This is a genomic window from Kluyvera intermedia, assembly GCF_034424175.1.
GTDB lineage: Bacteria > Pseudomonadota > Gammaproteobacteria > Enterobacterales > Enterobacteriaceae > Kluyvera > Kluyvera intermedia.
In genome coordinates, this window is record NZ_CP139986.1 from 692060 (window position 1) to 807402 (window position 115343).

103 protein-coding genes, 1 tRNA gene, 1 pseudogene and 1 riboswitch (2 of these 106 running past the window's edge) are annotated in these 115343 nt (G+C 52.9%); of the genes and pseudogenes, 55 read left to right on the forward strand and 50 right to left on the reverse strand.

The genetic code is table 11. From position 1 onward, the window contains the following. On the forward strand, positions 1-900 hold the 3' portion of the coding sequence (locus U0026_RS03315) for a UxaA family hydrolase (protein WP_062774326.1). The gene continues 588 nt to the left of window position 1, outside the view; 900 of the gene's 1488 nt are visible here — the last part of the coding sequence; the start codon falls outside the window, past its left edge; its stop codon occupies positions 898-900. 84 nt (positions 901-984) lie between these two features. Beyond that, positions 985-1527: a YgjV family protein gene (locus U0026_RS03320; RefSeq protein WP_062774328.1), complete on the forward strand. Its 543-nt coding sequence runs from the start codon at positions 985-987 to the stop codon at positions 1525-1527. Between the two features lie 129 nt (positions 1528-1656). On the opposite strand, the gene sstT is transcribed toward U0026_RS03320, so the two are convergent. The 4 genes from sstT to U0026_RS03340 form a co-directional block, all read right to left on the reverse strand. After that, positions 1657-2907: a serine/threonine transporter SstT gene (sstT, locus tag U0026_RS03325; protein WP_062774330.1), complete on the reverse strand. Its 1251-nt coding sequence runs from the start codon at positions 2905-2907 to the stop codon at positions 1657-1659. A gap of 383 nt (positions 2908-3290) precedes the next feature. Continuing rightward, entirely contained in the window at positions 3291-4259 is a 969-nt protein-coding gene (locus U0026_RS03330; RefSeq protein WP_062774332.1) for a TerC family protein, read from the reverse strand. Between the two features lie 273 nt (positions 4260-4532). Further along, on the reverse strand, positions 4533-5519 hold the full coding sequence (locus U0026_RS03335; protein WP_062774334.1) for a Gfo/Idh/MocA family protein: 987 nt from the start codon (positions 5517-5519) through the stop codon (positions 4533-4535). A 72-nt stretch (positions 5520-5591) separates the two neighbouring features. Beyond that, positions 5592-6092: a YgjP-like metallopeptidase domain-containing protein gene (locus U0026_RS03340; protein WP_062774335.1), complete on the reverse strand. Its 501-nt coding sequence runs from the start codon at positions 6090-6092 to the stop codon at positions 5592-5594. Positions 6093-6175: 83 nt separating this feature from the next. Here U0026_RS03340 and rlmG point away from each other — a divergent pair, with 83 nt between their 5' ends. Beyond that, a complete protein-coding gene (gene rlmG, locus U0026_RS03345) occupies positions 6176-7312 on the forward strand; it encodes a 23S rRNA (guanine(1835)-N(2))-methyltransferase RlmG (RefSeq protein WP_062774337.1) in 1137 nt (378 codons plus the stop codon). A gap of 117 nt (positions 7313-7429) precedes the next feature. Here the strand turns inward: rlmG and U0026_RS03350 are convergent, their stop codons facing one another. Together U0026_RS03350 and ygjG are read right to left on the reverse strand one after the other, a co-directional pair. Beyond that, positions 7430-9448, reverse strand: a complete 2019-nt coding sequence (locus U0026_RS03350) for an NADPH-dependent 2,4-dienoyl-CoA reductase (RefSeq protein WP_062774339.1) — start codon at positions 9446-9448, stop codon at positions 7430-7432. Positions 9449-9651: 203 nt separating this feature from the next. Next, the gene (ygjG, locus tag U0026_RS03355) at positions 9652-11043 is read right to left on the reverse strand and encodes a putrescine aminotransferase (RefSeq protein WP_062774341.1); all 1392 of its coding nucleotides are present in this window, start codon (positions 11041-11043) and stop codon (positions 9652-9654) included. Positions 11044-11398: 355 nt separating this feature from the next. Here ygjG and U0026_RS03360 point away from each other — a divergent pair, with 355 nt between their 5' ends. Continuing rightward, a complete protein-coding gene (locus U0026_RS03360) occupies positions 11399-12919 on the forward strand; it encodes a methyl-accepting chemotaxis protein (protein ID WP_062774343.1) in 1521 nt (506 codons plus the stop codon). Here the strand turns inward: U0026_RS03360 and U0026_RS03365 are convergent. Next, positions 12916-13485, reverse strand: coding sequence for a PadR family transcriptional regulator (locus U0026_RS03365; RefSeq protein WP_062774345.1), 570 nt, complete (start codon positions 13483-13485; stop codon positions 12916-12918). The genes U0026_RS03360 and U0026_RS03365 overlap by 4 nt on opposite strands. 237 nt (positions 13486-13722) lie before the next feature. Between U0026_RS03365 and U0026_RS03370 the strand changes: the two genes are divergently transcribed. The 3 genes from U0026_RS03370 to U0026_RS03380 all read left to right on the forward strand — a co-directional run bounded on the left by U0026_RS03370 (position 13723) and on the right by U0026_RS03380 (position 16973). After that, the gene (locus U0026_RS03370; RefSeq protein ID WP_062774347.1) at positions 13723-14487 is read left to right on the forward strand and encodes a siderophore-interacting protein; all 765 of its coding nucleotides are present in this window, start codon (positions 13723-13725) and stop codon (positions 14485-14487) included. A 429-nt stretch (positions 14488-14916) separates the two neighbouring features. After that, positions 14917-16470 (forward strand): peptide MFS transporter, encoded by a 1554-nt coding sequence (locus U0026_RS03375; RefSeq protein WP_062774349.1) that lies wholly within the window; start codon positions 14917-14919, stop codon positions 16468-16470. A 203-nt stretch (positions 16471-16673) separates the two neighbouring features. Continuing rightward, positions 16674-16973 carry a DUF1889 family protein gene (locus U0026_RS03380; RefSeq protein ID WP_062774351.1) on the forward strand — a complete coding sequence of 100 codons (300 nt, stop codon included), beginning with the start codon at positions 16674-16676 and terminating at the stop codon, positions 16971-16973. 91 nt (positions 16974-17064) lie between these two features. Here U0026_RS03380 and U0026_RS03385 read toward each other — a convergent pair. Continuing rightward, positions 17065-17140 (reverse strand) — tRNA-Ile (locus tag U0026_RS03385). Between the two features lie 127 nt (positions 17141-17267). Between U0026_RS03385 and mug the strand changes: the two genes are divergently transcribed. Beyond that, positions 17268-17774: a G/U mismatch-specific DNA glycosylase gene (mug, locus tag U0026_RS03390; protein ID WP_062774353.1), complete on the forward strand. Its 507-nt coding sequence runs from the start codon at positions 17268-17270 to the stop codon at positions 17772-17774. 149 nt (positions 17775-17923) lie between these two features. On the opposite strand, the gene rpoD is transcribed toward mug, so the two are convergent. From rpoD to rpsU, 3 genes are all read right to left on the reverse strand, one after another. Then, complete coding sequence (gene rpoD / locus U0026_RS03395) at positions 17924-19765, reverse strand: RNA polymerase sigma factor RpoD (protein WP_062776309.1); 1842 nt, start codon at positions 19763-19765, stop codon at positions 17924-17926. A 154-nt stretch (positions 19766-19919) separates the two neighbouring features. Then, positions 19920-21665, reverse strand: a complete 1746-nt coding sequence (dnaG, locus tag U0026_RS03400) for a DNA primase (protein WP_062776311.1) — start codon at positions 21663-21665, stop codon at positions 19920-19922. Positions 21666-21903: 238 nt separating this feature from the next. Further along, the gene (gene rpsU / locus U0026_RS03405; RefSeq protein WP_001144069.1) at positions 21904-22119 is read right to left on the reverse strand and encodes a 30S ribosomal protein S21; all 216 of its coding nucleotides are present in this window, start codon (positions 22117-22119) and stop codon (positions 21904-21906) included. A 235-nt stretch (positions 22120-22354) separates the two neighbouring features. Here rpsU and tsaD point away from each other — a divergent pair, with 235 nt between their 5' ends. Next, positions 22355-23368: a tRNA (adenosine(37)-N6)-threonylcarbamoyltransferase complex transferase subunit TsaD gene (tsaD, locus tag U0026_RS03410; RefSeq protein ID WP_062776312.1), complete on the forward strand. Its 1014-nt coding sequence runs from the start codon at positions 22355-22357 to the stop codon at positions 23366-23368. Between the two features lie 97 nt (positions 23369-23465). Here tsaD and plsY read toward each other — a convergent pair whose 3' ends face one another. Beyond that, positions 23466-24083 carry a glycerol-3-phosphate 1-O-acyltransferase PlsY gene (gene plsY, locus U0026_RS03415; RefSeq protein WP_062776314.1) on the reverse strand — a complete coding sequence of 206 codons (618 nt, stop codon included), beginning with the start codon at positions 24081-24083 and terminating at the stop codon, positions 23466-23468. Between the two features lie 107 nt (positions 24084-24190). On the opposite strand from plsY, the gene folB reads away from it, so the two are divergent. Then, a complete protein-coding gene (folB, locus tag U0026_RS03420) occupies positions 24191-24550 on the forward strand; it encodes a bifunctional dihydroneopterin aldolase/7,8-dihydroneopterin epimerase (RefSeq protein ID WP_062776316.1) in 360 nt (119 codons plus the stop codon). A gap of 91 nt (positions 24551-24641) precedes the next feature. Continuing rightward, positions 24642-25463 (forward strand): undecaprenyl-diphosphate phosphatase, encoded by an 822-nt coding sequence (bacA, locus tag U0026_RS03425; protein WP_062776318.1) that lies wholly within the window; start codon positions 24642-24644, stop codon positions 25461-25463. A gap of 10 nt (positions 25464-25473) precedes the next feature. Here the strand turns inward: bacA and U0026_RS03430 are convergent, their stop codons facing one another. Both U0026_RS03430 and U0026_RS03435 read right to left on the reverse strand, forming a co-directional pair. After that, positions 25474-26715 (reverse strand): multifunctional CCA addition/repair protein, encoded by a 1242-nt coding sequence (locus U0026_RS03430; protein WP_062776320.1) that lies wholly within the window; start codon positions 26713-26715, stop codon positions 25474-25476. A 65-nt stretch (positions 26716-26780) separates the two neighbouring features. Further along, the gene (locus tag U0026_RS03435) at positions 26781-27401 is read right to left on the reverse strand and encodes a TIGR04211 family SH3 domain-containing protein (RefSeq protein WP_062776458.1); all 621 of its coding nucleotides are present in this window, start codon (positions 27399-27401) and stop codon (positions 26781-26783) included. Between the two features lie 235 nt (positions 27402-27636). Between U0026_RS03435 and U0026_RS03440 the strand changes: the two genes are divergently transcribed. Genes U0026_RS03440 through hldE form a run of 3 tightly spaced genes read left to right on the forward strand, consistent with a single transcriptional unit; the run spans position 27637 to position 33280 of the window. Further along, positions 27637-28938, forward strand: coding sequence for a CYTH domain-containing protein (locus tag U0026_RS03440; RefSeq protein ID WP_062776322.1), 1302 nt, complete (start codon positions 27637-27639; stop codon positions 28936-28938). Between the two features lie 21 nt (positions 28939-28959). Then, entirely contained in the window at positions 28960-31800 is a 2841-nt protein-coding gene (gene glnE / locus U0026_RS03445; protein WP_062776325.1) for a bifunctional [glutamate--ammonia ligase]-adenylyl-L-tyrosine phosphorylase/[glutamate--ammonia-ligase] adenylyltransferase, read from the forward strand. Between the two features lie 46 nt (positions 31801-31846). After that, positions 31847-33280: a bifunctional D-glycero-beta-D-manno-heptose-7-phosphate kinase/D-glycero-beta-D-manno-heptose 1-phosphate adenylyltransferase HldE gene (hldE, locus tag U0026_RS03450; RefSeq protein ID WP_062776327.1), complete on the forward strand. Its 1434-nt coding sequence runs from the start codon at positions 31847-31849 to the stop codon at positions 33278-33280. Positions 33281-33387: 107 nt separating this feature from the next. On the opposite strand, the gene ubiK is transcribed toward hldE, so the two are convergent. Then, positions 33388-33657 carry a ubiquinone biosynthesis accessory factor UbiK gene (gene ubiK / locus U0026_RS03455; RefSeq protein ID WP_062776328.1) on the reverse strand — a complete coding sequence of 90 codons (270 nt, stop codon included), beginning with the start codon at positions 33655-33657 and terminating at the stop codon, positions 33388-33390. 121 nt (positions 33658-33778) lie between these two features. After that, positions 33779-33928, forward strand: a riboswitch (FMN riboswitch). Positions 33929-34033: 105 nt separating this feature from the next. Between ubiK and ribB the strand changes: the two genes are divergently transcribed. Beyond that, positions 34034-34687: a 3,4-dihydroxy-2-butanone-4-phosphate synthase gene (gene ribB, locus U0026_RS03460; RefSeq protein ID WP_062776330.1), complete on the forward strand. Its 654-nt coding sequence runs from the start codon at positions 34034-34036 to the stop codon at positions 34685-34687. Between the two features lie 57 nt (positions 34688-34744). Here ribB and zupT read toward each other — a convergent pair whose 3' ends face one another. Then, on the reverse strand, positions 34745-35518 hold the full coding sequence (zupT, locus tag U0026_RS03465; RefSeq protein ID WP_062776332.1) for a zinc transporter ZupT: 774 nt from the start codon (positions 35516-35518) through the stop codon (positions 34745-34747). A 194-nt stretch (positions 35519-35712) separates the two neighbouring features. On the opposite strand from zupT, the gene ygiD reads away from it, so the two are divergent. Continuing rightward, on the forward strand, positions 35713-36501 hold the full coding sequence (gene ygiD / locus U0026_RS03470; RefSeq protein WP_062776333.1) for a 4,5-DOPA-extradiol-dioxygenase: 789 nt from the start codon (positions 35713-35715) through the stop codon (positions 36499-36501). 3 nt (positions 36502-36504) lie between these two features. Here the strand turns inward: ygiD and U0026_RS03475 are convergent, their stop codons facing one another. The 3 genes from U0026_RS03475 to tolC all read right to left on the reverse strand — a co-directional run bounded on the left by U0026_RS03475 (position 36505) and on the right by tolC (position 39957). Next, entirely contained in the window at positions 36505-37665 is a 1161-nt protein-coding gene (locus U0026_RS03475) for a glutathionylspermidine synthase family protein (RefSeq protein ID WP_062776335.1), read from the reverse strand. Positions 37666-37669: 4 nt separating this feature from the next. Continuing rightward, a complete protein-coding gene (locus U0026_RS03480; protein WP_062776336.1) occupies positions 37670-38353 on the reverse strand; it encodes a DUF1190 family protein in 684 nt (227 codons plus the stop codon). A gap of 179 nt (positions 38354-38532) precedes the next feature. Continuing rightward, positions 38533-39957 (reverse strand): outer membrane channel protein TolC, encoded by a 1425-nt coding sequence (gene tolC, locus U0026_RS03485; protein WP_062776460.1) that lies wholly within the window; start codon positions 39955-39957, stop codon positions 38533-38535. Positions 39958-40167: 210 nt separating this feature from the next. Here tolC and nudF point away from each other — a divergent pair, with 210 nt between their 5' ends. The 8 genes from nudF to U0026_RS03525 all read left to right on the forward strand — a co-directional run bounded on the left by nudF (position 40168) and on the right by U0026_RS03525 (position 48066). Beyond that, complete coding sequence (gene nudF / locus U0026_RS03490; protein WP_062776337.1) at positions 40168-40800, forward strand: ADP-ribose diphosphatase; 633 nt, start codon at positions 40168-40170, stop codon at positions 40798-40800. Continuing rightward, positions 40797-41222: a DUF1249 family protein gene (locus U0026_RS03495; RefSeq protein ID WP_062776339.1), complete on the forward strand. Its 426-nt coding sequence runs from the start codon at positions 40797-40799 to the stop codon at positions 41220-41222. Before nudF ends, U0026_RS03495 begins: the two co-directional genes overlap by 4 nt. Positions 41223-41313: 91 nt before the next feature. After that, positions 41314-42141, forward strand: coding sequence for a 3',5'-cyclic-AMP phosphodiesterase (gene cpdA, locus U0026_RS03500; protein WP_062776341.1), 828 nt, complete (start codon positions 41314-41316; stop codon positions 42139-42141). Continuing rightward, positions 42141-42716 (forward strand): esterase YqiA, encoded by a 576-nt coding sequence (yqiA, locus tag U0026_RS03505; RefSeq protein ID WP_062776343.1) that lies wholly within the window; start codon positions 42141-42143, stop codon positions 42714-42716. Before cpdA ends, yqiA begins: the two co-directional genes overlap by 1 nt. A gap of 27 nt (positions 42717-42743) precedes the next feature. Next, the gene (parE, locus tag U0026_RS03510; protein ID WP_062776344.1) at positions 42744-44639 is read left to right on the forward strand and encodes a DNA topoisomerase IV subunit B; all 1896 of its coding nucleotides are present in this window, start codon (positions 42744-42746) and stop codon (positions 44637-44639) included. Positions 44640-45181: 542 nt separating this feature from the next. After that, positions 45182-46159, forward strand: a complete 978-nt coding sequence (locus U0026_RS03515; RefSeq protein WP_062776346.1) for a TRAP transporter substrate-binding protein — start codon at positions 45182-45184, stop codon at positions 46157-46159. Positions 46160-46216: 57 nt separating this feature from the next. After that, on the forward strand, positions 46217-46765 hold the full coding sequence (locus U0026_RS03520; protein WP_062776348.1) for a TRAP transporter small permease: 549 nt from the start codon (positions 46217-46219) through the stop codon (positions 46763-46765). Between the two features lie 11 nt (positions 46766-46776). Then, entirely contained in the window at positions 46777-48066 is a 1290-nt protein-coding gene (locus U0026_RS03525) for a TRAP transporter large permease (protein WP_062776350.1), read from the forward strand. Between the two features lies 1 nt (position 48067). Here U0026_RS03525 and U0026_RS03530 read toward each other — a convergent pair whose 3' ends face one another. Next, positions 48068-48925, reverse strand: coding sequence for an AraC family transcriptional regulator (locus tag U0026_RS03530; protein WP_062776352.1), 858 nt, complete (start codon positions 48923-48925; stop codon positions 48068-48070). A gap of 230 nt (positions 48926-49155) precedes the next feature. On the opposite strand from U0026_RS03530, the gene U0026_RS03535 reads away from it, so the two are divergent. From U0026_RS03535 to U0026_RS03545, 3 genes are all read left to right on the forward strand, one after another. Next, the gene (locus U0026_RS03535; protein ID WP_241974046.1) at positions 49156-50916 is read left to right on the forward strand and encodes a DUF2264 domain-containing protein; all 1761 of its coding nucleotides are present in this window, start codon (positions 49156-49158) and stop codon (positions 50914-50916) included. Positions 50917-51011: 95 nt separating this feature from the next. Beyond that, positions 51012-52280, forward strand: a complete 1269-nt coding sequence (locus U0026_RS03540; RefSeq protein ID WP_062776356.1) for an oligosaccharide MFS transporter — start codon at positions 51012-51014, stop codon at positions 52278-52280. Between the two features lie 25 nt (positions 52281-52305). Next, positions 52306-53496, forward strand: coding sequence for a glycoside hydrolase family 88 protein (locus U0026_RS03545; RefSeq protein ID WP_062776358.1), 1191 nt, complete (start codon positions 52306-52308; stop codon positions 53494-53496). Between the two features lie 44 nt (positions 53497-53540). On the opposite strand, the gene lysM is transcribed toward U0026_RS03545, so the two are convergent. The 5 genes from lysM to qseB all read right to left on the reverse strand — a co-directional run bounded on the left by lysM (position 53541) and on the right by qseB (position 57197). After that, positions 53541-53981 (reverse strand): peptidoglycan-binding protein LysM, encoded by a 441-nt coding sequence (gene lysM / locus U0026_RS03550; protein ID WP_062776360.1) that lies wholly within the window; start codon positions 53979-53981, stop codon positions 53541-53543. A 139-nt stretch (positions 53982-54120) separates the two neighbouring features. Further along, a complete protein-coding gene (locus tag U0026_RS03555; protein WP_062776362.1) occupies positions 54121-54435 on the reverse strand; it encodes a putative quinol monooxygenase in 315 nt (104 codons plus the stop codon). A gap of 30 nt (positions 54436-54465) precedes the next feature. After that, the gene (locus U0026_RS03560; protein WP_062776363.1) at positions 54466-55047 is read right to left on the reverse strand and encodes an NAD(P)H-dependent oxidoreductase; all 582 of its coding nucleotides are present in this window, start codon (positions 55045-55047) and stop codon (positions 54466-54468) included. Positions 55048-55191: 144 nt separating this feature from the next. Beyond that, entirely contained in the window at positions 55192-56541 is a 1350-nt protein-coding gene (gene qseC, locus U0026_RS03565) for a quorum sensing histidine kinase QseC (protein ID WP_062776365.1), read from the reverse strand. Next, positions 56538-57197, reverse strand: coding sequence for a quorum sensing response regulator transcription factor QseB (gene qseB / locus U0026_RS03570; RefSeq protein ID WP_062776367.1), 660 nt, complete (start codon positions 57195-57197; stop codon positions 56538-56540). Before qseB ends, qseC begins: the two co-directional genes overlap by 4 nt. A 149-nt stretch (positions 57198-57346) precedes the next feature. Between qseB and U0026_RS03575 the strand changes: the two genes are divergently transcribed. From U0026_RS03575 to U0026_RS03595, 5 genes and pseudogenes are all read left to right on the forward strand, one after another. Then, positions 57347-57745 (forward strand): YgiW/YdeI family stress tolerance OB fold protein, encoded by a 399-nt coding sequence (locus U0026_RS03575; protein ID WP_062776368.1) that lies wholly within the window; start codon positions 57347-57349, stop codon positions 57743-57745. Positions 57746-57976: 231 nt separating this feature from the next. Further along, entirely contained in the window at positions 57977-60235 is a 2259-nt protein-coding gene (gene parC, locus U0026_RS03580; protein ID WP_062776370.1) for a DNA topoisomerase IV subunit A, read from the forward strand. Between the two features lie 224 nt (positions 60236-60459). Further along, positions 60460-61197 carry a 1-acylglycerol-3-phosphate O-acyltransferase gene (locus tag U0026_RS03585; protein ID WP_062776372.1) on the forward strand — a complete coding sequence of 246 codons (738 nt, stop codon included), beginning with the start codon at positions 60460-60462 and terminating at the stop codon, positions 61195-61197. 98 nt (positions 61198-61295) lie between these two features. Beyond that, entirely contained in the window at positions 61296-62708 is a 1413-nt protein-coding gene (gene ftsP, locus U0026_RS03590; protein WP_062776374.1) for a cell division protein FtsP, read from the forward strand. Positions 62709-62809: 101 nt separating this feature from the next. Then, positions 62810-65006: pseudogene (locus tag U0026_RS03595) on the forward strand (YgiQ family radical SAM protein); the annotation flags it as partial. A gap of 103 nt (positions 65007-65109) precedes the next feature. Here the strand turns inward: U0026_RS03595 and U0026_RS03600 are convergent. From U0026_RS03600 to yqhD, 3 genes are all read right to left on the reverse strand, one after another. Further along, a complete protein-coding gene (locus tag U0026_RS03600; protein WP_062776378.1) occupies positions 65110-66042 on the reverse strand; it encodes a DUF3828 domain-containing protein in 933 nt (310 codons plus the stop codon). A 107-nt stretch (positions 66043-66149) separates the two neighbouring features. Continuing rightward, the gene (gene dkgA / locus U0026_RS03605; protein ID WP_062776379.1) at positions 66150-66977 is read right to left on the reverse strand and encodes a 2,5-didehydrogluconate reductase DkgA; all 828 of its coding nucleotides are present in this window, start codon (positions 66975-66977) and stop codon (positions 66150-66152) included. Between the two features lie 225 nt (positions 66978-67202). Next, positions 67203-68366: an alcohol dehydrogenase gene (gene yqhD, locus U0026_RS03610; RefSeq protein WP_062776381.1), complete on the reverse strand. Its 1164-nt coding sequence runs from the start codon at positions 68364-68366 to the stop codon at positions 67203-67205. A 196-nt stretch (positions 68367-68562) separates the two neighbouring features. On the opposite strand from yqhD, the gene U0026_RS03615 reads away from it, so the two are divergent. Next, the gene (locus U0026_RS03615; RefSeq protein WP_062776382.1) at positions 68563-69453 is read left to right on the forward strand and encodes an AraC family transcriptional regulator; all 891 of its coding nucleotides are present in this window, start codon (positions 68563-68565) and stop codon (positions 69451-69453) included. Positions 69454-69610: 157 nt separating this feature from the next. Here U0026_RS03615 and U0026_RS03620 read toward each other — a convergent pair whose 3' ends face one another. Further along, on the reverse strand, positions 69611-70270 hold the full coding sequence (locus tag U0026_RS03620) for a DedA family protein (RefSeq protein ID WP_062776384.1): 660 nt from the start codon (positions 70268-70270) through the stop codon (positions 69611-69613). Positions 70271-70432: 162 nt separating this feature from the next. Then, positions 70433-71620, reverse strand: coding sequence for a cystathionine beta-lyase (metC, locus tag U0026_RS03625; RefSeq protein WP_062776386.1), 1188 nt, complete (start codon positions 71618-71620; stop codon positions 70433-70435). A gap of 251 nt (positions 71621-71871) precedes the next feature. Here metC and exbB point away from each other — a divergent pair, with 251 nt between their 5' ends. From exbB to U0026_RS03650, 5 genes are all read left to right on the forward strand, one after another. After that, complete coding sequence (exbB, locus tag U0026_RS03630; protein ID WP_062776388.1) at positions 71872-72603, forward strand: tol-pal system-associated acyl-CoA thioesterase; 732 nt, start codon at positions 71872-71874, stop codon at positions 72601-72603. A 6-nt stretch (positions 72604-72609) separates the two neighbouring features. Next, positions 72610-73035, forward strand: a complete 426-nt coding sequence (gene exbD, locus U0026_RS03635; protein WP_062776389.1) for a TonB system transport protein ExbD — start codon at positions 72610-72612, stop codon at positions 73033-73035. Positions 73036-73271: 236 nt separating this feature from the next. Continuing rightward, positions 73272-74723: a methyl-accepting chemotaxis protein gene (locus tag U0026_RS03640; RefSeq protein ID WP_062776391.1), complete on the forward strand. Its 1452-nt coding sequence runs from the start codon at positions 73272-73274 to the stop codon at positions 74721-74723. Positions 74724-74876: 153 nt separating this feature from the next. Then, entirely contained in the window at positions 74877-76304 is a 1428-nt protein-coding gene (locus U0026_RS03645) for a glycoside-pentoside-hexuronide (GPH):cation symporter (RefSeq protein ID WP_062776392.1), read from the forward strand. 10 nt (positions 76305-76314) lie between these two features. Then, on the forward strand, positions 76315-77847 hold the full coding sequence (locus U0026_RS03650; protein ID WP_062776394.1) for a glycoside hydrolase family 43 protein: 1533 nt from the start codon (positions 76315-76317) through the stop codon (positions 77845-77847). On the opposite strand, the gene U0026_RS03655 is transcribed toward U0026_RS03650, so the two are convergent. Then, complete coding sequence (locus U0026_RS03655) at positions 77820-78263, reverse strand: hypothetical protein (protein ID WP_062776395.1); 444 nt, start codon at positions 78261-78263, stop codon at positions 77820-77822. The genes U0026_RS03650 and U0026_RS03655 overlap by 28 nt on opposite strands. 1 nt (position 78264) lies before the next feature. Next, positions 78265-78720, reverse strand: a complete 456-nt coding sequence (locus U0026_RS03660; protein WP_307154553.1) for a hypothetical protein — start codon at positions 78718-78720, stop codon at positions 78265-78267. Between the two features lie 42 nt (positions 78721-78762). Between U0026_RS03660 and U0026_RS03665 the strand changes: the two genes are divergently transcribed. Further along, the gene (locus tag U0026_RS03665) at positions 78763-79272 is read left to right on the forward strand and encodes an ESA_00282 family adhesion-associated protein (RefSeq protein WP_062776397.1); all 510 of its coding nucleotides are present in this window, start codon (positions 78763-78765) and stop codon (positions 79270-79272) included. Between the two features lie 70 nt (positions 79273-79342). Beyond that, positions 79343-79840, forward strand: coding sequence for a TIGR00645 family protein (locus U0026_RS03670; protein WP_062776398.1), 498 nt, complete (start codon positions 79343-79345; stop codon positions 79838-79840). 153 nt (positions 79841-79993) lie between these two features. Here the strand turns inward: U0026_RS03670 and U0026_RS03675 are convergent, their stop codons facing one another. Continuing rightward, positions 79994-81034, reverse strand: a complete 1041-nt coding sequence (locus U0026_RS03675) for an aldo/keto reductase (protein WP_062776400.1) — start codon at positions 81032-81034, stop codon at positions 79994-79996. A gap of 179 nt (positions 81035-81213) precedes the next feature. Here U0026_RS03675 and U0026_RS03680 point away from each other — a divergent pair, with 179 nt between their 5' ends. After that, positions 81214-81504: a DUF2623 family protein gene (locus U0026_RS03680; protein ID WP_062776401.1), complete on the forward strand. Its 291-nt coding sequence runs from the start codon at positions 81214-81216 to the stop codon at positions 81502-81504. A gap of 33 nt (positions 81505-81537) precedes the next feature. Here U0026_RS03680 and yghU read toward each other — a convergent pair whose 3' ends face one another. Beyond that, on the reverse strand, positions 81538-82401 hold the full coding sequence (gene yghU, locus U0026_RS03685; RefSeq protein WP_062776403.1) for a glutathione-dependent disulfide-bond oxidoreductase: 864 nt from the start codon (positions 82399-82401) through the stop codon (positions 81538-81540). A 53-nt stretch (positions 82402-82454) separates the two neighbouring features. After that, the gene (locus U0026_RS03690) at positions 82455-83003 is read right to left on the reverse strand and encodes a DsbA family protein (RefSeq protein WP_373859558.1); all 549 of its coding nucleotides are present in this window, start codon (positions 83001-83003) and stop codon (positions 82455-82457) included. A 156-nt stretch (positions 83004-83159) separates the two neighbouring features. Between U0026_RS03690 and gss the strand changes: the two genes are divergently transcribed. From gss to U0026_RS03760, 14 genes are all read left to right on the forward strand, one after another. Further along, a complete protein-coding gene (gene gss, locus U0026_RS03695; RefSeq protein WP_062776406.1) occupies positions 83160-85025 on the forward strand; it encodes a bifunctional glutathionylspermidine amidase/synthase in 1866 nt (621 codons plus the stop codon). 96 nt (positions 85026-85121) lie between these two features. Next, positions 85122-86303: an aminotransferase-like domain-containing protein gene (locus U0026_RS03700; protein WP_062776407.1), complete on the forward strand. Its 1182-nt coding sequence runs from the start codon at positions 85122-85124 to the stop codon at positions 86301-86303. A 429-nt stretch (positions 86304-86732) separates the two neighbouring features. Further along, positions 86733-89021, forward strand: a complete 2289-nt coding sequence (locus tag U0026_RS03705) for an FdhF/YdeP family oxidoreductase (RefSeq protein ID WP_062776408.1) — start codon at positions 86733-86735, stop codon at positions 89019-89021. 190 nt (positions 89022-89211) lie between these two features. Beyond that, positions 89212-89553 (forward strand): DUF1971 domain-containing protein, encoded by a 342-nt coding sequence (locus U0026_RS03710; RefSeq protein WP_062776410.1) that lies wholly within the window; start codon positions 89212-89214, stop codon positions 89551-89553. 57 nt (positions 89554-89610) lie between these two features. Continuing rightward, the gene (locus U0026_RS03715; RefSeq protein WP_153742153.1) at positions 89611-89784 is read left to right on the forward strand and encodes a hypothetical protein; all 174 of its coding nucleotides are present in this window, start codon (positions 89611-89613) and stop codon (positions 89782-89784) included. 21 nt (positions 89785-89805) lie between these two features. Further along, positions 89806-90435, forward strand: a complete 630-nt coding sequence (locus U0026_RS03720; RefSeq protein ID WP_062776411.1) for a deoxynucleoside kinase — start codon at positions 89806-89808, stop codon at positions 90433-90435. Positions 90436-91084: 649 nt separating this feature from the next. Then, the gene (locus U0026_RS03725) at positions 91085-91636 is read left to right on the forward strand and encodes a helix-turn-helix domain-containing protein (RefSeq protein WP_062776413.1); all 552 of its coding nucleotides are present in this window, start codon (positions 91085-91087) and stop codon (positions 91634-91636) included. Positions 91637-91805: 169 nt separating this feature from the next. Beyond that, positions 91806-92357 carry a type 1 fimbrial major subunit FimA gene (gene fimA / locus U0026_RS03730; RefSeq protein WP_062776415.1) on the forward strand — a complete coding sequence of 184 codons (552 nt, stop codon included), beginning with the start codon at positions 91806-91808 and terminating at the stop codon, positions 92355-92357. 68 nt (positions 92358-92425) lie between these two features. Further along, entirely contained in the window at positions 92426-92962 is a 537-nt protein-coding gene (gene fimI, locus U0026_RS03735; RefSeq protein ID WP_062776417.1) for a type 1 fimbrial minor subunit FimI, read from the forward strand. 60 nt (positions 92963-93022) lie between these two features. Further along, the gene (locus tag U0026_RS03740; protein WP_062776419.1) at positions 93023-93727 is read left to right on the forward strand and encodes a fimbria/pilus periplasmic chaperone; all 705 of its coding nucleotides are present in this window, start codon (positions 93023-93025) and stop codon (positions 93725-93727) included. Between the two features lie 72 nt (positions 93728-93799). Next, positions 93800-96436 carry a fimbrial biogenesis usher protein gene (locus U0026_RS03745; protein ID WP_062776421.1) on the forward strand — a complete coding sequence of 879 codons (2637 nt, stop codon included), beginning with the start codon at positions 93800-93802 and terminating at the stop codon, positions 96434-96436. A 9-nt stretch (positions 96437-96445) separates the two neighbouring features. Further along, a complete protein-coding gene (fimF, locus tag U0026_RS03750; RefSeq protein ID WP_062776423.1) occupies positions 96446-96973 on the forward strand; it encodes a type 1 fimbrial adaptor subunit FimF in 528 nt (175 codons plus the stop codon). Positions 96974-96985: 12 nt separating this feature from the next. After that, complete coding sequence (gene fimG / locus U0026_RS03755; protein WP_062776425.1) at positions 96986-97489, forward strand: type 1 fimbrial minor subunit FimG; 504 nt, start codon at positions 96986-96988, stop codon at positions 97487-97489. 16 nt (positions 97490-97505) lie between these two features. After that, on the forward strand, positions 97506-98411 hold the full coding sequence (locus U0026_RS03760; protein ID WP_062776464.1) for a fimbrial protein: 906 nt from the start codon (positions 97506-97508) through the stop codon (positions 98409-98411). A 234-nt stretch (positions 98412-98645) separates the two neighbouring features. Here the strand turns inward: U0026_RS03760 and U0026_RS03765 are convergent, their stop codons facing one another. From U0026_RS03765 to tagH, 15 genes are all read right to left on the reverse strand, one after another. Beyond that, complete coding sequence (locus U0026_RS03765; RefSeq protein ID WP_062776427.1) at positions 98646-99020, reverse strand: hypothetical protein; 375 nt, start codon at positions 99018-99020, stop codon at positions 98646-98648. 9 nt (positions 99021-99029) lie between these two features. After that, the gene (locus U0026_RS03770) at positions 99030-99347 is read right to left on the reverse strand and encodes a hypothetical protein (RefSeq protein ID WP_255265577.1); all 318 of its coding nucleotides are present in this window, start codon (positions 99345-99347) and stop codon (positions 99030-99032) included. 261 nt (positions 99348-99608) lie between these two features. Then, positions 99609-99977 carry a hypothetical protein gene (locus U0026_RS03775; protein WP_126440970.1) on the reverse strand — a complete coding sequence of 123 codons (369 nt, stop codon included), beginning with the start codon at positions 99975-99977 and terminating at the stop codon, positions 99609-99611. A 2-nt stretch (positions 99978-99979) separates the two neighbouring features. Beyond that, the gene (locus tag U0026_RS03780; RefSeq protein WP_062776431.1) at positions 99980-100438 is read right to left on the reverse strand and encodes a lysozyme inhibitor LprI family protein; all 459 of its coding nucleotides are present in this window, start codon (positions 100436-100438) and stop codon (positions 99980-99982) included. Then, a complete protein-coding gene (locus tag U0026_RS03785) occupies positions 100431-101315 on the reverse strand; it encodes a hypothetical protein (protein ID WP_082806318.1) in 885 nt (294 codons plus the stop codon). Before U0026_RS03785 ends, U0026_RS03780 begins: the two co-directional genes overlap by 8 nt. A gap of 25 nt (positions 101316-101340) precedes the next feature. Beyond that, entirely contained in the window at positions 101341-101820 is a 480-nt protein-coding gene (locus U0026_RS03790; protein WP_062776433.1) for an Hcp family type VI secretion system effector, read from the reverse strand. Beyond that, a complete protein-coding gene (locus tag U0026_RS03795) occupies positions 101813-103201 on the reverse strand; it encodes a VasL domain-containing protein (RefSeq protein WP_062776435.1) in 1389 nt (462 codons plus the stop codon). Before U0026_RS03795 ends, U0026_RS03790 begins: the two co-directional genes overlap by 8 nt. Before the next feature lie 10 nt (positions 103202-103211). Further along, positions 103212-106673 (reverse strand): type VI secretion system membrane subunit TssM, encoded by a 3462-nt coding sequence (tssM, locus tag U0026_RS03800; RefSeq protein WP_174525770.1) that lies wholly within the window; start codon positions 106671-106673, stop codon positions 103212-103214. Positions 106674-106750: 77 nt separating this feature from the next. Beyond that, entirely contained in the window at positions 106751-108151 is a 1401-nt protein-coding gene (gene tssA / locus U0026_RS03805) for a type VI secretion system protein TssA (protein ID WP_062776438.1), read from the reverse strand. 4 nt (positions 108152-108155) lie between these two features. After that, positions 108156-108884, reverse strand: a complete 729-nt coding sequence (vasI, locus tag U0026_RS03810; protein ID WP_062776440.1) for a type VI secretion system-associated protein VasI — start codon at positions 108882-108884, stop codon at positions 108156-108158. After that, positions 108881-111667: a type VI secretion system ATPase TssH gene (tssH, locus tag U0026_RS03815; RefSeq protein ID WP_062776441.1), complete on the reverse strand. Its 2787-nt coding sequence runs from the start codon at positions 111665-111667 to the stop codon at positions 108881-108883. The genes vasI and tssH overlap by 4 nt, the downstream gene beginning before the upstream one ends. An 8-nt stretch (positions 111668-111675) precedes the next feature. Further along, a complete protein-coding gene (gene icmH / locus U0026_RS03820; RefSeq protein WP_062776443.1) occupies positions 111676-112440 on the reverse strand; it encodes a type IVB secretion system protein IcmH/DotU in 765 nt (254 codons plus the stop codon). A 4-nt stretch (positions 112441-112444) separates the two neighbouring features. Then, positions 112445-113776, reverse strand: coding sequence for a type VI secretion system baseplate subunit TssK (tssK, locus tag U0026_RS03825; RefSeq protein WP_062776445.1), 1332 nt, complete (start codon positions 113774-113776; stop codon positions 112445-112447). 2 nt (positions 113777-113778) lie between these two features. Beyond that, a complete protein-coding gene (gene tssJ / locus U0026_RS03830) occupies positions 113779-114312 on the reverse strand; it encodes a type VI secretion system lipoprotein TssJ (protein ID WP_062776446.1) in 534 nt (177 codons plus the stop codon). Then, positions 114309-115343: the 3' portion of a type VI secretion system-associated FHA domain protein TagH gene (gene tagH, locus U0026_RS03835; RefSeq protein ID WP_062776448.1), read on the reverse strand. It continues 255 nt past the right edge of the window; 1035 of the gene's 1290 nt are visible here — the last part of the coding sequence; its start codon lies off the right edge, out of view; it ends in the stop codon at positions 114309-114311. Before tagH ends, tssJ begins: the two co-directional genes overlap by 4 nt.

Here is a 115343-nt window from a genome sequence, read left to right on the forward strand (position 1 = left end):
CTGGGCTGTGAAAACAACCAAATTGATGCTTTCCGCGAGACGTTAGGGGCGTTCGATCCTGACCGCGTTCACTTCATGGTCTGCCAACACCAGGAAGACGAAGTGGAAGCGGGGATCGAACATCTCCGTCAGCTTTATAGCGTGATGCGTAACGACAAGCGCGAGCCGGGTAAACTGAGCGAGCTGAAGTTTGGCCTGGAATGCGGCGGCTCTGACGGCCTGTCCGGCATTACCGCCAACCCAATGCTGGGGCGTTTCTCTGACTACGTGATTGCCAACGGCGGAACGACCGTGCTGACTGAAGTACCGGAAATGTTCGGTGCCGAACAGTTACTGATGGATCACTGTCGCGACGAAGAAACCTTCGGCAAGCTGGTGACCATGGTTAATGACTTTAAGCAGTACTTCATTGCCCACAACCAGCCGATTTACGAGAATCCATCGCCGGGTAACAAAGCTGGCGGCATCACGACGCTGGAAGATAAATCCCTCGGTTGTACGCAAAAAGCGGGCTCCAGCCAGGTGGTTGATGTCTTGCGCTACGGTGAACGCCTGAAAACGCACGGTCTCAACCTGCTTAGCGCACCGGGGAACGATGCGATTGCGACCAGCGCACTGGCCGGTGCGGGCTGCCATATGGTGCTGTTCAGTACCGGTCGCGGTACCCCTTACGGTGGATTTGTGCCAACGGTGAAAATCGCCACCAACAGCGAGCTGGCAGCGAAGAAAAAGCACTGGATCGACTTCGACGCGGGTCAATTGATTCATGGGAAAGCGATGCCGCAGTTACTCAACGAATTTGTCGACACGATTGTTGATTTCGCCAACGGCAAGCAGACCTGCAATGAGCGTAACGATTTCCGCGAACTGGCACTCTTTAAGAGCGGCGTCACGTTGTAATAAAAAGATTGTCTGATACGATAAAACGGCGTTTCAAATACTGAAGCGCCGTTTTTTTATGGCTTCGTTTTCCAGGGATTCTTCATGACTGCGTATTGGCTTGCCCAGGGCGTAGGTATCATTGCTTTTGTGATTGGTATCACTACCTTTATTAACCGCGATGAACGCCGCTTTAAGTTTCAGTTGGCGATTTACAGCGGTGTCATTGGCCTACATTTTTTCCTGATGGGGGCGATCCCCGCAGGCGCCAGCGCCGAGCTTAACGTTATTCGAACGATTATCTCGGTTTACACCCGCCGCCTGTGGGTGATGTTCTTATTCATCGCGCTGACGTTGATTATCGGTATCGGAAAACTCCAGCACGCTATGGAGATCCTGCCGGTGATTGGCACGGTGGCCAGCACCTGGGCGCTGTTTCGCTGTAAAGGACTCTCGGTACGCTGCGTGATGTGGTGTTCCACCGCCTGCTGGGTGATTCATAACTTCTGGCTGGGTTCGATTGGCGGCACGCTGATTGAAGGCAGCTTCCTCGTCATGAACGGCCTGAACATCATTCGTTTCTGGCGCATGCAGCGTAAAGGTATTGACCCGTTTAAGGTTGAGAAGAAAGTACAGAGTGAAGGCTGACGGTAGCCCGGCTTCGGAGTAAATGCCTCGTCCGGGCTACCAGTAGGTGTAGGCCGGATAAGGCGAAGCCGCCATCCGGCAATGTGCGCGCTAATGCCTGATGGCGCGAAGCTTATCAGGCCTACTCGATTAACTGCGCAGCGCGCTTTTGGCCAAGCGTGCATCCTCTGCCTGACAAACGGCAGCGGTAAACATCACGTCGGTTGATGAGTTAATGGCGGTTTCACAGGAGTCCTGCAACACGCCAATAATAAAGCCGACGGCAACGACCTGCATGGCAATCTCATTGGGAATACCAAACATATTGCACGCCAATGGAATCAGCAGTAATGAGCCTCCCGCCACCCCTGAGGCACCGCAGGCACAAAGCGAGGCCACGACGCTTAACAGCAATGCGGTTGGCAGATCGATAGCAATACCCAGCGTATGAACCGCCGCTAAGGTGAGAACCGTGATGGTAATCGCTGCGCCCGCCATATTGACCGTTGCCCCCAGCGGAATGGACACCGAATAGGTATCGCGATCCAGATTCAGCTTCTCGCAAAGCGACATGTTGACCGGAATATTGGCCGCTGAACTGCGGGTAAAGAAGGCGGTGACGCCGCTTTCGCGCAGACACATCAGCACCAGCGGATACGGATTGCGGCGAATCTGCAAATACACCAGCAGTGGGTTAATCACCAGCGCTACAACGGCCATGCAGCCAATCAACACCAGCAGAATTTGCGCATAGCCCCACAGCGCCGAGAAACCGGTAGTGGCAAGCGTAGAAGAGACCAGGCCGAAAATACCGACCGGGGCAAAGCGAATCACCACTTTCACAATAAAGGTGACGGCGTTGGACAGATCGTTGACCAGATTTTTAGTGGTCTCGTTGCTGTGACGCAATGCAAAGCCCAAACCTACCGCCCACACCAGGATCCCAATGTAATTGGCGTTGATCAAGGCGTGGATCGGGTTAGCAACAATACTCATTAATAACCCGTGCATCACCTCCACTATACCGGTAGGTGGCGTGATATCAGTGGCACCGGTGGTGAGTTGCAGCGTGGAAGGGAAGATAAAGCTCACCACAACGGCGGTCAGCGCGGCGGCAAAAGTACCGAAAAGATAGAGCCACAGAATGGGGCGAATATTGGTTTTCTGGCCCTGCTGATGGTTGGCAATCGAGGCCATCACCAGCGTCAATACCAGTACTGGAGCAACGGCTTTCAGCGCGCCAACAAATAGCGTTCCGAGCAGGCCGGTGGCGATAGCGGCAGGTTTAGAAACCAGCGCCAGCAAAATACCGAGAACTAATCCAACCAGGATCTGTTTGACCAGACTGCCCTTAGTTAGCATGCGCATAAAGCCAGATGATGCGGGTTGTTGTGTCATCATTGCATTCCTTAAGATGATGAGTTGTGTCTTTCCAGCGACGTATTATTTGTTACGTTTATGTCTGGATGTAAAAAAATGTTTGCTCGATCGAGTATAAGGAAAGTCTTCGGTTGGGGAAGTACAAAATGCTGGAATTTACGCCATGCGTCATATTTTTTAACTAAATATTTACATCTGGTGGCGTGAAGTGAAAAGAAAACGTAGCCCGGGCGAGGCGTTCACGCCGACCCCGAGAAGGCTGGTGGTGACTCCTGGCGAGCCAGGCTACGTTGTAGGCGTAGGCCGGATAAGGCAAAGCCGCCATCCGGCAATGTGCGCGGCGATGCCTGATGGCGCGCAGCCTATCAGGCATACATATTGCAGATGATTACAGTATCTACGAGTTACATATTCTGCTTTTTCATGTCGTTACGATGGTTTACCCAGGCATTGAGAATCAGCGTAAATGCCAGGATGCCGCCGACCACACCCAGCGAAACTGAGATAGGGATATGGTAGAACTCGACGATCAGCATCTTGATACCGATAAACACCAGGATCACCGACAGACCGTACTTCAGCATTGAGAAGCGCTCTGCCACGCCTGCCAGCAGGAAGTACATCGCACGCAGACCCAGGATGGCAAACAGGTTAGATGTCAGTACGATAAACGGATCGGTGGTCACAGCGAAAATCGCTGGGATACTGTCGACGGCAAAAATTACGTCACTCAACTCAACCAGAATCAGCACCAGCAGCAGCGGTGTCGCAAACAGCACGCCGTTTTGACGGGTAAAGAAGTGCTCATTCTCGATTTTGTCGGTCATCCGTAAATGGCTGCGTAACCAGCGTACCAGCGGTTTGTCGCCAATACCGCCTTCATCCTCTTTCGCCAGCGCCATTTTGATACCGGTAAACAGCAGGAATGCACCGAAGATGTACAGCAGCCATTCGAACTGCGAGATAAGCCAGCTACCGGCGAAAATCATGATGGTACGCAGCACAATCGCACCCAACACGCCATAGACCAGCACGCGACGCTGCAATGCCGGTGGAATAGAGAAGTAGCTAAACAGCATCAGCCAGACGAAGACGTTATCAACCGCCAGTGATTTTTCAATCAAGTAACCGGTAAGGAACGCCAGAGCCTGCGGGTCGGCCACCGCACGTCCCTGGGTCTGCGCCAGATACCACCAGAAAGCAGCGTTAAACAATAAAGAGAGGGTGACCCACACCAGTGACCAGGTCGCCGCCTGCTTCATGGTCATGGTATGGGCGCCGTGACGCCCCTGCAAAAGCAGGTCGATAGCGAGCATAATCACCACGATGACTGCGAATCCGCCCCACAGCAACGGAGTGCCGACTGTATTCATAACTTATTTCCTTACGCATAAAAAAAACGGCTAACGTCAGAAGACGATAGCCGTTGCTTTTTATGCATAGACCTCGCCTTCCGGCAAGGTCTCACTTACAACAAGAAAGGAATACGCGTTCGTATTCCTTTTTCGTTGCCCGGCGACCGGATACGGTTTTTCACGTATCGTATTGACGATCCACCGACAAGGAAGTTACTCCCCTTTGCACGTAACAAAATATGACAGGCCATTGATTTCGTCAATGACCTGCAACATCTCTTTTACGTTGTTTTACGCAGCAGGCGTATCCGCCGGGAAAACGACGCCGGTCTGGCGACGAATTTCGGTCTGAACTTTGGCGGTAATACGACTGACCTCTAAACCAGGGTGATCGACTTCGTTGTTTTCGACCAAGCTTGCAAACTCCAGGGCTTCATACAGCATAGTATTAATATGCTGTGGCTGGCTGAGATCCTGTGCTTTGCTACCACGCGGTATAAAACAGAGTTTTTGGCACTCGGAAATTTTTTCAATCACCAGCGCACCCGCCTCGCCCTGAATTTCGCTTGGTAGGTTGGAATCGCTGACCTTGGAATGTTGCAACGTGACGCTGAAATCACCGTAGTCCATCACCACCACGCCGTGCGCATCAACGCCGCTATCTAGCAGGCTGGCAGAAGCCTGAATCTGTTTTGGCTCACCCCACAGCGCGACCGCTGAAGCCAGGCAGTAAAAACCGATATCCATAATCGAGCCATTGGAGAAGGCCGGGTTGAAGGTATTTGGATTCTCGCCGTCAAGATAGCGCTGGTAGCGTGAGGAATACTGGCAGTAGTTGATAAACGCTTTACGGATCTGACCGAGCTTTGGCAGTGATTGTTGTAGCAACTGGAAATTAGGCAGGCTGGCGGTTTTAAACGCTTCAAATAACACGACCTGGTTCTCACGTGCAGTAGCAATCGCCTGTTCCACTTCACGCAGATTAGACGCCAGAGGCTTTTCACAAATCACGTGTTTTTTATGGCGTAAGAACAGTTCGGTTTGCACAAAGTGTAGTGAGTTTGGGCTGGCGATATAGACCGCATCCACATCATCGCTCTGCGCCATCGCTTCAAGCGAGGTGAACAGATGTTCGACGGGATAATCGTTGGCGAAGCTCTGCGCCTGCTCGAGACTGCGGGAATAGACGGCGGTTAATTTGTACTTGCCGGTCTCATGAGCGGCGTCGACAAACTGGCGGGTGATCCAGTTTGTGCCGATAACAGCGAAACGTATCATAAGTGCCTTCAGGCTCCATAAAGGGATTCTTTCGTCAATGTATCACGCCTTTATGACAATGCCAGTGCCCGACTACGCAGTTTCCTTTAGCGAAAGATGCGTCAACCATAAACGGGTATCAAACTCCAGTTGGTGGTACTGCGGCTCCATATAACAGCACAGCTGATAGAACGCCTTGTCGTGCTCTTTTTCTTTCAGATGCGCCAGCTCGTGTACCACAATCATCTTCAGAAATGCTTCAGGCGCGTTGCGAAACACGGTGGCGACGCGGATCTCTGCTTTGGCTTTCAGCTTGCCGCCCTGCACACGCGACACCGCGGTATGCAGCCCTAACGCATTTTTCAGTACGTGGATTTTGTTGTCGTACATGACTTTGTTGATGGGCGGCGCGTTGCGCAGGAACTGGCTTTTCAGATCCTGGGTGTATTGATACAGCGCTTTATCGGTGGCGAAATCGTGCGTGCCCGGATACCGTTTTTCCAGCACGGTGCCCAGCTTTTGTTCCGCAATCAGCGTACGAACCTGAGAAAGTAAATTTTCCGGGTAGCCCTGGAGGTAAGTTAGTTGGTTCATCTTTGCCCACACAAATCATAAAAAGTGTATACTCACGCACCCTTTTCAGGGATACGCCGAAATTTTACCATTCAGGAGGGCCGATGAGCCACATAGACAACGGTTTCCGTTCGCTGACACTAAAACGTTTCCCGGAGACGGATGACGTTAACCCGCTGCTGGCGTGGGAAGCGGCGGATGAATATCTGCTGCAACAGTTGGATGATACCGAAATTAGCGGCCCGGTGCTGCTCCTGAATGATACCTTCGGTGCGTTGGGTTGTGCGCTGGCTGAACATACGCCGTACAGCATCGGTGATTCATATTTAAGCGAGCTGGCGACGCGTGAAAACCTGCGCCACAACGATATCGCTGAGTCTAGCGTCAAGTTTCTCGACAGCACCGCCGAATACCCGCAGGCACCGGGCGTGGTGCTGATTAAGCTGCCAAAAACCATGGCCCTGCTGGAACAGCAGCTGCGCGCCCTGCGTGAAGTGGTTACCCCGCAAACGCGTATTATCGCGGGTGCGAAAGCGCGAGATATCCACACCTCGACTCTTGAACTGTTTGAGAAAGTGCTCGGTCCAACGACCACCACGCTAGCGTGGAAAAAAGCGCGCCTGATTAACTGTACTTTCAGCAATCCAGCACTGGCTGATGCGTCGCTGACGCTGAGCTGGAAACTGGAAGGCACCGACTGGACTATCCACAACCACGCCAACGTCTTCTCCCGTACCGGGCTGGATATTGGTGCGCGCTTCTTTATGGAAAACCTGCCGGATAATCTGGAAGGTGAGATTGTTGATCTCGGCTGTGGCAACGGCGTTATCGGCATGACCTTGCTTGAGAAGAACCCGGAAGCCAGCGTTGTATTTGTTGATGAATCGCCAATGGCCGTCGCGTCCAGCCGTTTGAACGTGGAAAGCAATATGCCTGAAGCGCTGGATCGCTGTGAGTTTATGATCAACAACGCACTCTCTGGCGTGGAGCCGTTCCGTTTTAACGCGGTGCTGTGTAACCCGCCGTTCCACCAGAAACATGCGCTGACCGATAACATCGCTTGGGAGATGTTCCACCACGCCCGTCGTTGCCTGAAAATCAACGGTGAGCTGTATATCGTGGCCAACCGTCACCTGGACTACTTCCACAAGCTGAAGAAGATTTTCGGTAACTGTGAAACCATCGCCACCAATAACAAATTTGTGGTGTTGAAAGCGGTGAAATTGGGCCGCCGTCGCTAGTTTAGCGTCGCAAAGTCGTCCCGCCGGATGGCGGCTTCGCCTTATCCAGCCTACATCAACCTGTAGGCCCGATAAGCGCAGCGCCATCGGGCACACCCGGCTCACAAAATGGCCTCGTTAAATAGTCAGCGCAAGCGTTGTCCCCTGCGCAATCGCCCTACGCGCATCCAGCTCACCCGCCACATCACTGCCACCAATCAGATGCACCGTTTTCCCTGCCGCCTGTAATGGCTCGGCCAGTACGCGGTTAGGCTCCTGACCGGCGCAGATAATCACGTTATCCACCGCCAGCAGTTGCGGCTCGCCGCCAATCTCCACGTGCAACCCAGCCTCGTCGATTTTCTGATAGCTGACTCCCGCGATCATCTTCACGCCGCGTGATAGCAAAGTAGTGCGGTGGATCCAGCCGGTGGTCTTACCCAGCCCTTCACCCGGTTTGCTGTTTTTACGTTGCAGCATCACAATTTGCCGTGGGCTACGCGCCAGATGCGGCCCCTCAGGTCTTAGGCCGCCTGCCAGTTGCAGACTGGTGTCGATACCCCATTCAACGCAGAACTCAGCAATATTCTGGCTGGTCGGGTTGCCGGGCTGGCTGAGATACATCGCCGTATCAAAGCCGATGCCGCCGCAACCGATAATCGCCACACGCTCACCGACCGGCGCTTTATCGCGCAACACGTCCAGGTAGGTCAGTACTTTCGGATGATCAATGCCGTCGATCGGCGGTGTGCGGGGAGTGATCCCGGTGGCGAGGATCGTCTCATCAAAGCTCAGAAGATCGTCGGCAGTGACGCGATGATTTAGCTTCAACGCCACGCCAGTCACCTCGATCATCCGGCGGTAGTAGCGCAGCGTTTCATAAAACTCTTCTTTACCGGGGATCTGTTTGGCGATATTGAACTGCCCGCCGATCTCGGCGCTTGCGTCGAATAGCGTAACGTGATGCCCGCGTGAAGCGGCATTGACGGCAAAGGCGAGCCCCGCAGGGCCTGCACCAACGACCGCCAGATTTTTGCTCTGAGGGGTTGGTCGGACAGGCATTTTAGTTTCGTGGCAGGCACGTGGATTCACCAGACAAGAGGTGACTTTGCCGACGAAGATCTGATCCAGACAGGCCTGGTTGCAGCCGATGCAGGTGTTGATCTCATCAGCCCGGCCGGACTGTGCTTTCGATAGCAGTTCAGCATCAGCAAGGAATGGACGCGCCATCGACACCATATCGGCATCGCCGCGCGCCAGAATATCATCGGCGACCTGTGGATCGTTAATCCGGTTGGTGGTCACCAGTGGGATCGTCACGTGGCCTTTGAGTTTACGGGTCACCCAGCTAAACGCCCCGCGCGGTACCGGCGTGGCGATGGTGGGGATCCGCGCTTCGTGCCAGCCGATCCCGGTGTTGATGATCGTCGCCCCTGCCGCTTCGATGGCTTTTGCCAGCAGGACGGTCTCGTCAAAAGTACCGCCGTTATCCACCAGATCGAGCATCGACAATCGGTAGACGATAATAAAATCTTTCCCCACCCGCTGACGCACCGTGCGCACCACTTCAACGGCAAAGCGCATCCGGTTTGCGTAGTCGCCACCCCACTGGTCATCGCGCTGGTTGGTACGCGCTGCGAGAAATTCGTTAATCAGATACCCTTCTGAGCCCATGATTTCTACGCCATCGTAGCCAGCTTCACGTGCCAGCTGGGCGCAGCGAGCGAAATCATCGATGAGTGTCAGGATTTCTTCGTGCGTCAACGCATGCGGTATAAAGCGGTTGATGGGGGCCTGAAGCGCAGAAGGGGCAACCAGATTTGGCTGGTAGCTGTAGCGACCGGTATGCAGGATTTGCAGGGCGATTTTGCCGCCTTCCTGATGCACCGCATCGGTAATGGTGCGGTGATGCGGCAGCTGGCTGGCATCGTTAAGCATCGCACCACCCGCCATACCAACGCCGGTGGCATCAGGCGCAATCCCTCCGCTGACAATCAGCGCCACGCCATGACGTGCGCGCTCGGCGTAGAACGCCGCCAGACGCTCCGCGCCGTCGGGATACTCCTCCAGACCCGTATGCATGGACCCCATCAGCACACGGTTTTTCAGCTGGGTAAAACCCAGATCCAGCGGGGCGAACAGCGACGGATAGCTCATAAGAATGTCCAGTATGTGAAATTATTGTTATGTGGTCGGATGAGTTACTAATTTAGCCGTCGGCGAAGAAAAGGGAAAAGGCGAATGTGATGATTGTGATGGGATTCAAAAAACGCTCATTTACTTGTGTAGCCCGGCTAAGCGCAGCGCCGCCGGGAACGCCCGGAGTCGGCGCTATCGCACCTCGTCCGGGCTGAGCCAGTTTACTGCTCGGTGGCGACCTGCTGTTGGCGGATGCGCAGCGCTGCTAGCGCATTACGTGCCGCTTTCAGCACCTGGTCGCACTGTTCCATCGTCAGGGTTAACGGCGGTTCAATACGAATCGTCTTGGCGTTGTTGAGCGTGCCTGCGACCAGCACGTGCTGGCGGAACATTTCGCTGGCAAAATGGTAGCCGATTTCATTGTCGACAAACTCAATGGCCATCAGCATCCCTTTTCCGCGAGCTTCCCGCACCAGGTCTGGGTATTCGCGAACCATGCTGCGGAACCCGTCCAGCAAAATGTCACCTTTCTGCTCCGCCTGCGCGGGTAGGTTTTCGGTCAGCAGAACGTTGATGGTCGCCAGCGCAGCAGCGCAAGCCAGCGGATTGCCGCCGAAGGTGGTGGTGTGCAGGAACGGGTTGTCGAACAGCACTGAGAACACCTCTTCGGTGGCGATGGTCGCGCCGATAGGCATTACCCCGCCGCCGAGCGCTTTCGCCAGGCACAAAATATCTGGCTGCACGTTTTCATGCTCGCAGGCGAACATCTTGCCGGTACGGCCCATCCCGGTTTGCACTTCATCGAAGATCAGCAGCGCGCCGAACTCATCGCACAGCTTGCGCACGGCGGGCAGGTAGCCCAGTGGCGGCAGAATCACCCCGCCTTCGCCCTGAATCGGTTCGAGGATCACCGCAGCCACATCATCACCGGTTTTCTGGCATTCGCTTAGCATCGTACGCAGGGCGTCGATATTGCCAAACGGGACGTGACGGAAGCCCGGCAGCAGCGGCATAAAGGGTTTGCGGAAGGTGGATTTCGCGGTGGCGGATAAAGCCCCAAGCGATTTCCCATGGAACGCGCCGCTGGTGGCAATAAAGGTAAACTTACCGCGCGGTGATTGGTACGCTTTTGCCAGCTTCAGCGCTGCTTCTACCGACTCCGTGCCGCTGTTGCTAAAGAAGCTGTACTTCAGCTTGCCCGGCGCAAGTGCGGCCAGCGTTTTGGCGAGCATCGCGCGTAATGGGTCGAGGAGTTCCTGACTGTGAAGCGGTTGTTTTGCGAGCTGATTCTGTACGGCGGAAACCACCACTGGATTACGGTGCCCCACGTTGAAAATTCCAAAACCGCCCAGACAATCCAGAAACTCCTGGCCCTGGGTGTCGACAAGCGTATTTAACCCTCCCGCTTGCCACTCTACGGCCCCGTAATCCCCGCCGGCTGTGACAGATTTTCGATACTCCAAAAAACCCGGATTCACATGCTCTTTAAAGTATTCCCTGACCTCCTGGTTGAGTGCTTTCATCTCCTCATGATCGAGCGTTCGCTTTTCAATGAGATTCAGTGCGTGTGCGCTGCAGGCCAGAGCCGATGCGCTAGAAGGTAACCTGTTCAAAATGAGCTCCTGGACGGGGCGTATCACATGATACTGATTTAAGTATTGCAGGGATTACGCCACTTCAGCGGTTGCGGCGAAAATCGGGATAAATGCCAGGGAAAACCGCATCTGTACAATATTTAATCGTCCAGCGTAGCGGGGGAGTCTGAAAAGGCGTGCAGGGTGATGCCGCCTTTTTGGGCGGTTGCTCCAGGGCGGTGCGCGTTATGTACCAGAGTGGCGCGCCGTGCAAAAAGTAGGGTTTTTGTCGATTTTGCGATCTAACGCAAAATTAACAATTAAGGTTAATTAGATAACCTCCGATATAACAATTGTAATACATTTTCTCTCCGCACCTGAAAAGGATGTCTGTATGTCTACCCTGTCCGACCTAAACCAGCATGAGACTGTGCTGGATGATCACATCACCCTCATGTCGACCACCGACCTCAATAGCTATATCACCCACGTTAATGATGCTTTTGTGCAGGTAAGCGGCTACAGCCGTAAGGAGATGCTGGGCCAGCCGCATAACCTGGTACGTCATCCTGATATGCCTAAAGCTGCTTTTGCCGATATGTGGCGCACGTTAAAGCAAGGCGAGCCCTGGACGGGCATTGTGAAAAATTGCCCGAAAAATGGCGGCCATTATTGGGTGCGTGCTAACGCTATCCCTCAGGTGCGCAAGGGTAAAACAATTGGCTATATGTCTATCCGTACCAAGGCCAGCCCGCAGGAAATAGCGGCTGTAGAGCCGCTGTATCAGGCCTTGCGGGAAGAGCGTAGCAACAAACGGTTGTATAAAGGCCGGGTTATCAGCACGCGCTGGTGGGGCAAACTCTCGGTGATGCCGCTACGCTGGCGAGTCAGAAGTGTGATGCTGGGGTTGTATCTCCTGCTGGCGGGATCGTTACTCGCGCTGAATGCGCCAATAGCCTCGATACTGGCATCGGCGATTTTGCTATTGCTGACAACGTGGGTATTTGAAAGGCAGATTGTTCGGCCAATCGAAAACTTGGCGAAACAGGCACTGAGCGTGGCAACCGGCGAGCGTAACAGTGTCGAGCATCTGAATCGCAGTGATGAGGTGGGGCTGATATTACGTTCGGTGGGTCAGCTTGGGCTGATGTGTCGCTGGTTGATTAACGATGTCTCCAGTCAGGTCAACAGTGTGAGCGATGGTAGCGATGTGTTGGCGCGTGGCAATAATGACCTCAACCAGCGTACGCAGGAAACGGTCGAAAATGTGCAGCAAACGGTCACCACCATGAACCAGATGGCGGCATCAGTGCAGAACAATTCGCACACGGCGGCGCAGGCCGATAAGCTTTCGCTTGCCGCCAGCGGTGCGGCGACGCAGGGCGGGCAGGCGATGCATCGGGTGGTCAAAACCATGGAAGATATTGCCGACAGCACCCAGCGTATCGGATCGATTACCACGCTAATCAACGATATCGCGTTCCAGACCAATATTCTGGCGCTGAACGCCGCGGTTGAGGCTGCGCGAGCGGGTGAGCAGGGGAGAGGATTCGCGGTGGTGGCAGGCGAGGTGCGTCATCTGGCAAGTCGAAGCGCAACGGCGGCTAACGAGATTCGTCAGTTGATTGAAGCCAGCGCCAGCAAAGTGGAGTCAGGCTCTGAGCAGGTTCACGCCGCAGGACGCACGATGGATGACATTGTCTCGCAGGTGCAAAACGTCACCAAATTGATCGCGCAGATAAGCCAGTCGACGTCGGAACAGGCGACGGGCTTATCTGATTTGACGCGAGCGGTGGCAAAACTCAACGAAATCACGCAGCAAAATGCCGGGCTGGTGGCGGAGAGCGCCGATGTATCGGCGATGGTAAAACGCCGCGCCAGCCTGCTTCAGGATGCGGTTACCGTACTGCATTAATCCAGTTGTGAGATATCCAGCGCCGCGCGGTCGATAACGCCGATAATCTGTTTGAGCTGCGCGTCGCTGATATCACCCTGATTCACTTTGAGGTCCAGTACGGCCTTGAAGTTATCTAGCGCTCGCTTCATCTGCGGATTTCTGCGCAGCTCATGCCCAACCATTTTGGCTTTCAGCCGAGCATGGATATGATCCAGCGGCTCCTGATTCTCGTCCAGCAACTGCCGACCGTCAGCGGTAATTTCGATTTTCTTGCGCCCGCCATCTTCTTCCTGAACGGTAATCAGCCCCTGATCCTGTAGTAAATCCAGCGTTGGGTAGATAACGCCCGGGCTCGGGCTGTAGTGGCCTTGAGTGAGGGATTCAATCGCTTTAATCAGCTCGTAACCGTGGCTGGCGCTCTCTTTCAGAATGCTGAGGATCACCAGGCGTAGTTCACCGTGGCCGAAGAAGCGCTGCCGACGTCCGCTGCCGTGGCCTTCGCCGCGCCCGCCGCGATGTTCGCACTCGCCGTGTTCGCTACGATGACCGTGGCCGCGATGTTCACTACCAGAGAAAGGTCTCATTGTTTTATCCTGACTGTAATTTAGATATATCTAATTTATATCTAATTTTATCGAATTAGCAATACCAAAAAAGATTATTTAATTAACTAATTGATATATTTGTATATATTTGTTGTCTTCAAAAATAATCAAGCTAATGGCACTTATATCATAAAAAATTCTTGCTTTCTTACTTGTTGGCAATCATTATCATTTGCAAATTAGTTTAGATATATCTATTTTTGAGAGAGACGCCAGATGAAAGAGACAAAGTACCCACAGCGTGTGCGCAATGAACTCCGTTTTCGTGAACTGACCGTCACGCGCGTTGAGCGCATCGGCGAGGCTTTCCAGCGTATTGTGCTGGGTGGTGAGACGCTGGAGGGCTTTAGCTCTCGCGGCTTTGACGACCATACCAAACTGTTTTTCCCACAGGCCGGGACGACGCTCACGCCACCCACTGTGAGTGACGACGGTATCGTTTGGGCTGAGGGTATTCGCCCACAAGCGCGTGATTATACCCCGCTGTATAACGCAGAGCGCCACGAGCTGACCTACGATTTCTTTATCCATGATGGTGGTGTCGCAAGCCTTTGGGCGATGGAGGCCAAAGTTGGTGATACTCTGCTTATCGGTGGCCCTCGCGGTTCGCTGGTGGTGCCGGAAGATTACGCCTGGCAGCTTTATGTCTGTGATGAAACCGGTATGCCCGCACTACGTCGCCGCTTGGAAGCGCTGAGTCTGCTGCCACAATTCCCGCAGGTAACTGCGCTGGTGATGGTGCGTGACGTAGCGGATAAAGCCTATCTGGCCGGTTTTGAGGGCTGCAACATTGAGTGGTTTAGCCATGACGGACATGACGCCGTTGCCGCGCGTCTGGCGCAGTTTACGGTGCCAGAGTCCGATTACTTTATCTGGCTAACCGGTGAGGGGAAGGTGGTAAAAAATCTGACCGATGGTTTTGTGACCGACGCTATCGATCCGCAATTAGTCCGCTCTAGCGCATACTGGCACGCCAAGTAAACGGATGGCAGGTATCCACCAGGATATCTGCCATCACCTTTGGGTGTCGTTTATCGTGATTTGCCCCTTTTCATCATGCGAGAGCCACATTTCCACACTTTTTATATCCCTATCTTACCGCCGATTTTTGCCCGTTTTTTTCGATAATTTATTTATTAATATGTTGTTTTAAATGAATAATTATCCACTTCTGCTGCTGTGATGCGATGTCAATCATATTTCCCTCCTCACCAATACAAAATCTGTAAAACTAGATGTTTATCGAATTTTCGTCTAAAAAGGTGGGGGCAAGGACTAGACACGACCATAAGATGGTTATCAAATGGTTAAAAAATACCGTGTCAGATGTGAATCATCGACAAAATTAAAAAATGGTTAGTCCGCTTACACAACTTACACGCGTTGCGGCGCACCTCTTCGGGAGAAACTATGCATTCCTCTGTTAATAAAAACGAAAGCCGAACCTTTTTCGGTCACCCTTATCCGCTGGGGTCACTGTTCTTTACCGAAATGTGGGAGCGATTCTCGTTTTACGGTATTCGCCCGTTACTGATCCTGTTTATGGCGGCGACCGTTTATGATGGCGGTATGGGACTGGCGCGTGAAAATGCCTCGGCGATTGTCGGTATCTTCGCCGGGACGATGTACCTGGCGGCGTTGCCAGGCGGCTGGCTGGCAGATAACTGGTTGGGTCAACAAAAGGCTGTGTGGTACGGCTCTATCCTGATTGCACTGGGCCACCTGGCCATCGCGCTGTCTGCCTTTATGGGCAACAATCTGTTCTTTATCGGCCTGATGTTTATCGTCCTGGGTTCTGGTTTGTTCAAAACCTGTATCTCGGTAATGGTCGGTACGCTGTATAAAAAAGGGGATGCTCGTCGTGACGGTGGCTTCTCCCTGTTTTATATGGGCATCAATATGGGGTCGTTTATCGCGCCGCTGATTTCCGGTTGGCTGATTAAATCTCATGGCTGGCACTGGGGTTTTGGTATTGGTGGTATCGGGATGCTGGTGGCGCTGGTCATCTTCCGCATCTTTGCCGTACCGGCGATGAAACGCTATGACAGCGAAGTTGGGCTGGATTCTACCTGGAACAACCCGGTAGCGAAGAAGAACGGTGTTGGCGCGTGGTTGGTCGCACTGGCGGTCGGTGCGGCAGTGGTTATTACCCTGATTGCACAGGGCATCATCGTGATTAATCCGGTGGCCGTGGCGAGCGTGCTGGTGTACGTCATCGCAGCCTCTGTTGCGCTGTACTTCATCTACTTGTTCGCTTTTGCCGGTATGAGCCGCAAAGAACGCGCGCGCCTGCTGGTGTGTTTCATCCTGCTGGTTTCCGCCGCATTCTTCTGGTCGGCCTTTGAACAGAAACCGACCTCCTTCAACCTGTTTGCTAACGACTATACCAACCGTATGATCGGTGATTTTGAGATCCCTGCGGTTTGGTTCCAGTCGATTAACGCCCTGTTTATCATCCTGTTGGCTCCGGTGTTCAGCTGGGCATGGCCAGCGCTTGCGCGTAAAAACTTCCGCCCGGGCAGCATCACCAAGTTTGTTATCGGTATTCTGTGTGCCGCAGCAGGCTTTGGTCTGATGATGCTGGCCGCGCAGAACGTGCTGAGCAACGATGGGGCAGGTGTCTCTCCAATGTGGCTGGTGGGCAGTATTCTGATGCTGACGCTGGGTGAGCTGTGTCTGAGCCCGATTGGTCTGGCGACCATGACGCTGCTGGCACCAGAAAGAATGCGCGGTCAGATGATGGGTCTGTGGTTCTGCGCTAGCGCACTGGGTAACCTGGCGGCAGGCCTGATTGGTGGTCATGTGAAAGCCGATCAGCTCGACATGTTGCCTGACTTGTTTGCGCGTTGCTCCGTGGCATTGCTCATTTGTGCCGCCGTACTGTGCGTATTAATTGTGCCGGTACGTCGTATGCTGGAGAACAGCAAGTCCAGCACAGAACAAAAGTCAGTCACTAACGCCTGATGTAAAATGTTTTAACCAAGCCAGCGTCTGATGCGCTGGCTTTTTTTTGTGCAATAAAGCGCAATCCCGATGTAAAGGGGCGTAAAAAACACGTTTTTGCTCACGGAAAATTGCAATAACGTGAGCGGTTTCTTTGAAATCAGATCCAATTTCAGTCCATAGTATAAACTTGTTTACTACGTGGTTAATTTAAGGACAAGCATATGCCAGCAGTCATTGATAAAGCATTGGATTTCATTGGTGGTATGAACACGTCTGAGCCGGTACCACAGTCTATGGATGAAAGTACAGCGAAGGGAATTCTGAATTATTTACACGAATTGGGCATGCCGCTGAGTCCTTCCGATGTGACCGAACGCGGGCATCAGGATGGCTGGAATGCTGGATTCACCGATAAAGTCGCCGGATGGGCCGATAGGATTGAGTCCGGGGAACGTATTGTGATTAAGAACCCTGAGTTCTTTTCTTCTTACATGCGTGAGGAACTGAACGCGCTGGTGTGATGCCTGTTCGCTCTCACCGTTGCGTGGGGGCGCTTATTCTCATCCTTTAAAGCAAAAGGGCTGACGAGAAATCGTCAGCCCTTGCTGTATCTGGTGGCCCCTGCTGGGTTTGAACCAGCGACCAAGCGATTATGAGTCGCCTGCTCTAACCACTGAGCTAAGGGGCCGTGGTAGTCGAGGATTATAAAGTAACAGCGCACACCAATCCAGCACTAAGCGCGCGTCCGCTGTTTTTATAAACAATGCATTTTCAATTCGTTATACTCAACTCACGATGTATCGGTTGAGGATATTATGGTTAAGGACATTATTGGTTCAGAGCTTAGGGTGCTCTTTTGCGGCATTAACCCCGGGCTATCGTCTTCCTCTTTGGGCTATCCCTTCGCCCATCCCGCGAACCGTTTCTGGAAAGTGCTGCATCTGGCTGGGTTTACCGAACGTCAGCTGAAGCCGGAAGAGGCGGAACAGATGCTCAATTTTCGCTGTGGTGTCACAAAGCTTGTCGAGCGGCCAACGGTACAGGCAAGTGAGGTGAGCGTGCAGGAGCTGCGTAGCGGCGGTCAGGAGCTCGTCGAGAAGGTTGAACGCTATAAACCTGCGGTACTGGCGGTATTAGGTAAGCAGGCCTATGAGCGCGGACTGGGGCAGCGTAAAGCGACCTGGGGTAGGCAGACGTTGATGATTGGCGATACCGAGGTGTGGGTTCTGCCAAACCCAAGTGGGTTGAGCCGGATTACGCTGGATAAGCTGGTTGAGGCGTATCAAGAATTGGACGTGGCGTTAAAGGCGCGCGGTTTGTAGGTATCGGGATGTTCCCGGCGGCGCTGCGCTTGGCCGGGCTACAGGCTGGAGTAGCCCGGCCAAGCGCAGCGCCGCCGGGGAATGCTCCGTGATTTACAAGCAAAAAAAAAGCTCCCATCAGGGAGCTTTTTCACGTTTTACCGGAGCGATTAATCGTCCAGGAAGCTACGCAGTACTTCAGAGCGGCTTGGGTGACGCAGTTTACGCAGCGCCTTCGCTTCGATCTGACGGATACGTTCGCGGGTAACGTCGAACTGTTTACCCACTTCTTCCAGCGTGTGGTCGGTGTTCATATCGATACCGAAACGCATACGCAGAACTTTCGCTTCACGCGCGGTGAGGCCAGCCAGAACGTCGTGCGTGGCGGCACGCAGGCTCTCGGTGGTCGCAGAGTCCAGCGGCAGCTCGAGGGTGGTATCCTCGATGAAATCACCCAGATGCGAATCTTCATCGTCGCCGATTGGCGTTTCCATGGAGATAGGCTCTTTGGCGATCTTCAGCACTTTACGGATCTTATCTTCCGGCATCAGCATACGTTCAGCCAGTTCTTCCGGCGTTGGCTCACGACCCATTTCTTGCAGCATCTGGCGGGAGATACGGTTGAGCTTGTTGATGGTCTCAATCATATGCACCGGAATACGGATGGTGCGCGCCTGGTCTGCGATAGAACGGGTAATCGCCTGACGGATCCACCAGGTTGCATAGGTGGAGAACTTATAACCACGACGGTATTCAAACTTATCAACCGCTTTCATCAGGCCGATGTTACCTTCCTGAATCAGGTCAAGGAACTGCAGACCGCGGTTGGTGTATTTCTTAGCGATAGAAATAACCAGACGTAAGTTCGCTTCAACCATCTCTTTTTTCGCACGGCGGGCTTTAGCTTCACCGATAGACATACGACGGTTGATGTCTTTTACCTGCTCAATGGTCAAGCCGGTTTCTTCTTCAATCTGACGCAGCTTCTGCAGACCACGCTGAACATCATCAGCCACATCGTGCAGTTTTTCAGACCACGGTTTGTTCATCGCGATAGCCGCGTTGAACCAGGTGTCGCTGGTTTCGTTGCCAGTGAACAACGTGATGAAGTTTTTCTTCGGCATTTTGCACTGTTCAACACACATCTTCATGATGATACGTTCCTGGGTACGCACGCGATCCATCATGACGCGCATGCTGTTAACCAGGTAGTCGAACTGTTTAGGCACCAGACGGAACTGCTTGAAGACTTCAGACAGCTTCTGAATCTCTTCCTGGGCAGCGGCGTGGCTACGGCCCTTGGCTTTGATCGTATCGCGTGCTAATTCGTACTGAGTACGCAGCTCGGCGAATTTTTCACGTGCCAGCTCAGGGTCGATGCTGTTGTCATCATCGCTATCGTCGTCTTCTTCTTCGTCTTCTTCTTCGTCGTCATCCATCTCTTCCTGAGACAGTTCAGAACCGACGTGCGTGGCGGTCGGTGCCATGTCTTCTTCGGCGTTTGGATCAACGAAGCCGGTGATAAGGTCAGAAAGACGAGCTTCTTCTGCTTCAACGCGATCGTACTGTTCCAGCAGATAAGTAATGGCTTCAGGGTATTCGGCAACTGAGCACTGAACCTGGTTTATCCCATCTTCAATACGCTTGGCGATGTCGATTTCGCCTTCACGGGTCAACAGTTCAACGGTACCCATTTCACGCATGTACATGCGCACTGGGTCAGTGGTACGGCCGATTTCAGATTCCACGCTCGACAGAACCTGTGCAGCCGCTTCTTCTGCGTCTTCATCAGTGTTGTTGGAGTTTTCAGCCAGCAACAGATCATCGGCATCCGGTGCTTCTTCCATCACCTGAATGCCCATGTCGTTGATCATTTGGATGATATCTTCGATCTGATCTGAGTCGACGATATCTTCCGGCAGATGGTCATTGACCTCGGCATAGGTCAGATAGCCTTGCTCCTTACCACGTTGGACAAGAAGCTTGAGCTGTGACTGCGGGTTTTGCTCCATAAGACGGTATCCACACTTAATTCATTTGATTGGTGTCGGCCGGCGAACGAACCGCCGACATTTAGTGCGAGGGCTTACTTATATTAATGCCGCTGCGCCTCGGTGCGGCTGTCGGGGGCTACCCGATAGGTATTCGGCAGTTAAGCCGTTAAATTCATTTTTTGGCCAGTTCCTGGTTTAGCGTCCAGAGTTCCCGGCGTTCTTCGCTGCTTAAACCGTGTGTGCGATCGCGAGCTATCAACTCTTCTTGTCGCAGTACAAGCAACGAATCAAACATATGGTTGAGCGAGTCGGTGAAGGTTTTTTCAGCGATATCCTTATCTGCTATATCGTCCCACATCGACAGTTTTTCAAGGGTTGCGGCTTCATTTGTTCCGCGATATTGCTCCAGCAGCTGTCCGGTCGTCAGACCCGGCTGGGATAAACAGGTATTCACCAGTTCGGTAAACAAGCCCAAACCCGGCATCTTTTTCGGATCCAGCCCGACCAACGGTGGAACGCGCGGTGCGAGATCGGGGTTTTGTACCAGTAACCCTATCAGTATACGCATGGTCGTACGTTTTAGCTGTTGAGCCGGGCGCACGACGCCACTTTCTGCCTGTTTTGGCATTAAACGATCAAGTGCCGCATCATCAAAAATACCCAGCTTCAGACCCAAAGTCTGACGCAGCTGAATTCGGTGCGCATCGCCCGGTACCTGACTAATGAGCGGTAACGCCAGCGCGGCAAGTTGGGTGCTGCCGTCCGGCGAGCTCAGGTCAACTTGCGGTATCAGGCTATTAAATAAGAATACAGAGAGCGGTTGTGCATGCTCCATCCGTGCTTCAAAAGCCTCTTTACCTTCTTTACGTACCAGCGTATCCGGGTCTTCACCGTCGGGCAGGAACATAAAGCGTAGCTGACGACCGTCAGTCATGTACGGCATTGCCGTTTCTAATGCGCGCCATGCGGCATCGCGTCCAGCGCGATCGCCGTCGTAACAGCAAATGACGTTGTTTGTCGCACGGAATAACATATGCATATGGTCAGCCGTGGTCGAAGTCCCCAGCGAGGCAACGGCATAATTGATACCGTATTGCGCCAGGGCGACAACATCCATATACCCTTCGACAACCAGCAGGCGCGGTGGTTCAGCGTTGTGCTGCTGGGCTTCATAAAGGCCATATAGCTGACGGCCTTTATGGAAAATATCGGTTTCCGGGGAGTTCAGGTATTTCGGCGTATCGTTACCGAGTACGCGACCACCAAAACCAATTACCCGGCCTCGTTTGTCGCGAATCGGGAACATCACGCGATTGCGAAAACGGTCGTAGGTTCTTCCCTGGTCGTTGGTGACCAGCATTCCAGCATCGAGCAGCAGCTTTCTGTTGTCGACATTACCGCCGAAACGTTTTAATGCGTTATCCCAGCCTGGTGGTGCAAAACCAATAGCAAAACTCTGGACAATTTCGGCGCTCAGGCCGCGTTGCTCCAGGTACTGGCGTGCAGGCTCGGCGATGGGTTGGGCGAAAGATTGCTGATAAAACGCATTCAATCCGTCCATCAGCTGATAGAGATTTTGCCGCTGATGGCGCTCTATCTGGCTCAGACCCGTTCCGGCTTCATACGGCACATCAAGATTGTGCATGGCTGCCAGTTCTTCAACGGTTTCAACGAACTCGAGCTTGTCGTAGTTCATTAAAAAGTCGATGGCATTGCCGTGCGCGCCGCAGCCGAAGCAGTGATAAAACTGCTTATCACCATTTACGGTGAAAGAGGGACTTTTCTCGTTATGGAAGGGACAGCACGCATGATAATTTTTGCCCTGCTTTTTGAGCTTCACCCGTGCATCGATCAGATCGATGATGTCAGTGCGAGCCAGCAGGTCACTAATAAATACGCGTGGGATTCGTCCAGCCATAGGCCCCGTTTATTTTCACTTCATCCTTCAAACTGTCTCTGCGTTGGCCGCGTTCGTTCACCCCTGTCACTTACTTATGTAAGCTCCGGGGATTCACTCACTTGCCGCCTTGATACAGTATGAATGACTTTGTGTAAATACTGATTTATAAACGAAAACAAGCCGCGCATTCCTTTCGGAAGCACGGCCTTGCAACTACAACTCAGTCTGACAATTGAGAGCGTGTGCTCTCAAGAGATTAGTACAGACGAGTACGGCGTGCGTTTTCGCGAGCCAGTTTCTTCGCGTGACGTTTCACAGCAGAAGCTTTAGCGCGCTTACGTTCGGTAGTCGGTTTTTCATAGAACTCACGACGACGAACTTCCGCCAGAACACCTGCTTTCTCGCATGAACGTTTGAAGCGACGCAGTGCTACGTCGAACGGCTCGTTTTCACGTACTTTAATTACCGGCATGTAACTCTCACCTTTAATAAATTCGGTTTGCCGCTGGCATCAACGCCAGCTTATTTCAAAATGGTGCGGAATTTTACTACAACCGTTGCTGCTTTGTAAAGCACCGACGCTCTTTTGAAAGGGACTTTTTAAGGTTGAGAAGTATACACGAACTCGACGCCTGAAGTGAGCAAAGTTTTACATCTAAGGTCAGAGATCCTACACTGCGCGGTACTGAAACGAGGTAAATGTAGCCATGCGTGTACTGGGAATTGAAACATCCTGCGATGAAACCGGCATCGCAATTTATGACGACGAAAAAGGGCTGTTAGCCAACCAACTGTATAGTCAGGTGAAATTACACGCTGACTACGGTGGCGTGGTGCCTGAGTTAGCCTCGCGCGATCATGTGCGCAAAACGGTTCCGCTGATTCAGGCTGCGTTAAAAGAAGCCAGCCTGACGGCAAAAGATATCGATGCGGTGGCGTATACCGCAGGCCCGGGTCTGGTCGGTGCATTGTTAGTTGGCGCAACGGTCGGTCGCTCTTTGGCGTTCGCGTGGAACGTACCGGCGATACCTGTGCATCATATGGAAGGGCATCTGCTGGCGCCCATGCTGGAAGATAATCCGCCAGAATACCCGTTTGTAGCGCTGCTGGTCTCCGGCGGTCACACACAGTTGATTAGCGTGACGGGCATTGGCCAATACACGCTGCTGGGTGAATCTATTGATGATGCAGCTGGTGAAGCTTTTGATAAAACGGCGAAACTGCTGGGTCTGGATTATCCGGGCGGGCCGCTGCTGTCGAAAATGGCCTCTCAGGGTACGGAAGGCCGCTTTGTCTTCCCACGCCCAATGACCGATCGTCCGGGGCTGGATTTCAGTTTCTCTGGCCTGAAAACGTTCGCTGCTAATACTATTCGCAACAACGATAACGACGCTCAAACTCGCGCCGATATTGCTCGTGCGTTTGAAGATGCGGTGGTGGATACACTGATGATCAAGTGCAAGCGCGCGCTGGATCAAACCGGATTTAAACGCCTGGTGATGGCGGGGGGCGTGAGTGCCAACCGTACGCTGCGCGCTAAACTCGCGGATATGATGCAAAAGCGTCGTGGCGAAGTGTTTTATGCGCGCCCGGAATTCTGTACCGATAATGGTGCGATGATTGCTTATGCGGGCATGGTGCGCTTGAAAACGGGTGCTAGCGACTCACTGGGCGTGACCGTTCGTCCGCGCTGGCCGCTGGCAGAATTGCCGGCTGCCTGATTGTTTTCACTTTCCCGGGGGCGGCGTAAACGCCTTGCCCGGGCTACAAACCCCGGCAGAGCGCAGCGACGCCGGGGGCAATACTCTAACCCTTCAGCTACTCTTCGTCTTTGCGCTTACGCTTCTTAAACCGCACCCAGATTTTAGTCTCCTGACGTCGCCACAGACGTTGAATATTGTCATGATGGCGCAGCAAAATCAGGCATGAGAGCATGGAAACCGGGAAGGTATATTGGGGTTTGAACCACCAGACGTAAAACGGCGCAACTAGCGCGCTGACGATAGCTCCCAGTGAGGAATAGCCGCTGAGTAAGATCGTGAGCACCCAGGTGCCGGCCATCACGCCGGTCAAATCGAGGCCAATAGGCGCAATCGCACCAAAGGCAGTGGCCACACCTTTCCCGCCATGGAAACGGAAAAATACCGGCCAGATATGGCCCAGACAGGCTGCAATCGCCACAAGGCCCAGCCAGAATGGTGACAAACCAAGGGCGTAAGCTCCCCAGACGGGCAGCATCCCTTTCAGGACGTCGAAAATCAGTACGGTCAGGGCAGCGCCTTTACCGCCAATACGTAATACGTTAGTGGCCCCGGGATTACCGGAACCACAATTGCGAGGGTCGGGTAACCCTGCGATGCGGCAGACCAGAATGGCGCTGGAAATCGAGCCGCAAAGGTAGGCAAGGAGAATCATTCCAGGCTCGATTGCACTCATAACGCTGTTCCATTTTGAAAATGTCGAAGTATTCTCTGCATCTGTGGATAATACGCATAATTCGCCGGAAGTGGTATCCGGTTTAGCCTAAAACCAAGCAGGTCGTGATGGATATTGTATTTATAGAGCAACTTTCGGTAATCACCACTATCGGTGTTTATGACTGGGAACAAACTATTGAGCAGAAGCTGGTGTTCGATATCGAATTAGGCTGGGATAACCGCAAAGCCGCTGCCAGCGATAATGTGGAAGACTGCCTAAGCTATGCCGATATCAGTGAAGCCGTGGTTAAGCATGTGGAAGGCAGCCGTTTTGCGCTGGTTGAACGCGTAGCGGAAGAGCTGGCTGAGCTGTTAATGTCGCGCTTTAATTCACCGTGGGTACGCATCAAGGTCAGTAAACCCGGTGCGGTTGCGCGGGCGACAAACGTCGGTGTCATCATCGAGCGTGGCCATAATCCGAAATAAAATATTTAGTGGTCATATAAGTTAAACCAAAGTGATTTATACCGGTCATAGTGCCGGGTTTATTTTATTGTTTACTTTTAAGGGTTTATTAATGAGCGATATACACTCGCTGCTGGTCGCAGCCATTCTGGGTGTGGTCGAGGGATTGACGGAGTTTCTGCCTGTCTCCAGCACCGGTCATATGATTATTGTCGGCCATTTGCTGGGATTTGAAGGAGAAACGGCGAAAACTTTTGAGGTGGTAATCCAGTTGGGTTCAATCCTGGCGGTTGTGGTGATGTTCTGGCGTCGTCTGTTTAGCCTGATAGGTATTCACTTTGGTCGCCCGCCGATCCATGAAGGTGAAGGTTCTGGTCGATTGTCGCTTATCCATATTCTATTGGGGATGATCCCGGCGGTGGTGCTGGGTCTGGTGTTCCACGATACGATTAAATCGCTCTTTAACCCGATAAACGTGATGTATGCCCTGGTGGTCGGCGGCCTGTTGCTGATTGCCGCAGAATGCCTGAAACCCAAAATACCGCGCGCGGTCGGGGTTGACGATATGACCTATCGTCAGGCGTTTATGATTGGTTGTTTCCAGTGTCTGGCACTGTGGCCGGGCTTCTCTCGTTCAGGGGCTACCATCTCAGGCGGCATGCTGATGGGCGTGAGTCGTTATGCGGCCTCTGAGTTTTCTTTCCTGCTGGCAGTGCCGATGATGATGGGCGCCACGGCTCTTGATCTCTATAAGAGCTGGCACTTCCTGACCGTTGGCGATATTCCAATGTTTGCCGTAGGCTTTGTGATGGCCTTCCTTGTCGCGCTGGTGGCCATCAAAACCTTCCTGAAGCTGATTAAACGTATCTCGTTTATTCCGTTCGCTATCTATCGCTTTATCGTGGCGGCAGCGGTTTACGTGGTCTTCTTCTGATGATTTGCCCTCAGTCTTTCGGCTGGGGGCAACGTTTTTCCTTCCAGTCAGCGACTGCTTTAATTCGACGTCGCGTCAACTCTTCGCGGATCTCCGGGCCTTTAAATCCGGCTTCGATAACCTCTTTATTGCCCACTCCCCGCGCAACTTCCCATGCCTCGCGCAGCAATCGACCTTGCGGGTAGTCGCTGGCTTCAAAATGAGTCCGCCCGCGCACATCCGCTTCACTGGTTAGCGCAATTTGCTCTACCCGCTGTGGCTTGCGCCAGGCGTCAATAGAGTCAAATAGCTTGATCAGGGTTTTCGGTTGCAGGATGGGCAACGTGTGGATGAGATCGTGGAATTCGGCAACCAGTTTCGCAAGATCACGCATTTCATTGGGGACCTTCAGGCGTTGGCTCAATCGCTCGACCAGCTTCACGCCAGCCGGGCCGTGGCCGTGGTGGCGAGGCCAGAATTCTTTAGGCGTGAGTCCTTTACCTAAATCATGACACAACGTTGCAAAGCGTACGTCGAGTTCGGGGCTGAGCATGGCCGCCATGGTAAGCGTCATCAGCGTATGGACGCCGGTATCAATTTCCGGGTGCCATTTTGCCGGTGCGGGAACCCCAAACAGTACATCGATTTCCGGGAACAGAACTTTTAGTGCACCGCAGTCGCGCAGCGTCTGGAAAAACACCTGTGGGTTGCGGGTGCCAAGGGCACTTTCCGTCTCTTTCCATACGCGTTCTGGGGTCAGATGCGCCAGTTCGCCAGCGTCCGTCATCTCACGCATTAACGCCAGGGTTTCATCGGCAATGCGAAAGCTTAAATGCGCGTAGCGGGCGGCAAAACGCGCCACGCGCAGCACGCGCAGAGGGTCTTCGCCAAAGGCTGGGGAAACATGGCGCAGAATGCGCTGCTGGAGGTCGTGGCGCCCACCGTATGGATCGATAAGAGAACCGTCGGCATCTTGCGCCATCGCGTTGACGGTTAAGTCCCGCCGCAGCAGATCTTGCTCGAGCGTCACGTCAGGAGCCGCATAGCAGGTAAAACCGGTATACCCGGAACCTGACTTACGTTCGGTGCGGGCAAGGGCGTACTCTTCGTGGCTATCGGGATGCAGGAAGACTGGGAAATCGCGGCCTACCTGCTGGTAACCCGCGTCAAGCATTTGCTGGGGCGTCGCGCCGACCACCACCCAATCTCTGTCTTTAATCGGGAGACCTAATAAAGCATCCCGAACTGCACCGCCGACCAGATAACTCTTCACGCCACGCCTCTCCTCATCATTTTCTTTGAGATAATACGAAAGAAGTCGATTGAAGGCGAGTTAGCTTAGTTCATCCAGCGATCTTTACGCTTACGGCTTGGAATGATGTGCGGTAAGACCAGGCCGAGAAGCAGACCCATTCCCAGCACGCCGCCGCCATACATGAACCACTGCATAATGATGGTGCGCTGTTTGTCATCCAGTTGTAGGTTAGCAGCACTCACTTTTTTCTGCGCGACGATAAGCTCATTCTTCAGCTTCTGGTTTTCGTTTTTCAAACCATTAATCACGCTATCGCTCTGAGCGACCTTTTTCTGCATTTCTGCAGTGCGCTGGTTCCAGGTTCCGTCGATGTTATTGAGCTTGTCGGTCAGGGTTTTGACCTGATTTTCCAGATCGGGCACACGAGTACGCAGGCTCGGCGTGGCGGTCAGCTCTTTAAGCGGGATCCACGCGGTACGACCATTGCTGTCGCGCACCTGGCCGTATTGTGTACTGTCGTTGCTCTGCAGCAGGGTCACTTCTTCACCGGCGTTCAGTGAACCTGCCAGACGGTAGTTATCGCCCGGGCCGCTACGTACCCAGGTGTTCAATTCGTCGGAAACGTAACGCTTTTCATCAGCATGAGCCAGAGTGGAAGCGGTAAGTGTCAGTAAAGTAATGGCAATTAAGCGTAATTTTGGCATCAGATCATCGTTTTTGTCATAAAAGTGGAACGATAGTAGTGGCAACAGTCTGACGACGCAAAGCATTCTGCGGCAATCGGAATCCTCCAGGAGGAAAAAAACGGCGTCAGCGTGTTGCCTGACAAATTGCGCATTGCATGGCAATTTGTCGCAAAATACTATCTACTGACAAAAAGAATACCTATAAGTTCGCCAGATGGGTATTTCCAGGTAACGAAACCACAAGAATTCAATCATGGCTCAAGAAATCGAATTAAAATTTATTATCGACGACGCAGGCGTTGAAGCGCTGCGTGACCACCTACATTCGCTGAACGCGGAACATACGCCGCCAGCTAAATTGCTGAATATTTATTACGAAACGGCTGATAACTGGCTGCGCCGCCATGATATGGGGCTGCGTATTCGTGGTGATAACGGTCGTTATGAAATGACCCTGAAAACGGCCGGTCGCACCGTGGGTGGACTGCATCAGCGCCCGGAATACAACATTGACATCAGTACCCCTGAACTGGCGCTTGACCAGCTTCCGCTAGAAGTCTGGCCAGATGGCGTAATGCCAGAAGGTTTAGCCGAGCAGGTTCACCCTCTGTTTAGTACCGACTTTAATCGCGAGAAATGGGTCGTCAATCATGGCAAAAGCCAGATTGAAATCGCGCTCGATCAGGGCGAGGTTAAAGCGGGCGAGCACCAGGAAGCCATTTGTGAACTGGAGCTGGAACTATTGAGTGGCGAAACCGCTGACGTGTTGGCTCTGGCTCAACAGCTGGCGCAAACCGGCCTGCTGCGTCAAGGCAGTCTGAGCAAAGCGGCGCGTGGCTACCATCTGGCGCAGGGTAATCTGGAACGCGAAATCAAACCGTTGACCATTTTAACGCTGCCACCAAAAGCCACGGTGGGTCAGGCGTTTGAAGCTGCGCTGGAAAGTGCCCTGGCCCATTGGCAGTACCATGAGGAATTGTGGCTGCGTGGGAAAAAGAAAGCCAAAACTGAGGTGGTCAATGCGTTGGGGCTGGTTCGTCACATCCTGACGTTGTTCGGCGGTATTGTTCCGCGTAAAGCCAGCGCTCAGTTGCGCGATGGTTTGACCCAGGTGGATGCGCTGATGGCCTCCGGAAACTCCGCCCACGATGCCGTTTTCTGCCGTGAGACGGCGCTAACCAAGCTGGCCTTTACCGAATGGCTGGTGACGCGTGGCTGGCAGCCGTTCCTCGACGCCAAAGCCGAAGCCAAAATGGCGGACTCATTCAAACGCTTTGCCGACACTCATCTTTCTCGTCAGGCCGCCGAACTGCGGACGACATTTGCCTACCCGCTGGGCGATAGCTATGCCGATCAGCTACCGCGCCTGACGCGTGACATCAATACGGTGCAGGTGTTAGCAGGCTACTACGACGCCGAAAAAGCCGAGCGCTGGCTGGCGAACTGGCAGGGCTTACGTCACGCCATCGAAACGCGTCAGCACATTGAAATTGAGCATTACCGCAATGAAGCGCTGGCGGTTGAACCATTCTGGTTACACAGCGGAAAACGATAATTAACTTCAGGGAACCCGCGTATGACGCCGCTTTCTTCGCAGTTACAACAGCACTGGCAGACGCTTCGTGAGCGCGCGCCAGAAGCGTTTGCAATGGACTCGCTCAGCGCCGAAGCGCAGGCTGTTTTCACCTTCAGTGATTTTGTTTCGCAAAGTTTGATGGCGTATCCCGAGTGGCTGACGTCGCTGGAAAGCGACCCTCCACAGGCGGATGAGTGGCAGCAGTACGCGGGTTGGCTTAAAGCCGAACTGTCTGAGGTTCATGATGAAGCGGCGCTAATGCGAGCGCTGCGGGTATTTCGTCGTCGAGTGATGGTGCGTATTGCCTGGGCGCAGGCGCTGTCACAAGTTAGCGAAGAAAATACCCTTCAGCAATTGAGTCATCTGGCGGAGACCTTGATCGTCCAGGCGCGTAACTGGCTGTACGACGCCTGCTGTCGGGAATGGGGTACGCCATGCAGCGCCGATGGCGTACCACAACCCTTGCTCATCCTCGGGATGGGTAAGCTGGGCGGCGGCGAACTCAACTTTTCCTCTGATATCGATCTGATTTTTGCCTGGCCCGAACATGGCACGACCCAGGGCGGACGCCGCGAACTGGATAATGCTCAGTTCTTTACCCGTCTGGGGCAGCGGCTGATTAAGGCGCTAGACCAACCGACGCAGGATGGTTTTGTCTACCGCGTCGATATGCGTCTGCGCCCGTTTGGCGACAGCGGCCCGCTGGTGTTGAGTTTTGCCGCGCTGGAAGATTATTACCAGGAGCAAGGGCGCGACTGGGAACGTTATGCGATGGTCAAAGCGCGGATTATGGGCGATGACGATGGCGTTTACACCAGCGAACTGCGCGCCATGCTGCGACCGTTTGTTTTCCGTCGTTACATCGACTTCAGCGTGATCCAGTCTCTGCGTAATATGAAAGGGATGATCACCCGTGAAGTTCGTCGCCGGGGCTTGAAAGACAACATCAAGCTAGGTGCGGGCGGGATCCGCGAAATTGAATTTATTGTGCAGGTGTTCCAGTTGATTCGGGGAGGCCGCGAACCGTCACTGCAAAGCCGCGCGCTGTTACCCACGCTGTCGGCGATTGAAGCGTTGAATTTGTTGTCCGAAACGGATGCGCAGGCGCTGCGAGATGCCTATTTGTTTCTGCGTCGTCTGGAAAATCTGCTGCAAAGCATTAACGATGAGCAAACCCAAACCTTGCCGAGCGATGAGCTGAACCGCGCACGTCTGGCGTGGGGCATGCATCTCACCGATTGGGAATCACTGACTACGCGCCTTGACGCGCTGATGGCGGGTGTACGCCAGGTCTTCAACGATCTTATCGGCGATGATGAAGAGTCATCACAAGAAGAGCAGTTGTCGGAAGACTGGCGCGAACTGTGGCAGGACACCCTGCAAGAGGATGATACCCCGGCGGTGTTGGCTCATTTGCGCGATGAGGATCGCCACCATGTCTTGTCGCAGGTCGCTGATTTTCGTAAAGAGCTGGATAAGCGCACCATCGGCCCGCGTGGGCGTCAGGTGCTGGATTCCCTGATGCCGCACCTGCTCAGCGAAGTGTGCTCGCGTGAAGACGCGCGGGTGCTGTTGACGCGTATTACGCCACTCCTGAGCGGTATCGTTACACGTACCACCTACCTGGAACTGCTCAGCGAATACCCCGGTGCGTTAAAGCATCTTATTCGGCTGTGTGCTGCCTCGCCGATGGTGGCGAACCAGCTGGCGCGCTATCCGCTGCTGCTGGATGAGTTGCTTGACCCGAGTACTCTGTATCAACCGACGGCAACCGACGCCTACCGCGACGAGCTGCGGCAATATTTGCTGCGCGTGCCGGAAGAAGATGAAGAACAACAGCTGGAAGCGCTGCGCCAGTTTAAGCAAGCGCAGCTGCTGCACATTGCGGCGGCGGATATCGCCGGTACGCTGCCGGTGATGAAGGTCAGTGACCATCTGACCTGGCTTGCGGAAGCGATGATTGATGCGGTGGTTCAGCAGGCGTGGGTGCAAATGGTCGCGCGTTACGGTCAACCCACGCATCTGCGCGAGCGCAATGGCCGCGGATTTGCGGTGGTGGGCTACGGCAAGCTGGGCGGTTGGGAGTTGGGCTACAGTTCAGACCTGGATCTGGTTTTCCTCCATGATTGCCCGATGGACGCGATGACCGACGGTGAACGTGAAATCGACGGTCGTCAGTTCTACCTTCGTCTGGCGCAGCGCATTATGCACCTGTTCAGTACCCGTACATCGTCCGGCATTCTGTATGAAGTGGATGCCCGCCTGCGTCCATCCGGCGCGGCAGGTATGCTGGTGACCACCGCCGAAGCGTTTGCCGATTATCAGCAAAATGAAGCGTGGACGTGGGAGCATCAGGCGCTGGTTCGTGCGCGAGTCGTGTACGGTGACCCGCAGCTTCAGCAGCAGTTTGATGCGATTCGTCGGCAAATCCTGACCACCGCGCGTGACGGTGAAGTATTGCAAAAAGAAGTCCGTGAGATGCGCGAAAAAATGCGCGCCCATCTTAGCGGCAAGCAGCGCGATCGCTTTGATATTAAAGTCGATGCGGGCGGCATTACCGACATTGAATTTATTACCCAGTACCTGGTGCTGCGTTATGCGCATGATAAACCTAAGCTGACCCGCTGGTCGGATAACGTGCGTATTCTCGAACTGCTGGCGCAAAACGACATTATGGATGAGGACGAAGCGCGGGCGTTGACCCATGCTTACACCACATTGCGTGACGCTCTGCATCACCTGGCATTGCAAGAATTACCGGGCAATGTAGGGCAGGAGAGCTTCACTCAGGAACGCGACCAGGTGAGCGCCAGCTGGCAGAAGTGGCTGGTTCAACCGTGAAATGTGCTATTATCGCGCGAAATTTTGATTCTCTTTGGAGACAAGAATGAAAGTAACGCTGCCGGAATTTGAACGCGCAGGAGTGATGGTGGTTGGCGATGTGATGCTGGATCGCTACTGGTATGGCCCAACCAGCCGTATTTCCCCGGAAGCCCCGGTACCCGTGGTGAAAGTGGAAACTATCGAAGAACGTCCTGGCGGCGCGGCAAACGTGGCGATGAACATTGCCTCTTTGGGCGCAGGTTCTCGCCTTGTAGGCCTGACCGGTATTGACGATGCGGCACGTGCGTTAAATAAAGCGCTGGCCGACGTTAACGTCAAATGCGATTTCGTTTCCGTGCCGACGCATCCAACGATCACCAAGCTGCGCGTGCTGTCACGTAACCAGCAGCTGATTCGTCTGGATTTTGAAGAAGGCTTTGCTGGCGTTGATCCCCAGCCGCTACACGATCGTATTCAAAGCGGCCTGCCGAACGTTGGTGCGCTGGTGCTTTCCGACTATGCCAAAGGCGCGCTGGAAAGTGTGCAGCAGATGATTCAACTGGCGCGTCAAGCGAAGGTTCCGGTACTGATCGACCCGAAAGGAACGGAATTTGAACGCTATCGCGGTGCCACGCTGCTTACGCCAAACCTTTCCGAATTCGAAGCGGTAGTGGGTAAGTGTAAAACCGAAGAAGAATTGGTTGAGCGCGGCATGCAGTTGATTGCTGATTTCGACCTGTCTGCACTGTTGGTGACCCGCTCCGAGCAGGGCATGACGCTGCTGCAACCGGGCAAAGCACCTCTGCATCAACCGACTCAGGCGCAGGAAGTGTATGACGTGACCGGTGCTGGTGATACGGTTATTGGTGTACTGGCGGCGACGCTGGCGTCAGGGAAAAGTCTGGAAGAAGCCTGCTTCTTCGCCAATGCGGCGGCAGGTGTGGTGGTCGGCAAGCTGGGGACCTCTACCGTTTCGCCAATCGAGCTGGAAAACGCCGTGCGCGGTCGTGCTGACACCGGCTTTGGTGTCATGAGCGAAGAAGAACTCAAACATGCTGTCGCTGCTGCACGTCGTCGCGGTGAGAAAGTGGTGATGACCAATGGTGTGTTCGACATTCTGCACGCGGGCCACGTCTCTTATCTGGCGAATGCGCGCAAGCTGGGCGATCGTCTAATCGTAGCGGTGAACAGTGATGCGTCGACTAAGCGCTTGAAAGGTGAATCCCGTCCGGTAAACCCGCTGGATCAGCGAATGATCGTGCTGGGTGCGCTGGAATCCGTCGACTGGGTCGTGTCATTTGAAGAAGATACGCCGCAGCGTCTGATTGCGGGGATCCTGCCGGATCGTCTGGTGAAAGGCGGCGACTATAAGCCAGAGCAAATTGCCGGTAGTGAAGAAGTGTGGGCGAACGGCGGTGAAGTGTTGGTGCTGAACTTTGAAGATGGTTGTTCAACTACCAATATTATTAAGAAAATTCAGAAGGATAGCGGGAAGTAACGCTTCGCGTTTTTCCCTCACCCTAACCCTCTCCCTAAGGGAGAGGGGACCGTTCGGTTTTCTCCCTCGCCCCTATGGGGAGAGGGCCGGGGTGAGGGGGAAGTACTTTACTCTTTACCGTCTACAACCGGGGTAGCCGCACGGCTCTCCAGCTCGCTAATTCGCTGCTCCAGCAACGCCAGCTTCTCACGAGTCCGCAGCAGAACCTGCGTTTGCACGTCAAATTCCTCGCGGCTCACCACGTCAAGACGCGTCAGCTGTGACTGAATCACCTGGCGGACTTTCTTTTCAACATCATCACCAAATTCACGCAGGCCTTTTGGCATGGATTCGTGTACCTGGCGAGCGATCTGTTCAATTTTCTTCGGGTCGATCATCTGTGTTTCCCTGATTCTGTCGGCGTTACCGCTATTGTAGTGTCTTCTCCGGGTACGATAAACCAGAATTGTGCGAAGCTTATGCATTGCCGAAGATAATCAATAGCGTTATAGTAAGTACGCTTATTCTCAGGGCGGGGCGAAATTCCCCACCGGCGGTAAATCAGCTACGGCTGAAAGCCCGCGAGCGCTTCTTGTGAAAATGAGAAGGTCAGCAGATCCGGTGTAATTCCGGGGCCGACGGTTAGAGTCCGGATGGGAGAGAGTAACGATCCAGTCGGGTTTGCGCCCGCTCGCGTTATCTATTAGCCGTTTATCGGCACTCCTAAGACTGCCCTGATTCTGGTAACCATAATATTAATGAGGTTTTTTTACCATGAATCAGACGCTACTTTCCTCTTTTGGTACTTCTTTCGAACGCGTTGAAAACGCATTGATTGCTCTGCGTGAAGGTCGCGGTGCGATGGTGCTGGACGACGAAGATCGCGAGAACGAAGGCGACATGATCTTTGCCGCCGAAAACATGACCGTTGAACAAATGGCGCTGACTATCCGTCACGGAAGCGGCATCGTTTGTCTGTGCCTGACCGATGAACATCGTAAACAGCTGGATCTGCCGATGATGGTGGAAAACAACACCAGCGCTTACGGTACCGGTTTTACGGTCACCATCGAAGCCGCACATGGCGTGACGACCGGCGTTTCCGCCGCTGACCGCCTGACCACCGTTCGTGCGGCGATTGCCGATAACGCAAAACCGTCAGACCTCAACCGCCCGGGCCACGTTTTCCCGCTGCGCGCGCAACCGGGCGGCGTACTGACCCGTGGTGGTCACACTGAAGCGACTATCGATCTGGTGAGCCTTGCAGGCTTTAAACCGGCTGGCGTATTGTGTGAACTGACCAATGACGATGGCACCATGGCGCGTGCGCCAGAGTGCATCAAGTTTGCGAAGGAACATAATATGGCGCTGGTGACCATCGAAGATCTGGTGGCTTACCGTCGTGAACACGAGCGCAAAGCAAGCTAATTACGCTCTGTTACGAAGAAGCCCGGCTGCATCTGCGCCGGGCTTTTTTTATCGCTGTTAGCCAATCCCCATCGATTGCAATGCCACCAGACTCATCCCCATCACCGACATTCCGCACAGCACGCCGTAGCTTGGGTTGTTGTTGGGATCGATCTCTTTCGCCAGCGGCATGAGTTCATCAACGGAAAGCGCGACCATAATCCCGGCAACGGCGGCCATAATCGAGGCCATCAGTACTGGCGACATCATGCTGCCAAGGATTGCCCAGGCCAATACGCCGCCGAGGATTTCGGCCATCCCGGAGATCCCTGCCCAGAATACTGCTTTACGTTTTGAACCCGTTGCAGCATAAACGGGCCCAGCAACCGCCAGCCCTTCAGGAATATTGTGCAACGCGACGGCGAGCGCAATACCGAAGCCCAGCTCCAGGTTATTGCTCGCAGTAACGTAGGTGGCGATACCTTCCGGGAAGTTATGCAGGCTGATACCGAGCGTCAACAAAACCGCCGTGCGGCGAATATTTCGCGGCAACGGTGGATTGGTTTTCTGCATGAGATCTTGCGGATGCGCATGCGGCAGCACGCGATCCAGCGCGAAGTAGCCGATAAGCCCGATGACAAACATGCTGTAACCCAGCACCGGCGACATGCCTTCAGTGCCTAGCGCGGCGGGAAGCATCTCCATCAATGAGATCAGCAGCATGATCCCAGCGGCAAAACCGAGTGAAAAAGCCAGCACCCGGTTTGAGGGTTTTTGTCCAATTACGCCGAGGATGGCGCCAATAAACGTGGCGGCTCCTGCCAGTAATGTCAGAATTAGCGGTACCGACATCGCTTACTCCTTATGATAATGATTATCATTCATAATATTTAAATTTGTGATTTATGGCGAGAGGCGCAGGCATTCTTTACCTCATCCTTACATTCAAATTTTCTGAAGATCATCATCACGCTTATCTGAGTTTATCCTCACGGAAAACAGGTTAATGTGGTGTTATTCAATTATGCCTCTGGAAGGATAACATCATGTCTCGTAGCCGAATGCCAGCACTGTTTTTAGGTCATGGTAGCCCGATGAATGTACTGGAAGATAACCTCTACACCCGTACCTGGCAGCACCTCGGCGAGACCCTGCCGCGTCCGAAAGCGATTGTTGTCGTTTCCGCGCACTGGTTCACCCGGGGAACCGGGGTAACGGCGATGGAAACACCGAAAACAATCCACGATTTCGGCGGTTTCCCTCAGGCGCTGTATGACACCCATTACCCGGCGCCGGGTTCCCCAGAGCTTGCACAGAAACTGGTAGAACTGCTGTCGCCGGTTCCTGTCGCGTTGGATACCGAAGCCTGGGGCTTTGACCATGGTTCGTGGGGCGTGCTGATAAAGATGTACCCCAACGCGGATATCCCGATGGTGCAACTGAGCGTTGACAGCACCAAACCGGCGGCCTGGCATCTGGAGATGGGGCGTAAGCTCGCCAGTTTGCGCGATGAAGGGATTATGCTGGTGGCAAGCGGTAACGTGGTGCATAACCTGCGTACTGCAAAATGGCACGGTGATTCTGAACCCTATCCGTGGGCCACGTCGTTTAACGATTATGTGAAAGCGAATCTGCAGTGGAAAGGGCCGGTTGAGCAACATCCGTTGGCTCGCTATCTGGAGTATGAAGGTGGTGCGTTATCTAACCCAACGGCGGATCACTTCCTGCCGCTGCTCTACGTCTTAGGCGCGTGGGATGGCGAAGAACCCATCACGATCCCGGTAGACGGTATCGAAATGGGTTCCTTAAGCATGCTGTCAGTGCTGGTAGGTTAACGGCTACTCGACGAAAATGTGCGGATAGAAGCGCGACAGATCCTGCGTGATCAGCGCTCTGTCCTCACGGATCCCAATGCCAGCTGGCTGGTCATTGATAAGCCAGCTGCCAATCAACATGTAGCTATCGCCAAACTTTGGCAACTGATAGAACTGCTGGACGATCATCCCTTCTTCGCCATACGGGCCTTCCACCTGTTCGATGGTTTTGCCGTTTTCGACGATCGAGATATTGGCACCTTCGCGGGAGAATATTGGCTTCACCACAAATTTGTCCATCGGTGGATGATTGTCTTCCGCGAAGTAGGCTGGCAACAGGTTCGGGTGATCCGGGAACATTTCCCACAGCATTGGCAACAGTGCTTTGTTTGAGATGATGCTCTTCCACGCCGGTTCCAGCCAGCGTACGCCCGCATCCTCCAGCTTGGTGGAGAACATCTCGCGCAGCATGTATTCCCAAGGGTAGAGCTTGAACAGATTACCAATCACCTGATCCTGAAGATCGGTAAACTGGCCTTTCTCGCCCAGGCCAAGTTCGTCAATATAAAGGAACTCTGTTGCCACTTCCGCTTCTGCCGCACAATCCTGCAGATATTGCACCGTACCACGATCTTCAACGGTGTCCTGGCAGCAGGTCAGATGCAGCAACTGGAAGCCGTGCTGCTCACGCAGTTCGGTAAAGCGCTCGATTAACTTTTCCTGCAGGCTGTTGAACTGGTCGCTGCCTTCCGGCAGGTTTCCTGCGTTCAGCTGATCTTCCAGCCAGATCCATTGGAAAAATGCCGCTTCATACAGTGAGGTTGGCGTATCGGCGTTATTCTCTAAAAGCTTCGGCTCGCCGGTGCCATCCCACGCCAGGTCAAGGCGCGAGTAGAGCGATGGCTGTTGCGTTTGCCATGACTGACGCACAAAGCCCCAGGTGTGTTTTGGAATGCGGAATTTTGCCATCAGTTCATCGCTGGCAATAACCTTGTCGACCACTTTCAGGCACAGCTGGTGCAGTTCGGCGGTGACATCTTCCAGTTTTTCTACCTGGGCAAGCGTCAGCTTGTAATAGGCTTCTTCACTCCAGTACGGTTCACCGTACATGGTGTGGAAGTTAAAGCCGTATTCAGTCGCTTTTTCACGCCAATCCGGGCGCTCAACAATACTGACTCTTTCCATGATATTAGCCGCCCATTGAACGGGAAGTGCTGCCCGTCGCGCTACGCTGCATAGTGGACTGTTTCGCTACAGACTCGCCAAAGCCGCCGCGAGTGACCGTATTGGTGGTGGCAGGTTTTGGTGCCATCGCCGTTTTCGGTACGTTCACTGAACGGCCCGGTTGTGCGGCACCGTAGTTTTTGCCGCCCGCATCGGTATATTTACCGTAAGCCGGGCTGGATGGATTCTTCGAGGTGAATACCGGCTGCTGCTGGTAACCACCCATGCCGCCACTCATCATGCGGCCCATCATGTAGCCTGCCATCAGTGGCATCCAGAAGCTACCGCTGCTCTGATTCTGCGCCTGGGCCTGGCCTTCGCCGGTAGGCGCCATGCCTGCCTGCGCTGGAGCCTGCTGGCACTGACCTTCGCCGAACTCAGCCACGCAGTCTTCACGGCTGGCGTATTTCGGAGCGGTACGCTCGGCTTCTTTCAGGGCGTTGTTGTAGGTGGTGGTACATTCTGCGCTCTTGCTCGGGTTAGCGGCGGAGCAGTCGTCCGCGTTCTGATACAGCGTGACGGTTTCATCAGATTTCTCACAGCCCGCCAGCATAAAGACTGCGGTAACGGCGAGGGCAACTGGCGTTAAGTGGCGCGCGCCCCAGCTTTTACGAAATGCGGCGTGCTGAATATTATTTGTCCGTTTCATTTTAATCTTCCTGGACCCAGTAGAGTGGTATTGCAATAACGCTCAGGATAGAGGATGAGTGGTTGAAAATGAAGCGAAGAAGGGACTAAAGCAGGCGATCTTTACGTTGCCTTACGTTGAGAGGGGATAAATAAAAAAGGGTCCGTAAAAACGGACCCTTTTTAAGGCAAATACAGACCTTAGCGCAGGCGTGCTTTGCTGGTGGCCGGTGAGGTGTAACCATCAGCGGCAGCATCCTGCTGTGCATTTTCCGGCGCGACGCTGGCGTTAGCGGTAGAAACCGGCTTGCCGAGCGTATTGTTCAGTGCCAGTAGATCCTGCTCGTTGAGCGTACCCAATGCATTTTTGATATTCAGCTGATTTATCAGGTAGTTATAACGCGCGCTAGAAAGCTGTTGTTTGGCGTTATACAGCGTGGTGGTCGCATCCAACACGTCAACAATAGTACGCGTACCCACGGAGTAGCCCGCTTCCATCGCGTCTAAAGAACTCTGCGCAGAAATAACGGCCTGTTTGTAGGCGTTGATGCTGCTGATAGAGGCGTTAACGTTATTGAAGGAAGAACGTACGGTCTGCACAACGGAACGGTGCGCGCTTTCCAGCTGCTCGCTGGCGCCCACGAAGTTGTACTGCGCTTGTTTAACCTGAGAGTTAACCATCCCGCCTTGATACAGTGGCAAGGAGAAGCTCAGACCCACTTTGTTCTGACCGGCATCTGTGTCGTTAAAGTTGCCACTGTTGGTTTTAGAGCCACTATAAGAAGTGTTAGATACCCCGGTAGAAGCGGTTAAATCCAGCGTTGGCAGATGGCCATCCTGCGCCAGACGAATTTGCTCACGCGCCAGATCCTGGCTCAGACGAGCCTGCAACAGCGACAGGTTACGGTTTTCCGCTTCTTTCAGCAGCGAGCTCACGCCCTGCGGCTTGTCGGTTTTGAAGCTATCCACGTTCAGTGAGGACAGTTCAGGGTAGTAGTTACCGGTGACCTGACGCAGCGCTTCAACGGCGTTGTCGAGGTTGTTACGTGCGGTGACTTCGTTCGCCAGTACGGTGTCGTATTGTGAACGGGCGTTCTGCACGTCGGTAATGGCAACGAGGCCCACGTTAAAGCGCTGAGTGGTTTGATCTAACTGGCGGTAAATGGCCTGTTTCTGCGCTTCAGTAAAGGACAGCGAGTCAATGGCGCTCAGGACGTTAAAGTACGCCGTCGCGGTATTGAGGATCAGCGTCTGCTGATCGGTCTGATAGGTCACATCCTGGATGCCTGCTGATTTTTCTTGCAGGGAAAGGTTACGCCATTTGGACATATCAAACAGGCTTTGCGTCAACTGCAAAGAGCCGCTGGTGACGTTAGAGTCCACGCCGTTGCTGTCGCGGAAGCCGTTGGTATAGGTATAATCGGCACCCAAGCCTAACTGCGGCAACAGTGGGCTGCGCGCTTCGTTGATCTTCTCGAACGCAGCATCACGATCTGCGGCAGATTTACGGAGCTCCGGATTGCTGGTACGTGCCTGCTGATACACCTGTAACAGGTTCTCTGCCTGGCTCATTGCACTGAAACCCGTAAGGCTCAGACCAATAAGGATGGGGAGCAATTTCTTCATTTGCATTTGCATTCCTTGTTGTGAAGCTTAGCGCTGATCTAATTCACAGAAAAAATATTCGCCGATTGTACCAGAGTCTGCCACGTTAAAAAGTTGTCGTAATGTGCCATCTGGCGTTAATTTGCACCAATCTACCATAGAGTGAGTGAATCCTAAGAGCCACTGACTTTAAATCCACAATTTCAACACAATTACTGCATAGGCCAGTCCATGACAAAAACAGTTAACCCTGTGGCAACGCTCTCGAAAAATGATGTAGAAATTATTGCACGAGAAACGGTATATCGCGGCTTTTTTTCGCTTGATTTGTATCGCTTTCGTCACCGGTTGTTTAACGGTGAGATGAGCGGCGAGGTTAAGCGTGAAATTTTTGAGCGCGGTCACGCTGCAGTCTTGCTACCCTTTGACCCAGTGCGTGATGAAGTGGTGTTGGTTGAGCAGGTGCGAATTGCCGCCTACGACACCAGTGAAACCCCGTATCTGCTGGAAATGGTGGCCGGCATGATCGAAGAAGGGGAAACCGTCGAGGATGTTGCTCGTCGCGAGGCGCAAGAAGAGGCCGGGCTTGAAGTCGGGCGGGTGAAAAAGTGCCTGAGCTATCTTGCAAGCCCGGGCGGTACCAGCGAGCGCCTGACTATTATGGTGGGCGAAGTGGATGCGACAACGGCCGAAGGTATTCATGGCCTGGCGGAAGAACACGAAGATATTCGCGTTCATGTGGTAAGCCGGGAGTTCGCTTATCAATGTGTAGAGGATGGAAAAATTGACAACGCAGCGTCTGTCATCGCTTTGCAATGGCTGCAGCTGCATTATCAGGACTTACGAAAAGAGTGGATCAAATGAAGCGATATACACCTGACTTCCCAGAAATGATGCGCCTATGCGAAACCAACTTCGCGCAATTGCGTCGCTTACTGCCGCGTACTGATGAAGTCGGTGAAACGGTGAACTATCAGGTGGCTAATGCGCAATATCGCTTAACGATAGTTGAATCAACACGTTACACTACGCTTGTGACGATTGAACAAACGTTGCCTGCGATAAGCTACTGGAGCCTGCCGACGATGACGGTACGGCTTTATCATGATGCGATGGTAGCTGAAGTGTGTTCAACTCAGCAGATCTTTCGCTTCAAAGCGCGGTATGATTATCCAAATAAAAAGTTGCATCAACGCGACGAAAAGCATCAAATTAATCAGTTTTTGGCCGATTGGCTGAGATTCTGTTTAGCACATGGAGCGATGGCGATTCCGGTTTGTACATAACAGCTTTCAGGCGTCATCACAGACGCTGCCAGCGAGAAGTCGCCTGAGAGGATGATGTGTATATTTGCATCGTGAAACCTAAGGACACCATTTGGAAAGCCTTTTAAACCTTCCTCTGGCTGGTGGGGCCAGTGTTAGGGTACTGCAAATTACTGATACTCACCTGTTTGCCCAGCAAGATGAAACGCTGTTAGGGGTGAACACCTGGGAAAGCTATCACGCGGTCCTGGAGGCGATTCATGCCTCGGCTCGTGACGTTGACCTGGTGGTTGCCACCGGCGATTTAGCGCAGGATCACTCCTCCGCGGCCTATCAGCATTTTGCTGACGGCATCGCGAGTTTTTCTGTGCCTTGCGTTTGGTTGCCGGGGAATCATGATTTCCAGCCCTCAATGTACAGCACCTTGCAAGAGGCAGGAATTTCCCCTGCAAAACGCGTACTGGTGGGTGAGAACTGGCAGATATTATTGTTGGACAGTCAGGTGTTTGGTGTTCCGCATGGCGAACTGAGCGACTTTCAGCTGGAATGGCTCGAAAAACGTCTGACGCAAGAACCTGAGCGCCATACCTTGCTGCTTCTGCATCATCACCCACTGCCGTCAGGCTGTAGCTGGCTCGACCAACACAGCCTGCGCAACGCAGGAGCGCTGGATGGCGTGCTGGCGCGTTATCCGCGCGTAAAACATCTGCTCTGCGGCCATATTCATCAGGAGCTGGACGTTAGCTGGAACGGCCGACGTATTATGGCAACGCCGTCAACCTGCGTGCAGTTTAAGCCGCACTGTTCTAATTTCACCCTCGATACCGTTTCTCCCGGTTGGCGCTGGCTGGAGCTGCATGCCGATGGTTCATTGACCACCGAAGTCTGCCGCCTTGCCGGGGTGAAGTTCCATCCTGATACCGCATCTGAAGGCTATTGATGTCGACGCTTCTTTATTTGCATGGGTTCAACAGTTCTCCATGGTCAGCCAAAGCCACGGCGCTTAAGCAATGGCTGGCGGAACACGCCCCGAATGTGAACATGCTTATTCCCCAACTGCCTGCATATCCGGCGCAAGCTGCTGAAATGCTAGAAGCGCTGGTGCTTAAGCACGGCGGTGAGCCGTTGGGTATCGTAGGGTCGTCGCTGGGGGGATATTATGCGACCTGGCTGTCGCAGTGTTTCATGCTGCCAGCCGTGGTGGTCAACCCGGCGATGAGGCCGTTTGAACTGCTGACGAATTTCCTCGGCCCGAACGAGAATCCCTACACCGGGCAACAATATGTGCTAGAGTCTCGCCATATTTACGATCTCAAAGTGATGCAAATTGACCCACTTGAGGCCCCGGATCTTATCTGGTTGCTTCAGCAAACCGGCGATGAAGTACTTGATTATCGCCAGGCCGTGGACTATTTCTCCGCCTGCCGACAAACGGTAGAAGAGGGCGGTAATCATGCATTTACCGGCTTTGAAGATCACTTCACCCAGATTATCGATTTCCTGGGGTTGCATTAAGCAACGCCAACTACCTACGAATAGATCATGACGCAATCTTCTTATAACGCTGATTCCATTGAGGTTCTCACTGGGCTTGAGCCGGTTCGCCGCCGCCCGGGGATGTATACAGATACCACACGCCCTAACCATATGGGTCAGGAAGTTATTGATAACAGTGTGGACGAAGCGCTGGCTGGGCACGCGAAACGTGTCGAGGTCATTTTGCATGCCGATCAGTCACTGGAAGTTATTGATGACGGACGTGGTATGCCTGTTGATATTCACCCGGAAGAGGGTGTACCGGCGATTGAACTGATCCTGTGTCGTTTGCACGCAGGCGGTAAGTTTTCTAATAAAAACTACCAGTTTTCCGGCGGCCTCCATGGTGTTGGGATCTCGGTGGTCAACGCCCTGTCAAAGCGCGTGGAAGTAAACGTTCGTCGCGACGGCCAAATCTACAGCATTGCTTTTGAAAACGGTGACAAGGTTGAAGACCTGCACGTTTCCGGTACCTGCGGAAAACGTAACACCGGTACCAGCGTACACTTCTGGCCGGACGAAAGCTTCTTTGATAGCCCACGCTTCTCCGCTTCGCGTTTAAGCCATTTGCTGAAAGCCAAAGCGGTGCTGTGCCCGGGTGTTGAAATCGTCTTTAAAGACAAGGTCAATGATACCGAACAGATCTGGTGCTATGCCGACGGCCTGACGGATTACCTGAGCGAAGCGGTAAACGGTCTGCCGTTACTGCCGGAAAAACCGTTTGTCGGCACGTTCTCCGGTGATACGGAAGCGGTCGATTGGGCGCTGCTGTGGCTGCCTGAAGGCGGCGAACTGCTGACTGAAAGCTACGTCAACCTGATCCCGACGATGCAGGGCGGTACGCACGTCAACGGCCTGCGGCAGGGTCTGCTGGACGCAATGCGTGAGTTCTGCGAATACCGCAATATTCTGCCGCGCGGCGTGAAGCTGTCGGCGGAAGATATCTGGGATCGCTGCGCTTACGTGCTGTCGGTGAAAATGCAGGATCCGCAGTTTGCCGGACAAACTAAAGAGCGTTTGTCTTCACGCCAGTGCGCCGCATTTGTCTCCGGTATCGTTAAAGATGCCTTTAGCCTGTGGCTAAACCAGAACGTTCAGTCGGCAGAACTGCTGGCAGAAATGGCAATTTCTAGCGCCCAGCGTCGTCTGCGCGCGGCGAAGAAAGTGGTGCGCAAAAAGCTCACCAGCGGCCCGGCGCTGCCGGGTAAACTGGCGGACTGTACCGCACAGGATCTCGCCCGCACCGAGCTGTTCCTTGTGGAAGGTGACTCGGCAGGTGGTTCTGCCAAACAGGCGCGCGATCGTGAATTTCAGGCGATCATGCCGCTTAAAGGTAAGATCCTCAACACCTGGGAAGTCTCTTCTGATGAAGTGCTGGCGTCGCAGGAAGTGCATGATATTTCTGTCGCGATCGGCATCGATCCAGACAGCTCGGATCTCAGCCAGCTGCGTTACGGTAAGATCTGTATCCTCGCGGATGCTGACTCCGATGGCTTACACATCGCCACCCTGCTGTGCGCGCTGTTTGTGAAACATTTCCGGGCGCTGGTGAAAGAAGGCCACGTCTACGTAGCGCTGCCGCCGTTGTACCGTATCGATCTGGGCAAAGAGGTTTTCTACGCGCTGACCGAAGAAGAAAAAGCCGGCGTGCTGGAACAGCTTAAACGTAAGAAGGGCAAGCCAAACGTACAGCGCTTTAAAGGGTTGGGTGAAATGAACCCCTTACAGCTGCGTGAAACGACGCTTGATCCGAATACTCGCCGCCTGGTACAGCTGTTCATTACCGATGAAGATGAACAACAAACCAATGCCATGATGGATATGCTGTTAGCCAAGAAGCGTTCGGAAGATCGCCGTAATTGGCTACAAGAAAAAGGTGATATGGCGGATATCGAAGCCTAATCTCATCAACCCCGTAGGCCTGATAAGCGTAGCGCCATCAGGCAGTGCGGTGCAGTTTGCCGGATGGCTGCGTAAAAGCCTTATCCGGCCTACTCTTTCGAAAAGGAGACGCTTGCGTCTCCTTTTTTATTGCCGCAAACGCCTCTTAGTTAATCGATTCAATTCTAATTTCTTCACTTTATGAAATGCCATTTTGAAATTTGGTATGACAGGTCACACTTTAGTTGTATGACTTCTACCATATTCTTCCGCTGGATATACCCGTCATACTTCAAGTTGCTGATGCGTTGGCCGCGCTCGCTCACCCCAGTCACGTACTTATGTACGCTCCGGGGGATTAATGAGGGACATCCCTGTCCCTCACCAGAGGCCAGCCTTTGGCTGGTCAAATTCGTTCCTCACGAATTTGTCGCTCTCTTGCCGCCTTTCCGCAATTCGAATTATTTAGGGTAAATAAAACATACTACTGAACATGGACGTTAATCCGTGCTGGCTCTTGATTCGCATGGTGAATTTTATCTTTCCTCAAAAGAGAATCGTCTATGTTAAGAAGAAAACTGGCAGTAAGCGTTCTATCTTTCTCGTTAATGATGGGGTCTGCGGCGGCGATGGCAAAAACGGTGTTCATCGCCTCTGATGTGCATCCGGTCGACTATCCAACGACGGCGGCCGTCATTCACATGGGTGAAAAACTCAGTGCCCAAACGGACGGGCGCCTTTCCATTCGCATGTTCCCAAGCGGGCAAATGGGTGACGAAAGCACCACGCTTGAAAAAACGCGTGCGGGCGCTATCGATATTCTGCGTGTCTCAATGTCGCCGGTTGGTGGCATCCTTCCTGAAGTCAGCGTATTCAACATGCCGTTTGTGTTCCGCGATACCGACCATCAGCACAAGGTGCTGGACGGCAATATTGGCACCAAACTGGCACAGGAGATCTCTGATAGTAAACTCGGACTGGTGTTCCTCGGCTGGATGGATGCAGGTTCGCGCAGCCTTATCACCAAAAAACCGGTCACCTCACTCGACGATCTGAAGGGTGTCAAAATCCGTCTGCAAAACAACCCGATTGGCCTCGATACTTTTAAAGCGCTGGGCGCGAACCCGATAGTGCTACCGGTTGGTGATGTCTTTGCCAGCCTGCAAACCGGCGTTATCGATGCGGCGGAAAACAATGAACCGACCTTTGATACCGAAAACTACGTGGTGGCAGGCACTAAGTATTTCGATCTCACCGAACACTTTATGATCCCCGAAGTCCTCGCTTTTTCGAAGCGTAAATGGAGCAAACTCTCGCCGGAAGATCAGACGCTTATCATGAAACTGGCGAAGGAAGCACAGGCGGAAGAGCGCGTACTGTGGGCGCAATATGTTGAAAAATCAAAACAGCGCCTACAAAGCCAGGGGGTGAAATTCCTCCCGGTGGATAAGAAGCCGTTTGTTGATGCGACCGCGCCGGTACGTGAGAAATATGGCAAGCAGTTCAGCACCTTAATGCAGGAAATTCAGGACACTAAATAAGGCACGTGGCGGCGGGCTGGCGAGCGCTGGCCTGCCTGTTTTGATCTGGAGATAACAATGAAAAAACTCTATGTCCTGGTCATGGATGGCGTGTATCGGATCTGCATTTGGCTGTCAGGGATCAGCCTGTTATTTATGACGTTTATTTATCTGGTGGGGATTTACGCTCGCTTTCGTCCTGATTTTCCTGAGTGGCTGGGTTTCTTACCGCACGCCTCAACCAGCTGGCCGGAGCCTTTGTCGCAAATTTGTATGATCACTTTCTCGTTTGTGGGCGCGGCGGCGGCTTATCGTGCGGGTAGCCATATCGCTATCACCATGTTGGTCGATCATATCAACCCCGCGATGAAAAAGGGGCTGGCGGTGTTTGTCGATCTGGCGATGCTGGCAACCTGCCTTTTTATCATCCACTGGGGAATTATTGGTTGTATGGATGCCTGGGAAGATGTGGTGCCATCGTTGCCGTTCCTGACTTCGGGGATCACCCATTTACCTATTCCACTGGGATCGTTCTTTACGCTGCTGTTCGTGGTTGAAAAACTGCTGTGCGGCCCACAATCGCACCGCGAGCTGGTGCAATACGGCTCGCCGAAAGTCGGCCATTAAGGAGCGAACCGATGGACTTAACGCTAATTATCTTTGTGGTCACGTTCGTGGTGTTGATGGCGGTGGGCATGCCGGTGGCGTATGCCGTTGGCCTGACCGCCGTTATCGTCACGGCTTTCGCTGATTTTTCACTTGATGGCCTGATTATCACCATCTTCCACAGTACCGATAACGTCAACTTGCTAACCATCCCGTTCTTCGTCTTTGCCGGGGCGATTATGGCGGAAGGGGGCATGGCGCGAAGGCTGGTCGATTTTGCCGGGCTGTTTGTCGGCTGGATCCGTGGCGGCCTATCGCTGGTCAATATTCTGGCCTCAACGCTGTTTGGTGCGATTTCCGGATCGTCAGTGGCCGATACGGCGTCGATCGGATCGGTGCTGATCCCGGAGATGGAACGTAAAGGCTACCCGCGATCGTTCGGCGCGGTACTGACCGCTAGCGCCTCGGTGCAGGCGATTCTGGTGCCGCCAAGCCACAACTCGGTGCTGTTTGCCATTGTGGCAAATACCGCAGCGGTGACCATTCCGGCGATGTTCCTGGCTGGGATTATCCCGACGCTGGTGCTGTGCTTTACGCTCATCATTATGTGTCTTATCGCCGCACGTAAAAATAACTACCCGAAAGAAGAGAGCGTCGAGCTTAAGCGCAAGCTGAAAATCGCCTCCGATGCCATCTGGGGGCTTATCACCATTGTGATTATCTCCGGCGGCATTCTCTCCGGTTTCTTCACGCCAACCGAGTCTGGGGCGATTGCCTGCGTCTGGGCGATGTTTGTCACCTTCTTTGTCTACCGTGAATATAAGTTCAAGGACTTCCCGAAGCTGATTCACCGCACCATCAAAACGGTGACCATGGTGATGGTATTGATAGCCTTCGCTGCCGCCTTTGGTTCGGTGATGACGCTGGTGGGCCTGCCACAGGAAATCTCTGCCGCGCTGCTGTCGCTGTCGGATAACAAGTACGTCATTTTGTTGATTATCAACATTATGCTGCTGCTTCTGGGATGTCTGATGGACATGGCTCCGCTGATCCTGATCCTGACGCCGATTCTGTTGCCGGTGGTGGTTCAACTCGGCATCGATCCGGTGCACTTTGGCATCATTATGATGATGAACTTAGGCATCGGGCTTATCACGCCGCCGGTGGGCTCGGTGCTGTTTGTGGCAAGCGCGGTCAGTGGAGAAAAGATTGAGACCGTGGTGAAAGCGATGGTGCCGTTCTACTGCGTACTGTTCCTGGTGCTGGTTATTATCACCTACATCCCGATGATCTCGCTGTGGCTCCCGGCACGGTTCCACTAGCTTAGCGGCGCGTGACGTGATTTTTGCGGTACTGCAAGGGGGTCTCACCGATCCCCTTCTTAAATGAGCTAATAAAATAGGTCACCTCGGCAAACCCCACTTGCCCGGCAATTTCATTCACCGGTAGCGCACTGTGCAGCAGCAGCTCGCAAGCACGGCGCAAACGCAGGGTATTGAGATAGTCGTGAATATGCTCCCCGGTTTCGGCATGGAAACGCCGTGACAGATAACTTCGTGATTTTCCCAGCTCAGCCGCCAAAGCATCGAGACTGAACTTGCGGCGATAATTCTCTTCAATCCAGAACATCACCGGCGTCGCAATACCGTTTGATGATTCGGCCATTTTCTCCTGCACCGGCGGCAGCATACTAAACAGCGTCATTAGCATGGTGGCTATCTGCTCGGTACTTAACCCCGAGGTGGATGACATACTGGCATAGAGGCTAAATAGATGGTCGATATGGGGATGGATATCGGCGAGGTCGGCAACGAAGGCTGGTCGGCCACGTGCAGAAAGTACCTGCAAACGGCGGTGATTTTCGGTAAACGGGTGGACAAATTTGCTAATGGCGTGCTGATCAACATGAATAATGGTGCGGCGATAGCTGTCCTGCGCTTTTTCATCAACCATGATTTTATGCAGCGTAAATGGCGGGAAGAAAAAGAGTCTGCCAGGACGCATGGTGTACTGGCGATTATCAACGATGACAACCCCAAAACCCTCTTCCACGTAGAGAATTTCCAGACATTGATGCCAGTGATGGTAACGCACCGTATTGGCAAAAAGGCGGCTGAACGACGCTACGGTATCGTTGAGTGTAATAAGCTCCAGATGCTCGGTATTCCAGGATGAAGTCATGTGCAATAAATTTAAATTTTCCCGTCAATAATCTTACTACTAAACCACTGTTTTAAATTTTATCAAGCGGCGGTTCATTCAATACTATCAGTTGTGATCGGGTTAACATTTCTCCATGACCTGGATTCTCTATTCTTTAGCCACTTTCGAGGATGGATAAATTAGAGGCCAGAACAGTGACGGAAATATCAAATCTATTGTCATCACGTGAAGACGTCACGCAAGCGCTGATGACGATGCTGAGCGCTCTCGATAAACAGTTTCCCGCAGGCGTTGCGCAGTTCTCGCTGGGTAAAACCTGCGCGCACTACAGCACTTCAATCGCGGAGATGGAGGGCTTATCGAGAGCGCTTTGGGGCCTTTTCCCACTGATGGCGGGTGGGGCGGATGTGCCGTTTAGCGAAAAATATATCACGGCGATTAAGCTCGGGACCGACCCGAAAAGCCCGTATTACTGGGGCGAAACCGGGCCATATGACCAGCGTCTGGTTGAGATGGCGGCCTACGGTTTGGGTCTGGCGTTAATGCAGGATCAATTAACTCACCTCTTTAGTGAATCTGAACTGACTAACCTGCATCGCTGGCTCAACCAAATCACCGACGCCCAGATGCCGGACAGCAACTGGAACTACTTCGCCATTATCGTTCAGCTCGGCTTTAAACGTGCCGGGCTGCCTTACGACCAGGCGGCGATTGACCGTCGCTTTGAGATGATGGAAGCCTACTATCTCGGCGATGGCTGGTACTCCGACGGCCCCGGACGCCCGAAGGATTACTACATCTCGATGGCATTCCATTTCTATGGCCTGATTTATGCCACCCTGAATGCGAACGATGATCCCGCCCGCGCGGCGACGCTCCGTGAGCGTTCTTGCCTGTTTGCCAAAGACTTTATTTATCTCAGCGCCGCCGATGGCGCGTCGGTGCCGTTTGGCCGCAGCCTGACCTACCGTTTTGCGATGGTCGCGTTCTGGAGCGGCGTGGCCTTTGCCGAACTGGACGTATTCTCCCCTGGCGTGGTGAAGGGCATTATTCTGCGACACCTGCGTTGGTGGCTGGCACAGCCTATTTTCGACCGTGACGGCATCTTAACGCTGGGCTTTGCTTACCCGAATCTGGCGATGTGTGAAGACTACAATTCACCGGGCTCACCTTACTGGGCGCTGAAGGTGTTTCTGATTATGGCACTGCCTGAGGATCATGCTTTCTGGCAGGCTGAAGAGCTACCGTTGCCGGAGCTTGCGCCGGTACATGCGATTGTTCCCGCGCAGCAAATTTTGCAGCACTGCGAAAACTCGCAGCACGTGGTGATGCTCACCTCAGGCCAACTGGAACTGAACAACTACGTCAATACCGAGGCCAAGTACACCAAGTTTGCTTACTCGACCCGCTTTGGTTTCACCATTGAGCGGGGGCGCTACGGTATTAAACACGCGGCCTGCGACTCTATGTTGCTGTTGTCAGATAACGATAACTACTGGCGCGGCCGTCGCGAATGCGAAAGCGTGGAAATGCTTAATGGCGCGATTTACTCCCGCTGGCTTCCGTGGCACGACGTACAGATTGATACCTGGCTTATCCCGTGTGGCGAATGGCACGTGCGCGTGCATCATGTGAATAGCGCGCGTCGTTTGCAAACGGTGGAAGGCGGCTTTGCGGTGATGAAGGCTGATGCGGATATCACGACGCGGTGCAGCAAGGTGCAGGCAGCCAACGGTCAAAGCGTGATTATGGATTTATCGCCATACACCGTGCGTCAGGCCGATAGTGTGATTACACCACCAAATAGCAGCGTGATGTTTGCTGAATGCGCTTCAATCCCGACGTTGGTGGGGGAGATGGCACCCGGCGATCATTGGCTTTGCTGTGCAGTGACGGCCAGCGGGCATTCCGTGCCAGCACCGTTATTAGCGCCGACGCTCGTTATTGAAAATAATATGCTCCACGTGACTGACAATGTCAGCGGGGAAACGATCTCCCTGCATTTATAACACTCCGGATAATAACAACAACCGGAATACCCTCTGGCACGTGCTGAATCATGATTATCCAGCACGTGTAACCTACACATTTTGTCGAGGCCTGTATGGAAAATGTATCGTCTCAAAACAGAATAGAATATTACAAAATAAGTTCGTTTATATTTTTATACTTCTTTACCTGGTCTGCCAGTATTGGTTTGTTTGCTATCTGGCTTGGGCAAAAAGCGGAACTGAGCGGTGCGGTGATTGGTACCGTATTTGCCGTTAACGGTATATTCTCCGTTATTTTGAAACCGATTTATGGCTATATTCTTGATAAAATCGGCATGAGTAAATATCTGCTCTATTTCGTGGTAGTGATGTCGGCCTTAATGGCGCCATTCTTTATTTATGTTTACCAGCCGTTATTGCTGTCCCACACGATGGTGGGGATTGTGGTCGGGGCAATTTACCTGAGCTTCGCGTGGTATGCGGGTGTTGCGGCCTGTGAGTCCTACGCTGACCGTTATAGCCGCCTTAACAGCATGGAGTTTGGGCAGATTCGTATGTGGGGTTCGCTGGGGTGGGCTGTTGCCTCTTCCTTCTCAGGCCTGCTGTTTAATATCTCTCCGGCCTACAACTTTATTCTCGGTAGCGTCGCGTCACTGGTGATGCTGGCGGTATTGATGAGTCTGAAGGTCGATACCCAGACCGCCAATGCCAGCGCCGTTATTTCCAAAGATAAGATTGTCCTCAAAGATGTTTTCGACCTGCTGAAAAGCGGCAAGTTTTGGGCCTTCTGCCTGTATGTTGCGGGTGTGGCGTGGATGATGTTTGTTGCCGAGCAGCAATTCTCGCGCTACTTCGTCACCTTCTTTAATGATGTTCATGAAGGCAACACGGTATTTGGCTTGCTCGGTACGGTTCAGTCCGGCACTGAGTTCGTGATGTATATCTTTATGCCGATGTTCGTGAATTATATCGGTGCAAAACGAGGCTTACTGATTGTTGGCGTATTAGTTGGGGCGCGTCTGGTTATTTCTGGATTGTGCGATTCACATCTTTTGATCTCAGTGATTAAACCGCTATACGGTCTTGAAATTTGTCTGCTGTTAGTATCGGTCTTTAAATATATTGCTGAGCATTTCGATAAGCGCGTCAATGCCACCATGTATTTACTGGGTTATCAGGCGATGCTGTATATCGGCAATGTGGTGGTGTCATCACCAGCAGGTTTATTGTACGACCGCATAGGCTTTGAAAAGACGTATATGATCATGGGGGCTATCGCCTTGTTCTTTACGCTTGTCTCCGCTTTCACTTTATCTGCTTGTCAACGCCAGAATAATCGCCAGCCTGCGCTGGATGTGGCTGAAAACGGTATTTCTAAATAAGCTCTACTGAATGAAGGAACCGAAAATGTTAAACCATATCGTTTGGGAAAAACTGCGCGAATATCCGGGGGCTCCCGTTAATCTTCAAACGTTTAACGATGAACTGTGCTCGGCGCGTAGCCATGTCCTTAAGCTGATTAGCCGTCATTTAACGGATTTCGGGGATAAATTCCCAGGTGAAGCCTGTGTTAATGGGTATTACCCGCTGACCGAGAATATTGAGTGGACTACAAGCTTCTGGACCGGTCAGCTGTGGCTGGCGTGGGAGATGACCGGTGAGGAGAAATACCGGGCGCTGGCCGAGCAGCATGTCCGCTCATTTGGTCTGAGGATTGCCGGGCGTCATGACACCAACACTCACGACCTGGGATTCCTGTACACGCTCTCTTGCGTTTCAGCATGGCGTTTGACCGGTAACCGTGACGCGCGGGGCTTCTCGTTGCAGGCGGCGGAAGCGTTACTCGAACGCTTCCATCGGAAAGCGGAAATCATCCAGGCCTGGGGCGTTCTTACCGACCCTGAACAGGCCGGGCGCATGATTATCGACTGCACCATGAACCTGCCGTTGCTGTACTGGGCGACTGAGCAGACCGGCGATCCGCGCTTTGCTGATGCCGCCCGCGCCCACGTTCGCCAGTCGGCAAAATATCTGGTGCGTGACGATGCTTCGACCTACCACACCTACTATATGGACGTGCAGACCGGCGCGCCGCGCTTTGGTAAGACTCAGCAGGGCTATGCCGATGATTCTTGCTGGTCACGTGGTCAGGCGTGGGGAATTTATGGCTTTATGCTGAGCTTCCTCTATACCGGCGATAAAGAACTGATTAGCCTGTCGAAAAAGCTGGCTAATTACTTCCTCAATCGTTTGCCGGAAGATGCTGTCTGTCATTGGGATTTGGCGCTGGTTGGCACCGATGCACTGCGAGACTCGTCATCGGCAGCGATTGCCGTCTGCGGTCTGCTGGAGCTGGTGAAGCATTTACCGACGACCGATCCGGATCGTGAACGCTATCAGCAGTGGGCGATGGGAATGATGTCATCGCTGTCTAAACACTATCTGATGGGGCTGGATGAGCCGGGCACCGGCGTACTGAAACACTCGGTTTATCACTTCGCCAGCGATAAAGGCGTGGATGAGTGCTGTAGCTGGGGAGATTACTTCTATGTGGAAGCGCTGGTGCGCATGACGCAGAGCTGGAAGCAGTACTGGTAATCTATGTAGGTCGCTCTCTCAGTGAGAGGGCGACCTGTTTGTCATTACGCTTTTGGAATACGCAAAGTCTGGCCGGGATAAATCTTATCCGGACTGGAGAGCATAGGGCGGTTAGCTTCGAAGATTTTGTTGTACAGATTGGCGTTGCCGTAGACCGTTTTGGAAATGGCGCTTAGAGTATCGCCTGATTTGACCGTGTAGTAGGTCGCTTCATCGTGGGTATCGGTTGTTGTGATGTTGTTTTCAACTTCGCTGACGCCAGCGATATTGCCCACCGCAACCTGGATTTTTTCTTTCTCTTCCTGCGTCAAACCGTCGCCGGTTACGCTGGCCTTACCATCGGTAATGTTGATTTGAACTTTATCGGCGCCGGGGATATTCAGCTTCTTAAGATGCTCAGCGGCTTTATCGCCTTGCCCGCCGTGGTCAGTCAGACTGTCCCAGAGCTTTTCACCGGCCTCTTTCACAAAATTAAAAATGCCCATTTCATTCCTCCTGTTGAACATGAAGACTGAATAAGCATAGCAGGTGGAGAAAAAGTAGGCCGGATAAGGCGCTAGCGCCGCCATCCGGCAAACTGCGATTAACAGCCTGATGGCGCTATGCTTATCAGGCCTGTGCTAATCAGACGCCGGGTTCAAGAATACGAATATTCATTTCCAGAACATCGCCTTTTACCGCTTCGCCGTAGGCTTTCATATGCGGGGTTTGCAGATGGGCTTCAAGATGCGCGATGCTTTCCCACTGCTCAATCATCACAATGGAATCGGGTGCGGTAGTCTGGAAACTTACGCCAGCGGCATTGTCGACCATCGGCGCATAGCCGTGGCAACCTTCTTCTTTCAGTACTGTCGGGATAATTTTAGCGAACTGATCCAACACCGCCTGACGGTGATGTTGTCCTGGACGAGTGCGGATTTCAGCAATAACTGTCAACATGATTAACTCCTTCTAATTCCTGCCTACCAGTTAACCAAAAATTTTCCCAAGATGCTCGCGGTATTCTGCAACGTAGCGTGGAACGTCAGGCATTTTGATAACGTCGTTGGTGATAAAGGTCGGCAGCGCTTCCATTCCCAGGAACTGATTCGCTTTGTGGAACGGCAGATAAACGCCATCAACGCCCACGCCGTGGAAGAACTGATCTTTATCGGTAAAGGCTTCCATCGGTGCGTTCCAGGTCAGCGACAGCATATAGGTTTTGCCCTGAATCAGACCACCTGAGCCATATTTCTTGCTCGCGTCAGAGCGAGTGCGACCATCGCTGGCGTACAAAGAGCCGTGACCTTCGGTGAACACGTCATCGATATATTTTTTGACGGTCCATGGCGCGCCCATCCACCAGCCCGGCATCTGCCAGATAACGGTGTCGGCCCACAGGAAGTTTTGTACTTCGGCTTTCACGTCATAGTCACCGTCCGCACGAACCACTTTAACATCATGCCCGAGGTCGCGCAGGAAGGTCTCCGCGACTTCAGTCAGGGTGTCGTTCAGTTGACCGTTAGAGTGACCGAATTTTTTTGCGCCGTTGACAATCAGGATGTTGCTCATTTTTTATCCTCAGGAAAATAAGTTTGTCAGCAATAATACTCGGGTCATTAAAGCGGTTAAATGTACAAAATGTGCAAAGTCTTTTGCGATTTTGGCAAAAATAGCGCGAGGATGTGCTATTTCAGACGCGCTTTCTGACTTTGACTACCACCTCACTGTGACTTCAAAACCCCCTTCAGCCGCATTATCAAAGGTGACCGTCATCCCATGCAGCGTCGCAATCCGCTGCACAATCGACAGCCCCAGCCCGCTTCCGGTTTCATCCTGTCCCGGTGGGCGATAGAAGCGTTCGCCAATGCGTGCTAGCGCTTCCGGGCTGATTCCCGGCCCGTTATCGCGCACGGTAAAGTAGCTTTGCTCAAGCGTTACATCGACCGTGCTGCCCGCCGGGCTGTAGCGCACGGCATTATCCAGCAGGTTGCGTACCAGTAGACTTAGCAGCAGCGGCTGCGCGGTGCGGCTAACCTGCTGGGCGTGCAGATGCAGGCGGATTTCAATGCCCGCCTTTTGCGCCGCATGGTAAGCGTCCATCACCGAAGATTGCAGCAGATCGTCAAGGTTGACCGTTTGCACATCAGCAAGCTGCTCGAGAGAGTCGAGGCGGGAGAGGGTGAGTAGCTGCTCAACCAGACGGGTCGCGCGGTCGATACCGGCATGTAATTGGTTAAGCGCTTTACGCTGGCTTTCGGGATCGTCCTGCGACATCTGCGCCACTTCAGCCTGTACCCGCAGCGCGGTCAGCGGACTGCGCAGTTCATGGGCGGCGTCGGAGGTAAAACGACGTTCACGGGTCATCATATCGTGAGTGCGGCGGAACAGTTGGTTTAGCGCATCCAGCAGCGGGCGCACTTCACTGGGGACGCCGTGGGTATCAAGTGGATCATTGGCATCCGGATCGCGCAGGCGTAGCGTGCGGGTCAGTTTTTTTAGCGGCGCCAATTCGCGGCTCAGCAACAGTATCAGCAGCAAAAACATCACCGGCAGGGCGATAAGCCACGGCGTGAGCTGGCTGGTAATGATATCCAGCGCCATCTCCCGGCGGTAATCCCACTCCTGGCCGACGACAATTCGGTATTTTTTATCCGCGGTGGTAAGCCACAAAAAGCGCCAGCTATCGTCATCGTTGCTAAGCTGCCCGTCATCAAAGCCTTCGCGGCGGTAATGATAGGGAATGTAGGGGCCGTTTTCGCCGTCATGCATCACCATTTTTCCATCGGTGGTGTAGATAGCGAAGGCCAGCACGTCATCATCAAGATGACCGTGTTTGACCTTTTTCGGCGCACGTATCCATTGGCGCGAGGACTGCAGGTCGGCGAAATCCATGGCGCTGATACGTTTAGCAAATAACATCTGCTGAGTATCGAACAGCTTATCGAGTTTGTCGGTGGTCTGCTTCCAGGCGATGGCGCTGGCAAAGCACCAGGCGACGGCGGCGAGCAGGACAAAAATCAGCGTCAGGCGAAAACGCAGACTCAGGCGGCGGAGTAGATTCATTGGTCACCCAGGGTGTAGCCGATACCGTGAACGGTACGGATAAAATGGCTGCCGAGCTTGCGGCGCAGATGATGGACGTGGACCTCAATGGCGTTGCTGGAGACCTCTTCGTCCCAGCTATACAGCTTCTCTTCGATGAGTTTACGCGGCAGCACGCGCCCGACGTTGCGGAGCAGCAGTTCCAGCAGGGCGAATTCTTTGGGTTTGAGCGCGAGTGGTTCTCCCTCCAGCGTCGCAACTAACTTTCCGGGATCGAGTTCAACCGCGCCGTGGCGCAGCACGTTGCTGGTTTGACCGTGGGCACGGCGAATCAGCGCTTCCAGGCGTGCGGCAACTTCAATTAGCGCAAACGGCTTGCAGAGATAGTCGTCGGCACCAAGACGTAAACCTTCCACGCGTTGGCTAAGCGCGTCGCGGGCGGTCAAAATCAACACCGGCTCACCGTGCGATTTCTCACGCCATTCGCGCAAAATATCCAGCCCATCCATGCCGGGAAGCGTCAGATCGAGGATCACCGCATCGTATGGCGCGCTATAAAGGGCGATTTTCCCTTCTTTACCCTCGGTGAACCAGTCGATGGTAAAGCCCATTTTCCCCAACCCGGTTTTAATGCCGTCACCGATAAGTTTGTCGTCTTCAATTAATAAAATGCGCATCTGACGCTCCATGCCTGCTGCTGTATAGCCTCAGTAAACCGCGCGCGCACTGGCGCTGTACAGCAAAAATAAATCTTTTTTTCTCTTAAGAAATTGTTAAGAATTGGCATGTGTAATAGGTGTCAGAAACCAAAAAGGGAGAACATATCATGAAGAAATTTGCTGCTATCGCTGCTGTTCTGGCTCTGACCTGTGCGCCAGCCTTCGCTGCTAACCAGGGCGGTTTTTCCGGCCCGAGCAGCACCACGACAACCTCGCAAGCCGGTGGCTTTGTGGGGCCTAACGGTACGGTAACCACCTCAGCCAACGCTAAATCAATGCGTGACGATACTTGGGTGACCCTGCGCGGTAACATTATCGAACGCATCTCAGACGATCTGTACATCTTTAAAGATGCCAGCGGCACCGTGAATGTGGATATCGACCACAAACGCTGGAACGGTCTGACCGTCACTCCGCAAGATGTAGTAGAAATCCAGGGTGAAGTGGATAAAGACTGGAACTCCGTCGAAATCGACGTGAAGCAGATCCGCAAAGTGAATCCGTAACGCCGTAAATGCTGCGCAATATCGCGCAGCATCTGCCAGTCAAGACCGGGACATCGCTCATCATCAGCGTTGTCCCGGTCTTTTTGTTTCCGTAACCCTCTGAAAATGGCCGCTGTGTTAACGATTTTCGCACTGGGCTCACGCCCTGTGACTCAGAACGTGAGATAGGGTATTATCTGCGGCAATATTGCCGTCCGTACGGTCAGCATGCAGATTGAGGATCCCCAGTTAATGAGCGATATGGCAGAGCGCCTTGCGCTACATGAATTCACGGAAAACGCCTACTTAAACTATTCCATGTACGTCATCATGGACAGGGCGTTGCCGTTTATTGGCGATGGTTTAAAGCCGGTACAGCGCCGCATCGTTTATGCGATGTCAGAGCTGGGACTGAACGCCAGCGCCAAATTTAAAAAATCCGCCCGTACCGTCGGCGACGTATTGGGTAAGTATCATCCGCACGGCGATAGCGCCTGTTATGAAGCGATGGTGCTGATGGCGCAGCCGTTCTCTTACCGTTATCCACTGGTTGATGGTCAGGGGAACTGGGGGGCGCCGGACGATCCGAAGTCATTCGCAGCAATGCGTTATACCGAATCGCGTCTGTCAAAGTACGCTGAACTGCTGTTGAGCGAGCTAGGCCAGGGCACCGCCGATTGGGCACCGAACTTCGATGGTACGATGCAGGAGCCGAAGATGCTGCCTGCGCGTCTGCCGAACATTCTGCTAAACGGCACCACCGGTATTGCCGTAGGCATGGCGACGGACATTCCGCCGCACAACCTGCGCGAAGTGGCAAAAGCGGCGATTACGCTTATTGAAAAACCGCAGACGACTCTCGATGAAGTGCTGGATATTGTGCAAGGGCCGGACTACCCGACCGAAGCGGAAATCATCACTCCTCGCGCGGAAATCCGCAAAATTTACCAGAATGGCCGTGGCTCCGTGCGCATGCGTGCTGTGTGGCATAAAGAAGACGGTGCGGTGGTGATTACCGCGCTGCCGCATCAGGTTTCCGGTGCCAAAGTGCTGGAGCAGATTGCGGCGCAGATGCGCAATAAAAAGCTGCCGATGGTCGACGATCTGCGTGACGAGTCTGACCACGAGAACCCGACGCGTCTGGTGATTGTGCCGCGCTCTAATCGTGTGGATATGGAACCGGTGATGAACCACCTGTTCGTCACCACCGATTTAGAAAAAAGCTACCGTATCAACCTGAACATGATCGGCCTCGACGGTCGCCCGGCGGTGAAAAATCTGCTGGAGATCCTCACCGAATGGCTGGCATTCCGTCGTGATACGGTACGTCGTCGTCTGAACTACCGCCTGGAAAAAGTCCTCAAACGCCTGCATATCCTCGAAGGTTTGCTGGTGGCGTTCCTCAACATTGATGAAGTGATTGAGATCATCCGCCGTGAAGATGAGCCAAAGCCCGCGCTGATGTCGCGTTTTGGTATCAGCGAAACGCAGGCTGAAGCGATCCTTGAGCTGAAATTACGCCACCTCGCCAAACTGGAAGAAGTGAAGATCCGCGGCGAGCAGGATGATTTAGCTAAAGAGCGCGATCAGCTGCAGGCTATCCTCGCCTCTGAACGCAAAATGAGTAACCTGCTGAAGAAAGAGCTGCAGGCTGACTCTGATGCCTTTGGTGACGACCGTCGTTCGCCGCTGCGTGAGCGTGAAGAAGCGAAAGCCATGAGCGATCACGACATGCTGCCGTCTGAGCCGGTCACTATCGTGCTGTCGCAGATGGGCTGGGTGCGTAGTGCCAAAGGCCATGATATTGATGCACAAGGTTTGAGTTACAAATCCGGCGATAGCTGGAAAGCATCGGTGAAAGGTAAGAGCAATCAGCCGGTGGTGTTTGTCGACACAACCGGCCGTAGTTATGCCATTGACCCGATTACACTACCGTCTGCACGTGGGCAGGGCGAGCCGTTAACCGGCAAGCTGACGTTGCCACCGGGTGCTACGGTTGAGCATATGCTGATGGAAGGCGAAGAGCAGAAATTGCTGCTGGCCTCCGACGCTGGCTATGGTTTCCTGTGTACCTTCAACGATCTGGTCGCGCGTAACCGTGCGGGCAAGGCGCTGATCTCACTGCCGGAAAATGCCCACGTTATGCCACCGCTGGTGGTGGAAGACGAATCTGACATGCTGTTGGCAATTACCTCGGCGGGCCGGATGCTGATGTTCCCGTTGAGTGATTTGCCGCAGTTATCGAAAGGTAAGGGTAACAAGATTATCAACATCCCTTCGGCGGAAGCGGCGAGCGGTGTTGATAGCCTGGCGCACCTCTACATTCTGCCACCACAAAGCACGCTGACCTTCCACGTGGGTAAACGTAAGATCAAACTGCGTCCGGAAGAGTTGCAGAAAGTGACGGGTGAACGCGGTCGTCGCGGTACGCTGATGCGCGGTTTGCAAAAAATTGATCGCGTTGAGATTGATTCGCCGAAACGTGCTCACGTGGGCAACAGCGAAGAGTAATCTTCCTCCCCCCGTCGTCAGGCGGGGGGAATAATGGAGTCGATAAAACCGTTGTTAATTCGGTGATTGCGATTAACAATACCCTTTTGCAGGGGTCTGCAAGTAACAAAGCCCTATCCGGTCTCTATATGCCCCGTTTGTCGTCTATGGTAAGGATGCTTGTTGCGCCTTCGTCGTCGTCATAACGGGTACAATTCTAAGCGGTACAGGGTTCAGAGGACGCTATGCTATCAATTTTACGTATGATTATTGTTGTCATTTATTGCATTCTGGTCTGCATTTTTGGCTGTATCTATTGCCTGTTCAGCCCACGCAATCCAAAACATGTTTCTACTTTTGGCCGTCTGTTTGGCCGTCTGTCATCCGTTTTTGGTTTAAAAGTCGAGCTTCGTAAGCCAGCGGATGCTGAAAGCTACGGCAACGCTATCTATATTGCGAACCACCAGAACAACTACGACATGGTGACGGCGGCGAATATCGTGCAACCGCCAACGGTGACTGTCGGGAAAAAGAGCCTGGTGTGGATCCCATTCTTCGGTCAGATTTACTGGTTAACCGGTAACTTGCTGATTGACCGTAATAACCGCGCTGCTGCGCATAGCACTATCGCCCAGGTGGTCAAATCGTTTAAGACCCGCAAGATCTCTTTCTGGATGTTCCCGGAAGGCACGCGAAGCCGGGGCCGTGGGCTGCTGCCGTTTAAAACCGGCGCATTTCATGCGGCGATTGCGGCGGGGGTACCGATTATTCCGGTCTGTGTTTCAAACACCTCAAATAAGATTAAACTTAACCGCTGGAATAACGGTCTGGTGATTGTTGAAATGCTGCCACCCATTGATACCAGCGCCTGGAGTAAAGATCAGGTTCGTGATTTAGCTAAACATTGCCGTGAAGTCATGAAGGCAAAAATTGCCGAGCTGGATCAGGAAGTGGCCGAGCGCGAGTCTGCCGGTAAAGTGTAAAAACGCCCCACGACGTGGGCTGATGCCTGCGTTGTATGCTGTTTTGCTGTTGGGAAAGTGATTTCCCCTTTTGATTTGTCAGTTTTGATGGAGCTTATATGTCACTCAGTCGGCGTCAGTTTATTCAGGCTTCGGGCGTTGCGCTTTGTGCGGGCGCTGTGCCGCTGAGGGCTCAGGCCGCAGGCAAACAGCCTGTGCTGCCGGTACCTCCGCTGCTGGAGTCTCGCCGTGGACAGCCGCTTTTCTTAACGATGCAGCGGACGCACTGGTCCTTTTCAGAAGGCACCCGCGCGTACGTATGGGGTATCAATGGCCGCTACCTTGGGCCAACTATCCGCGTCTGGAAAGGCGATGACGTTAAGCTCATCTACAGCAATCGACTCACTGAAAATGTCGCCATGACCATTCGTGGTTTGCAGGTGCCGGGCCCGCTGATTGGCGGTGCGGCACGCATGATGTCGCCGAACGCCGACTGGGCGCCGGTGTTGCCGATTCGTCAGAGTGCGGCAACCCTGTGGTATCAGGCCAATACGCCAAACCATACAGCACAGCAGGTTTATAACGGCCTGGCGGGCATGTGGTTAATTGAAGATGAAGTAAGTAAGTCCTTACCATTCCCTAATCACTACGGAGTCGATGACTTCCCGGTCATCATCCAGGATAAGCGTCTGGATAACTTCGGTACCCCGGTGTACGACGAACCGGGCAGCGGCGGTTTTGTTGGCGATACGCTGTTGGTTAATGGCGTGCAGGGGCCCTATGTGGAAGTCTCTCGCGGTTGGGTGCGCTTGCGCTTGCTCAATGCCTCCAACTCCCGCCGCTATTTACTGCAAATGAGCGATGGACGCGCGCTGCACGTTATCTCCAGCGATCAGGGTTTTCTGCCGGCACCCGTCTCGGCCACACAGATCTCACTGGCGCCAGGTGAGCGTCGGGAAGTACTGGTGGATATGACCAACGGTGATGAAGTGTCGATTACCTGTGGCGAGTCGGCAAGCATCATGGAACGTATTCGTGGATTCTTCGAACCTTCAAGTATCCTGATCTCGACGCTGGTGCTGACCCTTCGCCCGACGGGGCTGCTGCCGCTGGTGACCGATAACTTACCGATGCGCATATTGCCGGCGGAAATTCTCGGCGGTACTCCCATTCGCAGCCGCGATATCATGCTGGGCGACGATCCGGGCATCAACGGTCAGTTGTGGGATCCGCAGCGTATTGATATTACCGCCCAGCAGGGAACCTGGGAGCGCTGGACGGTTCGTGCCGACGCGCCGCAGTCGTTCCATATTGAAGGGGTGATGTTCCAGATCCGCAACGTCAACGGCGCAACGCCGATGCCGGAAGACCGGGGCTGGAAAGATACGGTGTGGGTTGATGGTCAGGTTGAACTGCTGGTGTATTACGCTCAGCCATCCTGGCCGCACTTCCCGTTCCAGTATTCCAGCCAGACGCTGGAACTGGCCGACAGGGGTTCCATTGGTCAAATTTTGGTTAACCCCGCGCCGTAATTAAGAAAATCCCGGCGTCATCGTGACGCCGTCAATAGCCCGGCCGAGCAGCGCGACGCCGGGTTATCAATCCGTTAAAATTCCCGCTTCATTCGTACGGCATTCAGGCTTATAATCCCCGACCTTTGATTATTTTTTTACCATTTTTTTGGAAGCATAATGAGCGCTATCTCCCTGATCCAACCGGATCGCGACCTTTTCTCCTGGCCGCAGTACTGGGCCGCCTGCTTTGGGCCGGCACCGTTTTTGCCGATGTCACGCGAAGAGATGGATCAACTTGGCTGGGATAGCTGCGACATCATTCTGGTAACCGGCGACGCCTATGTCGACCACCCAAGCTTTGGGATGGCGATTTGTGGTCGTATGCTGGAAGCGCAGGGGTTCCGTGTCGGGATCATCGCGCAGCCGGACTGGAACAGCAAAGACGAGTTTATGCGTCTGGGCAAACCGAACCTGTTCTTCGGTGTGACCGCAGGCAACATGGACTCGATGATTAACCGTTATACCGCAGACCGCAAGCTGCGTCATGACGATGCTTACACCGCAGGTAACGTGGCGGGCAAACGCCCGGACCGCGCGACGCTTGTGTATACCCAACGCTGTAAAGAAGCGTGGAAAGATGTGCCGGTGATCCTGGGCGGTATCGAAGCCAGCCTGCGTCGTACTGCGCACTATGATTACTGGTCTGATACCGTGCGTCGCTCGGTGCTGGTCGACTCCAAAGCCGACATGTTGATGTTCGGTAACGGCGAGCGTCCATTGGTGGAAGTCGCGCACCGTCTGGCTGCTGGTGAACCTATCGGCCATATCCGCGATGTGCGTAACACCGCCATCATGGTAAAAGAAGCGCTGCCGGGCTGGAGCGGGGTGGATTCCACTCGCCTGGACATGCCGGGCAAAATCGACCCTATTCCGCATCCGTACGGTGAAGATCTGCCGTGCGCTGATAACAAAACCGTGGCGCCGCCAAAACAAGAAGCCAAGCGCGTGACGGTCCAGCCGGCACGTCCGAAGCCGTGGGAAAAAACCTACGTGCTGTTGCCTTCTTTTGAGAAGGTGAAAGGCGACAAAGTCCTTTACGCACACGCGTCACGTATTCTTCATCATGAAACCAACCCAGGTTGTGCACGTGCGCTGATGCAAAAACACGGTGAGCGCTATATTTGGGTCAATCCACCGGCGATTCCACTGTCTACTGAAGAGATGGATAGCGTGTTTGCGCTGCCGTATAAGCGTGTTCCGCATCCTTCATATGGCGATGCGCGCATTCCGGCCTACGAGATGATCCGCTTCTCGATTAACATCATGCGCGGCTGCTTCGGCGGCTGTTCCTTCTGTTCAATTACCGAGCACGAAGGGCGTATTATCCAAAGCCGTTCTGAAGATTCGATTGTTAACGAAATCGAAGCCATTCGTGACACCGTTCCTGGTTTTACCGGTATTATCTCCGATCTTGGCGGCCCAACGGCCAACATGTATATGCTGCGCTGTAAGTCACCGCGCGCCGAGCAAACCTGTCGTCGTCTGTCCTGTGTCTATCCAAGTATTTGCGAGCACATGGACACCAACCACGAACCGACGATCAATCTCTACCGTCGCGCTCGTGATCTGAAAGGGATTAAAAAGATCCTTATCGCTTCTGGCGTACGTTATGACATTGCCGTGGAAGACCCGCGCTACATTAAAGAACTGGCGACGCACCACGTCGGTGGTTATCTGAAGATTGCCCCGGAACATACCGAAGAAGGGCCGCTGTCTAAGATGATGAAGCCGGGGATGGGCAGCTATGACCGCTTCAAAGAACTGTTTGATACCTTTTCAAAACAGGCGGGTAAAGAGCAGTATCTGATTCCGTACTTTATCTCCGCGCACCCGGGTACGCGTGATGAAGATATGGTGAACCTGGCGCTGTGGCTGAAGCAGCGTCGTTTCCGCCTGGATCAGGTGCAGAACTTCTATCCGTCGCCGCTGGCAAACTCGACCACCATGTATTACACCGGCAAGAACCCGCTGAGTAAGATTGGTTATAAGAGTGAAGACGTGGTGATCCCGAAAGGTGATAAGCAGCGTCGTCTGCACAAAGCGCTGCTGCGCTATCACGATCCGGCTAACTGGCCGCTGATTCGTCAGGCGCTGGAGAACATGGGTAAAAAGCACCTGATTGGCAGCCGTCGTGACTGTCTGGTACCGGCACCGACGATTGATGAAATGCGCGAAGCGCGTCGCCTGAATCGTAATACGCGTCCGGCGCTGACCAAGCACACGCCGGTAGAGCATCAGCGTCAAACGCCGAAAGCCAATGCGAATACCAAAAAACGCGTGAAAACCGCCTCACGTTAATCGGTAGTCGTTGAGTGAAAGGGAATGGAGCCTGAACAGGCTTCCATTCCCTTTTTTATTATTAGTTTCCTTTCTCCATCTTTGATGTTGTGGCGCGCATCTGTGCCAGCAAACTTCCCTCTTGTGGGCGAACCACATCCGCGACCGTCCAGTCACCTTCAATGCGTTGTAGATTGAGGATCTGAGAGAATGAGGATTGTTGACTGTTATTGCCCAGCATGAGCTTCACTTGAACACGAGCGCTGGTGGCGGTGTGCTCAACGACCTTAAGCGCATTGGGGCTGACAAACTTCGTGGCATCACAGTTGCACAGTGGATTGGCATAGAGATACTGCCAGTCATGGGTTTTGTCGGTATCGGTATGAAAGGCTGCTTGCTCATAAATCTCCACCGCCTGACGGTAGTCGTCAGAAACGACCCACGTCCACGGCCAGGTGGCATCGTTAAGATGCTCGAACAAGGCGCGAACATAATCCTGTGGCTGCTCTCTTTGCATGGCGGCAAGGGCGGCGAGCGTTTGCTGATTATTGCTATTAAGGGAGTGGTACAGGCTGTTTTCATTGCTGATGATGTCATCAACGACCCAGCGATTGCCTTCTGCGACCAGGCGTAGCGTCTGTGAGACAGTCTCCGGGTTGTCACTAAAGGGGCGAAAGCGCACTTTGGCATCAGCGTGTCCGGCATATTTCTGTTCAACCGTGACGTTTTCTAGTACAAGATGTTGAAAATCCTGGCAATTACAGAGGGGATCGGCGTCAAGCCAGTTCCCGTCGCCTGGCAAGGTTAATTTTTCATCTAGCGTAATGGCCTGGCGCAGTCGTGCAGAAAACGAGGATGGGTCAAATTTAGCGTAGGCGGTATCACCGGTATAGGGTTGATAAACCTGTCTGATAGTCTGCTCGGGTGATAACAACGGCATGCCGGCCTGAGCCGTTGGGACAAAGTTCAAAAGAATGAAAATAAACAGCAACGGCCATGTCGCCAGTGATTTCATGAGTACGTCCCTGAAGATGAAAAGTCATCGGGCAAGTTAACAACGTCGAGCGTAGGAAGGGTATTGATGATTTCTGAAAAAGCCCGGCGAGAGCCGGGCTTGAAGGGTTAACCGCCGAATTGATCCGGATCCGGGCCTAAACGTTTGCCCTTATCCAGTGCGGTGAGGTCGGTTAATTCGTCTTTATCCAGACGGAAATCCCAGACATCAAAGTTTTCCGCAATGCGCGATGGCGTGACCGATTTCGGGATCACCACCAGGCCTTTGTCGAGGTGCCAGCGGATCACAATCTGCGCAGGCGTTTTACCGTATTTCTCTGCCAGTTTATGAATGATTTTCTGATCGAAAACACCTTCACCACCCTGTGCGAGCGGGCTCCAGGATTCGGTCTGAATTTTGTGCGTGGCGTTCCAGGCATTTAACTGACGTTGCTGCATCAGCGGATGGAGCTCGATCTGGTTAATCACCGGTGCAACGCCTGTTTCATCAATCAAGCGTTGCAGGTGAGGCACCTGGAAGTTACACACGCCGATGCTCTTGACCAGCCCCTGCTTTTGCAGCTCAATCAGCCCTTTCCAGGCTTCAACATAATGGTCGATGGCAGGCACGGGCCAATGGATTAAATACAGATCAAGATAGTCGAGCTTAAGATGTTCCAGGCTCTCCTGTAGGGCTTCGGCAGGGCGTAAATGTGCATCGTTCCACAGCTTGGAGGTGATAAACAGATCTTCGCGAGGAATACCCGCACTGCTAATCGCTTTACCGACTCCCGATTCGTTTTTGTATGCGGCGGCGGTATCAATAGACCGGTAGCCCACCTCGACAGCCTTATGAACTGCGGTGACTACCTCTTCATTGCTGGCCTGCCATACGCCCAGGCCCAACTGCGGCATTACATTGCCATCGTGCAGCTTAATCACGGTTGGATTTGTCATGCATTTCTCCTTTTCACGAACTTCTCGGGGCGAGCCCGAGAAGGTTTGTAGGATCAAGTTTGGTCTATCCCCGTCATACTTCAAGTTGCAGGTGCGTTGGCTACGATCGTTCACCCCAGTCACTTACTTGAGTAAGCTCCTGGGGTTCACTCTCTTGCCGCCTTCCTGCAACTCGAATTATTTAGGGGAAAAATATGCAAAAACGAAAGGCTAAGCGGAAAACGATTAACGTGCTGCTTCGTAAATACGACGGCTTACATCGAGGGTAATATCCTGATTTTCACCCAGTTTGGTCATACCGTGTTCTTCGAGTTTTTTCAGCAGTGCAGGGATAGAACTGCCGTCCAGGCCGTAGTCGGAGAAGCGAGTTGGCACGCCCATCTGTTCGAAGAAGCTACGGGTTGCGGCGATGGCAGCGTCGATACGCGCATCGTCAGAACCTTCGGTAATGTTCCACACGCGTTCGGCGTATTGCAGCAGCTTAGCGCGTTTGGTATCACGCTTTTCATTCCACAGAGAAGGCAGAACGATAGCCAGCGTTTGGGCGTGATCCAGACCGTGCATTGCGGTCAGCTCGTGGCCCAGCATATGCGTCGCCCAGTCCTGCGGGACGCCTGCGCCAATCAGACCGTTCAGAGCCTGAGTTGCTGCCCACATGATGTTGGCGCGCACAGCGTAGTTTTCTGGTTCTTGCAGCGCTTTCGGGCCGTCTTCGACCAGCGTCAGCAAAATACCTTCCGCAAAGCGATCCTGAATTTTGCCATCAACCGGATAGGTGACGTACTGCTCAACGGTGTGAACAAAGGCGTCAACTACGCCGTTCGCAACCTGACGAGGAGGCAGAGTGTAGGTGTAAACCGGGTCAAGAATGGCGAATACTGGCTGTACGTGTGGTGACATAAACGCGCGTTTGTCACCGGTAGTTTTACGTGAAACGACGGCACCTTTGTTTGATTCAGAACCGGTCGCTGGCAGCGTCAGCACAGAGCCCATTGGGATTGCGCTGGTGACTTTGCTGCCGTAAGTTTCAAGGATTTCCCACGGGTCGATGTTGACGTCGTAGTGCGCCGCTGCGGCGATAAATTTGGTACCGTCGAGTACGGAACCGCCGCCGACAGCCAGCAGGAAGGTCACTTTCTGTTCGCGGGCAATTTTCACCGCGTTCATCAGCGTTTCATACGATGGGTTTGGTTCAATGCCGCCAAATTCCAGCACGTCCAGACCTTTGAGTGCATCCAGCACCTGATCCAGTACGCCGGTTTTTTTTACGCTGCCGCCGCCGTAGGTGACCATAACACGTGCGTCAGCAGGGATTTGAGCGCGCAGATTTTCGATAGCGCCTTTGCCGAACAGAATGCGGGTTGGGGTGTGAAGATCAAAATTAAACATGGCTCGTTCCCTTATCGGTGGGTTAAAAAGAGGGCGGTGAGGGGTTACCGCCGAATGACACCATTGTGGTCTTCGCAGCCGCAGCCCTCAATGCACATTTCTGCGTTTGTCTTGCCTATTTCTCCATAGGGCTGGAGAAATACGTTAATCACAGCCAGAATGATAGCGTCGTAAAAGGGAACTGGAGCGTTCGTTGATGAACCGTGAAGAGATCTGTGCGCTGCTGACAGAAAAAACTAAGCAGCTGAAAAATAAAGAACAAAACCTGAGAGCCTTGCTGCCGGATATCCAGCTACTTTACGGTACACAGCCTTATGCGCGCACGCCGGTGATGTACCGGCCTGGCATCGTTTTTCTCTTTTCCGGTTATAAAATCGGTTATATCAACGAGCGTACCTTCCGCTACGATGCCAATGAATACCTACTGCTTACCGTACCTTTACCCTTCGAATGTGAAACTTTTGCGACCGAAGAAGCGCCATTGGCCGGATTACGTCTTGATGTCGATATTTTGCAGTTGCAGGAACTGCTGATGGAGATTGGGGAAGATACGCTGTTCCGCCCAGGGATTGCGGAAAGCGGCATTAACTCCGCCACGTTATCAGATGAGATCCTTTGTGCCGCAGAACGACTGCTGGATGTCATGGAGCATCCGCTGGACGCACGTATTCTGGGTAAGCAGATCATCCGCGAAATGCTGTATCACGTATTGACCGGGCCGCGCGGCGGGGCGCTGATGGCGCTGGTGAGTCGTCAAACGCATTTCAGCCAAATTAGCCGGGTGCTAAAGCGTATTGAGGGCCAGTACACCGAAACGCTGAGCGTTGACCAACTGGCTGCCGAGGCGAATATGAGTTTGTCAGCGTTCCACCATAATTTTAAATCCGTGACCAGCACGTCGCCGCTGCAATATCTGAAAGCTTACCGCTTGCACAAAGCGAGGATGATGATGGTGCATGACGGCCTGAAGGCCAGCGCGGCGGCGATGCAGGTAGGCTATGAAAGCGCATCACAGTTTAGCCGCGAGTTTAAGCGCTATTTCGGCATGACGCCGGGGGAAGATGCGGCAAGATTACGCGGGATATAGTGCGGGGCCAACCCCGGCGGCGCTGCGCTTGGCCGAGCTACAATGTCAAATGCCGTAGCCCGGTCAAATTCGGTATGGTGAAACCGGGCAAATCGTAGCCCGGGCGAGGCGTTCACGCCGACCCCGGGGAGGCTCGGCGTCTGACCCGACGATGCAATCACGCGTCGCAGTATTTTTTCTTAATCACCACGATAACCGTGCCCAAAAGACCCGCGACCAGCAGAACAATCGGCAGGATCATCAAACAGGTCATCACCTGGTCTTCGTGGCGTTTCACAAACGGAATCATGCTCAAGGCATAGCCCAGACCGGTCACCACAGCGACCCACAACAGCGCGCTCAGCCAGTTGAACAACTGGAAACGACGGTTAGGCAGCCCGGAAATCCCCGCCATTGTAGGCAGTAAGGTGCGCACAAATGCCAGAAAACGTCCCGCCAGGAGCGCCAGCAAACCGTGTCTGTCAAACATGCAGGTTGCACGCTGAAGGTATTTATCCGGCAGCTGTGACATCCAGCTCTTTACCACACGGGTGTTTCCCAACCAGCGACCCTGAAGATAGCTTAGCCAACAGCCCAGACTGGCGGCGGTCGTCAGGATAATGAGTGTCGGCACGTAGCCCATCACGCCCTTCGCAATGAGCGCGCCCGCCAATAGCAACAGGCTATCACCGGGTAAAAATGACGCGGGAAGCAGGCCGTTTTCCAGAAACAGTGTGGCAAACATGACCAGATAAACGATCCCCACAACGTGCGGATTCGCCAGAGCAGCAAAATCGTGCTGCCAAAGCGCGGCGACAATATCTTGAATTACGACCATGAACATTCCTGTGGAACAGCATTTTCGCCCATTGTACGCGTGAAAGATGAAGAACACCTTGATCGTGTGCGCAACAAATGAAGCGACGTTGTTCTGAATTACTGACAACAATGCGGGATTGGTTTACACCCGGCGCCAGGCGACGCCGGGCTTGAGGTTATGTTACACGATGCGTGAAAAACCTGCTGATAAATCCGCAATCAGATCGTCAACGTTTTCTAAACCGATATGAACGCGAATCAGGGTGCCGCTGAAATCAATTTTGCCGTCGGGACGGATCTCCTGAAGCTCTTCTGGCTGATTAGCAAGGATCAACGACTCGAAGCCGCCCCACGAATACGCCATGCTGAACAAGGTGAAATTATCGAGATAGGTTGCCAGTTCATCCTGAGTTAAATGCTTTTTCAGAACGAACGAGAACAAGCCGCTGCTGCCAGTAAAGTCACGTTTCCAGAACTCATGCCCTTTACTGCCCGGCAGTGCAGGATGGTTGACGCGTTCAACCTGTGGCTGCTGGGCGAGCCATTCGGCGACTTTCAGGCTGCTTTCATGGTGCTGACGTAAACGCACGCCCAGCGTTCGCAGGCCGCGACTGGTCATATAGGCCGTGTCGGCATCAAGCATCTGGCCCATCAGATAGGCATTCTCACGCAGCTGCGCCCAGCACCGTTCGTTAGAGACCGCGGTACCCACCATCGCATCGGAGTGGCCAATCAGGTATTTGGTGCCCGCCTGAATGGAGATATCGATGCCGAATTCCAGCGCTTTAAACAAAATACCCGCCGCCCAGGTGTTATCGATCATGATGATGGCGTCCGGTGCCACGCGGCGCACGGCGGCAACAATTGCCGGAACGTCGTGTACTTCCATAGTGATGGAACCCGGGGATTCAAGGAACACCACTTTAGTATTGGGCTGAACAAGCGCTGCAATCTCCTCGCCAATCAAGGGATCAAACCAACTTGTTGTCACGCCCAGTTTGCCGAGAATTTTGGAACAGAAATCCTGGGTAGGTTCGTAGGCGGTATTGGTCACCAGAATATGGTCACCCTGCTCGACAAACGCCAGAATCGTATTCGCGACCGCCGCCGCACCACAGGGGAACAGTGCGCAGCCTGCACCGCCTTCCAGCTCGCACATCGCTTCTTGTAAGGAGAAGTGGGTTAAGGTCCCGCGACGTCCGTAAAACAGCTCGCCGTTAGCGCGGTTGTGGGTGGCATGTTTCTTGGCAGCCACCGTTTCAAAGACCAGCGAGGATGCACGCTGAATCACGCTGTTCACCGATCCTTGCGTAAATTTCTTGCTGCGTCCGGCGTTAACCAGCGCGGTATCGAGGTGCTTGTCTGCCATCTTGTGTTTACCTGTTTTTATACGTCTGGACGTCTAAACTAACACGATTGCAGAGAGGGTGTACCGTTTCACATGCATACAGTAGAAAATTTTGCTTTAACGCGCGCGGAAAACTTTTTTACTGCGTAAGCGCAAGGAAAATAAGTGTGATTTAGGTCAATATGCAAATACTAATGAGAACTACTATCAATTCGAAGTTTTTTTGATATTATTGTGCTCAGATTTTGTGATTTATGTCCTGGAGATACACAGTGGGTAATAATTTGATGCAGGCGGATCTCTCCGTTTGGGGTATGTATCAACATGCCGACATCGTGGTTAAAGTGGTCATGATTGGTCTGATACTGGCATCCGTCGTCACCTGGGCTATTTTCTTCAGTAAGGGTGCCGAACTTCTCGCCCATAAGCGCCGCCTCAAGCGCGAACAAAAACTGTTAGGTGACGTACGTTCCCTTAACCAGGCGAGCGAAGTGGCGACGGCGTTTGATGCCCGCAGCTTGAGCAGTCAGTTAATTAACGAAGCGCAGAACGAGCTGGAGCTCTCTGCGGGTTCGGAAGACAACGAAGGCATTAAAGAGCGTACCGGTTTCCGTCTTGAGCGTCGCGTGGCGGCGGTTGGGCGTCACATGGGACGCGGCAATGGCTTCTTGGCGACTATCGGTGCAATCTCCCCGTTCGTCGGCCTGTTTGGTACCGTGTGGGGTATCATGAACAGCTTCATCGGGATTGCTCAAACGCAAACCACTAACCTGGCGGTCGTCGCACCTGGTATCGCAGAAGCCCTGCTGGCAACGGCAATTGGCCTGTTTGCTGCGATTCCTGCGGTTGTTATCTACAACATCTTTGCGCGTCTTATCGGTGGCTTCAAAGCGAACCTCAGCGATGTTGCTGCTCAGGTATTGCTGCTGCAAAGCCGCGATCTGGATCTTAGCGCCAGCGGCGTACATCCGGTTCGTACCGCCCAGAAATTACGAGTAGGTTAATGCCCCATGGCTATGCGTCTTAATGAAAATCTGGACGATACCGGCGAAATGCATGACATCAACGTAACGCCGTTTATCGACGTTATGTTGGTACTGCTGATTATCTTCATGGTGGCTGCTCCGCTGGCGACCGTGGATGTGAAAGTTAATCTGCCGGCCTCCTCCAGCCAACCGCAGCCGCGTCCGGAAAAACCGATTTATCTGTCGGTGAAAGCGGACAAATCCATGTTCCTCGGCAACGAACCGATTACTGATGACAACATGGTGACGTCGCTCGATGCGCTGACGGAAGGCAAGAAAGATACCACCGTCTTCTTCCGTGCCGATAAAACGGTAGATTACGAAACGATGATGAAGGTGATGGATACCTTGCATCAGGCGGGCTATCTGAAGATTGGCCTCGTCGGCGAAGAAACCGTCGCGAAAAAGTAAGTCTCCCGAATGGCGCATTTTATGCGCCATTCGCTATTTTACTGCCTACTCAATAAATATTTCCCTTAAGTCTTATTATTCTCCAGCGATAACAGTATGGGTTAAATAATATTTAGCCTGACTTAATTTCATCAATATATTTTTAACCTTGTAGTGGCTAGCCATAAATAACCTTTCTACGCTTAATCCTGAACGCTAACAATAATATAAAACACCTGCGGCGGACGGAAAATAATATGGCTATAACAACTGCAAAAGATGCCGATGGATTGCATCACGATCTGTTTTCATTATCCTCAATTCGTCAAAGAGCAGACCGGCTACTGCTGGTACTAAGCTGGGTGATGTGGGCCGTGTCGCTGGGTGTTGGCGGTATGAATGAGAACTTCACGCTGGCGCTAATCGCGGCGAGCATTCTATCGGTGCTGGCGACGATAATGACGCTACTCTTTGCCGGTAAATTACTCACCCGCCTGGTGTATGCTGTTATTTTAATGGCTTATTCTGCGCTGCTTATTCAGCTTGGTGGTGGTGAAACCGAATACCATTTTTCTGTTTTTGTCCTGCTCTCAGCGCTGTTGGCGTGGCGAGACTGGCGGCCATTAATGATGGGGGCCGGAGTGATTGCGCTGCATCACCTGACCTTTAATTATTTGCAGGAATATGGTCTTTTCAATATTACCGTCTTTATGCACACCGGCCTGCATATGGTTGTCATGCACGGGGTGTATGTCGTGGCGCAGACGGTATTTTTGGTGTTCCTCGCCGTGCGCATGGAACAGGATGCGCGTTCGGCCAGCGAAGTGGCAAAGCTTGCTGCGGTAATTAACCGGGAATCCGGCTACCTGACGCTGGCGCACGATGCTAAAACCAGCCGCTCTCCGTTTGCCCGTACCTTTAGTCTGACGCTGGACGCGATGCGCAAAACGCTGGAGCAGGTAAGTGGTAACGTCTCGCAACTGCTGGAAGCTTCACAAACGTTGCTTCAGCGTAATACCGCACTGTCTGAACGTACCGATAACCAGGCGCGCTCGTTAGCGGTGACTGCCAGCGCAATGGAGCAATTAGCCGCCGCGGCCTCGCTCACCAATGATAAGGCCAACGAAGCGCGTACGCTGGCGATGCAAGCCAGCGACGTTGCCCGTCAGGGTGGGGACAATATTCGTTCGGCTATGACCTCAATGATCCATATTCGTGATGAATCCTTAAAAATTAACGGCATTCTGGAGCTGATTGACGGCATTGCCTTCCAGACCAATATTTTGTCGCTGAACGCTTCCGTGGAAGCCGCCCGTGCGGGGGCTCATGGCAAAGGTTTTGCGGTTGTTGCGGCGGAAGTACGTACGCTGGCGCTACGTTGTGAGGGTGCCGCGAGGGATATTCGTCAATTGATTGCTACCTCGGTGGAGCGGACGCATCAGGGAGCGAGTCAGGTTGAGCAGGCAGGGGAAACCATGGCGGCGATTATCCATAACATCAACAGCTTACAGGCCTGCGTCGACGTGCTGTCATCTATGAGCGAACAGCAGCGTACCAGCGTACTGCAAATGAAAGGCAGCATTGCGCATATTGATGCCAGCGTGCAGGAGAACGTACAGCACGTGGCGCAGACTATTCAGGTGGCACATCAGCAGCAGCGACATACCGGTGAGCTTAAGTCGGCCATCTCGGTATTCCGCCTGGTGTGAGGTCACAAAACTGAAAGATGTATGACAAATAGTCCAGTTATGTGACAACTTACGCAGTTGCCAGAAAACGTAATGCCAGTACGAAAAATGACAATAGGATTGTGATTTTCATCCTCCTACATTGAAGCCTCTTCAATTCGGGAGGAATGATTCGTGGCAAATGACACTAAATTGTCGATCGCAGAAAAACTGGGATACGGCATGGGCGACGCCGCTTGCGGCATCGTCTACTCTTCGGTAACGATGTTTTTGACCTGGTTCTACACCGATATTTACGGCCTCTCCGCGGCAGCGGTGGGGGTGATGTTCCTCGTGACTCGCGTGCTGGATGCGATAACCGATCCGCTCACGGGGATTGTCGCCGACCGGGTAAAAACCCGCTGGGGGCACTTCCGTCCCTGGCTTATCTGGTTTGCGATCCCCTATGCTGTGCTGGCCGTGATGACCTTCACCACGCCTGCCTTTAGTGAGTCTGGCAAGCTGGTTTATGCCTATCTGACCTACACCTTGCTGATGCTGTGTTACACCTTTATCAATATTCCTTACTGCGCGCTGGGTGGCGTGATCACCCGCGATGAAAAGGATCGTCTGTCCGCGCAGTCCTACCGCTTCACTATCTCGTCAGTGGCAGGATTGATGGTTTCGGTTGCCACGCTATTCCTGGTCGATTATCTGGGCAAAGACGATAAGCAGTTCGGCTTCCAGGCGACCATGGGGATCATGGGGGCTATCGCTATTGTAATGCTGGTGTTCTGCTTCTTCTCCACCAAAGAGCGCGTGGCACCGGCGGTCGAACAGCAAAGTAGTATCCGTGAAGATTTGCGCTCATTACTGGCAAACGATCAGTGGCGGATCGTGGCTGTCATCACCTTCTTCTCCAGCATGGCCGGAGTCATGCGCGGCGCAGCAACGCTGTACTACGCCACCTATTTAATGATGGGCGGGGTGGAGTCGGCGGCAGGCACGGCGATGAAATCAGCGTTTATCTCAACCAGCGTGGTCGGCACTATTATTGGCAGCATCGCCGCAGGCTGGCTGGCCAAGCGTTACCGGGCGGTGTCGTTGTTTAAAAATATCAACCTGCTGCTGGTGGTGGTGGGTGTGATTATGTTCTTCGTGCCGCCGACCTGGCTGCCGGTCGTTTTCCCTCTGTACTTCCTCGTTGGCTTCTTCCATCAAATGTATCAACCGTTTAAGTGGAACATGATGGCTAACGCCGCCGACTACGGCGAGTGGAAGTTTGGTCGTCGCATCACTGGTTTATCTTACTCTGGCAACCTGTTCGCGCTGAAAATGGGCATGGCGGTTGCTGGTGCGGTGGTGGGCTTCTCGCTGGGACTGTTCGGTTATCAGGCTGGGGTTTCAGTACAAACGCCAATGGCCACGATGGGCATCGTTGGGCTGCTGATATTGGGGCCATCGCTGTCTTATCTGGTGCTGTGGTGGTTGTCGCGCTTCTACAAACTGGACGACAAAGCCATGGCAACCATTCAGCGTGATTTGTCCGCTCGTCAGCAGGCGAATTCCACGAAGGTTAATGCGGAGCCAGAAACCGTGGCCAGCGTGTTACATAAAGCCTAAGGAGGGTACGATGACATCGAACCATTACCATAATCCCATCTTGTGCGCCGACTATTCAGACCCGGATATGGTGCGCGTCGGCGATGACTTTTTTATGGTCTCGTCGAGTTTTAACCATATGCCAGCGCTGCCAATTCTACACTCGACGGACCTGGTTAACTGGACGATTATCAACCACGTTTTCAACGCGTTACCGCTGGCGGGGTTTGATGAATACCAACCCGGAAAAGGGGTGTGGGCACCGTCCATTCGCTGGCATAACAATAAGCTGTGGGTATTTTTCAGTACCCCGGACGAAGGCATTTTCATGTCTCACACCGATGATGCCAGGGGCGAATGGAGCGCCCCGCACTGCGTGCAACCGGCAAAAGGGTGGATAGATCCGTGCCCGTTCTGGGACGACAACGGAGAAGCCTGGCTGGTACATGCATTTGCCCACAGTCGCAGTGGAATAAAACATCAGCTTCAGCTATTTGCCATGTCGCCGGACGGTACTTCGCTGCTAGGTGAAGGGCGCATTATTTATGATGGCAGCGTCGACCAGCCGACGCTGGAAGGGCCAAAAGTCTATAAACGGGGCGAGTGGTACTACATCTTTGCGCCTGCGGGCAGCGTAGAAACCGGCTGGGAAACGGTGTTACGAGCCAAGAGTATGACCGGCCCATGGCACGCGAAAAACGTACTGTTCCAGGGCAACACGCCGGTCAATGGCCCGCATCAGGGCGGCTGGGTTGAGCTGGACGACGGTGAATGCTGGTTTGTTCATTTCCAGGACGCGCATTTGTACGGGCGAGTAGTTCACCTGCAACCGATGCACTGGGAAGCAGATGGCTGGCCGCGTATTGGGGAGCAAATTGATGACGATGGCGTGGGGCAGCCGGTGATGCATTGGCCGCGTCCCGCAAGCCTGCGATCATCGCAGCCTATGTTACCGCAGACCAGCGACGATTTTGTCGACGGTAAGCCCGGGCTGCAATGGCAGTGGCAGGCCAATCCTGACCCCGCGTGGCTGTTACCGGGCGACGGGCAGCTCAGCCTTCGCTGCTGTGGGTTACCGCAGGCGCAGGAGAAGCGCAATTTTTACTGGCTGCCTAACTTGCTGCTGCAAAAATTCCCGGCATGGCAGTTCAGTGCGCAGACCCGGATGACGCTGAATGCCGCCGCACCCGGCGATGCAGGCGGTTTGATTGTCTATGGTGAGCGTTATGCCGCGCTGCTTTTAGAGAACTGCAGCGACAGGCAGCGGTTGCTGTGGGTCACGGGCTGGATGAGCGATACGGGCGTGGTGCACGAAAGCCGTCAGGCGCTGACCTATGTCGATGCGGCATTTTGTGAGATGAAGGTGGTGGTTTCACTGGGCGGTATTTGCCGTTTTGCCTGGCGTCAGGGTGACGGTGACTGGCAGCGGGTTTGTCAGCCTTTCGCCGCTGGAAAAGGCAAATGGGTGGGGGCTAAGGTGGGGCTTGTCGCGTTATCGCTGGAGCAGGCAACATCGCGAGGTTCCTGCGCGTTCAATCATTTTGCTCTGGATATTAACGGCTGATCTGCGCGTTTTTCCTCGTCTTTGTCGACATTGAGGATGACGTTAGCTGTCCGGTAATCTCCATCGGCCAGGCCGCGACTGATCGTTAGCGTCGCGGTCTCCCGACTCAGGACATGTTGATAGCAGGATTCCGTATGCGCGAGAATCTTATCGCGCAGATGGGGGTAACGTGCCATCACTTCGCACAGCGCAGCACCAAAGATCTCTTCTTTGACTTGATAAGCGTAGATTTCGCGGCGATTTTGCCATTTCATCTTCACCAGCGTGGCAGGAATCGGTGCTTGAGGGCTGGAGATCTGACGGCCCTGGGCATTTTTTTCATCACGCAGCACCTGAAGATTTCGCGCAAGGAGAGTGTCATCACTTATCTGCGGGCTTAACGCTATATTAGCCTCAGTAACATCGACAAGTTTCATACTACTTATCCGTCAGATTATAAAACAAAGGGGTGACTCTTTCCTGAGTCATTAAATTAAGCCAGATCTTATTACCGTCTTCATTTATTTCCTGGGTTTTTAACTCGATAATTTGACTTAACTCAAGTGCGGAAATCTCTCCCTGAAGTACCAGGTTATTTAGCATAAGGGCAAAAGCTTCAATTTTAGCCACGCGATATAATCGGTCTTTAATATGACGATCGTGCTCTTCAAGCAAGGGATTACGCGACTGCCCGCCGCCCAGCAATATCTCATCCTGCCAATCAGCGAGCGTAGCCTTCGCAGGCAGCGGTTCTTGAGTTGCTTTCATATCAGGGTTTTCGGCATCAATAGCCGAGATACAAAAGCGAGCTGGGATAAGGGTTTCAGCGATCATATAGGCGTCATCATTGATTGGCTGGAGCGTGATTTTTATTATAGTGAGGTTCGTTGACATTATCATGGAGCACTTTTAAAATCAAAAAAAGTGGAGAAAACCATGAGCGGTATTATTTATTTTGTGATGGTGTTGCTGTTGCTCACCGCCATTATTTTATTTTTCATGTATGGTCAAAATAACGAAGCGGCTGATACCGAAAATGAAACTGCTGCCCCAGCGGTTGCCACCCCGCTGACCAAAGATGAAGGTGAAAACCATTTTGCCGGGCTGATGAGTACCATTACGCCAGCCTGGTATTGGCGTATTAATCATGAGTATATCGACTTTATCCAGTCCACCATTAAGCGTATGTCGACTGACGAATTAAAAGACATTCCCGGCCTGTTTGAAGCCCAGGAGCGTTGTCGCAGTCTCAACGGTGCCGTTTACGAATATTACGACGAAATCAAACGCCGTTGCCTGAAAGGCGAGCAGGTCACGCTTGGCGATCCGGTGGTGACCACGCTTCAGCAAAGCTACCAGGAATTTGCCCGGGAAGCCTACCCTGAACTGGTTGCGCTGGTGTGGCCGGACTATCAGCGGCCATTCATCCGTCCTCATGATGTTTAGTTTTAGCTGTTGATATATTGTTGCGATGTTGGGATATAATGGCGCGAATTTGACTGACTCACAGGACATTATGGAACGCTTTCTTGAAAATCTGATGTATGCATCGCGCTGGATCCTGGCCCCGGTTTATTTTGGCCTTTCGCTGGCACTGCTGGCCTTAGCGATCAAATTCTTTCAGGAGATCTTTCATATTCTGCCGCACATTTTCAGCCTGGCAGAAGCCGATCTGATCCTGACGCTGCTGTCGTTGGTGGATATGACGCTGGTTGGCGGGCTGCTGGTGATGGTGATGTTCTCGGGCTATGAAAACTTTGTCTCGCAGCTTGATATCAGTGCCGATAAAGAGAAGCTGAACTGGCTGGGCAAAATGGATGCGACGTCACTGAAAAACAAAGTGGCGGCGTCGATTGTGGCCATCTCTTCTATTCACCTGCTGCGCGTGTTTATGGATGCCAAAAACGTCCCGGACAACAAGCTGATGTGGTACGTGATTATTCACCTGACCTTTGTGTTATCCGCGTTTGTGATGGGTTATCTTGATAGCCTCACGCGCGCAAAAAAATCCTGATCCCTTATTTGAACCACAATAACGAAAGACCGCACAATTCGGTCCCCTCGCCCCTCTGGGGAGAGGGCTAGGGTGAGGGGGAAAGGTGCGGTGCATTAACCCTCACCCTCACTCTTATTAAGGGAGAGGGGGCATATCGTGCCCACACTCAACTTACTTATCCGACGACGCCTGCCACAGATTCAACTGCCCATCCGCTACATGCTTATCAATCTGCGCTAATTCCTCGGCAGAGAAATGCAGATTACCCAGCGCCTTCACGTTCTCTTCAATTTGCTCCGGGCGGCTTGCACCAATCAGCACTGACGTTACGCGGTTATCTTTTAGCAGCCAGCTAAGCGCCATCTGCGCCATCGACTGATCGCGCTGTTGTGCCATGTTGTTAAGCAACCGCAGGCTGCTTAAGTTGCTTTCGCTCAACATATTCTCCGTCAGGCCGCGCGCTTTTTTGCCTTCCGTTTGCATACGTGAACCGTCGGGAATGCCGTTCAAGTATTTGCCTGTCAGCAGCCCCTGCGCCAGTGGGGTAAAGGCAATGCAGCCTACGCCGTTGTGCTCCAGAGTATCCAGCAGCCCACTGTTATCGACCCAGCGGTTGAGCAGGTTATAGGAAGGCTGGTGGATGAGTAGCGGGATTTTCCACTCGCGCAGCAACTCGACCATCGCCTGAGTGCGCTCTGTTGAATAAGACGAGATACCTACGTAAAGCGCTTTACCGCTTTGCACCGCCTGCGCTAGCGCGCTGGTGGTCTCTTCCATTGGCGTGCGCTCATCCACCCGGTGAGAGTAGAAGATATCGACGTAATCCAGCCCCATCCGTTTCAGGCTCTGGTCGAGGCTTGTCAGCAGATACTTACGCGAACCACCGGAACCGTATGGCCCTGCCCACATGTCGTAGCCCGCTTTGGTGGAGATAATGAGTTCGTCGCGATAGGGAGCGAAATCTTCGCGCAGCAAGCGACCAAAGTTCTCCTCGGCGCTGCCCGGTGGGGGGCCGTAGTTGTTGGCGAGATCGAAGTGAGTTATCCCGCAGTCAAAGGCTTTACGCAGCAATGCGCGTTGATCGTCCAGGGCGTGGATATGGCCGAAACTGTGCCATAGGCCGAGGGACAGCGCCGGGAGTTGTAAACCGCTGCGACCACAGTAGCGATACTGCATCTCTTGATAACGGGCTGGGTTTGCTTGCCAGGCCATAATGTCTCCTTTTCTTTTTTTAAAACGCTGTTCCCACCATACGTGGTTTCTGCGGCAATGCCCGTTCGGTCGATCACACGGAGGGAAAAACGCGCCTTAATCGGTTGCCTTTAAATAGCACTAGCCAGCGCTCAAAAAACCGCTATATAATTTTATATATAACGAATTGGGAGGGGATGATGGATAACCATTTTGGTAAAGGACTCATTGCGGGAATGAAGGCACCTTACGCCGACAGCGCGCAGAAGGTCCTCGGCTTTTGTACTGACTATAAGCGCGGCTTTGTGCTGGGTTTTTCGCACCGTATGTTCGAAAAAACCGGTGACCGGCAGTTAAGCGCATGGGAGGCGGGGGTTTTGACGCGGCGCTACGGGCTGGATAAAGAGATGGTGATGGATTTCTTCAGAGAGCACGACTCCAGTACCACCGTTCGCTACTTTATGGCTGGATACCGGCTGGAAGGGCAGTAATTCCGGGTGCAAGCACCCGGAATTAGATGATTACTACTGACGCTTATCTTCAGTCAGGGTATCAAAATCGCTGGCAGCGTGACGCTCGTGCAACTGCTGATCCAGCGGGCCGTTGGTGCGGTTGACAATACGCCCGCGCTTCACGCCTGGACGGCTGGCGATATCCTGCGCCCAGCGCACCACGTTTTTGTAGCTTTGCGCATCGAGGAATTCGGCCGCGCCATAAACGTCACCCAGCACCACGTTGCCGTACCATGGCCAGATAGCTATATCGGCAATGGTGTATTCCTCGCCCGCCACGTAACGGCTGCGCGCCAGCTGTTTATCCAGTACGTCAAGCTGGCGTTTGGCTTCCATCGTAAAGCGGTTAATTGCGTATTCGATTTTTACCGGCGCATAGTTATAGAAGTGACCGAAGCCGCCGCCAAGGAACGGCGCAGAACCCTGAAGCCAGAATAGCCAGTTCAGCGTTTCCGTCCGACCGGCCGGATCTTTTGGCAGGAAGTGACCATATTTCTCCGCCAGATACAGCAGAATACTGCCGGACTCAAATACGCGTGTCGGCGGGGTGGTTGAGTGGTCGCTCAGCGCCGGGATTTTTGAATTCGGATTCACTTCGACAAAGCCGCTGGAGAACTGATCGCCCTCGCCAATGCGAATCAACCAGGCATCGTACTCCGCTTCGCTCACGCCGAGCGCCAACAACTCTTCGAGCATAATCGTCACTTTCTGGCCGTTCGGCGTGCCCAGCGAATAAAGCTGGAGCGGATGATGGCCGACCGGCAGCGCCTGTTCATGGGTTGCGCCGGAGATAGGGCGGTTGATATTGGCGAATGCGCCACCGCTGCTTTGCGTCCACTCCCAGACTTTGGGAGGCTGATAGGTGTTCTCTGACATAATCGCTCGCCTTATTTTTTGATGATGTGTTGAGGTAGTGAAGTGTAGCAGTCTCAGTCAAATATCCGTGCGGCCCACACGCTAACGTCATCGCCACTGCTCAAATCGGGCTGCACCAGGCCGTTAACCATAAAGGTTGGGGAAACGTGTACGCCGTTTTGTCGCGCATAGCGGGCGTGCCATTTAATCTCTTTTTGCAGCGTGGGCTGGGCAAATGCATCGGCTAACTGCACGCCGCTGTAGCGCTCAATACGCTCGAGAATGTCCTGCGGCGTGGCCTGCATATTCGGGCCGCTGCAATGGTCGGTAAACTCGAACTCTTCGCGATGATCCGCCACCGCTTGCATCACTTTATGCGCCGCGGCTTTGCCCTCCGGCAGCGTAGAGGCGGCGAGGATGCAGCGAACGATCACCCCGGAAAACAGATGCCACGGCTGCGACTGCAAACGAATTTTGACACTGACTTTGTCTTCGCCTGCCAGCGCCAGCAGCGCGTCAAGCTTATTGAAAGTCTTAACGGAAAACGGACAGGTGGGTTCAAGAAACACTTCGAATGTACGTTCGCCGTTGCCCCAGACCAGCGGTTGTGCCTGTAAACTCATGTGGACTCCTGATGTCATCAATGTGCATTTTTCGGATGATTATTTTTCCCGTCGATAGGTCATCCTCGCATACACGGGTGTATGATTAATCCACTTTTGTGGAATTAATTTCAACGTACGGGTGAGAAAACCGCACGGTATGTTTGAGGAAGATTCATGAGCACGGGAAGTACCAATAGTGACGCCCCCTTTGGCACGTTGTTGGGGTATGCGCCGGGTGGCGTAGCAATTTACTCTTCAGATTACAGTAGCTTAAAACCAGGTGACATGCCTGATGACGCATCGTTTCGTAGCTATATCGACAACGAATACATGGGCCACAAGTGGCAATGCGTCGAGTTTGCTCGCCGCTTCCTGTTTATCACCTACGGATTTGTTTTCACCGATGTCGGCATGGCCTACGAGATTTTCTCGCTGCGCTATCTGCGTCAGGTGGTGAACGACGCCATTCTCCCGCTCCAGGCATTTGCTAACGGTTCACGCCGCCCGCCGCTCGTCGGCTCGCTGCTTATCTGGCAGAAGGGCGGTGAGTTTAACGAAACCGGACATGTTGCGGTCATCACCCAACTGCTTGGCAACAAAGTCCGTATCGCAGAACAAAACGTACTGCACTCCCCGCTGCCCGCAGGCCAACAGTGGACGCGCGAGCTGACCCTTGAGGTCAACGACGGTCACTATATTTTGCACGACACTTTTGATGACACCACCATTCTTGGCTGGATGATCCAGACTGACGATGGTCGTTATAGCCTGCCGCAACCCGCTATTGCCGGGGAAGCGCTGAAGCTTGGCAGTGCGCGTCTGGAGAATCACGGCCAGTTCGATGGCAAGTGGCTGGATGAGCGCGATTCGCTGCAAAAAGCCTATGCCGATGCCAACGGTCATGTGATCAATCGCGACCCGTATCAGTATTTCACCATGACCGAAAGTGCGGAGCAGGAGCTGATTAAAGCCACCAACGAGATGCATCTGATGTATCTCCACGCCACCGACAAAGTCATGCGAGACGACAACTTACTGGCGTTGTTCGACATCCCCAAAATCCTCTGGCCGCGTCTACGTTTGTCCTGGCAGCGTCGCCGCCACGACATGATTACCGGGCGCATGGATTTCTGCATGGATGAGCGCGGACTGAAGGTTTATGAGTACAACGCCGACTCTGCTTCTTGTCATACGGAAGGGGGGCTGATCCTCGAACAGTGGTTGAAAACCGGCTATCACGGCGACGGTCATAACCCGGCGGAAGATTTGCTCAGTGAGCTGGTGGGCGCATGGAAACACAGCCTGGCAAGACCGTTCGTGCACATCATGCAAGACAACGATCTGGAAGAGAATTACCACTCTCAATTTATGCAGCGTGCGCTAACCCAGGCGGGCTTTGAGAGCAAAATTCTCTATGGTCTGGACGAACTGCGTTGGGATGCTGCCGGTCAGTTGATTGATGGCGACGGGCGTCTGGTGAACTGCGTGTGGAAAACCTGGGCGTGGGAAACGGCGATTGAACAGGTACGTGAAGTCAGCGAAGACGAATATGCGGCGGTGCCGATTCGTACCGGTCATCCCGATAACGAAGTGCGACTGATTGACGTATTGCTGCGCCCAGAGGTGATGGTCTTTGAACCGCTGTGGACGGTGATCCCGGGCAACAAAGCGATTCTGCCGGTGCTGTGGTCGTTGTTCCCGAACCACCCGTACCTGCTGGATACCGATTTTGAAGTCAGCGAGCATCTGGCGAAAACAGGTTATGCCGTTAAGCCAATTTCCGGGCGCTGCGGCAGCAATATCGATCTGGTGAGTGGTCACGATCAACTGCTCACTCAAACCAGCGGTAAGTTTGTTGACCGAAAAAATATTTACCAGCAACTTTGGTGCTTGCCAAACGTGGCAGGAAAATATATTCAGGTATGTACATTTACCGTTGGCGGTAACTATGGCGGCACCTGCCTGCGGGGCGATGACTCTCTGGTGATTAAAAAAGAGAGCGATATCGAACCGCTGATCGTCATAAAAGATAACGAATAACTGTTTGTAGGCCGGATGGCGGCTTCGCCTTATCCGGCCTACGTAAAATATGCAGTCTGCAACAAACACAACAACAAGACAGAAAAGGAAAATACTATGCACGACAGGCGACTCGCCGTCCGCGCGGGTGAACTTAAGCCCTCCGCCGTTCGCGAACTTTTAAAGCACAGTAAATTGCCCGGCGTGATTTCTCTGGGTGGCGGTATTCCAGCCCCGGAGCTTTTTGATACCGAAGGGCTGGAGCTGGCGGTGCAGAAGGTGATGAGCGAGCGTTTCAACGATGCGTTCCAGTACGGTTTGACCGAAGGCTACCCGCCGCTGCGTCAGGCCGTCAGTGAGCTGTGTCAGGCGCGCGGTGTTGCTTGTCAGGCAAGCCATGTGTACATAACCTCAGGCTCTCAGCAGTCTTTGGATATTGTTGCGCGCACGCTGCTCGATCCGGGCGATGCTATCGTGGTTGAGCGTCCGACCTATCTGGCGGCATTACAGGTTTTCCAGTTGGCGCAGGCCAATATCCTCAGCGTTGATACCGATGAGAATGGCATGCTGGTGGAGCAGCTTGCTGAGCTGCTGGCAACGACGACCGTCAAAGCCGTTTACCTGGTGCCAACCTTTGGTAACCCAGGCGGTAAAATTCTCAGTGATGACCGCCGACGCCGTCTGGTTGAGTTGGCGAAGCAGCATGATTTTGTGATCATCGAAGATGACCCGTACGGTGAAATCAGCTTTACCGATGACGTACAGCGCCCGCTGTATCAGCACGCCGTTGAGTTGGGCTGTGAAGATCAGGTGGTCTACACTTCTACTTTCTCAAAAATCCTCGCCCCGGGTATGCGTATTGGCTGGATAGTCATGCCGGACTGGCTGGCGCAGCAGACGGTGATCGTCAAGCAAGCTGCCGATCTGCATACCAATATGCTGTCGCAGGTGATTACGGCGGAATATCTGGCGATGAATCGCCTTGAGAACCAGATTGCGCTTATTCGCGAAGATTACCGTAGGAAGTGCAATGCGCTGGCCGATGCGCTGGAAAGTCGTCTGGGTGAGCATCTGGAGTTTAGTCGTCCAAAAGGCGGGATGTTCCTGTGGGCGCGCTTCCGCTATCCGTTCGATACCATGGCATGGATGAAAAAGACGCTAGAGAATGGCGTGGTGTACGTGCCGGGTGAAGCGTTCTATAACGATAATCCGGATACCCGCACGCTGCGTTTATCTTACTCTACCGTGTCGCAAGAAGGGTTAATGACCGCCGTGGAACGCCTGGCAAAGTCACTGTAATCTTTCATGTTCCGCGCCATTCCCTGGCGCGGAACGCTCCCTGAGTTTTATTCCGGGTCAGCAATTCTATCGTCAAGCCAGACAAACATCAGCGACGCCAGAAAGACGGCGGCGAGGGTGCCAATAAATAACCACATAAAAATTCCTCAGCCTATTTTTCTTATTATTGTGCTGTTCACTAACGTGTTCGATTTGTTCATCGTCGACACCACAGGGTCCAGTTAAAAATCAGACAAGAAAATAAAAGGTTGTTCGCATCAGTTCAACCCCAATTTTTTTGTGGGGGAGTCTGCTTTATGCCACCTGAAGGGCGCTATTCCCTAACCCATTGAGCGTAGAAGCCGCGTACCTCGTGAAGAGGAAATCATTAGGCCTCGGAAATTGCTACCGTATTCACCATTGAAATTGCGTACAGAATAAGCGGTAAAAATGAATAATGGTGTTCCAGGTATAAGCGGCTATCAAGGGCCTGCGGGTGGATGGGGTGCGGTCAAAGCAGTGACGGCATCGGTATTTTCACAAAAGGCCGTTGCGCGCGATATTATCGCCATGTTCAGGATGAACCAGGTAAAAGGCTTTGACTGCCCAGGCTGCGCGTGGCCTGACCCCAGTCACCGTACGCCGATGGAACTGTGCGAAAACGGCGTGAAAGCGGTCTCCTGGGAAACCACCAGTAAGAAAGCTTCACCGGCGTTTTTCCGTCAGCATACGGTGGCTGAACTGTGGAATTACAGTGATTATGCGCTGGAAAATATTGGCCGCCTGACGCATCCAATGAAATATGACCGGGCGAGCGATACCTGGCAGGCCGTGGAATGGCAGGTCGCATTTGCTGAAATCGGCGAGCGTCTGCGCAGCTATGATTCCCCGGAACGAGTAGAGTTTTATACCTCCGGACGTACCTCCAATGAAGCCGCGTTCCTTTATCAGCTGTTTGCCCGTGAATATGGCAGCAGCAACTTCCCCGACTGCTCCAATATGTGTCATGGGCCAACCAGCGCCGGACTGACTCAGGCGATTGGTATGGGTAAAGGCACCGTTGAGTTAGAGGATTTTGAGCACTGCGATCTGGTGATTTGCATCGGGCATAATCCAGGAACAAACCATCCACGCATGCTGACCACGCTGCGTGAAGTGGCACAGCGCGGCGCGCGTATCATCTCCATCAACCCGCTGGCGGAGAGAGGGCTTGAACGCTTTAGCTTCCCGCAAAGCCCAACCGATATGCTTAAAGGGCAGTCCACCGTTCTTAGCCATGACTATTACCAGGTCAAAATGGGCGGCGACGCGTCACTGCTCAAAGGGGTGATGAAAGCGCTGATTGAAATGGACGAAGCCAGAATCTTGCTTGGCCAGGAACCGTGCCTCGACCGCGCGTTTCTGGCTGAGCATACCCATGGCTATCAGGAACTGTATGACTCCCTGCATCGTTGCAGTTGGTCGGATCTGGAGCAAGACTCCGGCCTGACGCGCAGCCAGATGGAAGATCTAGCCTACCGTTACGATAAATCCAACTCCACCATCATTTGCTATGGTCTGGGGATCACCCAGCATAAAAACGGTACCGAGAACGTTCAGCAACTGGTGAACCTGCTACTGCTGAAAGGCAACATGGGTAAGCCTGGTGCCGGTATCTGCCCGCTGCGAGGCCACTCTAACGTGCAGGGCGACCGCTCAGTGGGGATTAACGAAGCAGCATCCGAAGAGTTTTTGCTGCGTCTTGAAGCCCGCTTTAATATCAGTGTGTCGCGCAAGCATGGTCGTTCAAGCGTGGAGAGTATTCGTGCCATCGAACGTGAAGAGGCGAAAGCGCTTATCTGCATGGGCGGTAACCTCGCGGTAGCGATGCCGCAGCCGCAGCGCACCTTTGAAGCGATGAAAAAGCTAGATTTGCAGGTGCACGTTGCGACCAAACTTAACCGCTCGCATTTGTTATTAGCAGAGCACAACTACCTGCTGCCAGCGCTGGGCAGAACGGAACGCGATATGCAGGCGACGGGCATTCAGTCGGTGACCGTTGAAGATTCTATGTCGATGGTACACGCCTCCTGCGGTGCGCTGAAACCGGCATCGGACTGGCTTAAGTCTGAACCGTCGATTGTTGCCGAACTGGCCCGTGCGACCTTGCCAGATTCCCCGGTGAACTGGGAAATGATGACGGCCAATTACGATCTTATTCGTGATGCGATTGCCGATGTGGTGCCCGCTTTTGCCCATTACAACGCGCGCATTGCTGAACCTGGCGGTTTCCGCATGGATACACCTGCATCGCGTCGCGAGTGGCGAACCAAGACGGGTAAGGCGAACTTTGTTGTGTGCCATCAACATGCCGTTGAACGAGATAAACAGCCTGCAGATGCGCTGGTGCTGGCAACGCTGCGTAGCCACGATCAGTACAACACCACGATTTATGGCATGAACGATCGCTACCGCGGTATTACTGGACGCCGTGATGTGGTGTTCCTGAGCAGGGCAGAAACCGAGGCGCGTGGCCTGGTAGAAGGGGATGTCATTAACATTCAAGCCCTGGATGATGATGGTCAACCTAGCGCAAGTCGTGTGATGTATGGGCTGACGGTGGTGGTTTACAGTATGGCGGAGGGCTCCATTGGTGCCTATCTGCCGGAAGCGAATGTGCTGCTGTCTCTGGATTCGGTAGACACGCAAAGCCTGACGCCTGCCTATAAAAGCGCACCGGTCATTATCCGCAAAGCCTAATCCTGCCGTTTCGCCTGCGGGTGGATCCTGAAAGAGGATCCGCCTGTAGCGCACATCTATCAAGCTGTCTGCGGCTTCCGAAGCTCCATCTTCCGTAATTACATTTGATAATGAGATTTATTATCAAAAACGGTTTGCAGATGAAATTTAAAGATGTATATTAAATGCATCTTTTAGAGCGGAGGTCGATATGAGCCATCAAAGAATTCCCAAAAACTGGACAATCAAACGTTCAACCCCATTTTTCACCAAAGAAAACGTCCCAGCCGCGCTGCTGAGTCACCATAACACCGCCGCCAATGTTTTTGGCCAGCTGTGCGTCATGGAAGGAACTGTGACTTATTACGGATTTGCCGATGAGCATGCCGTAGAGCCGGAAGTGAAAGTGGTGATAAACGCGGGCAATTTTGCCACCAGTCCACCACAGTACTGGCACCGTATTGAGATGACCGACGATGCGCAGTTCAACATTAATTTCTGGGCTGACCCGGCCTTCTCCGGTGATGAAGTCTACAGCGCGAAAAAAGCCTAAGCCCCGCGCTCCCTTATCCGCTGATAGGGGAGCCTCTCCCGATAGTGTGAAAATGCCATGTTCAATTTCTTCAGACACGTTCCCACCCTGGTTGACTACGGCGAGCGCGAGCTTTGCGCTGAGCCGTCATTACTGCATTTTGCCGAATACCAGGAATATCTCGCCTGTGAGGTGCCCTCAAGCCCGCTAACCCAAGGCGAATACTCCGCGAAGAGCGAGACAGTTAACTAATTTATTCATAGGGATATTGCCATGAAAATCGTGTCTATTGAGGCTAACATTGCCGCCGGGAAAACCACGTTGCTTGAACCACTGGCCGCATCGTTATCAGCCCGTACTGGGGTTAACTGGAGCGTCTTAAAAGAACCGGTTGATGAAGACCCGGTATTTTTGGAGCTGCTACAGGTGTTTGTTGAAAACCCGACCGACGCCGATGCCAGGGTGGCTTTCCAGCTCTATATCACCCATTGCCGACAGGCGCTTTTAAAGGCGATCCCTGACGGTAACTATGTTATTGAACGGTCATTGTTCAGCGATATTGTTTTCTGCCACGTCAATTTTCTGATGACAGAACAGCCGTCGGCCAGGTATATGTCCTACTTTTATCAGATTAAGGATTACCTGAAGAGCTATCCGCAGATCGATCTGGTGGTCTATATCGACCGGGACGTGGAGTCTTGCTATGACGCCTGCATGGCACGTGGCCGGGCGGGTGAAAGTCAGTACACGCGAGAATATTTTGAGGACGTTAAGGCATTCCATGACGCCTGCTTGCCACAGATCGCGCGACAGTACGGCTCAAAGCTACTGACGTGCCGGGTTGAGTCGGGATTCGCCTGCCCGCAAACGTTGGCTGATGCGGTTCTGCTGAGTCTCGGATAATTCTTGCATTACGTATGCTATAGCGTGTAATGAGGCGCTATTATTTTCCGCTCACTGTTAACGTTTGGTTATCTGGCCCCGGAAATGATCATCATCGGGGCACCTATCCCTTACTTTGCCTCCCTCAATTATTTTTTACCCGTGCCTGGCTGAAGGGCTAAAACCAATCCTCCTACCTTTCATTAAGTATTACCCTTAAAAAGACGTTACCTATAAATGATTATTATTCAAGGGAAATTTCATCACGATCAATTCTTGAATTTATTTATTTGATTTATAAATTGATGTAGATCAATTTAATGATATGTGAAAATTAAGTTAAATTATGAGATTAAGCATGATCTTTACATAACATTACAAATGGTCATGGAACTTTAGCAATACGACGAATTTATTATTTTTAGAATAATCCTAAAACCGGATTGTCTATTTGCTTGATCTGCCTGTTCTTAATAATCAATTGATCGATTAAGGCGATCTATATTCATAAAACTAATAGATGATAACTATCAATAGTAATTAATTGATCGTTTTTGACGATATATATCGGCTGCGTATATAATTAATCCGAATTCAGACAGTTGGTCTTTAGCACTAGGAAACATGGGAATTAGATAAAGAAAACCGGACCTGGACGTTGGGGTAATATATGAGGAAGTGTATTATCTCGGATAACAGTTTTTTCCTGTTGGCGTTGCAAGATGATGAAGTTATCCAGGATAGGAATGTAGCAACGATTCATTCCTGGCAATTGAAGTCGAAGTGTTACTTACGAACATCTGTCAGTGATGTGATTGTTCTTTATATTTCTGACGTTGTTGAAAGGCACCGGATACTGAGTTTGTTAGCTTCACCTGATTCTCACTGCCGGATTATACTATTATCCAAGATGGAAGTATCTTCTGGATATGCTTTTGAAGGACCTTTTCCATGGCTTGTTCATGAAAAGATAGGCTTTGCTGAGCTGTACGCCTGCATGAGAAAGGCCAGTAAATCTATTTTTAATCAGCGAGAGTTTTCTGACCGAGAGCTCACCGTCTTTCGCTATCTCTGCGAGGGATATTCTGTATCGCAAATAAATGAAATGGCAGGGTTCAACGAAAAGCATATTTATTATTTAATGCAAAAAACAAAAAGATGTTTGGGCTGCGAGGAAATAACGCAGTCGCAATGTCATTTTATCAGGATATTTCCAAATTAAATCGGAGATGGTGAACACTATTGTCTGATGCCCTGTGATTTATCCACGGGTGACCATTGTGTTTTTGTCAGGACTGTTCGAGTACGCCAGATAACGTATCTGGCGGCTGTGATTAATATCGTTTTTAACAAAGTGAGAATAGTTTCTCAATTAATAAGGAGTAAGTTTTATGGGAATTAATAAAGTTGCGTTAATCGTTATTTCAGCACTGTCCATGACGTCTGCAGCAGCGCTGGCGGCTGATACCACCACGGTTAACGGCGGTACTGTTCATTTTAAAGGTGAAGTTGTGAATGCCGCCTGTGCGGTTGACGCAGGTTCAGTAGAGCAGACCGTACAGATGGGTCAGGTTCGTTCAGCAAAACTGGCAACGGCTGGCAGCACTAGCTCAAACGTCGGTTTCAACATCCAGCTGGATGATTGTGATACCACCGTGGCAACTAAAGCATCCGTTGCGTTCTCCGGTACCGCAATTGATACCACCAACAACACCGTGCTGGCACTGCAAAGTTCTGCTGCAGGTAGCGCAACTAACGTTGGCGTACAGATCCTCGATAACAAAGGTACTCCGCTGGCACTTGATGGCGCAACCTTCAGCGCAGCAACGACCCTGAACGATGGCACCAACATCATTCCATTCCAGGCTCGTTACTTTGCAACTGGCGCAGCAACTGCAGGTACTGCAAACGCTGACGCGACCTTTAAAGTTCAGTACGAATAATAGCGCTGGCAAGGACGCCGCATGAGCCAGGATGGCTCGTTATCCGCGATGGAACTGAGGTGATAACAATGCAAAGGGTCACACCGGGGCTGATGTTGCTACTACCGACAATCGCACTGGCGGGGAATCATTGGAATGTCACCACGCCTGGCGGAAATATGCGATTTCAGGGCGAGATTATCGCCGAGGCCTGCAGCGTAGACGCAGGCGATCGTTTAATGACGGTCAATATGGGGCAAATCAGTAGCCATCGATTTCATGCAGCAGGAGAGGATGCAAGCCCGGTGGCTTTTACCATTCATCTTCTGGACTGCGACACAACGGTCAGTCAACGCGTGGGCGTGACCTTTAACGGCGTGGCCGATGGGAAAGATCCCGACGTCCTCTCCGTGGGGGAAGGGGCAGGGATCGCCACGGGGATAGGTGTCGCATTATTTAATAGCGATGGCAGCCTGATCCCTTTAAATCGCGAGCCGGTGAGCTGGACACGTCTTTATGACGGCCCCACTACGCTGCATTTCGTCGCGAAATACCGCTCCACTGACCGTCAGGTCACCGGTGGTACGGCCAACGCTCAGGCGTGGTTTTCGTTGACCTATCTATAAGCAATGCATCCGCAGACAGACCGAATACAGGATATGACGGTGAGTACAACAAGGGCAAAGATGAACAACACACGGACAAAAATACGCGGCTTGCTAGCCTGCGTTCTGATGATTGCGACTATTGGCATGATGCCTGCTGCGCAAGCGGGTGTTGCGCTGGGCGCGACTCGCGTTATTTATCCTGAAGGGCAAAAGCAGGTTCAGCTGGGCGTCACGAACAATGACGACAGCAGTACTTATCTCATTCAGTCATGGGTGGAAAATGCCGATGGCGTTAAAGACGGTCGCTTTGTGGTGACGCCGCCGCTTTTTGCGATGCAGGGTAAAAAAGAGAACACCTTACGCATTCTTGATGCGACCAATAACCAGTTGCCGAAAGACCGGGAAAGCCTGTTCTGGATGAACGTAAAAGCCATTCCCTCAATGGATAAATCAAAGCTCGGCGACAACACGTTACAGCTGGCGATTATCAGCCGTATCAAGCTGTACTACCGTCCGGCTAAGCTGGCGCTGTCTTCTGACCAGGCCGCTGAAAAACTCACATTTCGCCGTAGCGCGGGCACATTAACGCTCGTCAACCCAACGCCTTACTACCTGACGGTGACCGAACTCAATGCCGGTACGCGGGTGCTGGACAATGCGCTGGTTCCGCCAATGGGTGAAGTTAACGTCAAATTACCTGCCGATGCGGGTAGCGAGATTACCTACAAGACCATTAATGATTATGGCGCGCTCACCCCTCGTATGAAAGGCGCTGTGCAATAGGGAACGGGGAAGCCAATACACCCCTGGATAAAATAAGAACTGACAGCCGGGCGATGTCGAACCGGAGGGACTATGTCATATCTGAAATTGGGACTCGACCGTTTGGAGTCCCTGCGTATGCGGCACTCAGTACCACGTTCGACGGGCGTATTTTCGCCCGTCCTGCTTGTCTGTTTACTGGCGCCATCCACATTTCCTGTACACGCCGAACTCTATTTTAACCCCCGTTTCCTGGCTGATGATCCAGCCGCGGTGGCGGATCTTTCTGGTTTTGAAAAGGGGCAGGAATTGCCGCCGGGCACCTATCGGGTGGATATCTACCTGAATGACGGCTACATGACCACCCGCGACGTCTCCTTCAGTGCGGGTGAAAACGGTCAAGGATTGATGCCATGCCTGACGCGCGGACAGCTCGCCAGTATGGGGCTTAACACCGCCGCCATCGGCGGAATGAATGCGCTGGCATCGGATGCGTGTGTCCCGATCCGGGAAATGATTAAGGATGCGACTCTCCGGCTGGATGTCGGTCAGCAGCGGCTGTATATCACGATCCCGCAAGCCTTTATGGGCAATCAGGCGCGTGGCTATATTCCACCTGAAATGTGGGATCACGGTATTAATGCGGGCCTCCTGAACTACAACTTCACCGGTAACAATGTGCAGAATAGCACCGGTGGCAGTAGCCAATATGCCTATTTGAACCTGCAAAGCGGGCTAAATCTGGGTGCGTGGCGTTTACGCGACAATACTACCTGGAGCTACAGCAGCGGGGGCGGTTCCTCAAGTAATGAAAACAAATGGCAGCACGTTAACACCTGGCTTGAGCGTGATATCACGCCATTGCGCTCGCGTCTGACGCTGGGCGACAGCTACACCAATGGCGACATTTTTGACGGTATTAACTTCCGTGGCGCGCAGCTTGCTTCCGATGACAATATGCTGCCGGACAGCCAGAAAGGCTTTGCGCCGGTGATCCACGGTATTGCCAAAGGGACGGCGCAGGTATCGGTCAAACAAAACGGTTATGAGATCTATCACAGCACGGTGCCGCCTGGACCATTCACCATTAATGATCTCTATTCCGCAGGTAACGGCGGCGATCTCCAGGTCACCATTAAAGAAGTGGACGGCAGCAGCCAGAATTTCACCGTGCCTTACTCCTCGGTGCCAGTACTGCAACGTGAGGGCCATACTCGCTATGCACTTACTGCCGGTGAGTACCGCAGCGGTAACGATCAGCAAGAAGAACCTTCATTCTTCCAAAGCACCTTACTGCACGGGCTTCCGGCGGGCTGGACGCTTTACGGCGGTACGCAACTGGCGGATCGCTACCGCGCCTTCAACTTGGGCGTGGGGAAAAATATGGGCGATTTTGGCGCGCTTTCCGTCGACGTCACCCAGGCCAACGCCACGCTGCCTGATGACAGTAAGCACCAGGGGCAATCGGTGCGTTTTCTGTATAACAAATCGCTGAGCGAGCTGGGTACCAACATCCAGTTGGTGGGCTATCGCTACTCCACGCGCGGTTATTTCAGCTTTGCGGACACCACCTACAGCCGGATGAGCGGCTATAACGTGGAAACCCAGGATGGGGTGATTCAGGTTGAGCCGAAATTCACTGACTACTACAACCTGGCCTACAGCAAGCGCGGCAGAATGCAGGTCAGCGTGACGCAACAGTTAGGTCGTACCGCCACCCTGTATGTTAGCGGCAGCCACCAAACCTACTGGAACAGCGGCAGCGCCGACGAACAACTCCAGGTGGGGCTAAACACCGCGGTTGATGATATCAACTGGACGGTCAGCTACAGCCTGACCAAAAACGCCTGGCAGGAAGGGCGCGATCAGATGCTGGCGGTTAACGTGAATATTCCGTTTAGCCACTGGCTGCGTTCCGATAATACCTCCGTCTGGCGTCATGCGAGCGCAAGTTACAGCGCTTCCAATGACCTTAAGGGCCGGATGACCAATCTGGCGGGGCTGTACGGCACGTTGCTCGATGACAACAACCTGAGCTATAGCGTACAGACCGGTTATGCGGGCGGCGGAGAAGGCAATAACGGCGGCACGGGCTATGCCGCGCTCAACTATCGTGGCGACTACGGTAATGCCAATGCCGGTTACAGCCACAGTGACAACATGAAGCAATTCTATTACGGAATGAGCGGCGGCGTGCTGGCGCATGCCAACGGTATCACGCTGGGGCAACCGCTCAACGATACGGTGGTACTGGTGAAAGCGCCGGGTGCTGAAGGCACGAAAGTGGAAAACCAAACCGGCGTGCGGACCGACTGGCGCGGGTATGCCGTGCTGCCTTACGCCACGGAATACCGGGAAAACCGAGTCGCTCTGGATACCAATTCGCTAGCCGACAATGTCGATCTGGATGATGCGGTGGTCAGCGTCGTGCCGACGCACGGTGCGATTGTCCGTGCGGAGTTCAAAGCGCATGTCGGGATGAAATTACTGATGACGCTCACCCACAACGGCAAACCGGTACCGTTTGGCGCGATGGTCACTTCTGACGATAACCAGAGCGGCAGCATCGTGGCGGATAACGGTCAGGTCTACCTGAGCGGTATGCCGCTGTCGGGCACCGTGCGGGTGAAATGGGGAGAGGGTGAGGACGCAAGCTGCACGGCTAACTACCGCTTGCCTGAAGAGAACGCGAAACAGCTGCTGACCCAGCTATCGGCCCAGTGCCGCTAAGGATTGAGAATGATGAAACTCTTTTATCTGCTGGTGGCGCTCGTTGCGCTGGTGGCCGCTAATGCCTCGGCGGCGGACAGTACCATCACCATCAGCGGCTACGTCAGGGACAACGGCTGCGCCGTGGCGGGGGAATCGAAAGATTTCACCGTCGACCTGATGGATAACGCCTCGAAGCAGTTCAGCAGCGTAGGGGCGACGACGCCTTCCGTACCGTTTCGTATCGTCCTCTCGCCGTGCGGGGGATCGGTTACGGCGGTGAAGGTCGGCTTTGTCGGTGTCGGTAACAGCGATAACACCAGTCTGTTAAAGCTTGATAGCGGCGTATCAGCGGCGGATGGTATGGGGATCCAGATCCTCAACGGCCAGCAGACCTCGTTGCCGCTGAATGCCGTGTCGTCCGCCATTCCCTGGACCACGTTGACCCCCGGCCAGACTAACGTGCTGAATTTTTATGCCCGCCTGATGGCAACACAGGTTCCGGTTACGCCGGGCCATGTCCGGGCGACGGCAACATTTACCCTTGAATTTCAGTAATCGGAGATTCTGATGAAACCGACCTGCACTGGATGGCTACTGGCGATAATGCTGGCCGTTCTCTCCCCCGTTTTACAGGCCGCAGATGTAACCATTACCGTCAACGGTAAGGTGGTTGCCAAACCCTGTACGGTGTCCACCGTGAATGCGGCGGTGGAGCTGGGCGATCTCTACACCTTCAGCATGATCACTGCCGGATCGTCATCGGCATGGCATACCGTGGGGCTCGATCTGAGTAATTGCCCGGTCGGCACTTCGCGGGTTGTCGCCAGTTTTAGCGGCACGGCTGACAGCACCGGTTATTACAAAAATCAGGGCACCGCTAAAAATATCCAGCTTGAGCTTCAGGATGACAGCGGTAATACCCTTAACACCGGAAGTACCACGACGGTGACGGTAGATGAAGCCTCGCAGGCCGCCCATTTTCCATTGCAGGTCAGAGCCTTGTCGGTGAACGGCGGCGCGACCCAGGGAACCATTCAGGCGGTGATTAACGTCACCTATACCTACGCCTGACCAGGAGAGAATGTTGATGAAAAAAGTGATAACTCTGCTAACCACGCTGCTGCTGATGGGCTGGTCGGTCAACGTCTGGGCGTTTGCCTGTAAAACGGCGGCGGGGGCGACCATCCCGATTGGTGGGGGCAGCGCGAATGTGTATGTGGATCTTGCCCCTGAGGTGAATGTTGGCCAAAACCTGGTGGTCGATCTATCGACACAGATTTTTTGCCACAATGACTACCCGCAGGGTATGACCGACTACGTGACCCTTCAACGCGGATCCGCCTATGGCGACATCTTGTCGAGTTTTAGCGGCGCCGTGAAGTACAACGGTTTGAGCTACCCGTTCCCGACGACTACGGAAACGGCGCGAATGATCTACGATTCGAAAACAAATAAGCCTTGGCCTGCCGCACTCTATCTGACGCCCATCAGCTCAGCGGGGGGTATTGCTATTACCTCTGGGACGCTTATTGCCATTTTAATCCTTCGTCAGACCAACAATAAAAACAATGATGACTATCAGTTCGTGTGGAATATCTACGCCAACAATAACGTGGTCATTCCTACCGGTGGCTGCGATGTGTCCGCGCGAAACGTGACGGTGACGCTGCCGGATTATCCCGGCTCGATAGGGGTTCCACTGACGGTCTATTGTGCGCAGACTCAGAAGTTAGCGTATTACCTTTCAGGAACGACGGCGGATTCGGCCAATTCCATCTTCACCAACACCGCCTCAGCCTCACCGGCACAAGGTATCGGTGTACAGATGATGCGTAACGGTGCTGTTGTGCCAGCCAACAGCACGGTGTCGCTGGGGGCTGTGGGAACGTCAGCGGTCAGCCTGGGATTAACGGCGAACTATGCGCGGACGCAGGGGCAGGTGACGGCGGGGAATGTACAGTCGATTATTGGGGTGACGTTTGTTTATCAGTGATGAAAACCTTTAACGCTTTTCTTTTACGAGGCTAACTCCTGAAAAAATCCCCTTAGGTTTTTTCCTGAAAGCGGCTTGTTGTGCGCTAATATTCGCAGAATTTTCTCCCGGCACTTACAAAATCAGGTGCCGGGATGATCATTCTTATAGTCTCTTGTTGGAGACGTACTGCGTTTTGGTGCTAAGTAATATAGGCTCAAGATTCTCTAGATCGTTACGGTAAGTTGGGTACATTTACTGTTCCGCCCCGACGTGGTGCAGACTACGTTCATACTCATCATATATTATAATGGTGTCATCATAGACCGTTAATCTTGCCGAGTAATCTTTGTTGTTTTTGTATTCTATCTTAATTGTAGATAATTTTGTTTCGATATCTGAGCAACTTTCTTTAATAGCACCCTCAACAATGCTGTAAGTTATTTTATCTAAGCGTGGATCAAAGTTACTTACCCACCCCTCACAAGCCTCTGCAGTCTCAAAAAAGTCCTGTAGATCTTGCGGCATTTTACTGATGATAATTTTGTCTTCATCTTTTGCAAATAATGAACTGAAGTGGAAAGTAAATAATGCCATTAAAACCATTTTTAATATACATATGTTATTCATCTACTTATCCTAGATAGTGTCTTTTATCCATTGTGTTTGTGACATGTTTATATTGGTTTTACAGTACAATGCAGAAATTGAGGAGCGATACCCTGGAAGGGCTCTATCGCGTTGTGAGGCATACTTGCATTGTTGTTCGCGATAAAGAATAAAAGACCGATGTAGCTCGGGGAATGTGATTCTTGCTATATGAATATAAGGTTCATAATCAATAGAACCATCTTCATCATGCCCTCTCGCGCTTTCTTTATCATATTTCTTCAGTCTTTTTTCTGCACTGGCCTCCTCTTTCTTCAACGCCAGCAAACTCTGCTGATATTTGTCCATAAGACACCAGTAAACTCTATCTTGCTGTATTAGCTGTTCGTGGGAACATTCAGATAATTTTATATCATGCGCGCTGGCGGTATTGCATGTAAATAAAATGAATAGAAGATTTTTTATGTTCATTGATTCATATTCTTAAAAATTATTTCCTTCATTTGCAATAATGATAATATATGTAAGTATTATAGTTTATTGTAGTTTCCTTTATAAGATGACTTGTTATAGTAATATCTGGTAGTCGCTCTCCGGCAACTTTATGCCCTATTTAACAGTTTTATCTTCATAGTCATGATAAAGAAAAGTAGCATCATCTGTCATAGTCAATATTAGTAAGGCCTCATGGTTATTAGTATACTTTATCTTCAGTTTACTGTTCCATGTGTCTAAGTTTGCACAGTATTTATGTATATTTTCTACAGTATCATCCATATCTGAGTTTTTGGTTAATGAAAAGGATAGGTAAATAATACAATAATCAGTATATAAGCTTACTTGACGAACTTCTTTTGGTATTTTAGAAGATAAATAATAATATTCTCCTGGAGTATATGTTTTGGGATATTCAGGTTCATCGCGTGAATATGATAAGTTGCATATAAAAAGCAAAAAGAATAACAGTAAGCGGATCATGATTATTTTATATCCTCTGTATAATCTGGAATATCAGCATGTATTAACTGTTCGGCTCTTTGCCTGTTTAGTTCAGCCATACAGGAATATATGCGAGTAAAACTACCCACACCATTTCCCCATGATTCTGCAAACGAGCACTGAGCAAGACGATAACGAATAAACTCTTGAATAGATTTATCCAGCCTGTAAAGTGCAATCGGGATAGCATCATCCAGTGCTGCACTTTTGACTTCAGACCATTTGTTTATACGAAATCTGATATTATCTTCGGCCTTTCTCAGCGTTATAGTGCTTTCAATGACTTCATTTCTCAGGCAGTCGACAAGTTCCGCCTCTTCCCCTGATTCACAATTTTTCTTACTGAGATAATAAGCATTATTTGCATTTGCTCTATGGATTGAGGAAATGCTAATTATCAACGTGGCTAATGTTAGAAAAATCCGTGTAATACTAATCATTGATTTTATTTCCTGTTGCAGAGGTAAATAATGCATATACATAAGACAATTTTTCTGCATACTTAGAATCTCCTCCGCCGTTATAACTTTTTGCAATAACGTTAGCCGTTATTGGCGATATCCATCCTATTATAGCTCTTTGCATACTACCCTTGCGGTATCGTAATTCTTGGCTATCATGAACTTTACTGGGGTTCACACCAGGATTTTCCCTTATTAAAATATCCATTGTGGTGCCTATTTGATTTGTGTCTTTGACTATATCGGAAAATGTACCATGACCTTTAATAGCAGATACTTTTACAGTATGAGGGGCTTTGTCGTTTGAATCATCTACAGAAATAATATCCGATTTTGACAACCTATTCATTAAATACACAATTGCAGCTCTGATATTCATATGTGGATCTGCTATCAGATTACTTGACGTGATACCTTGCCATGTTGATCCAGAAGGAATAACCAATTTCACCGCCTCCGATCTATTTATTACAACTGGGGCAGCTTTATCTCCCGGAACACCAATGCGTAATGGCTTGTGTTCCCATTCATATTTATGCCCATCTGCATCACCTTCTGTCCATAACATCGCCTTTATCCATAGCCAGTCCAGACGAGTATATGAAGGATATTTTGATAAATGCCTGTTCATTTCAGACATTACTTGAAAAATAAATTTATCATATATATTCCAATTTTCTTTCTTTTCCTTATAGGCATCTTCTCTTATTTTTTTCCATATATTGAGTTTATCAGTATCAGTTAATGATTTCCTTTCAGGTGCATTAGTATTCAGCTTATCCCTCTGAGGTCGCTCAGTTTCAGGAATGCCTTTGTGAATAGAGTCATTTAACGGGCTTTTACTCCTTAATGTCATATGTGCTCCTTGTGTAAAAATTTCATTAAAAGATCCTCTCATCCCATAAGCTGTATGCACTTGTCCCGGCAATGCAGTGCTCCCAGTTGATTGATTCATATATAAAAGAAATACTTTCCTGGGGTTGTGCTTCGCTATCAATTATTACATGCGCAACGGCTAAATTAATATCACTTATTCTGGCGCTTTTTAATTCCATTTTGTAAAATTTTTCATTAATACCAAATCTATTGGTTCGGTAAAAATCAAAAGTACAGGTCAATATCTCATTGTCATTAATTGCTTTTCCTAGCAAAGGAGATGATTTGTCGACAGGTTTTTTAATCGTAACTGAATGATGATTGACATTTTGGTCTCGACTTAACCCATGATTCAGTTCATATACCATAATATTATCAAGGTGCTGTAATTGTGCTTTATTCCCGATAGAGTCAAGTGAACAGCAACCTGCTGAAATCAATCCTTGCTTTTCACCGTTCAGTGTTAAATAGATTAAATTAGCCATGTAAATCTCCTTGAATTAACAATTGTTTTGGATTTTTTGCATTAATTACCGACTCAGGAACTGCATTGTTTTTCAGCAGTAGCCAGCGGCTTAATACGCCATTCAGTTGTTCATTGATCTGTTTTTCCAGGGCTTCCGTGTTCAGCCCCTGGGCCCTGGCATCCTGAAATTGTGTCAGCAGGGATTCCAGCGGTGTTTCCTGATTCAGCAGTCGTTCCGCCTGCCAGGTGACGGTTTTGATATAGGAGAGGGTAAAGCCCTGTTTCTCTGTCTCCCTTTTCATCATCAGATCGGCAAAGTCGCGCAAATTCTGGCGTGCCTGCTGCCAGCCACGCATTTGTGGGCTGCCTTGTGCGCGCGTTTTCAGGATTTCATCCCACTGGGATGTAACCTGCTGCTGTTGGAGACTCTCAGGCCAGCGGCTGTCTGCGGTGCGCACCATTTGCATACCTGTTTCCAGTAGTTGCAGCGGTGAGGCGTCAGGCAACTGTTGCAGCCGTTGTGCGTAACTTTCCAGTTCAGGCGAAGCCAGCCAGAGCGTTGCCGCGCCCTGTGCCGTATCCCTGACCTCTGCCAACTGTTGTTGCATCGGGTACACCTGCCACCACCAGAGTGCGGCAGCGACGGCCGTTGTACAGGCAACTCCCACCATAAATCCTATACTGTTCCAGCCTGACGTGGCGCTGGCTACTGATGCCGTATCCTCCGTGGTGACATGGTGGACTTCCACCGTCATCTCTGGCAGGTCGGGCAGGGGTGGGATGCTTTCCTCCGTGACGGGCTGTTTTCTCTCCGGGGCATATATCAACGTTCTGACGGCGGCTTGTGACGGAGTGCTCACACTGCTTTTCGGCTGTGGTTCAAGTCGTTTACGCGTGTTCTGCACAAAATAAAGCAGGTTTTCTACATGCGGCTGGCGTTTCAGTTCCACCTGCTGGAGTTTGTCGCATATCAACTGCAATGCGCACTCAGTCCGGTATAGCAACGGCAGGTCAGTATCTGAAAAGGATAGTTGCTGGCGCAGAATATTACCGGTCCGGGTATTGAGCCAGTCAAGCATCCCGGTACGGGCTGGTTCATCCTGCGGCCAGAATTTATCCCAGTCGTGACTTATCATTGCCGCCAGCAGCTCCACCCCTTCGCAAAATCCGGGCAGCCCGTGCGTGCGCGTGCGCGCCAGGGTGTAATAGGTGGCCGTGTGTAGATCCACACCGTTGGCTTTAAAAATCGCCAGCGCCAGTGATTCCACCAGTTTCCAGTTCAGTTCTGGCTGCGACGGGTGAGAGGATTTATTGATCTCTTCCCGCAGGGCGCTGAATTCCGGCAGGCCACGAGGATCGCTTCCGGTAATAATAATTTGTGTGAGTATGTCCTTGCTCATTTTAGCCTCCTCAATACAGGGTATCCGACAGCCGGAACTGACTAAATAATCCGCCGGTGAACGGGTTATCTTCCGTGTCCGTATGTACCCGGTACACCATTGCGCCGCCGTCCACGTTAAAGCGAACGCTGAATGTACCATCCTGTACGCCGGTGAGTTGCCCTGCGCCAAACAACCTGAACTGCGCCCACGGTCCGCTGAAACTGATGCTGCGCGGCGCGTTGCCACCAGTGCCAATCAGCGTCAGCTTGCTTTCATTACCCTCACGCATGTTATTCGGCCAGACCAGATGCGCGGTATAATTGCGGCCCTGGTTATAGTCCACCAGCTGACCGTCAAAGTTGAGTACACTGCGTCGTTTATTGCCGGAAAGCGATACGGTTTCCACGGCAAACTGGGCGCCCAGCCCATTTTGCCGGCTGAAAAATGCTTCGCGGATCTCCTGTGCGGTCTCCAGTTGCCTGTGGATATCCTCGCGAATGATGACGCTGTTGTCCCCGTCTCCCAGGCTCAGGTCGTTCTCCATAAACAGCCGCAGGTTCTGCTGATAAAAGGTATCCAGTACGCCATCCGGTTTAAAGAAGCGTTCAAACGCATCCAGCGACGCATCCTGTGATGAGCGCGGGTTAAAGGGATATTTGTCAGCAAGCTGCTCGTTAAACGGTTTCACCACGTTATCGCGCCAGTCCACTTCCATGTAGTGGACTGCCTCCACCATCACCACATGCCAGGCCTGATCCGCTAGCCTACCTACCCAGCGGTTAAGCGGGGCTGGCAATGTTTTTGCCATCTGGCGGGTGGCGAAGATGGGATCACTGCTGTTTTGATCCAGCCGAAGCTGCACTGCTTTAAGCGCTGATTTTCCCGGTAGTGGTGCGTTCTGTATCGCCAGCAGGTATCGGTGCAGTTCCGTCAGTTGTTGATAGACCGCCTGCATGGTGTTTTCTTTGTCTTTCTTTAGTGCCAGCGTGCTGTTCTCCGGAGCAAACTCATGCCCCAGGCGTGTCAGTAACTGATAATCCGGCTCAGCTATGGCTTCCTGAAGCGCTTTGTCATCCAGTTTTTCAGAGAGTACGGTGGGCTGTGTGTTGTCGCGCAGTGCCGTCAGAGCCCGCTGGAGCGGCTGATCGCCACTGATAATTTGCTCCAGGGCGCCGGTCAGTTCAGCAATAGATTTGTAACTGCGCACATTAAGGTTATCCATCCCGGCACGCCAGGTGGCGGTGTAGTCGCTGAGATACTGCTCGGTGAGCTGGCGCTGAATTTCTGCCCGGTCAGCCTCACTGTATTTAACGCTGTGGGTAAGGTTCAGTACCCAGGAATCCATCGCCGTCAGTTCAACCAGCGCATCGCGTTGTTTGACAAAATAACTTTGCAGGCCATAACGGGTGAGGAACTGCGGAACAATAAGTTTATTATCGTCCCCGGAGGTAAACACCAGATCAAACGTGGCACCCACTTGGTCACGCAAGTTCAAATCGGCGGGCAGCACGCCGAGCGCACGCGTTTTCAGACTTTGGTAAACACGCTGGTAGACGGGGAGTTTGCTGAGTTCTTTCTGGGCTGCCAGCACCGGGCCGTCATACGGCGTCCAGCGGTTGATGGCGTCGACGTCGCCTGCCTGACGTTCCGCGTGCCAATCAGTATGTTGCAAGGCATAGTCCAGGTGAGACATAAGCTGCGCCTGGAGATCACGCTGACCATGGAACTTATCGCTCCAGCGTTTTGCCATGTACTGCTTCACCACCTCGTTGCTGCGTCCGCTTTTATCCTCCAGCATTCTCATGACGCGCACTACCGCGAGTTTTTCCTCGCTCTCTGCTGGTGCAGCATTCATCTCTTTGACCAGACCATTAAAAAGAGCCGGGAGATAACGCTGCTCCAGCAGTTGCAGGTAGGTCTGCTCCACAAACGGGCCGATACGTCTGCCCTGATACAGCCCCATATCGGCCACGCGGCTGCGATCACCCCAGTCGCCGTAGGCTAGCGTGGCATCACGCACCGGGTTAAGCAACGGCAGTTGCAGGTTGCCGTAATCGTCCATGCCCTGCGGCGGTGGTACGGACATAAATGCTTTTGCCTGTTCCAGAACGGTGATGCCGGATTGCCAGTTATTATTATAATAGTGATGCCAGCCCATAATCAGCAGCACCGCAGCAATGCCGCCAGTAATGGAAAACACCGATAACCGTCGGCGGGATTGCATCAGCCAGACGCGGCTTTCACCTGCGAGGTTAGGCTCTGCCAGTAAGGTCTGTGGAAACAGATTGCGGGTAAAATAGGGAGCCGTGTCCACCAGAGGCCTGGCCGTCATTGGGCTGTTGCCCAGGCGGAATTGACGGGCGGCAGATTGCATAAAAATATCGTCTATCTGGCCGCGTTGCAGGGAGGAGGTGAAGTACACGCCGCGCAGCTTGACGTCCATATTTTCTCCGTCCAGCAGTCCGTCCAGCAGCGATACCAGCGGCTCGCGGCTCCCCTGTATCTGGCGAACAAAGCTGAAAAGGGAACTGCGGGAGCCGGGAGTTAACATCCGCTCCGGCAGGGCGTTATTGAGCTGTTCGCCCCAGGTCTGCCAGAACGCATTCAGCTCCGTGCGCCAGTCGTCATTTTCGTGGGCATGACGGGTAAAGGTGACGCCAAGAATGGCATCGCGATCGTTCCTGCCCAGGGTCTGAAATAGCGCGGCGAAACCGTGCAGTAAATCCAGCCGGGTCAGTACCACATACACCGGTAACTGGCAGTGAAGGTGCTGGCGTATATCCTGCAATCGCCCACGCAGTATTTGCAATAGGTGCTCTCGGCGTTGTTTGTCGGCAGTCAGCAGATCGGGCAAATCCAGCGTCAGTATCAGGCCGTTCAGTGGTTGTCTGGCACGTTTTTGTACCAGCCAGTCCAGCATAGTTGTCCACAGGCGGCGGTGTAGCACATCCGCCTCCGGTTGCTCAAAGAGCAGGCCGTCTGTATCAAAAATGACCGCCTGTTTTCCCACGTGGGGGGTAACGTATCGGCGTAGTTCCACTCCCCGCATGGCCTCCGGGGCGTATATAATGTCGGACGGAAAACCTTCGCGCAGCAGTGATGTTTTGCCGCTTCCTGATGGACCAATAACCATATACCACGGCAGTTGCCATAGGTAGCGACGGTTGTCGAGATGGCGTTGTAGACGCAGCAGCCAGTGGTCAAGATAACGTTGTTGGGCCGTCAGCTCTATGGTCAGCGGATCTTTTTCCTCTTCACGCTGTTGTTTTTGCTGTTTTTCCAGCTGCTGCAGGCGCTTCATCACCCTAATGGTAAGCCATACCAGCGCTGCGAGCGCCCAAGCCGCCGTCGCCAGCCAGCGGTTCGTCAACGGTTTAAGCCACTGCTCGTCGTATAACGACCATGACGGGCCTTTCCACCAGATCCATACCAGCAGCACAATCCACACCAGTGCCAGAAGCCAGGCGGCGGAAACCTTAAAGCGGGGCATCGCCGGGGCGAGGGCGGATCGCAAATTGCTGAAAAGTCGAGGTGTTGGTAATCTGAACACAGTAACTCCTTGTCACTTTATAATTTTTCTGCCGTGAATTTTTGTTCTAGTTGCTCCAGCAGGGACGGTTCCCAGTCAGCCAGCGTCATCCGTAGCCCTGCTTCAAACAACATCCGGAACTGCTGCTCAGCAAGCTGATCCATTCCGGCTTCTTCCATTAGTTGCGCGCTAAGATACTGTCGGTGGAACCGATCGCGAGGCTCGCCTTCCGGCAACTTTTCCAGGTATTGCAACGCCGCTTCCAGTCCCTTCTCGCTGAAACACTCGCGGACAGCCTCTGTTTCTTCGTCGGTCCGCACAATTGACGCTGTTTGGCTCCCCGGAGATGCCGCCAGCCACTGTTTTGTCTGTTCGCTTATAAACGGCGTGCGGTCATTAAACAGCAGGGTGGCAAGTTGAGGCAGGCGGGCGAGAAAACGAGCCATTTCATCCCGGATGGCTTCTGCTGCACTGGTGTAACCCAGGTGTTGCGCGGTCTGCGCCGAAAGGTAATGGCCATCGAGCCAGTACGGGGCCAGAAGCAGGCTTTTTTCCACCTGCTGCCAGAGCGTCAGATCGGCATTGTTCAGTCGGGTCTGATAATCGGCGGTCATATCAGCAGGCACCGCCGCCAGCGATGTCCGCCCGTCGCTTTCAGCCTGGGGGACGGACGTAATGGCCTGCCATAACGCATGGCGGCGCAGGCGGTAGCCCTGCGGCGAATCGGGTTGGCGTTCGCAAAGAATGGCGGCGACTTTCAACAGTGTGTCGCGCCAGGACTTGTCATCATGGCTTTCAATATCGACAATCGGGACAGCGGCGATGGCCGATGCTGGAGAGGTCGGAGGGGCAGTTAGCGGAGGTGAACCGGCAGATGGCGGCGCAGGCTTAACAGGGTCTGCCCTGTGAAATGCCCGGCGATACTGCGACGATAGGTCATCCACGGCCTGTGCCAGCCCTGGGGCATTATGTTCCTGCCAGCGCTGCGCCAGTTTTGCTAGCTCCGCCAGCAGGCCGTCGCGCTGCGTGGCATCTGCATTTTCTGCGAAACCCTCCACTCCGGCTTCAAAGCGTTTGGTAACCTGAGCGGCAACGCGCTGTTTATGTACGGCATTTTTCGGTGCGGCCAGCGTCCAGAAATTCTCCACGTACAGCGCCAGTAAACGCAGCGCCAGCAGTGGATCACCGGCGTGTTGCAGGGTGCGTAGCAGATGCGCCAGTAAGCGAAAATCTTTGCTTTCCGAGGCCAGAAGCACCAGCCCCCGGCGCTGAATTTCCGGGATATCCAGCTGACTGTGAGCCAGTGATCCGAGCTTAAGCATTTCACCGTCGATATATTCCCAGTCAGGATTATCATCTTTCAGCGCGGTAGCTTGTTTGTCTTCCGGCAGATTTTCCAACAGGTGCGAAATCCAGATATCTGGGTTACGTAAGTCCATAGTGTTACTCTCCCGCCCAGTGGCAGGTGTCGCGTAGCGGCGCGATGGTTTTCGCCAGCCCGTCAATGTTAAATGTCAGTTTCCCGGCAGCACCGTCCGTACCGATGCCGATGGTCAGGTTTTTTGCGCCGAAAAGCTGTTTGATTTCGTCAATGCCGGATAAACCCCGGCTGGATTCCAGCAGCGTACCGTTCTCTCGGATGAACCAGTGAGACTGAAAGCGTCCCGTATCAGTTGTCAGTGTCACGGTGATATCACTGGGCGTCATGGCATGCGTCAGCGCCACCTGCATTCGGGTGATGTTATCCACACAACTGAACATCAGCACCGGGCGCGGCGGGACGTTGCCGATAGCGGGCGTGGTGATAATCACCGTTGGCCGCTCTCCACCGCTCTGTGTCATCATCAGTGTGATGGAGTTGTCCGGACGCTGTTTTTCCTGAGTGTAGGCCCGCTTCCAGCCTTCACCTTCATAACTGGCTTTTACCAGTGCGCCATCAAAGCCGGGTTGCTCTGATGCCAGAATATGGTCATAGCAGTCAAGACGCTCCAGCGCAGCAGGCTCCCGACGACAGACCATCATGGTACTGAGCGTTGTCAGTGCGTTGGTTTCCGGCACCACAATCCCCGGCAGTACGGCAACCGCCTGTTTCGCAGGTGTTTCCGCCTGTACTGCGCCAGGAAATAATCCCGGCAGCAGCATCATGATCAGTAGCGTCTGCATTCTGCTCATAAAACGGTTTCGTCCTCTATTTCCGCTTCAGGCTGCATGTTATCTGCCTGGCTATCATCCGGTGCATCTTCTACGTCAGCGGTAAACGCACCGTCCGTCACGCGTAGCACGATGCGGGCAATCGCCGTGTTCGCCGCCATTTTCTGCAACAGCAGAAGAGACAGTGGCGGCAGCATCTCGCCGTCGATAACCGATTCCAGCATCCGCGCGCCGTTTTCAGCGCGGGTGACGCGCTGCATGATTTCGTCGGTCACTTCCGGCTCAATCACCACCTCCGCGCTGAAGCGGGTGTGCAGCACGTTATCCAGCCGCGCCAGCTTCCCGGCGATAATGACAGAGAGTGTTTCACGCGACAGCGGCAGATACGGCACCACTTCCATGCGCGCCAGCAGCGCGGGTTTGAAGAAGTCTGCCAGTACCGGATACAGCGCATCGTGCATGGTTTCCGGGGTGTCGGCATGTTCGACAATCACCTGATACCCAAGGTTGGAGGTCAGGAAAAAGACGATGTTTTTACAATCAATCAGACGACCTTCGCCGTCGGCCATCTCGCCTTTATCAAAGGCCTGGTAAAACAGGTTAAGCACGTCCGGGTGGGCTTTTTCCACTTCATCCAGCAGCACCACTGAGTACGGTTTCTGACGGATGGCTTCAGTCAGCACGCCACCTTCGCCATAGCCGACATAGCCTGGAGGGGAACCAATCAGGCGCGAGACGGTGTGTTTTTCCTGGAACTCCGACATATTGATGGTGGTGAGGTACTGGCGCCCGCCGTAGAGCAGTTCAGCCAGTTGCAGCACGGTTTCAGTTTTACCGACACCACTGGGGCCAGCCAGCAGGAACGCGCCTAGCGGACGCCCCGGGCGGCGCAAATCGGCGCGTGCAGTAAGCAGGTGTTTATGCAGGTGTTTGATCGCCAGTTCCTGGCCTTTGATGGTGTCGCCCAGCCACTGCGGCAAATCCGTGATAACAGACATTTCGTTTTGCGACAGGCGGTTAAGCGGCACGCCTGTCCATTCGGCAATGACGGCGGCGATTTGCTTTTTATCGACATGAGGGGAAACCAATAGTTGTGTATGGTGCAGAGTCTCTAGTTCAGCGGTTAACAGCGCCAGGCGCTTTGCTGGGGGGATTTCTGGTTCCGGCTGAGTGACTACCGACTCATTCACAGCCACGGCATCCTCGTTGGATGGCTCATTCACCGAAGCAGCAATATTGTCGGAAGCCGCCGTTTTCGGTGCGACGTTATCTTCTTCGCCGTTTGCTTCCGATTCGTCCAGCAGTTCCTTACGCAGCGCGATAATTTCCTGTACCACTGCCTGCTGTTGATGCCATGCCGCTTCCAGTTGATCCAGTTTGCTCAGCGTTTCGTCATACTGCACAAGCACTTCGGTCAGCCGTGAGGTGTCTGACCGTAGACCGATAAGGACCTCGCGTTCAAGCTGGCACATCTCCACTTCGCACTGGTGGCGCAGGGTGGTCAGCGCGGAAATTTGCTTCGGCGGAGAGGAAAGGTTAATCGCTACCCGCGCACAAGCTGTATCCAGCACATCGATGGCTTTATCCGGCAACTGGCGACCAGATAAGTAACGCTCGCTCAACGTCGCCGCTGCCTGTAACGCTTCATCGTCAATCAGTACACCATGGGACTGCTCATACACCCCTGACAGGCCGCGCAGAATAATGGTGGCTTCGTCAGCATTGGGTTCGCTAACTTTGACCAACTGGAAACGACGCGACAAGGCGGCGTCTTTCTCGAAATATTTTTTATACTCGCTCCAGGTGGTGGCTGCGATGGTTTTCAGCTCGCCGCGTGCTAGCGCAGGCTTTAACAGGTTAGATATATCCAGCCCGCCCTGCTGGTTGCCCGCACCGATCAGCGTGTGGGCTTCGTCGATAAACAGAATAACGGGTTTCGGTGACTGAGTGACTTCCGTCATTAGCCCCTTAAATCGCTTCTCAAACTCGCCTTTCACCGATGCGCCTGCCTGTAGTGCACCAAGATCCAGGGTCATAATATCGGTGTCGCGTAGCTTGTCCGGTACCTGTCCGGCGACAATGCGCAGCGCCAGCCCTTCGATCAGCGCGCTTTTACCGACGCCAGCCTCACCGACCACCACCGGATTGTTTTTACGGCGGCGGCAGAGAATGTCTATCATCAAGTCGATTTCATTATCGCGACATAAAACAGGATCAAGTTTACCGTTGCGGGCATCAGCGGTCATATTGCTGGCGTAGCGGGCAAGCAGGCTGTCGCCGGTATCGGCTGCGGCGCTGATGACTTGTCCGTCCTCATTCTGCATAACCGACTCGGCGGACGTCTTCGTCCATCCGGCAAAATCCTGCTGTAGCTGATCACGGTTGATGGCGGTGAGCAGCCGTGCGGCGGCAGGCAGCACATAGCGCTGCGGCGAGTGGAGCAGGGCGAGCAGTAGGGTGCCGCCGCGCAACTCCGTTTGCTGCATTTCAGCAGATGCCAGCAGCCAGGCCTCTTTCAACCATTCAACCAGCATGGGGGAAAACGACGGATAGCTATCCACTGAACGGGTTGTGGCGTAATTTTCCACTGTCAGCGCCTGGCGTAAATCATCTTTATTGATTCCGGCGTGTTCAGTAATTACCCGTAAATCGCTGCGCAGGATAGCCAGCATCTGGATCAGTACGTGGCTAACAGTGATTTCTGCCGCTTGCTGGCTCATACATTCTGAGGCAGCGGCTTCCAAAGCCTGTTTCGCAAAGGGGTTAAGCCGTTTTACCAGTGTGGCCAAATCAATCTGGATCATATGTGTCCTTACCTGGCGAGCAGCCGGTTTAACTGATGAAGAATGTCCTGCGTCTGGCCGTCCAGGCGCAGCAGATAGAACAGATAAAACAGCGCCAGTACGACGATGCCGCCAGATAGAACATGCCGGATGGTCAGTCGGTTAATGAGCTGGTAGCGTCCGCCCTGGTTTTTTTTATCCTGGTGCAGCAGCGGAAAGGGTGCATCGCCGCGCAGTTTATGCAGGACGTGATACAGACGGCGGTATATCTGCTCAAACTCCCCTTGCTCCTGAGGCGCGACTTTATAACGCCCGCGAAAGCCCAGCGAAAAGCAGATATACAAAAACTCCAGCAGATCCTGGTAGCGTTTTGGCTCGCGCATCAGGCGCTCGAGCAGAATAAAGACCTTTTCACCACCCCAGGCTTCATTGTGGAAATGCACCAGTAACGACTGTTTGATCCATTCGTTCTTGTTGGACCAGCCATTACCCAGCGCCGCTTCATCAATAAAAGTACACAGGATGTAACGAAACGAGATAATCACGCCTGGCTCATAGCCCTGTTCCTGGAGTAACTGCTCCACCGCCTGCACATCCGTCACCACCTGAGTGAATAAGTGTTCAGGCATGGCATGGCTGTTCATCCCTGCAACACGCATCACCATCCCCAGCAGCGGCGTGGCGGCGTCGATCATCGGGTTCAGACTGTTGCCGCGAAGCGTAAGCTGGTACTGGCGGAGGCCTTCGCTTTTGTATCCGGGCAAATGGGGCCGGGACAGTGATAACTCATCCATCGCCTTATCCTCTTATGGCCCACAGTTGCATATTCAGATCCGGAAACGTACCGGATACATGCAGGGCGATGGCTCCTGCGGATGCCACATCCGCCCAGGCTGCTCCGCTCTTGTCCAGTTCGAAATAGCTGAAACCAGCATGGTATGGAAGCTGGCGGGGGGCAACCATCAGCGTATGCAGCCGTATGCCTGGGATTTGCACACTGACCATATTGCGAATTTTTTCCGGTGAGGAGATTTTTGACTGCTGGATAAACTGGCGCTGGAGTTGCAGAGTCTCCATTTTCGCGGCCACTGCCAGTACAAAGGTGGCCGACTGCAACAGCGCTGAGTCATGTACATCAGCCTGCCAGATGCCATCGCGCAGATGCAGCGGCAGGTTAACCGCCCTGGGCGACAGGACGGTATGCAGTGCCCGCTTCACTTCTGGCAACAATGTTTTGAATGTGTTCGTCAGATTACGGTGATCATAGACATCCAGTGGACAGGGCAGGCGGGATGGTTCGGTAAATGTCATCAGTTCGCCCAGCAGCCCGGCAAGATCGAGATAAAATGCTTCCGGATGAAGTTGTGGTCTGCGGGCGCGGTGGGTGAACCGGGTCTGGTTACGATTGAGCAGCTGCAGCATCATAAATTCCGCCACATCGGCAATACCGCTTTGCGCTGGAGAACCAATGCGATTAGCAAGGTCATTGGCCCGGCCGCCGACCGTTTCCTGTACTTCGCGAAGAAATTCACGCAGCCGTGCGCTGACATGGATGTTCTGGCAGCAGGGGATAAAATTATCATCCAGCATCAGAGAGCCATCTGCACGCTTGTCTTTGATACGACACAGTGGCAGCGTGACATACGCACTCATATCGTCTGCCCCGCTCATAATGCGGGGGGTTAACTGACCTACCGTCAGTGCCCGCGCATCACCATTCTCTGAATGCAGATCCCGGACATCGGCATCGTTCAGCCGGTAACGCCCGACTTGTTGCCCGTAACTGACTTCGCCTCTCACATCGCTGGCGACGGGTAAGGCCAGATAGACATTACGGCTTTCTTCATCGGGAAAACTGTCCGGATGCAACGGGTCGGGTAGCGCATCCTGATCCGGAAGGGAGAACACCGTGCCATCCGGAAGCGTGCCCGATGCGCTGTCGAGCATGATTTTACCCTGCGCCAGCAACTCGTTGTTGATGGACAACTCCGTAAATCCCCACGATAAATCATGAACGGCCTGGAAACGCAGATTATTCACATAATCATTATAACGTTGCTGCTGCTGGAGATGGTGCGGACGCATCAGAGTCCCTTCCCGCCACATCACCTTGTTTCGCGTGGTTGCCATCGTTAATCATCCTCTTTTTTCATTTCAATACTGCTCTGCCGGATATGTACCAGCAGGCGGTAGTTGTGTCCTGTTCCTTCCACCGCTTCGATTTGCTTCCACTGCGTGGTCTGGTCGTCGGAGAAGTAGGCAATTACGCCGATAAACTGCGTTTTCTCATCCATCTTCACCGATGGCAGAGTTTTTATTGTGTCGGGCAGCAGGCTGAAATCCTGGTGATCGATATAGTTCTTCCCCAGCGCCTCCGGTAACGGTGTGCTGGCGAGCTGGTCATAATCTGCAGCCTGCAATTTCGAATCATCACTCAGGTAAACCAGTTGTACGTCCACCGCAGCCGCTTCACCGTCCGCATTGATGTTGGCATCCGGCTCGGTCAGCAACGTAATCGTCACCTGTGAAGACTGGTCAGTTAGTTTGCCGACCTGAATATTCGGGTTTTTGATGATCTGGCCGATTTTTTTAGCTGTTTCACAACCAGTTAAAGCGACGGTGAGCAATGCCACTGCAATCCAGGCACGGCAAAAACGCCTGGTCATGCTTCCGGCTCCCGCTGTTTTTCACGAAGTACCCGGTCATAGACCTGGGCATACACTTCGTTAAACAGCATCTCAAAGCCCTGCTGGCGGCTGGAAGCCAGCTCATCGTAATAATCGCAGTACATCTGCCAGGCTCCGGCACCATCCAGCGGCTTGCGCAGTTCATGGCTGCGGCGGTACTGCACAAAACGGCGCATCAGGCTCTGCGGCGAGAAGGCGTCCAGCAGTACGCGCAGCGATTCCACAATAGCGGCGCGGTTGGCTTCTTCGTGATGGCGTATATTGCGCAGGCTCTCGCTGACGGCAGCAGGCGCGGCGAGATGAACCGGGCTTTTACCTTCAGCAAACAGCACGTCCAGCGCGGTGGCGTAGTCTATATTCAGGCGCAGCGGATTATCTTCAAGCGGGCGCAGATGTTTGTCAGACAGGCTGTTGCGGTGCTGCTGTAGCTCAAGCAGGCCTTTAACTGTCGCCTGCAATGTCCTTCCCGCTTCTTCCAGAAAACCATCGGCATCCTCCGTATTATGTACGCTAAGCGTTCCGCCCAATCCCCGCAGCAACGGGGTGACTGCGAGATGGCGCCGTGCCGCATCTGCCGCTGAAATCGCGTCATCATCGGCATCCTGCGGATCGGCATACATTGACGGCAGATCCATAAACGGCGTGTTGATCCCGCCATGCGTGACCGGATCGGACAACGGGGCGGATGGCCGGGCAGGCGTGATAGCAGCAAGAGAATCATCCCTCGTGGTCAGACTTTCAGTCTGCAGCGCCTGCAACGGATCGGTGGAAAAGCCATTAACAACGGTATCTTCAAGCTGGTGGCGGGCCGGTATCCCCGGATATTCCGGTGCACCGTCAGTGGATAGCAACGTGTCTGAGAGAATGTCGTGGTTAGAAACAATGGTTTCAGGGGTGGCCATCTCTTCGTCGTAATGCCGCATCCCGCCCTGGTTTAGATAAACCCGGAGTATCAGATGTCCCGTCTGGATCTCATCGCCCTGGCGTAACTGCACCAGATCCGAGGCTAC

Bases quoted from the DNA above. Each gene is read 5' to 3' on its own strand.
- ribB (WP_062776330.1), top strand. From the start codon at position 34,034: ATGAATCAGACGCTACTTTCCTCTTTTGGTACTTCTTTCGAACGCGTT.
- U0026_RS03525 (WP_062776350.1), top strand. From the start codon at position 46,777: ATGGACTTAACGCTAATTATCTTTGTGGTCACGTTCGTGGTGTTGATG.
- folB (WP_062776316.1), top strand. From the start codon at position 24,191: ATGGATATTGTATTTATAGAGCAACTTTCGGTAATCACCACTATCGGT.
- U0026_RS03640 (WP_062776391.1), top strand. From the start codon at position 73,272: ATGGCTATAACAACTGCAAAAGATGCCGATGGATTGCATCACGATCTG.
- U0026_RS03530 (WP_062776352.1), bottom strand. From the start codon at position 48,925: ATGACTTCATCCTGGAATACCGAGCATCTGGAGCTTATTACACTCAAC.
- icmH (WP_062776443.1), bottom strand. From the start codon at position 112,440: ATGGATGAGTTATCACTGTCCCGGCCCCATTTGCCCGGATACAAAAGC.
- U0026_RS03440 (WP_062776322.1), top strand. From the start codon at position 27,637: ATGGCTCAAGAAATCGAATTAAAATTTATTATCGACGACGCAGGCGTT.
- rpoD (WP_062776309.1), bottom strand. From the start codon at position 19,765: ATGGAGCAAAACCCGCAGTCACAGCTCAAGCTTCTTGTCCAACGTGGT.
- U0026_RS03745 (WP_062776421.1), top strand. From the start codon at position 93,800: ATGTCATATCTGAAATTGGGACTCGACCGTTTGGAGTCCCTGCGTATG.
- U0026_RS03675 (WP_062776400.1), bottom strand. From the start codon at position 81,034: ATGGCCTGGCAAGCAAACCCAGCCCGTTATCAAGAGATGCAGTATCGC.
- tolC (WP_062776460.1), bottom strand. From the start codon at position 39,957: ATGAAGAAATTGCTCCCCATCCTTATTGGTCTGAGCCTTACGGGTTTC.
- fimA (WP_062776415.1), top strand. From the start codon at position 91,806: ATGGGAATTAATAAAGTTGCGTTAATCGTTATTTCAGCACTGTCCATG.
- U0026_RS03720 (WP_062776411.1), top strand. From the start codon at position 89,806: ATGAAAATCGTGTCTATTGAGGCTAACATTGCCGCCGGGAAAACCACG.
- U0026_RS03360 (WP_062774343.1), top strand. From the start codon at position 11,399: ATGTCTACCCTGTCCGACCTAAACCAGCATGAGACTGTGCTGGATGAT.
- rpsU (WP_001144069.1), bottom strand. From the start codon at position 22,119: ATGCCGGTAATTAAAGTACGTGAAAACGAGCCGTTCGACGTAGCACTG.
- tssM (WP_174525770.1), bottom strand. From the start codon at position 106,673: ATGCCCCGCTTTAAGGTTTCCGCCGCCTGGCTTCTGGCACTGGTGTGG.
- U0026_RS03795 (WP_062776435.1), bottom strand. From the start codon at position 103,201: ATGAGCAAGGACATACTCACACAAATTATTATTACCGGAAGCGATCCT.
- U0026_RS03475 (WP_062776335.1), bottom strand. From the start codon at position 37,665: ATGGAAAGAGTCAGTATTGTTGAGCGCCCGGATTGGCGTGAAAAAGCG.
- plsY (WP_062776314.1), bottom strand. From the start codon at position 24,083: ATGAGTGCAATCGAGCCTGGAATGATTCTCCTTGCCTACCTTTGCGGC.
- U0026_RS03535 (WP_241974046.1), top strand. From the start codon at position 49,156: ATGACGATGCTGAGCGCTCTCGATAAACAGTTTCCCGCAGGCGTTGCG.
- U0026_RS03770 (WP_255265577.1), bottom strand. From the start codon at position 99,347: ATGGACAAATATCAGCAGAGTTTGCTGGCGTTGAAGAAAGAGGAGGCC.
- U0026_RS03480 (WP_062776336.1), bottom strand. From the start codon at position 38,353: ATGAAACGGACAAATAATATTCAGCACGCCGCATTTCGTAAAAGCTGG.
- metC (WP_062776386.1), bottom strand. From the start codon at position 71,620: ATGGCAGACAAGCACCTCGATACCGCGCTGGTTAACGCCGGACGCAGC.
- qseB (WP_062776367.1), bottom strand. From the start codon at position 57,197: ATGCGCATTTTATTAATTGAAGACGACAAACTTATCGGTGACGGCATT.
- fimG (WP_062776425.1), top strand. From the start codon at position 96,986: ATGAAACCGACCTGCACTGGATGGCTACTGGCGATAATGCTGGCCGTT.
- nudF (WP_062776337.1), top strand. From the start codon at position 40,168: ATGACAAAAACAGTTAACCCTGTGGCAACGCTCTCGAAAAATGATGTA.
- tssJ (WP_062776446.1), bottom strand. From the start codon at position 114,312: ATGACCAGGCGTTTTTGCCGTGCCTGGATTGCAGTGGCATTGCTCACC.
- U0026_RS03335 (WP_062774334.1), bottom strand. From the start codon at position 5,519: ATGATACGTTTCGCTGTTATCGGCACAAACTGGATCACCCGCCAGTTT.
- zupT (WP_062776332.1), bottom strand. From the start codon at position 35,518: ATGTCGGTACCGCTAATTCTGACATTACTGGCAGGAGCCGCCACGTTT.
- ygiD (WP_062776333.1), top strand. From the start codon at position 35,713: ATGTCTCGTAGCCGAATGCCAGCACTGTTTTTAGGTCATGGTAGCCCG.
- U0026_RS03365 (WP_062774345.1), bottom strand. From the start codon at position 13,485: ATGAGACCTTTCTCTGGTAGTGAACATCGCGGCCACGGTCATCGTAGC.
- U0026_RS03785 (WP_082806318.1), bottom strand. From the start codon at position 101,315: ATGACATTAAGGAGTAAAAGCCCGTTAAATGACTCTATTCACAAAGGC.
- U0026_RS03545 (WP_062776358.1), top strand. From the start codon at position 52,306: ATGTTAAACCATATCGTTTGGGAAAAACTGCGCGAATATCCGGGGGCT.
- hldE (WP_062776327.1), top strand. From the start codon at position 31,847: ATGAAAGTAACGCTGCCGGAATTTGAACGCGCAGGAGTGATGGTGGTT.
- tssA (WP_062776438.1), bottom strand. From the start codon at position 108,151: ATGGACTTACGTAACCCAGATATCTGGATTTCGCACCTGTTGGAAAAT.
- tsaD (WP_062776312.1), top strand. From the start codon at position 22,355: ATGCGTGTACTGGGAATTGAAACATCCTGCGATGAAACCGGCATCGCA.
- U0026_RS03780 (WP_062776431.1), bottom strand. From the start codon at position 100,438: ATGATTAGTATTACACGGATTTTTCTAACATTAGCCACGTTGATAATT.
- U0026_RS03520 (WP_062776348.1), top strand. From the start codon at position 46,217: ATGAAAAAACTCTATGTCCTGGTCATGGATGGCGTGTATCGGATCTGC.
- dnaG (WP_062776311.1), bottom strand. From the start codon at position 21,665: ATGGCTGGACGAATCCCACGCGTATTTATTAGTGACCTGCTGGCTCGC.
- U0026_RS03320 (WP_062774328.1), top strand. From the start codon at position 985: ATGACTGCGTATTGGCTTGCCCAGGGCGTAGGTATCATTGCTTTTGTG.
- U0026_RS03740 (WP_062776419.1), top strand. From the start codon at position 93,023: ATGAACAACACACGGACAAAAATACGCGGCTTGCTAGCCTGCGTTCTG.
- U0026_RS03555 (WP_062776362.1), bottom strand. From the start codon at position 54,435: ATGTTGACAGTTATTGCTGAAATCCGCACTCGTCCAGGACAACATCAC.
- U0026_RS03700 (WP_062776407.1), top strand. From the start codon at position 85,122: ATGCACGACAGGCGACTCGCCGTCCGCGCGGGTGAACTTAAGCCCTCC.
- U0026_RS03670 (WP_062776398.1), top strand. From the start codon at position 79,343: ATGGAACGCTTTCTTGAAAATCTGATGTATGCATCGCGCTGGATCCTG.
- U0026_RS03615 (WP_062776382.1), top strand. From the start codon at position 68,563: ATGAACCGTGAAGAGATCTGTGCGCTGCTGACAGAAAAAACTAAGCAG.
- U0026_RS03515 (WP_062776346.1), top strand. From the start codon at position 45,182: ATGTTAAGAAGAAAACTGGCAGTAAGCGTTCTATCTTTCTCGTTAATG.
- U0026_RS03715 (WP_153742153.1), top strand. From the start codon at position 89,611: ATGTTCAATTTCTTCAGACACGTTCCCACCCTGGTTGACTACGGCGAG.
- U0026_RS03650 (WP_062776394.1), top strand. From the start codon at position 76,315: ATGACATCGAACCATTACCATAATCCCATCTTGTGCGCCGACTATTCA.
- qseC (WP_062776365.1), bottom strand. From the start codon at position 56,541: ATGAATCTACTCCGCCGCCTGAGTCTGCGTTTTCGCCTGACGCTGATT.
- vasI (WP_062776440.1), bottom strand. From the start codon at position 108,884: ATGAGCAGAATGCAGACGCTACTGATCATGATGCTGCTGCCGGGATTA.
- U0026_RS03660 (WP_307154553.1), bottom strand. From the start codon at position 78,720: ATGTCAACGAACCTCACTATAATAAAAATCACGCTCCAGCCAATCAAT.
- mug (WP_062774353.1), top strand. From the start codon at position 17,268: ATGGTTAAGGACATTATTGGTTCAGAGCTTAGGGTGCTCTTTTGCGGC.
- U0026_RS03620 (WP_062776384.1), bottom strand. From the start codon at position 70,270: ATGGTCGTAATTCAAGATATTGTCGCCGCGCTTTGGCAGCACGATTTT.
- U0026_RS03495 (WP_062776339.1), top strand. From the start codon at position 40,797: ATGAAGCGATATACACCTGACTTCCCAGAAATGATGCGCCTATGCGAA.
- U0026_RS03710 (WP_062776410.1), top strand. From the start codon at position 89,212: ATGAGCCATCAAAGAATTCCCAAAAACTGGACAATCAAACGTTCAACC.
- glnE (WP_062776325.1), top strand. From the start codon at position 28,960: ATGACGCCGCTTTCTTCGCAGTTACAACAGCACTGGCAGACGCTTCGT.
- U0026_RS03375 (WP_062774349.1), top strand. From the start codon at position 14,917: ATGCATTCCTCTGTTAATAAAAACGAAAGCCGAACCTTTTTCGGTCAC.
- exbD (WP_062776389.1), top strand. From the start codon at position 72,610: ATGGCTATGCGTCTTAATGAAAATCTGGACGATACCGGCGAAATGCAT.
- U0026_RS03380 (WP_062774351.1), top strand. From the start codon at position 16,674: ATGCCAGCAGTCATTGATAAAGCATTGGATTTCATTGGTGGTATGAAC.
- fimI (WP_062776417.1), top strand. From the start codon at position 92,426: ATGCAAAGGGTCACACCGGGGCTGATGTTGCTACTACCGACAATCGCA.
- lysM (WP_062776360.1), bottom strand. From the start codon at position 53,981: ATGGGCATTTTTAATTTTGTGAAAGAGGCCGGTGAAAAGCTCTGGGAC.
- rlmG (WP_062774337.1), top strand. From the start codon at position 6,176: ATGAGCCACATAGACAACGGTTTCCGTTCGCTGACACTAAAACGTTTC.
- U0026_RS03690 (WP_373859558.1), bottom strand. From the start codon at position 83,003: ATGAGTTTACAGGCACAACCGCTGGTCTGGGGCAACGGCGAACGTACA.
- U0026_RS03600 (WP_062776378.1), bottom strand. From the start codon at position 66,042: ATGAAATCACTGGCGACATGGCCGTTGCTGTTTATTTTCATTCTTTTG.
- ubiK (WP_062776328.1), bottom strand. From the start codon at position 33,657: ATGATCGACCCGAAGAAAATTGAACAGATCGCTCGCCAGGTACACGAA.
- yqhD (WP_062776381.1), bottom strand. From the start codon at position 68,366: ATGTTTAATTTTGATCTTCACACCCCAACCCGCATTCTGTTCGGCAAA.
- U0026_RS03705 (WP_062776408.1), top strand. From the start codon at position 86,733: ATGAATAATGGTGTTCCAGGTATAAGCGGCTATCAAGGGCCTGCGGGT.
- parE (WP_062776344.1), top strand. From the start codon at position 42,744: ATGACGCAATCTTCTTATAACGCTGATTCCATTGAGGTTCTCACTGGG.
- tssK (WP_062776445.1), bottom strand. From the start codon at position 113,776: ATGGCAACCACGCGAAACAAGGTGATGTGGCGGGAAGGGACTCTGATG.
- bacA (WP_062776318.1), top strand. From the start codon at position 24,642: ATGAGCGATATACACTCGCTGCTGGTCGCAGCCATTCTGGGTGTGGTC.
- yghU (WP_062776403.1), bottom strand. From the start codon at position 82,401: ATGTCAGAGAACACCTATCAGCCTCCCAAAGTCTGGGAGTGGACGCAA.
- U0026_RS03340 (WP_062774335.1), bottom strand. From the start codon at position 6,092: ATGAACCAACTAACTTACCTCCAGGGCTACCCGGAAAATTTACTTTCT.
- parC (WP_062776370.1), top strand. From the start codon at position 57,977: ATGAGCGATATGGCAGAGCGCCTTGCGCTACATGAATTCACGGAAAAC.
- dkgA (WP_062776379.1), bottom strand. From the start codon at position 66,977: ATGACAAATCCAACCGTGATTAAGCTGCACGATGGCAATGTAATGCCG.
- U0026_RS03560 (WP_062776363.1), bottom strand. From the start codon at position 55,047: ATGAGCAACATCCTGATTGTCAACGGCGCAAAAAAATTCGGTCACTCT.
- U0026_RS03775 (WP_126440970.1), bottom strand. From the start codon at position 99,977: ATGATCCGCTTACTGTTATTCTTTTTGCTTTTTATATGCAACTTATCA.
- U0026_RS03765 (WP_062776427.1), bottom strand. From the start codon at position 99,020: ATGAATAACATATGTATATTAAAAATGGTTTTAATGGCATTATTTACT.
- U0026_RS03665 (WP_062776397.1), top strand. From the start codon at position 78,763: ATGAGCGGTATTATTTATTTTGTGATGGTGTTGCTGTTGCTCACCGCC.
- U0026_RS03330 (WP_062774332.1), bottom strand. From the start codon at position 4,259: ATGAATACAGTCGGCACTCCGTTGCTGTGGGGCGGATTCGCAGTCATC.
- U0026_RS03680 (WP_062776401.1), top strand. From the start codon at position 81,214: ATGGATAACCATTTTGGTAAAGGACTCATTGCGGGAATGAAGGCACCT.
- U0026_RS03585 (WP_062776372.1), top strand. From the start codon at position 60,460: ATGCTATCAATTTTACGTATGATTATTGTTGTCATTTATTGCATTCTG.
- gss (WP_062776406.1), top strand. From the start codon at position 83,160: ATGAGCACGGGAAGTACCAATAGTGACGCCCCCTTTGGCACGTTGTTG.
- ftsP (WP_062776374.1), top strand. From the start codon at position 61,296: ATGTCACTCAGTCGGCGTCAGTTTATTCAGGCTTCGGGCGTTGCGCTT.
- U0026_RS03760 (WP_062776464.1), top strand. From the start codon at position 97,506: ATGAAAAAAGTGATAACTCTGCTAACCACGCTGCTGCTGATGGGCTGG.
- U0026_RS03540 (WP_062776356.1), top strand. From the start codon at position 51,012: ATGGAAAATGTATCGTCTCAAAACAGAATAGAATATTACAAAATAAGT.
- U0026_RS03435 (WP_062776458.1), bottom strand. From the start codon at position 27,401: ATGCCAAAATTACGCTTAATTGCCATTACTTTACTGACACTTACCGCT.
- U0026_RS03370 (WP_062774347.1), top strand. From the start codon at position 13,723: ATGAAAGAGACAAAGTACCCACAGCGTGTGCGCAATGAACTCCGTTTT.
- U0026_RS03350 (WP_062774339.1), bottom strand. From the start codon at position 9,448: ATGAGCTATCCGTCGCTGTTCGCCCCGCTGGATCTGGGTTTTACCCAG.
- U0026_RS03790 (WP_062776433.1), bottom strand. From the start codon at position 101,820: ATGGCTAATTTAATCTATTTAACACTGAACGGTGAAAAGCAAGGATTG.
- U0026_RS03575 (WP_062776368.1), top strand. From the start codon at position 57,347: ATGAAGAAATTTGCTGCTATCGCTGCTGTTCTGGCTCTGACCTGTGCG.
- tssH (WP_062776441.1), bottom strand. From the start codon at position 111,667: ATGATCCAGATTGATTTGGCCACACTGGTAAAACGGCTTAACCCCTTT.
- yqiA (WP_062776343.1), top strand. From the start codon at position 42,141: ATGTCGACGCTTCTTTATTTGCATGGGTTCAACAGTTCTCCATGGTCA.
- U0026_RS03725 (WP_062776413.1), top strand. From the start codon at position 91,085: ATGAGGAAGTGTATTATCTCGGATAACAGTTTTTTCCTGTTGGCGTTG.
- U0026_RS03655 (WP_062776395.1), bottom strand. From the start codon at position 78,263: ATGAAACTTGTCGATGTTACTGAGGCTAATATAGCGTTAAGCCCGCAG.
- sstT (WP_062774330.1), bottom strand. From the start codon at position 2,907: ATGATGACACAACAACCCGCATCATCTGGCTTTATGCGCATGCTAACT.
- fimF (WP_062776423.1), top strand. From the start codon at position 96,446: ATGATGAAACTCTTTTATCTGCTGGTGGCGCTCGTTGCGCTGGTGGCC.